Raw genomic sequence first — 115,343 nt, forward strand, 5'->3', positions numbered from 1 at the left:
TTAATTATCTAAACCTAATTTATCGCTCAACATCATCCCCTAGGAACTACGGATAGCCGCACAGGTTTTACAGTAGAGACGTGATTAATCACGTCTCTACTGTAAAATCTTACTTTTCTACGCCAACCATTCCAGGATTTTTAGCGGCGATGCGTTCGTAGATGTAGTCGTAAACTTCACGAAATCTGGGGATTGCTCGAAGTTCTAAACGAGAACCGTTTCTCATTGTTACTACCATGTCTCCCCACATACCAATGCCACGGGGAACTTTAACGACTTTGACTATTTCTGAATAGATAATGTCAGTGCGCTCGCGTCCCATCCATCCACCTGTTACTGAGATGCGACGGTCGGTAATGCGGAATCGCAGCCACAACGCTCTAACAATTGCTCCAATCGTTAAAGGCAAGCCTACAACGGTGAAACCTATCAGTGTGCTTAATATCAAGTCCCCAATGTGAGGACCGCCTTCAAAATATACTTCTTCACGAATGCCCATTTAATACCTCGGCTTGTACCAACAACTGCTCTAATTCTTGCAGAAATTGTTGGGTTACGCACTCTTGTTGTGCCGCAGTTGGTTTGACAACTACTACCAAACGCCATCCTGGTGATATTTTCGGCAATAATTGCTGTAAGGCTGCTGCAATTCGACGCTTGATACGATTACGAATTACTGCCCGTTTGCTGACCTTAGTGCTAACTGAGATACCAATTCGCGTTGGTAAATACTCGCAATTATTACTTTGATTAACTTGCGACTTGGCAGTATCCATCGAATTTGCCGAACTTGATGCGGAGCTTTCAGTTGGTTCAGTTGTGGAAGGTGATGGTCGTAAGGCTCTTAATGTTAAGTAAGAACCATGCCGACGTATTCCTTCCCGAAAGACTGCCTGAAAATCTTGGCGGGATTTAAGACGATGCAATGAGGGCAAAGCCACAACGTATAACTGCCTACAAGTGCCAAACTATACGCTTAAGCGATGGCGCCCTTTTCTGCGACGTGCTTTAATCACATTTCTACCATCAGGAGTCCGCATCCGCGCACGAAATCCTGATGTTCTCTTTCTTTTACGGTTAGTTCCTTCTAAGGTTCTCTTCATCTCTTTCTCCGAGCAAGCTATTTATTGTTTGAGATTTTATACAAAAAGTCACAATCCGTTATTTTATCACGCATGAGCAAATTCGTAAATTAGGGAAAGAAGAAAAAGCAGGGGTAGCAGATTACCTCCCTGCGAGCAAAGACTCAGGCGCCGACGCTTATAATCCAAGTACCGATATAAGTAGACAAAGGTATATCACCAGCAGATTGAATCGCTAAGTTGAAATAGTACATACCGCCAAAGGGAGGTATCTTAATATTCGAGAGAACAATCTCTACACCAGTACCTGCGGGTATTGGTTCAGCTGGAAAAATTTCGATAACACGGTTATCTTTATCCCATCTAGCTTCTTGTAAGGGAATACTCTTACCTTTTGCCCGAACTTCGATTTTCTTGGGGTCGAAACTACCTTTGTAGTATTCAGGATAAGAAATTACCAATCGTGCCACAGAATTTTTAAATCTTTTGGCATCAGCCCGCAAACGCAGTCTATCCCAGCCATTAGCTTGTCCACCAAAATCGAAACGGTGATTAAGCTGATTTTCCCGTCTTACACCACTCCAAAGGTTAATCCCAGACTGCGCCATGCTAACACCCTGAAATCCAGTTAGTAAGCAGCTAGTCACGGCAACAGCAGAAAAAATTCCAAGTACACGTCGCATAAATTAAACTCCTATGACATTTATTTGGGAACTTAGGACAAATGCAAACAGATATCGTAACTAAACTTTACTACTGACTCGCAGTAATTTCGACGTTATTTCACTGCAAAAGTGCCTAAAAGAGCAGGAGGAAGGGGGAAGGCGTAAAGAGTAAAGGGTGACGCAAGCCCCTTTAACTTTGGCTAAATATTTCTAAATATTACTAAATGTATCAAAATTTTATTATTTCTTATAAAATTTAAGTTATCAAACGATTTAAATTTCGTTAAATTAATTAAAAAGGATGTTAATAATTTTTAGTTAGCTGCGAGCGCGTTAATTGTTGTTTGTCCAGCTAGCTATTAATTACTAGCATTTCAGCTTATTTTTGGGTCATGAGTTAAGTAAAAATAACTAGTAGGCACCGACAATTAATTTAATATTTATTTAATAAATTGCTCGGTGCCGAAATTTCAGGGAAATATTAAGATAAACCACGAGCGAGGAACTTAAGACAAAGTGACAAATGGCCATTAAATAGCTTAAGCGTAGTGTAGTTTAGAGAATTTAAGCAATGTTGCGATATATGACAAAATAGTTAATAAATGTGAAAATCCCTAAAAGAAATAAAAGAAAAACGTGTCAAAATTTGGGGATCAGCTTAGGATGTGCAGTAAGGTATTTTTTGTTAGTTGACGATTGGGATGGTGCAAAGTTCTTTCATAAGAATATTCATGCAACTGAGAACGAGTCAGGTGCAGAATAATCGACCGTTAGAATTAAATCAATAAAAATAAGTCAAATAAAGCCTTGCAAAGTTTGATAGCACTGTTGACTAGTGATATAAATCTCAACAGAGCCGTAAAACTTTAAAGCAATTTCAGACAAATAAGCAATATTAGCTATTAGGAGATTTCATGAAGATTGCAGTCGCTAAAGAAATAGAGGTTTGCGAACGCCGCGTAGCATTAATTCCGGATATAGTTGCCCGACTGGTAAAACAGGGTTTAGAAGTACTAGTTGAGACAGGTGCGGGAGACAGAGCATTTTTTAGCGATGCAGCATATGAAGCAGCAGGTGCCACAATTATTGCTGACACTGCAAGAGTATGGGGAGAAGCAGATGTTGTTCTCAAAGTAAGTCCACCACAAGAACGCTCAGACGGAAGTTCAGAAGTTGAACTATTACGTGAAGGTTCTGTACTTATAAGTTTCCTTAACCCATTAGGCAACCCAGCAGTAGCGCAAAAATTAGCAGAACGTAAAGTTAGCGCACTATCAATGGAAATGATACCGCGTAGTACTCGTGCCCAAAGTATGGACGCGCTATCGTCGCAAGCTTCAATTTCTGGTTACAAAGCTGTACTTATAGGTGCTGCCGCGTTACCTAAATACTTTCCAATGTTAACAACAGCCGCAGGTACAATTGCACCAGCGAAAGTATTTGTGATGGGCGCCGGAGTAGCTGGGTTACAAGCCATAGCAACAGCACGACGCTTAGGCGCTATAGTTGAAGCATTCGATATTCGTCCTGCCGTAAAAGAAGAAGTTCTTTCGTTGGGTGCCAAATTTGTCGAAGTCAAACTCGACGAAGAAACAGCAACCGCAGGAGGATACGCACGCGAAATATCTGAAGACAGCAGAAGACGCACCCAAGAACTAGTAGCTGCCCATATCAAAACAGCCGATGTAGTAATAACTACTGCTCAGGTACCAGGTAAAAAGGCGCCATTACTCGTCACAGAAGAAATGGTAATGGGAATGAAAACAGGTTCAGTAATAGTAGACATAGCAGCCGAACAAGGTGGAAACTGTGCTTGTACAGAACCAGGTAAAGACATCATCAAACACGGTGTCACCATCATCGGACCCATCAACTTACCATCATCAGTACCAGTACACGCCAGCCAACTATATTCCAAAAACCTGACATCCTTACTACAACTAATCATCAAAAATAACGCCATACAAATAGATTTTGGCGACGACATTATCAACGACGCCTGTATAACCCACGCAGGAGAAATTCGCAATTCACGAGTAAAAGAAGCATTGCAAACCGTCGTAGGGGCGGGTTAACCGACATCCTCCGCTCCAACATAACAACATATCTAAACCCGCCCCGAAACCCGCCCCGAAACCCCACCCCCACCAAAAACGTAAAATAATGAACGAAGCATTAATAGCCGCATTGTTTGTATTCGTCCTAGCATCATTCATAGGGTTTGAAGTCATCAACAAAATACCACCAACACTTCACACCCCTTTAATGTCAGGTTCCAACGCAATTTCTGGAATCGCGGTACTTGGCGCCATCGTAGCTTCAGGCGCCAGAGAAACAAACCTATCAGTCATCCTAGGTTTAATTGCCGTAATTTTAGCAATGGTCAACGTAGTAGGTGGTTTTCTTGTAACAGATAGAATGCTGCAAATGTTCAAGAAAAAAGCCTCCTAACTCTTGTACGGGCGGGTTCACCTATATCTTGGTAAATAACGATAAATGTAACTAAACCCGCCCCTTCTAACTCCTAACTCATAACTAAAAACATGACAGATTTTTTGCCAACAGGAATCCAACTTACATATCTCATTGCCGCATCATTATTTATTCTGGGTTTAAAAAAACTAGGCTCACCCGCAACCGCGCGGCAAGGTAACTTTGTCGCAGCAGTCGGTATGCTATTAGCTATCGTAGCTACCATGCTCGATAGCCATGTGCTGAACTACGAAATGATTTTAATTGGTTTAGCTATTGGCTCAGTAATTGGGGTAATAGGCGCCTACAAAGTGCAAATGACCGAAATGCCTCAAATGGTCGGTTTGCTCAACGGTTTAGGTGGTGCAGCATCTGGTCTAGTTGCCATTGCTGAATTTTGGCGTTTGAGACAATACAACGAACTTGTGTCTGTTGACGCGAATATCTCAATGCTGCTTGATGTATTAATTGGTGGCGTTACCTTTACAGGCAGTACGCTGGCTTTTGCCAAACTTCAAGGTTTAGTAACTGGCAAGCCAATAAAATTTCCGTTCCAAAAAGCATTTAACGCTTTGTTGCTGGTGACATTTATTGCAGGTGGCGCCTATCTCCTCATTGCGCCTCATAACCTCCCAGTATTTGCAGCAGTCACAATTGTTTCTTTAATACTCGGTGTCATGTTCGTTATCCCCATTGGTGGTGGTGACATGCCCGTAGTAATTTCACTATTAAACTCATTTTCAGGTTTAGCTGCTGCCGCTGCTGGTTTCGTGGTGATGAACAATATGCTGATTATTGCAGGCGCCTTAGTAGGAGCATCAGGTATTATCCTTACCGAAATAATGTGTAAAGCAATGAACCGTTCGCTCATCAGCGTTCTGTTTGATGCTTTTGGTTCCGAAGCAGGCGCCGTTGCAAGTGCGGGTAGTGGAGATACAGGCGACAAATCAGTTCGCAGCATCGACCCCGAAGAAGGTGCGATGATGTTAGGATACGCGCGCTCAGTAGTAATTGTCCCAGGTTACGGGATGGCAGTAGCACAAGCACAACACGGTGTTCGTGAACTCGCTGACCAACTCGAACGTATGGGAGTAGATGTTAAATATGCCATTCACCCAGTAGCAGGTAGAATGCCAGGACACATGAACGTGTTACTAGCTGAAGCAAACGTACCATACGAACAGCTACACGACATGGAAGATATTAACCCACAGTTTGACCAAACTGATGTAGCACTGATTATTGGCGCCAATGATGTAGTAAACCCAGCCGCACGTACCGATGAGTCAAGCCCTATTTACGGAATGCCCATCTTAGAAGTAGATAGAGCCAAGCATACCATCGTAATTAAACGTGGTATGAGCGCAGGTTTTGCAGGCGTAGAAAACGAATTATTCTACAAAGATAAAACCACAATGCTCTTTGGTAGCGCCAAAGACATGGTAGGCAAGTTAGTTTCTGAAGTCAAACAACTCTAACTTACACATCCAAAAATCATACAACTCTCGTGGAACAGGCATCCCTGCCTGTTCCTTTTTGTCTTGTAGGTTGGGTGGAGGAACGGAACCCAACGTTTAGTGGTTAATTTCACAATTTTTACAAGTATTTTTTTTACCACAGAAACACAGAGACACAGAGGGGAAAATAGAGGAATGAACCACAAAGAAACAAAGAACACAAAGGAAGAGGCAGGAAGAAAGAACTGTCGAAAACTTATGATATAGACTACTAGAGTGCCAGTCCAGTAATATATTGACAAAGGCTTTGATTTGTGTACATGGGTAAAACGTTTGTTTTTGGATTAAATCATTTAGCTTTTATATGGGAAAATAGGTGCCTCAATGTTCGATTATCACCAGGTCATAATCAGGTTGTTATGTCAACTACTTCTACTGGAGTGGCGCCCTAGCAGTCTGTTTCATCAGTTTTGACTTCTGTGCTAGTAAAATATTTTTACTATTTTTAGTTTATGTGTGGAAAAATTTTTATATATAAATTGAAGCGTGATTTAATTTTAAATTGAACAAGTTAATAATACGCTAAAGCTTATTCCAAGGTAAAAACAAATCCTGTTGTATTTGCCTTTTCATGGCAACAGTAATATTTTGGTTATCCTCAGCATTTTTAAGACATTTGACTAAAAATTTATGAGCATAATAATATTGTTTCAATTTATTTTCTTGTTTCTCATCGCTAAACAACCAGTAATAGCCTATTTTCCGATATTTGATTGCAATATTTCTTAGGTTTTCTAGAAATTCTCCAGAATATTCTATTTCTTGTGATTTTAATAAATTAGGTACTTCATTTTCAAGCTCAATCAGTGCTTGATTCAGTTGTGAATCACAATCACGGCAATTAGGCAAAGAAACATTTTTAATTGGAATGCCTAAACTGGTAAATATAATTTTTTCAACAAGCATTAAATCAATTCCTAAATCAAATTCCTTTGCAGTAAAAAGGTTATTGATAGCTGTATTTCCTTTTTGTAAATCTTGTTCAAAATTTTTATCAATATCACATGCTAAAGATAAGTTTATATTACGTACTGAGGATGCATCGAAAATCATTTCTAAAGCAAGAGATAAATAAAATGCACGAATAGTAGCTGGTTGATATTTTGTTTCAAATTTATTTAAATCTGATTTATTTACTACCCATAGTATTACATCTTCTAATTCACTACTCTCATCATTTTTCATAAACTCATCTATTTGCTTTTTTAAAAATTGTAGTTGTTCAAAATTCCAATCCATGTCAGCGACAAGAGAAAAAACTTCACGCCATCTTTCATCACCAAAATTTTCAATATACTTAATAATTGTAGAATCAGAGTTATTAATTAATGTCTTAACTTTTCTTGCTGTAAAATATTCTTGAAAAGTTAAATGAGAGAAAGAATAAATTTCTTGTGCCCTCTCTACTAATAATCCATGTTGTATCTCTATTGACTCTAAAACTAAACGACTATCTTGTAATAAAGTAGCTAAATTATTTTCATTGTAATCATATAAAGAGGAAAAATAATCAACTATATCTTGTTTAATTTCATCTTTTTTGAAGAAATAACGACTAATTTCAAATTTTTTGGCTGCTATATAAGTTAAAAGCTCTATTTTATTTTCTAATGATAGTTTCCCGTACACATTAGTTCTTTTTACTCCTTTTGCCTCATCCCACTTTATAAGTAAAGCTTCTATACCTCTCTTATACAACGTAGAAATATTTGAAGGAAATTCTAACTTAGTTTGAAAAGCTAAACATGTCAACGTTAGAAGTATTGGTGTTACGGCTATATCAAGTAATTGACTATTTTCTGGTAACTGTAACTGCTCAATAAATTTTTGTGATTTAATTATTCCGTTTTGAATATTTTTATCAATTGCAGTAAACCAATTTCTAGCAAAAATATTTATTTGTTCTTTACTGAAATCAGCTATTTCGATATCTCTAAAATTAGAAAATTTATATTTATGTGCAGCGATTCTACAACTAATAATATATTTATTTTTAAAATATTGTTTATAAAACCTGTCTATGCATTTAATAACTTCATCATTATTATTTTTTGATACCTCATCTAAACCATCAAGTAAAAGCATTACTCTTCCATGCTCCAGAAGATTACATAAAATTATTTCTTCTTTGATACCGCATGAATCTAAGTCTCTTATAATATATTTGAATAAATCAAAAGTTCCTATTGTTTTTGAAAAATCAGCAAAAGCTTTAAGATTAATAAAAATAGGAACCCTATCCATTTGTATTTGTTGCTCATTACACTGAAGAGCTATACGTTTTAAAAACGTACTTTTACCTGAACCTGGTTTACCTAAAACCATCAAATTATCATATGTTTCCACAGCAAAAAAACCATCAACTCTAGGTTGGTTGACTTGACCCAGACGAAAACGGTCAAATTCATGAGTTTCCTGGTCATAGATTGGAGGAATTTCAGATAAGTCTAACCATTGATAACTAGCAGGCTGATTTAATATATTGACATCTACATACAGATCATCCATTTCAATTGGTTTAGAACAATATAATATATGAAGCTTTCCGCATAAATCTACGATTTTATTAGCATATTGTGAACGTACTTGTGGTACTAATAAAATCAGTGTTTTAAGAAAATTTAAATCTACAACTTGTTCCCATGTTAGATTTAAGATTGAGCATATTTTAATAAATACTTCTTTTTTAACTGGTGCCACTCTGTAAAAATTCTCTACATCATTTTCGCTTATGCCTAGATGTTTTGCGAATAATCTTTGCTTATCTTTATCAGACAAGCTAGGCACAATTTTATTCATTTTTTGTTTATCAATCCAGTTTAAATTTCCTTGCTTTTCTTTTGTTTGTAATCTCAAAAGCTCTTCTTGACGATTATTGATTTCATTTAATACAGGATAACTCTTGTCAATACATTCTTTAATTTGATTTACTGTTGAGGTATCAATTTGTAATAGCCTTGCAGTTTTAAATAAAGTAGTTAAGTCAATATGTAAATTATCAAGTTTGAAATTAAATGTATTACTTTTGTTAAGACAGTTTAACTCCTCTAATGATTTTGTATCACCAATCGATACATCTAATAGTTCAGGCTTAAATTTAGCAAATAAAGCATACAAGTCTCGGCGTTTTGAACGACGTTCATCTACAAAATCATTTTCAAAGCCAAATATTTTGCAAATTTCTTCAATGTGCTTCCTAACTGTACTTTGTGTAATTTGTAAATATTTTGCAATTTCCGAGTCTGTCTTGTTTTCTAAAAATTTTAGCAATACTTCTTTACGTCTTTTGGTTAGCTGGCTAAATACTACCTCAAAGCGTTTTTTATCCATATTTATTCTCACATTACAATCTACAGTACACATTTGTGTACCAGGTATATTTACAAAGACTCACAAAACAAGCAGTGCTTGTGTATTAGAGTAGCGCAAAAGTATATGTAGCAGTTCATCAAACAAGCGACATGAATACTACATGCATGAATGGGTTACGCTATTATGTTGGAGAGAATCGTATTCTTCTTCCTACTGTCTCCTCTGTATTAAAAGCAACACAGCCACGTAGCTCAATTAATGCCTTATCCTCTTGGCGCCATAAAATTGGAGAAGCAAATGCGAATTCAATCACTCTTAGAAGCCGTAATAGAGGGAATACTTTACATTTACTTGTTAAACAACACTTGCAAGGTGTATCGGTAAAACCGAACAACAGCTTTATTGAGCCATTCTGGTACAGCATTCAACCAGTTTTGAACAAGATTAGTGATGTTAAACTAATTGAAGCTGTTGTACCTAATTATAAGGAAGTTTACGCTGGAAAAGTAGATTCAGTTGCTTGTTATCAAAATATCCCACATGTAATTGAATGGACTACATCGGAAGAAGTTAAAGTTAAAGAAGAGAAACTATATGATAAGCCTTTACAGCTTGTTGCTTACGCTGGTGCAATTAACCGATGTTGGAATGATAGTCTGTTTGGCAGCAAAATCAATCATGCTTTAATAGTTGTAGCTTTGCCTGGAAAAGAAGCAGAGGTTTTTGAATTTGACCGCGCTAAACTAATTAAGTATTGGAAAAAATGGAATCAGCGACTCCAATCTTTCTACCATAGTAATGCAGCTAAGAGGCCAATTCTTGCCTAGTAGTAGGTCGGCAATGCTAGCCCTGCCCAGGTGAGCATAACTACTAAGCATTTATAAGGGTTTTAGCCTTGCACTGATTAAAATTTGAAAGCAAAAAAGAAAATTTGCGCTCAATTTTATATTTCAGGGTCGGGGGTACAACGCAAAAATAAGGTTTCTAGCTAGTACACGAGTGGTACACCTTGACAGGGCTAGCAATGCCCACCCTACGAAAGGCGCCAAGCTGACAAAATTAATGACATAAACTACTGGCGCGTTAAACCTAATTTGTTTGGTTGAGTCAACAGATAAATATAAAACATGAAACTAAACCAAGAGCAACCCCAAAACTTAAGCAAGCCAGAATTATCCACACACAGTTTTTCGATTGGTTCTGCCCAGCTTGAAATGGGCGATGCTTTGAGTAGATATCCTCATTGGCAGGCGCCTACTGCTATTATTTCTGACGGCGCCTATGGTTTAGGACTTTTCCCTGGCGACCCGCCAACTCATGAAAAGCTTGTAGAATGGTACGAGCCTCATATTGCTGCTTGGACTAAATATTCTTTGCCCGAAACAACCCTGTGGTTTTGGTGTAATGAGATAGGTTGGGCAACGGTTCACCCTGTGTTGGAAAAGTATGGATGGAAGTATCGCGCGTTTCACGTTTGGGATAAAGGTATAGGGCAAATAGCTGGAAATGTTAATAGTAAGACTATAAGGCGTTTTCCTGTCGTAACTGAAGTATGTGTTCAGTATGAGCTTAATGTAACTCTTAATACTAGTGATGGGTTAAAACTTCCTATTCAATCTTGGTTAAGGCATGAGTGGTTAAGAAGTGGTCTTCCTTTAAGTAAAGCAAATGAAGCTAGTGGTGTTAGAAATGCAGCTACACGGAAGTACTTAACTCAGTGTCATCTTTGGTACTTTCCACCTCCAGAAATGATGGAGCGATTATCAAGTTATGCAATGCTATACGGAAAACCTACAGAATATCCTTATTTTTCTTTAGATGGTATAACTCCTCTAAATGCAGAACAGTGGTCGCGTATGCGGACTAAGTGGAATCATATTCATGGTGTTACAAATGTATGGCAGGAACCTTCTAATAGAGGAAAAGAGCGTATAAAAAGTGAAATTTTAAAATGTGAACACTCAAATCAAAAACCTTTAAAGTTACTTGAGTATTTAATATTGAGTTCTACAGATGTAAATGACGTGGTTTGGGAACCTTTCGGTGGGCTTTGCTCTGTATCAATAGCTGCGCTGAGAGCAAATCGTCGCTGTTATAGCGCCGAAATAAATCCTAACTACTATAAGATTGCTAAGAAGCGACTTGAGCAAGAAAAAATTATGGAGTTAAGTTTGTTTTCTGATTTCAAATAGTGCCTCGATGTATCATAAATATGTTTTGCAACATGCGAAGTGTCAAAGAACGTGAAATCAGTAGAGTTATTTACAGGCGCCGGAGGGTTGGCTCTTGGCTGTGCATTAGCAGGGTTTCATCACTTAGCACTTGTGGAACGCGATAAACACAGTTGCCATACCATCCGTGAAAATCAACGTAATGGTGTTGCCCTTGTTAATGATTGGCGCCTTTATCAGATGGATGTAGCGGATTTTGATTTCTCTACCGTTGATGAAGAAATAGATTTACTTGCCGGTGGACCACCCTGCCAACCTTTTTCGATTGGTGGTAGGCATGGCGCCTATCTTGATGATAGAGATATGTTTCCCCAGTTTTTCCGAGCAGTGCTATCAAAACGCCCGTTAGCTTTTCTGATTGAAAATGTACGTGGATTGCTGCGTAAAAATTTTATCAATTATTTTGAGTATATTACCTTACAGCTTGCCCATCCGGAACTACAGCCTAAACCATCAGAGCCTTGGGTTGAGCATTTGGCACGGTTAGAACGCCATCATAATAGCGGCGCCAAAGAAGACCTTGCTTATCGCGTAACATGGCGCCTGTTAAATGCGGCTGATTATGGTGTACCTCAAAAACGGGAACGGGTTTTTATAGTCGGGTTCCGCTCTGACTTAAAAGCTAACTGGTCTTTCCCAGAACCAACGCATACAGAAGAAGCGCTTGTTTGGGACAAGTGGGTAACTGGTAACTATTGGGAACGCCACGGAATTGATAGTAAGTCGCGACCCCAAATACCTGCAAAACTACGCGCGCGCTTGGAGCGTAATGGTGCTAACTTACTGGGTAGTATGACCTCTCCCTGGTGTACCGTTCGTGATGCAATTGCTGACCTGCCACCAGCGGAGAATATTGATATAGCTAGAAAGATACCCAACCATATTTATATTCCAGGGGCAAGAAGTTATCCAGGACACACGGGTAGCCCAATGGAATCGCCAGCCAAAACTCTGAAAGCTGGAGTGCATGGTGTTCCTGGTGGGGAGAATATGCTTGCTCTAGCATCTGGGGAAGTGCGTTACTTTACTGTACGGGAGGCTGCACGATTACAAACTTTCCCTGACGAATATTATTTTCCTGGCAATTGGGGTGAGTCGATGCGCCAAATTGGTAATGCTGTTCCTGTTAATCTTGCTTATATTATTGCTTCTAGCATCGGCACCCATTTACAAGAATTGGCTCTTGGCAGGAAAATCGTAGGTGCTGTCTAGCTATATTTACCCATGCCTTTAGAGGTTTTTCAGGCGCCTGCCACTTTACGCGACCAGTTAATTGAATTTCAAACTAGACAGCAGTGTTACCCACTCACAGAACTCGAACAGTTGAAAGAGGAGTTGTCGGGTTACGTTGGCGTTTATTTGCTGTACTACCGAGGAGAATTCCCTTTGTATTCAGGTATCCGGGTTGCCAATCAAGATAATTGTTGTATGCCTATTTACATCGGGAAAGCAGAAAACCCAGGAAAGCGTACTGGTAAGGGAAATGTTACGGGAGGATTGATTGGTCGTTTAAGGGAGCATCGAACCTCAATCCGCCAAGCAACAAATCTTGATGTTGCGGATTTTGATTTTATGGTAGTAGTGATGGCGGTTGATTTGGTTGCTTGGGGCGAAGCTGTATTGATACGACATTTCCAACCTGTATGGTGTAGTATCATTTCTGGCTTTGGTATCCATGCTCCAGGTAAGGGAAGGGGAGCGCAGATGCGTTCAATGTGGGATGAAATACATCCCGGACGGTCGTTTGCGGAAAATTTATCGTCCAATCCGGTTACAGTTGATAGTTTACAACCCCAAGTGACTCAACACGTAAGGAATTTAGCTGCGCGGCTGGGGTGTCCTTACAATAGTGCGGATTAATTATGAAATAGCAACTCTAAAACCTATATCTATGTGAATATGGAGAAAATAACAATGATTTCATTTGACTCTTGTATTTATAGCAGCATAGTTTGTTCGATAAGCGATGAGTTTGTCTTGAGCTTTTTGATAAATAAAAGTATCCTTTGGAATCATTTATAATAGTTTAATTGATTGTTCCCATTTATATGAAGCTTGTTGCCAAATTTCTTTTGGATGAGGAGGATTTTGAACCATAATAGCTGCTTCTAAAGCTACTTTTTGAGCATTTACCCAATTTGAATTTGCTTCTCTTTCTTTTACAAGCTTTTTATTTAAGGTTTCATAATTAAGACGATAAGTAGCTAGTTTATTTTTTGCATCAGTAGAAACTGATGTTCCTTCTGGAATATTTTCTAAAAGTTTTAATACCTGCTGCCATTTGGTATCTGCTTGCTCCCAAGTATCTAGCGAATTAGGATTATTTTGAACAATTAATGCTGCTTCCATTGCTATTTCTTGAGCATTTTTAAAATTTGCAACAATCTCTCTTTCTTGGTTAGAAGCTGCACTTATCGGTTGAACTGGTAATATTTTTTCTCTGCTAATCCAAGCTCCAAAACCCAATATTGAAAAAATTGAAATTAAGATAACAACGAAAGTTTTTTGTTTAGTTATTTGTGAAGATTCTCGCTCTTTAAATTGGGTTTGTACTTCAGAATTATTCTTTATCTGACTTGTTGCGTTAGATGCAGAATTTAAAGACTTAGCTTTTTCTTTACGATTTTCTTGCTCGATATATTTTAGGTTCTGCTCTACTTGCCCTTTTAAGGTATTAGCTTGTAAGATTAAGTTGGCTGATTTCTCTCTCAAACTGTCACACTCATTAAAAATATCTCCTAAAGAAATAAAACTATCATAACTAGATATAATTAATCCATACTCTTCATGGAGCCAATCTAAAGCAAAATCACAATTACCAAAAAATGATGTTATGGCAAATAAGAAATCTGTAATACTTTCGCCATTCTCAATAATATCGATAATTCGATTTAGTCGTTCTTGCAATTGTGTCAATTGATATTGAGCATTTTTTATGTTATCCAATTCTTTCTTAAGTAAATTATAATTATTAAAGTCTAAATTATTTTTTAAACAATTATCAATGTTTTTAATTTGCTCAATTACACTAGGTTTTAATTGTTCTGTATTGATATGCGCTATAAGTTGTTTATTGCTTAAAAAATCTTCTGCCAATTCTTGAAGTTCATTAGACCAGTCAATCCAATCTTCTACTCTTAATTTTAAATCTTCTAAAGTAACTTCCGCTTCTGGGTCGCCAAATTTATCTGAAATCAACCCCGCACCACCTGCAATAACCGCATCTACTATAAAACCACCAGGAATAAGAAAACTTGCGGCTGTACCTAAAAAAGGCAAGGCACGCATTGCTGTATTTTTAAACTTCTCGAAACCCAATTCTTTGTCAATCGCTTCGTGAATATTTTGTAGTTTGACTTCAATTTTATTTAACCTTGTTGCTTCATAACGAATTTTGTTAGCATCACCGATACTAAGTTTTAAACTATCAGCAATATTTGGTAACTCTTCGAGAAGCTGTCCAAAATCAGCCATAACTATCCTTATAAAATAATTCTAAATATTATGTAGATTAATACGCACTTTTACTTAGCCTGTTAATTTATTTCAATTATCAGAACCTATAATCCTAAAGTTCCCTAAATTTTTGCGGAACTAACATATTTACACTCTTTCCTTGCAGAAAAAGAAATCACAAAACAAACCCTTGGAACTGCAAGAGTTACAGGGGTGGGTTATAGGGATGTTGGCAGGTGCGTGTTAACCGTTAGGTTTGTTATATTTTGTGTGCTGTGGTAAAAAATCGACGTTTGCACGCCCTGAAACCAGAGCGCTTGTGTGATGCGAATGCTATTTGGGAACGGCGCCGCGCGTTGTTTGTACAGTGGGTTTTGGCACAACTCGGTTTGCCACTGACACTCTAGCTAATATGTATGTACGTATGGAAAGCGGGAACTGCTTAAACGATTATCCTACTAGTCGTTTGACAATTTGCTACTTCCGCAGTATGCAACACTTGCTGCTTGGACTAAATATTCTTTACCCGAAACAACTCTGTGGTTTTGGTGTAATGAGATAGGTTAGGCAACGGCTCGTCCTGTGCTGGAAAAATATGGATGGAAGTAATTGAAGATTGTTCGTGGTGCGTTACGGCACAAAAATCTTCGTATCATTTTTGTTTTTTCATGCCGTAACGCACCCTACAGTATGTTTTTTAATCCTGTTACTAGGCGCTCTATTCCGGCTTTGGCTGTTTCTTGTTGCAAGGCGCCATAAGCTACACGTAAGTAACACCCTTGATTCATGCCGAATGTGGTACCAGGAAGTGCGGCAACTTGGTATTCTTTGATTAGTCGTTCGACTAATGTAAATGTATCCATTGAGGTGTGGACTTTTAAGAAGAAGTAAAAGGCGCCATCAGCGGGAGCTATTGTACATATTCCTTCTAATTTTTGGAGTGAGTCAAGGACTGCCGAGCGTACTTTGGCAAGTTTGCTGATATTTTCTTGAATATATTTGGGTGAAGATTGTAAGGCGCCTAATGCTGCATATTGTGAAATTACTGGTGGGCAAATTAAAATGGTATCTTGCACTTTCTGAATTGATACTAGTAAATCTGAGGGAATTACCATATACCCAATACGCCAACTAGCAAAACCGTAGGCTTTGGAAAGACTAAATAAAGATATCGTGTGTTTGCTGCTACCAGGGAATGAGGCGGGTGATACATGCTTTACGCCGTTGTAAGTAAAGTAGTCGTATGCTTCATCACTAATATGGTAAATACCACGTTCGCGACAAAGTTCATTAACTGCGCGCAACGAAGCTTCTGGATATACTACACCTGTGGGGTTATTTGGTGATATTGTGACAATCGCGCGGGTTTTTGGTGTTATTGCTTTTTCAATAGCATCTACACGTAATTGGTAATTTTCATCAGTTTCTATTATTACTGGATGGCAACCTGCCATTATCGTTGCCATTTCATGGTTAAAGTAATATGGCGCATTTAAAATTATTTCATCACCGGGTGAAGTAATTGTTAATACTGCATTCACAAAGCCCATATTGCTGCCAGCAGTGACAACGACACAGTTATCATCTTTTATTTCTATGCCGTTAAAGCTTTGTAATTTAGCTTGAATTGCTGCTATTAATGGGGGAATTCCGATAACCTGTTTGTATAAATTATTTGATTCTTCTGAAAGAAACTTAGGTAACAACTCAATAGCTTCTGGTGGTGGAGGGTATGAAACTACACCTTGTCCTAAAGAAATTGTTCCGGGTGTATTGCGGATTAATTCTCCAACGATGGGAATAATAGGAGACTGTACAGCCTCCATACGTGAAAGGATATTGGTCATATTGATAAGTTAGGAGTTAGGAGTTAGGAGTTAGGAGTACTGCGGTTTTATGCTGATAAAGGTGGGGGAAAGCGGATATCGGCACCGAAGTTTTCTATAGACGCACTATTATGTATCGGTAAAGCATATTCTAAATTGTCATGGGGACGAGGAATAATATGGTGCGATAGCAACTCACCACCATTAACTCTATTTATTGACTCCAACCCAGCTTTAACGGCAACATTTACCTCACCCACATCACCACGAATTAAAACGGTAATCCTTCCCAAATCAGTATTTTCGTACCCAACAAAAGTGATACGCGCAGCTTTGCACATCGCGTCTGCAACTTCCACAGCAGTAGGAACACCATAAACCTCAATCATACCAAGCGCAAAAGTCATCGTAATGGTCGTTATAACCTCGTTATAAGCACTCGTTGTAAGCACTTCAGTGCTTATTCTACGCACAAACCAACAAAAATCATAAAAAAACTTTTTCAACGAGTGCATAAACCAAACCACCCAAACATAAAAGTGAGTGAAGGGAACAAACCCCACAGTAAATAAACTCACTTACAAATTAAGTAAATACAATGAAACTACGTCAATTAACTGGTTCTATAGTTGCTGCCGCTACTCTCTTCACTTCCACCTTACCAGCAAGCGCTAATCCTTTCGGAAATACAAATGGTGGTATATTCAAACCCATCCCCGCAGGAAATACAACTAGCACACCAGCAACCACACCTAACGGTAACAGCGAAGTTCAAGGTTTAGGTGATCATCAATCTTGGGTTGACCAAAAAACATTAGCAAATGACCCACGCGCTTTATGTAGTGATGTTAGCTTAGGTAACAATACTCGTACAAACGCGACTGAACTAGCACTAGCAAACTCTACAAGCACACGTTCAAGTTCTTCGCGAACCCATAAAGATGGTGGTGGAGGTGGTTTCAATGTCCTAGGAATTGTTGGCGCCAATGGTAGTGGTAGTAGCCAAGGTAGCCAAAATAACAGCGATTCCAAAGATACCCGTACCAACCGTAACGAGAAAAACAGCAGTAGTTCCTCCACAGTAGCTCAAGGTAAAAACTGTGATGCATTTGTAAATTCTGCCGCTGCAAGAGATATGAACTTCCAAGATAACCTCACCCGTCGCTACGAAGTTAAAACTGGGCGCCGAGGTCAACAAGTAAATCAACTATTAGAAAACAAATAAATGTAGAGACGTGACATGTCACGTCTCCTACATGTCACGTCTCCTATATGCCACGTCTCAATAAAACCATGAAAATCCACCCAAAATTGATATTTGCCACATGTTTAATATTATCGGCGCCTCATCTACCAGCAAAAGCACAAAAACCAAATCTCACAGGTTCTCAGATTCTCCCCTACATAATAGATAATCTAAATAGCACTAATTCTGTAATTCGTGTACGTTGCTTAACTAGGGATAGAGAAACACGAAATTTTATTCGAGATAGGTTACTGCAAACACCAAATTATATAACTATTGAGGTTGAAGGCAGTTGCCGTAATGTCAAAATCAGATTGCCAAATAACTCCTACACCGACTATGAACCACTGCATGGAGACTATTGGCTTTATCGTGAAGGTTCTGGATGGAATTGGTTAAAAAGTAATTAAAACATATAAAAGACTAAAAAATATGAAAAACCAAATGTTACTGAGTTTAGCTTGTATTTCTTTACTAACTTCTATATTGCCTGCAAATGCTCAAATAGTAAAAACGCCTAGCACACCTGCTAAAACACAAACTCAAGCCGTTGTTAGCCCAAATCAAGAAATTTCAATTCCTCAAGATACAGCAATTATAGTTTCCTTCCCGGCGCCTATCACCGTAGATGTAGGACAAAAACAAGAGTTTCCTTTAACCGTTCCTTTGGCACAAGCAATTCAAGATAGTCAAGGCAATGTATTAGTACCAGAAAATACGCCCGTTACTATTGTTATTAAACCTACCAAGAAAGGCGCCAAAATTATTGCTCAATCATTAGTAGTTAGAGGCAGAATAGTAAAAATTACTGCCGAGAGCCAAGTAATTCCCGGTACTACTATTACTCACAAACGTGCAAACGATAAAGCTGTAGAAACTGGTTCAGTTTTTGGTAGACTGGGCGGTAGTGTTTTGGGATTTGTCGGACAAGGCGACCCCGAACAGTTTGATAGAGGAGCAATGCTAGGTAGTGCAGTCGGTATTGTTTCAGGACTGCGTACCGAAGAAAATACTCGCATCGTCCAAATTCCTCAAAGCAGTGTTTTTGTATTGTCACTCTTGGCGCCTGTTAATTTATCAGCTAAATAGTGCTGTATAGTTAGGACGGGCAGGGATGCCCGTTCCACAAGACAGTTCCACAAGACAGTTACACAAGACAGTTTCACAAGATAGTTTCACAAGATAGTTTCACAACATAAGTTATTTATCTAGTTTTTCATCGACTTCATCCATTACCGCAGTAGCTTTATCGGCTAATGGTTTTACAACTTTAGCTATTGCTTCTTGAATAAATGCTTTTACAAACTCGTCACGACGGTTAAGTTGAAATTGACGCTGTACTACTTCAGTCATTCCACCATCACCCCAGTCTTGGTCATTACGGAAATACTCAATAAAGCTTTTACCTGCAATTCTAGTTAAATAGGCAGCTGTTACACCTTGAATTGCTCTACCTATTACAAATGTACCTACGTTAAGTTGTAGTGCTGTTGATAGTAATTCTAAGGCGCCTTTTACAATTCCCAAACCCGCGATAGTTTTAGCAAGCGAAAGTGCTAGTTCGCGTCCACGTTCGGTGTTTAACTCACAACCGTATACTCGTCCAATTTCTACTACCATTTGGGCGTTTACAGCTGCTGTTGCTAATAAGTCTACTACTGGCAATGGTGTAACAGATACTACACCTGCTCCTATCCATTGAAAGCGCTCGACTATTTTATCAGCAGTACGGCGCCGTTGTGTATCGATAAGTTTACGAGCTTCTTCTCCTAAACGTAGTGATTGTAAGAGAATATTATCGGCAACTAAATCTTCTCCTTCGGCACGTAATATTGCTGCCATTCTTCGTAATAATGGCAACACTTCTGGTTCGGGTTTGATAAGTTCGCCGTTTTCAAGTTCAACAGATTGAGGATTTGCTGAAATTGTTACTACATCGTTTGTTGAAATAAATCCACGTACACGCTCGCGTAACCTTGCGACTATGGCTTCTTTGTCTTCGTCAGTGTATAAATCAGTTTTATTGAGAACGAGAATCGAGCGCTTACCAATTTCTGCTAAAGCTTTTAAAGGTTGATGTTCTGAACGTCGTAAATCGTTATCAACTACAAATAATAATAAATCAGCTTCGGTGGCTAGCTCACGCGCGAGTTGTTCTCTTTCGGTTCCTGCTACTCCTGCTTCTAAAATACCGGGTGTATCGGTTATTAAAATTTTGCGCTCTAACCCTTTCAACCGTAAACAGTAAGTTTCACCTGCGGTAGTTGTACCCATTGGTGCATCAACCCTACCAACCATTCGCCCCATTATGGCATTTACTAACGATGTTTTACCCGCGCTTCCTGTACCGAACACCACAACCTGAATTTCACCACGCGCTAAGTTTGCCTCAATTTCTTTAGATTTACTTAATAACGCTTGACGTGTTACTTCGTCTTGTATTTGAGAAACTTGCTGACGCACAGCTTGCAGTGTTGAAGATGCAGCTTCAGATTTTGCAGCAGGAATTTCGGCAGGTGTAACACGGCGCCTAAGTTTGGTGCGGCGTTTTTTATCACCGTTTTGAATTACGATGACATAGTAAACAAATGCTGCGATTAGTGCCCCAACCAACAAAACAAGCAGTAATAACAGCAAGTTGCCCAATAAAGGAGAAGAGTAAGACAACTGCCAGTAAAGTCGGGAAAGCGAGTCAATCAGCCACAGGCTCATAGCCAAAATGACGATTAAACCTACAATTAGGGTAACTAAGCGCGACAGGGGCATGGATAATTAATACTTGGGGGTGTTATTTCGATTGATGCTCTAATCTTAATAGTTTCTAGCAGTATTCGTAGCAACAAACCCAGTTTCTACTTGAACAATAATTATTAATCGTAGTTAACAATGACAAGTTCTATTTTTTTAGCTGGTGCAAGTCGTGGTGTTGGTAGAGAAATTGCGAAGTGTCTCACCGCACAAGGTCATCATGTAACCGCGCTGTTGCGAAGTGAAGCATCGCGTGCGGAACTTGAAGCAATGGGAGTCTCTGTTATTATAGGTGATGCGATGGCGCCAGATGACCTTAAACGCGCGCTGGGGCAGTCAGAAAAACCAATTGATGTTGTAATTAGTACTATTGGAGGTTTGCCTCAAGATGGCATCAAACCTGATTATCCAGGTAATAAGAATTTAATTGATGCTGCGGTTTCGGCAGGAGTGAAAAAATTTATACTCGTAACATCAATTGGAACTGGAAATAGCGTATCGGCACTTTCTCCTCAAACTTTGGCAGTATTGCAACCAGTATTAATCGAAAAAGATAAAGCTGAACAACATTTAATTAACAGTGGTTTGACGTATACTATAGTTCGTCCGGGTGGTCTAAAATCAGAACCAGCTACAGGAAACGGTGTATTAACCGAGGATATTCGCATTATTGGAAGTATCCATCGTGCTGATGTTGCCGATTTAGTTTGCCGGACTATAAATACGCGCGCAGATAATAAAATTTTATCGGCAGTAGATAAAAATATGTTATTTGGGCAGTTTGAATTCGAGACATTCGATTTGAGCTAATATATTTATTTTCTAATCTCAAGAAGCTTATGACTGTTCGTGCATACTTTGAAGTTACGAAAATTCCAAACTTTCAACCCCCTTTTGATACAATTTTCTTAAAAGTTTTTTACCCAGCAGCACAAATAAGCAACGAAGAGGCCAAAACATCTTTAACTTTACCAGCAGACCCAAGCAAGGCGCCTTTTCCTGTTGTAATTTTGTTTAACGGGTATAACTGCGAAGCTTTTGTATATCAATGGTTGGCAGAAAATCTTGCCGAACGTGGGTTGGTTGTAGTGACATTTAATTTTATTGCAGAAGAGTTTGCTGGAAGTGTAAATCTTACACCTGGTGCAAACTTTGCCGCATCAAAACCCGATGTTTACGGAACTAAAGCAACAAGTGTAGCTTTATCAACGCTGCTGTTTAAACTTGAACAGTTACAAACGCAAGGAGTTCTTGCAGGATTACTAGACTTACAGAATATTATTTTAGGTGGACATTCTGCTGGTGGTAGGATTGCAATTGAAAATGCCAATCCTGAATTATTTGCTCAAGTCGTTGCTTCTTTTGGATATGGAGTACATAGCATGGGGTATATCATGCAAGGTTATCCACCTAGTACTTTGTTACCACTACCAGATAAATTGCCTTTATTACTTCTAGCTGGTACAAACGATGGTGTGATTGCGTCGAACAGTGAAATGTACGGTATTGAAGGAGGAGATGCAATAACACCTGTAATGCGTACTTGGAACGAAGCGATTATAGGTGGTCGAAATGACAGCTATGTTGTTTTATTAGAGGGAGCAAATCATTTTGCAATTGTACATCCTCTAGACTCAACCACCGCTAGAAACTCTGTTGATTTTGCTCCGACCCAACCAGTAGAATCAACTCGTTGGCTAATAGCTGAAATTATAGGCTTATTTATCGGCGCCTATGTTCAAAACCAACCTGGTGCATTAGAATCACTTCAACAGCTTTTAAACGAAAATTCCTTGATTAGTTGGCATTGTAAGTAAAATATATCAACTATTCACCATAAACTTGACATAAAATGGTACGCTTACGGGCGCCGTCTAATTCAAAAAACAAGATAGATTGATAAGTGCCCAACCCTAACTTACCATCCACAATCGGAATAATTTCCGTATTATTAAGCATCATTGCCATTAAATGCGAATGAGCGTTTTTTGGCTCATCCGGTGGAATATTTGGTCTTAAATGTAAATCGTTGTGTAAATAACGGTCGTTTAATGGCGCCAGTTTTTCTAAAAATACTTTAATATCTTGAATTAATCGCTCTTCGTCTTCATTAACAGCTAACGCAGTAGTCGTATGACGAGAAAATACTAATACGTAACCATTTTGTATCGAAGTCGATGCCACAACTGACTCAATTTGTGGCGTAATATTGTGAATATTTATACCTTGATGCGTTTGAATATCAATTATTTTGTTGATTACAGCCATATTAGTTTGATGTAAATACAATTACCAATTTAAAATTATTTACTTTCTTGGCAATTATGTAAAGAATAAATTTGTCATGCTATGTACTGATTAGTACATAAAGGTAATAGTATAATTAACTATGCTTTGTACTAATTTAAACAATCAAATTTTATTTTTATAGCTAAGATATATAGCATTTCATCCTCTGAATAAAAGAATAAACAAAGGTTAATCTAAGCTTAAATTTATATTTTCTAATGATAAATATAAAATATTTTAATCGCTTTTATCGCTAGATAACTATTCAATATAATAAATAAAACACTTGCCAATACTAAATTTCAGACTTTAATCTTACAATTGTATTACTAATTTTGGCATTAATTTTAGTGAGTTAAACCAAAATTAATTTATATAGTTTAATCGCGTGTAACAAATATTCCAAATTATTTTACCCGTCTAAAGATAGATAGTAATTATATGAAGCAAATGTTAAGTTAGTAGCGAAATACACAAACACTCTTAAAACCCATGCCAGATATCGTTGATACCGCAGTAAGCGCAGGTTCATTTAACACATTAGTTGCAGCAGTCAAAGCAGCAAATCTAGTGGATACCTTAAAAGGTGCTGGTCCATTTACAGTGTTTGCACCTACAGATGAAGCTTTCGCAAAATTGCCAGCAGGTACAGTAGACTCACTACTTAAAGACATTCCGAAGCTGACGAAAATTCTCACATATCATGTTGTTCCAGGAAAAGTACTTTCAACAGACGTAGTAAAACTAAAATCAGCTAAAACTGTTGAAGGAAGCGAAGTAAAAGTTGACGCATCCAGTGGTGTGAAAATAAATGACGCTACCGTTACTACTCCAGATGTCGCTGCTGACAACGGCGTTATTCACATCATTGATACAGTTTTGATTCCTGCTTAAGCAAACGCTTAAATAAATAGCAAGTTAATGTGGCAGCAATTATCTATAATTGCTGCCATTATTATTGTTACAGAAACCAGGTTTCCCCACCACTGAACACAACAATCTACATAGGAAACCAAAGGAAACCTGGTTTCTCGGCACCAACGAAAGATTGTGAAGAGTTGAGAGTAAGAAGAGTTTAGGACTGGCGCCTACCCTTACATAAACTGAAATTTTTGCCTTTGAACAGGGAAAAATAATAGTGAAGGTGCTTAAGTACAAGACATGCAACCAAGATTATTAGAAGAAGTGCTTGATAGTAGTACATCTATAAAACGTTTGCGAGAAATATCGAGAGACATTACTACACCAGCAGAATGTCTATATGAATTATTTGAACTTTACTTTTACTATAGTTATATTCTGATTGGTGTAGCTCAGAACCCAAATACACCACCTAATATTTTACAGCAATTATTTAGAAGGTTTCCTAATCAAGTTATAAATAATTGCGTCATTGATTTACTTATATTAGAAAATCCAAATTTTATTAGTAGGCTCTGCGAAACATACTGCGATGTTTTTCGTTATAAAGAGTTGCCATGTGAGGGTACAACACATCTAGTCGCATGTTTTTATATTTATGTTACTCTATAAGTAATTAATTGAAGAACAGGAATTAAGTATGTATATTCCTACCGAGACAGCTTTATTTGAAGAATATGACATCCTGGTTCAGCGTCCAAATGGTGAAATAGTTATGATTGTAGACTTTCGGTTAAGTGACTTGATTAAATATACCGATAGTCTTGAAAAACTTGCCCCTATTCAAGCGAAACAACTAGTTCCTTACGCGATGGTAGTAGACTTTGAAAATATTTTTGTGTTTGATTTAAGACAATCAAACTGGCAAGAACCAATTTTAAAGCTTTCGACGCTTGAAATGCTTCCAGAACAAGCGACATTAATCAAAGAAAAAAACATTTTTGGTTGGTCACTCATCAAATACATCTCATTTTGGCTAGACTACTTAGCTCATCCAAACTATGGAAAAACTGTTCCAGGAGTACGAGAACTAGAATCAGTAGGATTAATGGCGCATATTTTAGATGCAAGAATTCGTGACTTAGATTTGGAGGATTGATTCTTGCTTATCTACATTGAAACTAATTTCATCCTTGGTATTGCAACAGGGCGGGAGATAAGCGCTGACCAACTTTTGTCACGAGCCAATATAGAGCGTAAAATAATGATGAGTTCTATCTGCTTTCTAGAAGCTATAGTTGCTCTTGAAGGACAGCAGAATCAATTGAATAAGCTGATAGAATCTCTAAATATCACTATTGGCGAAATTCAGCGGAGTCCTCAGCAGCGTTCTTCCAATGAAATGTCGGCATTAACTGCATCCAAAGATGCAGCGACTAATTTATTGAATCAACTTAAACCTTCTCTCAGTGCAGCTATAGAAAAAGTTCTTCGCGTTGCAGAAGTTATAACCCCTTCTGTTAATAGCGTACAAAAACGCTTAATAACCCTATTTTAAAACGTAATAAAGCCCTGCGGGATAACCTTATATTGCAATCTATCTTAGACCATGCTATTACACAGTCAGATACTACAAAAGTGTTTCTTAGTAACAATACAAAAGAATTTGGCAATGCGGAAGCGCGGTTTGGTTTAAGAGCATCTGATGTTATGTACTTTTCTAATACAAATAGTTTAATTAGCTGGATTGATTCACAATCTTAAATTAAATTAGTGTGTAATTGTGGGATGGGCATCCTTGCACGCCCTTTAATATGTGACAGCTTGTTTATTTGACGGGCAGGGATGCCCGTTCCACAAGAAACTAATTATACATTTCACAAGAAACTAATTATACATTTCACAAGAAATTAATTATACATTTCACAAGAAACTAATTATACATTTCACAAGAAACTAATTATACATTTTATAAGAGATTTATTCTACAAGAAAGTTTTAAAAGACAGGCGCCTTTGTAGTGTATGTGCCTAGTAATACCAACAATGTGTATGTAAAAGAATACACTATAAATACATACGTGTCTGAATGACGGCGACTTGACTCACCACTGTAGAGGACAAGGAAAATTACGATGCATCAAACTCCTCTGGAACAGGCTATTGATGTGACGGCGCCACCTGAGTTGCTAGGGCAGTTGGCTGTTAATGATGATGTTGCTGTTCGTAAGGCTGTAACAATTAACCCAAATACATCTACTGATGTATTAATAAGTTTGGCGGATGAATTTCCGAATGCTTTTTTTAGTAACCCTGTATTGTCGCTATTAATACTAGAAAATCCAAATTTTGTTGTAGAAATACCTTATTGGACTTTAATTAATCTTTTACGACAACCAAATGTGCCTGATTTTTTCTTGTCTGGCGCCGCAATGCATTCCAACCCCGAAGTGTTGCGTGTGGTGGCAAAGCACTATCAAACTCCATTATCAGCTTTGGAGATGATGGCACGTTGTAAAGACTCTAATTTGGGAATGATTATTGCCCAGCGTCAAGATGTTACAGAACAAATTTTACTTATACTTGCTGAACATGGCACTATTGCTGTGCGTTTGTATTTAGCTAAGTACCATAAAAGTTATAGCAGTATTTTAGAAACACTCGCTCTTGCGCCTGAACCAAATTGGAGTTTTCGGCAACAAATTCATTATAAACTTGCTAAAAACTCTAGCACTCCTTTAGAAATTATAAAAAATTTACTTAAAGAAAATGATAAAAAAGTAAAACTCGCAATAGCTGCACGCGCTGATTTAGCTATCGACTTAATTATTGAGTTGGCACTCGATTATAGGTTACATATGATGAACTCGCTGGCACAAAATACCTATATAAGTGCTAGCGTACTACGTAGATTAGCAAATCATGGTACACTACGAGTGCGACAAATGGTAGCAAGGCACCCAAATACGCCGCAAGCTGTGTTAGTTAATGCAGTTTCCGAACCAGAACTGTGTCGGTTTGTTGCTGCAAATCCAAGTGCGGGGGAAAATTTACTTTACCAGTTAGCTCAAAATAATCAGCATGAGGTTTTAGAAGCTATTGCAGCAAACCCCAGTACTCCTGCATCTGTTCTCAAACATATAGCTGAGACTCGCGCGCACGATTTATTAGTTGCACAGCATCCAAATGCGAATCGTGAAATATTACAGCAAGTATTATGGCGCCTAGCAATGGATGAGCGGTTGTCTGTTCGCAAGTACGCTGCCAAGCATCCCCATACACCTATAGATATTTTAAGAATGTGGATGCGAAAAGAACCACAACTGCGTGTGTGGATAGCTCAAAATCCGAGTCTCCCTGTGGATATGCTCGAAGTTTTAGCACACGATGTATCACCAAACGTTCGGTTATCTGTCGCTTGCAATCCTAGTACACCACATTATGTACTGGAGAAATTATCTTTTGACGCGGAAGTTGAAGTTAGACGGGCAGTAGCGAGCAATATTAAAACCCCTGATAATGCTTTAGAAATATTAGTAAAAGATTGGCAATGTTGTACATTTTTGGCTCAAAACAAGAATGCACCTGCTAAGGTGTTGGAGTATTTAGCAGGTTTGACAGGATTTAATTGGCTGTTGCTTGCACATCCAAATACTTCAGTAGAAATGCGGCAGACATTAATGACAGCATTCGCTAAAAGTTACATTGAGTCCGACCGTCTTTATGCTACCCAACACCCTGATACACCAGTTGAAATTTTAACCGAGTTAAGTAAGGATAAAAACTTAGAAATTCGCATTGCAGCACTTCAGGCTCTTAAAAAACCCAATACCTAACTGAAATTAACATATGACCCCTAGCCAACTCAAAACATATTTAAATAGCTTGGTTGCCAAAAATCTACAAATCAGCACGATGATTTGGGGTCCTCCAGGTATTGGTAAATCTAGCATTGTCGGGCAACTCACACGAGAACACGAAATTGATTTTGTTGATGTGCGTTTGTCACAACTGGCGCCTACTGATTTACGTGGACTACCTGTTGCAGAAGATGGAATTTCTAAGTGGTTTCCACCAGAATTTTTACCTCGCGATGGTAAGGGTATCTTTTTTCTAGATGAATTAAATATGGCGCCTCCTGCAATGCAAGGTGTAGCGCAGCAATTAATTTTAGACCGTCGAGTCGGTAGTTATACTGTCCCAGAAGGATGGTTTATTTGGGCTGCTGGAAACCGTAAAGAAGACCGTGCAGCAGTATTTGATATGCCGGCGCCGTTAGCAAATAGATTTTTGCATTTGGAAGTCGAAGTAGATTTTGATAGCTTTAAAGCCTACGCATTAGAAAAAGGTATACACGAGCAGATTATTGCGTTTCTCTCGTTCCGCTCTACACTGCTACACAAAATTGACCCTCAGCAACCAGCGTTCCCAACTCCACGTTCTTGGGAAATGGCAAGTCATTTACATTATGCCGAACTTGATACTTCACCTGCTGTTGGCAAGGGTGCAACTGCTGAATTTATGGCTTATTTGGAAGTTTACCAAACTTTACCAAGCTTGGCGCCTATTCTTGAAGGTAAAGGTAGTAAAATAGCCTTTCCTAAAGAACCAAGCGCACGGTATGCAACAGCTATTGGTTTAACAGTACGCGCAGCAGATGCAAAACAAGGATATAACGCTTACAAATGGCTGAGTAATAAAGCTACAACCGAATGGGTACAGTTTTTTATAGCTGACTTGCTACCAATAATGCGTAGTAAAGGACATATGGGTGTTTTTGCGATTTTAGCTAAAGAAGACAACGATTTACAGAAATTTATTCAGGAATATTACCAGTTAATTGGCATGAGCAAGTCCTAAATCTTATATTTTATGACACAAGACATCCAAAAACTTATTAGTGCTTCAGTTATCCGGTTGCGAACAAAGTCACCGTTTTTTGCGACTTTGGCATTGTTCGCACGTTTTATTAATGCTCCCCATTATCAAACTGCTGCAACTGACGGTAAGGATATATTTTACAATCCTGAATTTTTCCTGGCTCTACCACCTGCACAACTCGATGGAGTCTTGCTACACGAGGTATTGCACGCTGCATTACTCCATGTACCGCGTCGAGGTGTGCGCGATGCTATATTATGGAACTTCGCTGCTGATATTGTTATTAACGGTATTATTATGCAGCAAGGTTATTTTGAACTACCAGCAGGTGGTTTACGTGACCAGAAGTTAGAACATCTTAGCGTTGAGGAAATATACGAAATTCTTTCTAAAGACGCAGAAAAGTACAAGAAGATGTGGGAAGCTGCTGGTGGTGATGGGCTAAGTGATTTACTTGAAGGTTCAGGAGAAGGTTCAGAAGAAGGTGACGAAAACGATAGTATGTCTAGCGCGCGTAGAGCAGCACTAGAAGCACATTGGCGTAATGCGCTACAACAAGCAGCAGTAATTGCTCGGTCATCGAAACAAGGTACGATACCCGCAGGTATTGAGCGCGAATTAATGAACGCTACAACACCACAAATAGACTGGCGCTCGTATTTATGGCGTTATTTAGTTCAAACACCAAATGACTTTACTGGTTTTGACCGTAGGTTTGTAGGACGTGGACTATATTTAGAAGCACTACAAGGTGAATCTGTAATAGTGTACGTTGCAATTGATACTAGTGGTTCAATTGGCGGTCAACAACTAAAGTTATTTTTAAGCGAAGTTAGTGGCATCTTGCGCTCTTATCCTCACCTCAAGTGCGAATTATATTACGTCGATGCTGATGCTTACGGCCCCTACGAACTTAGTCCTGATAGTGACTTTCCGAAACCACAGGGAGGAGGAGGTACATCATTTATACCCTTTTTTAACAAAGTATCCGAACGTTGGGACGGACACGCACAAGCGGTATGCGTTTATTTAACTGATGGATATGGGTGTTTTCCAGAAAAGGCGCCTCAACTACCAGTATTATGGGTAGTCACACCAGGTGGAATGAATTTAGAACAATTTCCGTTTGGCGAAAGCGTTCGTTTATTATCTGCCTAAAGGTGTCCCTAGAAACCGGGTTTCTACGTAAAATAGTCGTTTTTATTATAGATATTGATAAAGAAACCCGGTTTCTTTGGGTTGATGAAAATTTGATGAAATTATATTCTCGACTTTGTAAAACTTGTCGGGAATATAATTATTATTAAAATTCCTGGGAATAATAAAGGGTAAGACCAACCAAGCCTTTAATTATTACTCATCAAAATGAAACAAGCTATTGATGCGACTACCTCTTCTGAGGAACTTAGAAAGCTAGCGAACACTTATAGCGGAGCAGTTCGTAAACTCATTGCTAGCAACCCGAATACACCACCAGATTTACTTATAGAATTATTTATCGAATTTCCGCATCAAGTTCTAAATAATCCTGTAATTGAGTTAATTTTGCTCGAAAATCCTGATTTCTTCAAAGAATTATATCAAAATAACCCCTATATCTTCAACGAAGATGCATTACCGTCCTTATTTATTGAATGGGCAGTAAATTGTTCAGATGAAGGAATACGTAAAACTATCGCAAGCAATGAAAACACGCATCCATCATTTTTAGAGCAGCTTGCAAAAGATATAAGTATAGATGTACGCGGTAACGTCGCCGAAAATCATCGCACCAACAGCAATACTTTACAAAAGCTAGCAGAAGACAAAAGTAAAAAAGTTCGTCTAGCAGTTGCAGAAAATCCAAATACTCTCAAATGCGCGCTATTAAAGTTAGCAACAGACAAATGTTACGAAATTCGTAGTAAAGTAGCAGCACACACTAAAACACCTAGTGGTGTACTAGAAAAATTAATTCAAGATAGCAACGGTATAGTACGGTTTGGCGCCGCGAAAAATCCTAATACTCCCCAACATTTAGTTAACAAATTACTTGAAAAGTTAATTAAACATGACACTAGTATAATTCAAGAATATAAACTACCCGAATCATTTCTAGAATGGGCAGTCAATCATCAAGACACAAATATACGTGTAGCTGTAGCGTGCAATTCTAACACACCCCAAAGCTTATTAATGCAGCTAGCACAAGATAAAGAAACTTGCGTGCGTACTGCTGTTGCTAAAAACTCTAAATCTAGTCGAAAAACTTTGACCAAACTTGCTCAAGATGAAAACGAAACGATTTGTTTTATAGCAGCTTGGACACTCCAAGAACGTTCTGACTATTACTACTTTGATTATGACGAAAATCAATTTTAATATTTATTTAGCAATTAAAATTTATTAAAATATCTTTTTGTTTTCATGATAACAATTTAAAATAATCAAGTCGAATTGGTGTGTTATATGACTCTAGATAGAAGCCATCTACTCAAAAATATAGCTAGTGATAACGAGTTTTATGTTCGTCGTTAAGTTATTAGTAACCCAAATGTAACTGAAGAGATTTTAAAATTATTGATTAAAGATAAAGATAACTTTATTTGTTATAAATCAGCACGTAAACTACTTCCATTAGTTAGTGCATTGCAAAATGAGGATAATGCTTATTACATAGAGATGTCAAAAAATTTGATTAAAAAATTTACTCCCCGTTTTAGGTAACAATAGGTATACTCAATAATCAACACCACGTAGAGACGTTACATGTAACGTCTCTACATTGATAATTATATAACTAACTAATGAGGCTGGGAACTTAATTTAATTATAGTTTGTCGTAATATTGCGGAGATTAATATTCTTGATATTTATTAACATATTATATTTCCGTAAAAATACAAAGGTGATTTGAATGAATATGTGACAACTTAAAATCACAGGCTTTGTTATATATCATTTTTGATTTTTGTTTATGCTAAACTCTTCCAATTTGCTTGCACTCGTACATCAAGCAGCTAGCGAAACTACATCACATATAAGCTTGGAAGAGTTAGCGTCTATGGCTCCTGAACTCACGCGCGTTATAGCTGCAAACATATGCACTACTCCAAAAATTTTATTTTCACTCAGCAATAATAAAGATTATGAGACGCGCAAAGCTGTAGCTAGTAACCCCAATACTCCCACAGAAATATTGTTTCAATTAGGGATAGAATTTCCATACGAGTTGCTCGAAAATCCAGTATTCTCACTGTTGTTATTAGAAAACCCGCTCTTTTTTCAAGAATTACCCGAAGATACTCAAGCTAGTTTACTTAAATTAAAAGTTATTCCAGATACATATTTACAGTGGGCATTAAGTTATAGGCGCCCAAAAACCATGTTTGCTGCGGCAATGAATCCTAAACTAACTAGAGATGAATTATGTAAGTTGATATACGAAGCAGGTAGTAACTGGTCAACTTCACAAGTACCAAATGTCGCCAAGTTACATGTCAACTGGATAGGGGAAATGAAAGCTGGATGGCAAGAAGCAGCTTTTGCGGTGGTTCAAAAACACCAGTTAGTCAAAGATAATATCCTACACGATGAAGCTTCTGAATATAGATTGTGGCAACTCGGCATTATTCCCCAAGCTTTTTTGATGGGATTACATCGTAATACGTTAGTACAAATAGCCCGTAACCCTTATACTCCTGTAGAAATTCTCGAAGCGCTGTTAAAACCAAAAACAGCGACTAAAAAAATGCGTGTAGCAATTGCCAATAATTTAAATACTCCCGTTCATCTTTTAGAACAGCTTGCGGGTGATGATGATGCGTGGGTACGTCAAACTGTTTTCCAAAATCCTAGTACTCCAAATGCTATCTACAAATTATTTTACGAGTACGAAGCCGCAATTCAAAATCCTGATACGAATGGCGCCACTTTAAGCGAAATTGTCAAACGTGACTGGGAGTATACACGAACGGGTGTGGCATCTCATCCAAACACCCCTCGCGAAATATTAGTAAAACTTGCCTATAACAAATCGTGGAAAGTTCGTGCGGCAGTTGCCAGTAACAAAAGCGTTCCTACAGAAGTGTTGGAAATACTTATAGAAGATAAACGCTTAGGAGTTTGCAATGCAGTGGTTCGTAACCCCATAACTCCAGCATGGCTATTAGTAAGAATGCTGAATAACTACAAATGCTACCAACGTCAAGATATTGCCAAGCACCCCAATGCGACACCAGCAATTTTAGAAATACTCGCACGGGATGCAGATTGTTATGTACGTGTAGAAGTAATTAAAAATCCCAACACCTCAATTGACCTACTAACGTATTTGGCAAACGATAGAGATTTTTACGTTCGTAATAATGTTGCAGCAAGTTCTAGAGCATCAGAAACCTTACTAGCACAGTTAGCTAACGATGGCGAATATATGGTGCGTCAACATGTAGCGTACAATATTAAAACCCCAATTGAGATTTTGAGAAAATTGGCAACCGATGAAGATAATAACGTTCGCTGTGCAGTTGCCGAAAATCCCAACACCCCTGATGATGTGTTAACGCAGTTAGAAAAAGATCAAGTCGATTGGGTAAAAGCTAGGGCAATGATATTCCGTCAAACAAAGTCACTCACCCTAGACTCCAATTCTTCAACTTGCCAAAATAACACTTCAATTGCCGCAAATCCTAATACCCCTATCGAAATTTTACTCGAACTGGCGCCGAGCGATAGCTACCAAGTATATTTACTATCGATTCAAAATATATGTCGGCAAATGACGATACACTCAGATATCCCTGCGTATCTTTTAGAAAAATGTGCCACAATTAACACACTTGAAATGCAAATTGCCTTAGCACGACATCCAAATATACCCGAATCTATTGCATCAAAATTTGCATCAAGTCAATCAGTACGCTTGCGTCGGTTAGTCGCGCGAAATCTTAATCTACCACCATCCGTGCGAGAAAAACTCTTGCAGGATAAAAACCAAGATGTGCGATCTTCAGCACTCGTTGGGTTACTCGAAACAAAAAATCATCCACACACCGAGTTTTTACAGCAATGGCAAGCAGTGCAAAATTTGAATGCATCAAGTCAACTACTCATAGAACAAGCACAAAGTCAATGGGTAACAATCAAAGAAGCTGTAGCACTTAACACAAATTCAGCAATGATTGTCTTTGATACTTCTGAAAAGCAAGACAAATTAAATCGCAGTAAAAGCAACGCTCCCGTCACCTTGCTAGAAAAGTTAGCAACAGACGAACATATCTCTGTAAAATTAGCAGTCGCCAAAAACTCCAACACTCCAGCAAACGTACTAGAAATGCTTGCCAATAACCCCAAATCAAATAACCTAATACACCTTGCAGCAGTAAAATCTCTAATTCAACATTACCCAGAGCAATGCCAACCATATATAGAAAAATTTATTACTACTACCTCTTACCCTTCACTCTCAAACTTTTTTATATTACTACACCATCAGGCGCCAAGCGATCTACTAGTAAAACACCATCGCTCATCATCCTGGTTAGAAAGATACGCAGTAGCAACAAACCCCAACACACCGCAACACATCCGCAAACTCCTAACAGAAGACGCAAATCGTATCGTGCGTGCAGCAGCAAAAGCTTTTTTAAGTGCTGAGTAGAAAGTGCTGAGTGCTGAGTAAAGTAAAGAGTTACTACTCAGCACTCAGCACTCAGCACTCATTACTTGGTATGCTTAACTTCAACAACCGTATGAACATTACCACGTGGAGTAAAATCAGCTTTAACAGTTACCTCCAAAGGGTCACAAGCTGCAACAAAATCATCAAGAATTAAATTTGCCGACTCCTCGTGAGAAATATACCTATCGCGATAACTATTTATATAGAGTTTCAGCGCTTTCAACTCCACTACCTTGGCATCAGGAATATAGCTAATATAAATAGTGGCAAAATCAGGATAGCCAGAAAACGGACACTTACACGTAAATTCCGGCAAAGTAATATTAATATTATACCTTCTACCTACACGTGGATTCGGGAACGTAATTAACTGACCCTCAGCAATTTCACGCTCACCATATTTTACAGATTGAGTCGGCGCCTCTTCAATAGACTGTGTTGTTATCTCAGGTGATAAGTTACTCATACTAAATACTGCTTAACATAATTTAATATAATAACTTAAACACAACTCATAACTCCTAAATAATAACTCAGCACTCAGCACTCATCACTCATAAACGTCTTCTTGTTCCCAATCAGGACAAGTTGAATCTTCTACACCACTGGGATGCATCCCACAAACTAATAAAGTACCACCATACGCATAGCCATGATAATGCTTACAACCTATACACGCTGTATTTTTCTCTGTTGTTGCATCTACTGAATATGGAAACGCTGGGTCAAAATTATCACTTGGTATATCATCCAATTCCCAATAAATTTCTGAAAGTGGTTCGACAATATCTTGCAAGTACTGGTCAACCTCTGTAGCGATACTGTTGTGTACCTGCTCGCTCAACTCTTCAGTAAATTCAAAAAATGTATCTACCACTTCTGTCATTCCTATAAAGAAACGCTCTACTTCGTCAGTCAGTGTTTCCATTAGTTGCCACAAGTCTTTCTGCCAATTTTCCATAGAATTTCAAGTCCTCATCGACTCAATAGCGGAAAAAATAGTGTTGCTCGTCTAAATAGTAATTCTACAGACTATTTCAACACCAATACAACACTATTACAACACTGCTTTTAAATTCGAGCATGAGGATTACAACCCAATATTTGTATCAAAATACACTTAATATCTTGAACAATTTACTGTTCACGCTGTAAACGCCGTAATTCCTCTTGCATTTGCTTAACTTGGTCGCGTAGATTATCGACTTCTTCAACTGGCGCCTCTTTTGCAGAAGATTGAGTTTGAGACACTTCTTCATCTTCTTCTAAAATTTCTATTCGCCGGGGTTCATTGGTCGAGGTACCCGAATCTTTTGTAGAAGCCTGTTCTTGCTGGGCTTGCTTCATCATATCTTCGACAAAGCGACGACCTTCTTCGGTAGTCATTTCGCCGCGTGCTACCATTTCATCTGCCAGCTTTTGAACTTGCGAGCGCAATTCTGAAAGTTTTCCACCTGCTTTTTCACCTGCGTAAGAAGCTAGTCCTACACCCAGATAAAAAGCTTTTTGTACTAAGTCTCCAAAACCAGCCATTACTGACTTTTATCTTTGTATTTAATATAAAATTTTTTTTGGGGACCGGGGTCTACGCCTACTACAAGCATCCCGTATTGCTGCTATCTTCCGATCCTGACAAAATTTAGGCGTTGCGGTTGCATAGTCCCGGTCTTCCCATAACTATAGCATTAAATTTCAAATAATTTCAAAAAATTTGTACAAAAATTATTTATTCTACGACAAGGCGCCATTCGTATAACTGATAATCAACGCAGCCGTTTTTAATTAAGGGGTCTTCGGCAACAATAGCTTGGGCTTGTTCCATCGACTCTGCCTCAAAAATCATCATTCCCCCACCCCTTTTAGCCCAATATCCACTTTTTGCTTTGTGTCCACGTGCAATAAGTTCACGGACATATGTATGGTGAGCAGGTACATATTGGTCAAAAGTTGACTTATCAACCTTACCTTCCTCTATCTTCACAAAAATCGGCATATACTTTGTCCTAAATCTAATCCTATATGACGTACCAACAGATATCTTAGTAAAGCGTGCCAACAGATATCTTAGTAACTACGTACTCATAAATATCCCTCTAGGCCTGTAAGGGCGGGTTAACAGACATCCTAAAACGTAACTAAATATCTCGTAAACCCGCCCATACCGACAAACCCGCCCATACCAACAAACCCGCCCATACAACATGCATAGCTACTATATCGCCCTGATACCGCCAAACTACATCCTAGAGCATGTAAACCAAGTCATACAGTACTTTGCTGACAAATACAACAGTCGTGGCGCCTTAAGGTCTCCACCTCATATCACCTTACAACCTCCATTTAAATGGGATGAAGCCAACATTACCAAGTTGGAACAGCATCTGACAAATTTCGCATCCAGGCGAACGCCCGTACCTGTAACATTAAACCAATACGGTGCCTTTGCACCGCGCGTTATATATATAGATGTTGTCAACACTCCAGAGTTAACGACGCTGCAATTAGATTTAATGACTTATATGGAGTCAATAGGTATTTATGACCCAAACACCAAAACTCGACCTTTTGTACCACATATGACAGTAGCATATCGAGACTTGACGAAACAAAACTTTAAGGTAGCTTGGCAAGAATTTGAGCATCGTCAGGTAAATTTTGAATTTGGCGCCGATAATATTTGTTTACTACTGCACGATGGTAAGCGTTGGAACGTTTTATCAAAATTCCAATTTAGTTAAATTTATCCGTAAATATATACATATAGGTTGTAGTGATTGATATCAAAATTCATACAACAGGAAGTTGATTAATAAGAACTTCTATCTGAAGTAAGAATTTATTCGTTCACATTATTATAATTATTGTAAAAATATCATGTTAAATTTAGTAAGACCATCAATGCAAGAATCCGCGACCAATTCTAATACAAAAAAGGTTACTATTAAAAATTGGAAAACTACAGCTATCGGGTGTGTATTATGTTGTAGTGGCTTTGTGGCATTTTCACCAAGTACTTTCGGTGGAGAACAGGCGCCTTTGGTTCAAGTATGTAAATATATTACTTCAGGAGGATTAGCAGTTCTAGGTATAAGTGCCAAAGATTTTAATGTTACTGGTAAAGATAAAGAGTAATTAAACGTAAAAGTTATATCTAGAAATAATTTTGAAGCATTGTATTAAAACCTATTTTATATTGTAAGTAGATATATTATTAATCTTAGAAACCGGGTTTTTAACAATAAATCCGGTTTCTTTATAATATTGGGAGCAACAATTATGTCAGACCCAACTAAGCCAACAGTGTCAGAAGATTCTACTCAGACTTCAACAAATGTTGCAAAAAATGCAGTAGTCAAGAATTGGAAAACAACCTCTGTTGGTGTAGTACTTGCAATAACTGGCTTTATCGCATTCTCACCCAAGAATTTTGGTGGAGACCAAGCAATAATTGTAGAACTCTCAAAGTACATACATATGGGAGGACTAGCTGCACTTGGTATTGTTGCTAAAGACTATAACGTTAGTGGTGGGAGTAATAGATAGCACTAAAGTACTAATTACTATTTGGCCCCATTTGGACGTTGAATAATTGTCTCCATCACTCGGCGCCTATTTTTTGGGTCGATAGCAACTAATCTAATATATTCATTGCTAAAGTCACCCAAAGATGACTCGATAGCAGAAACTAGATCGGACGCAGCGCTAATTTCTCCTACTGTACAGCTTTGCCATGAACCCATTTTAAAACGGCGTTCGTCAACGTGTTCAATACCTATTTTGTAACCCTTAGACAAGATTTCGCGAACTAGTTCTTGAGTCTCTAAGGTGAGATGAGTGCTGGGTGCTAGCTGTGCATTTTCTGTATATTGCTTGTAGTATTCTCCGTTATTTATAAGGGGTGTTGTAACTGGGTTTAAAGATGGTGCATTTGAAGGTGAATGATATGGTGTGCCAACTGGGAGCTTAGGCGCCGAATTAGCTAGCATTCCAACACCAGCTACAACTGGCGCCATAATCGGGGCGTGATGAGTTTGTTCCTCAACTACCTCTACAACATGTTGTTTGTATGGTGTGCCCAATGGTGTTGCAGCAGGCGCCTTAAATGGTGTGCCAGATGGTAGTTTAGGCGCCGAATTAGCTAGCATTCCAACACCAGCTACAACTGGCGCCATAATCGGGGCGTGATGAGTTTGTTCCTCAACTACCTCTACAACATGTTGTTTATATGGTGTGCCAAGAGGCGTTGCAGCAGGTTGTCTGTATGGTGTGCCAGATGGCAAACTCGGCGCCGAATTAGCTAGCATTCCAACACCAGCTACAACTGGTGCCATAATAGGCGCCGACCTATCTGGTGCTACAGTTGGTGTGTTAAATGTTGTTGTTACAACTTCTGTAACACCCACATCATTACTGTAAATTGGCGCTGGTAATGCTTCTACCCTAGATACAGCTTTACGCGAAAACAATCCACGATTATATTCTTCTACTAATTTAGAATTTTGTACGCGCTGTTGTTCTCCTACCATCAAATTACCCATTTCAATCAGGTACGGTAATTTAAAGTTGGGTTTTCTAAATTGTGGCGGACCTTCAACACTGTTAACTACCCGCTGCGATACCTTCTCTATACCAATTTCATGAATAAAGTGCCGGATTTGTTCGTCGTAAATGCGAGAACGCAACGCGCTGAAAAAGTCAATAGACTGATTAATAAAGGTATCAACAAACTGTTCAATTTCACGACGCGATAATCCATCAGATTCATAAATTCCACCGACAATACCAACTTTGTCATCACGGTCAGGTTCCCAATAGAACTTCTCCATGCGTCCATCGCGTACTAAAGGCGCATACAGTGTAGAGAAATCATTACCCGTAACAATAATTGGTATTCTAGGTAATGGCGTTGAGTCGTAACTACCCGGAAGTTGTACATCTGTTGGATTATCCGCAATATTCATTAATGTCGCGTTGACCAACTGCGTATTAACCGTATACTGTGTTCCTTCATCAAAACGTCCGGCGCCTGCATCCAAATCATTAATCATTAGTACGCACATCTTACCGCGTACTTTAGTTAACTCAGCAGTTTCTCGATAGCGTAACCGAATCAAGCGTGCAGGGTCGCCAGCATCAGGACTTTCTAACTCACCCCCAGATATCAGGGTGAATTCAATACCCATTCTCTCAAAAACTAATTCGCATTGGAACGATTTTCCTTCACCCTTACGTCCGTGAATACCCAAAATCAACGGAACGCGCACAGCAGGTAGATTTAAGAAATTTTTAGTAATGTGTACAGCAAGTTTATCTAGAAATTTCGGAGCGATGTAATAACCCATGACCTAACCAAAAAATAGCAGTCTTAAAACAATGTTAAGTTGTATCGGCAGCTACCGCTCACTTTATTTTAGTAGCACAGGGTTAAGTTATGTGTCTCAAGGGCACCTGACCAACTCGAAATTTCTAACAACTACTCCTGGTTAGAGACTTAAAGTAAATATATTATGCCTTCTGGAATATATAGTCTTGTGGAATGGGTATCCCTGCCCGTTCCATAATAAGAATAAAAATGCATACCTTACAAAATGTAGTATTCACAATTATTTCTTTTGATTAGCAATTTGACGAACTAGCTTAATCTCGCGCCTCAGTAATTTCTGCAACATCTTCAATTGTCATCCCATAATCAAGTAACTTAGGCGCCATTGCCAGTTTAGCCTTTTGTTCGGTTACAAAGTTAATCTCTGTGAAACTGATACGTATACTTTTACTGAGAAATAAAGAAACCGGGTTTCTGTTTAAAAGAAACCCGGTTTCTATAACCGCCATTAAAAAGCTTGAATCCACTCTTTAATTGTGTACTCAGTCCAAATGCCATTTTTCCAGTATGGGTCATTTTCGACTAATTGACGCACGATGTCTTCGCTTTCAGCTTCGTAAATACCAAAAACTTTTGTGACATCTTTTGTAGGCCCAATTGTAATTAGTACACCCGATTCTTTTTGTTGTGCTAGTCCATCAAGATGTGCTTGACGATGTGGCGCCCGTTTTTCTAAAACGTCTTCGCAGTAACTTCCCCACATGATATATTTAGTCATGATTCCTAACTCCTAACTCCTAACTTCTCAAGTTAACGCCAAATTTTTCAACCAAGGTGTCACGAACTTTTTGGTGTACGGGTTCGATATCTTTGTCGGTGAGTGTCCGTTCGTTTGACCGATATACGAGACGAAATGCTAAACTTCGTTGTCCTGCTGGGACGTTTTCTCCTCGGTATTCGTCGAATAATTCTACTGACTCTAATAAGTCTTTACCTGATGCTCTAATTGCACGTTCTATTTTTGCAACGGTAAGTTCAATAGGAGCAAAGAAAGCTATATCACGGTCGGATGCTGGGTAGGTTGAGTATGGTTTGAAGCCTGGAACTAATATTTCTTCACTATCTAATGCATCTAGTAATACATTTAAATCGAGTTGAAATACGTAAACTGCATCTGGTAAGTTCTCTTCTCTACGTAATTGAGGATGTAGTTGGCCGAATGTACCGAGTCGATTGCTACCAACCCATAGTGAAGCTGTACGTCCGGGATGCAAGCGAGGGTCGCGATTATCTGGTTGGTATTCGACGTGCAAGCTCATTTGTTGGAAGATATTTTCTAGTACTCCTTTGGCTTCGTACCAAGTCATCGGCGCCTCAGAACCTCCACGTGCCCATCTACCAACGCTAGTATCACCACCGAGAATTCCACCTATTGCTTCGGCTTCTTGCAACCCGTTTTCTTCTTGCCAGAAAATTTCTCCAATTTCAAACCCATTAAGGGCGCCGTTTCCTTGTTCGAGGTTAAATTGAAAAGCATTAATTAAACCACCTATTAAATCGGTTCGCAATGCTGAATACTCAGCAAGTAAAGGATTGCTTATTACTATTTGACGTTCTTCTCCTGGTTTGACGAGCGAATAATGAATTAACTCGGTTAAACCGGCGCCACGCATTGCATAACGTAATTTGCGTAGCATTTCCTGCTCGAACGGCAAATAACCACCTTCGGCTGTTTCTGGCAGAGTATCACAAAAATTATCGTAACCGTAAAGGCGAGCAATTTCTTCAATTAAATCGATTTCTCGTTCTAAGTCGCGGTAACGATATGGGGGAACAACAACATTCCAAGTTTTATCTCCTGAAACAGTCAGCTGACACCCTAACGCTGTTAAAATTCTTTCTACATCACTCGCTTGTAGTTCGCCACCCATATCAGCATCGTCATCCGCACGTGTTGGTCCAAGTAACTCATTTACACGGTCTAAACGTAAACTAATTGTGTGACTCCATGTTGAAGGGTCTTGGCGAGTATCTACTGTTTTTTGAGCAACAATTGTACCGCCAGCAAGCTCAGTAATCATCGTCAATGCACGACGAGTAGCTGTTTCTAAACCTGCAAAATTTATACCGCGTTCATAACGTGATGACGCTTCGCTTCTTAAACCCACACTTCGCGAAGACCGACGAATTGCTACGTTATCGAATAATGCTGCTTCTAAAACGAGGTTTTGCGTACCTTCATAAACTTCGCTTTCCTCACCACCCATTACACCAGCAAGGGCAACAGGTTTATCACCAGCAGTAATTAATAAATTTTGTGTGCTGAGAGTGCGGGTTTGTCCGTCGAGAGTCTTGAGAGTTTCACCCGCACTCGCAAATCTAACTCCAATCGTTATATTGTCACTACCCCCAATTGTTTTTAAGCGTTCGCGGTCAAATGCGTGTAGCGGTTGTCCCCATTCTAGTAATACGTAGTTAGTAATATCTACAACATTATTAATTGGGCGTGTACCTGCCGCGCGGAGCTTTTGCTGTAACCAATCAGGTGACGGTGCAATTGTAATGTTTTCTATTACCGTTCCAATATAACTAGGACAAGCCTTAGATTCTTCTACCTTTAAATTTAAACCTGGCGCAGCTTTTCCTGTTATCTCAGGTGGTTCGGGTATTGATAGTTTCGCATTTGTAAGGGCAGCAACTTCGCGTGCAATTCCAACCATACAAAGTGCATCTGCACGGTTAGCTGTTGCCGTCACGTCTAACACGACATCATCAAGTCCCAATAGAGGACGTACATCGCTGCCTAACTGCAAATCTTCGTTTTGAAAAATGTGGATTCCATCTACATCTGTAGGTAATCCCAATTCCTTTAATGAACAAATCATGCCGTTAGAAGGCACTCCCCGTAACTTTGCAGGCTTTATTTTTAAATTTATATTTGGCAGAAACGTACCAACGGAGGCCACTGGTACAAGTATATCGGCACGGACATTTGAGGCGCCGCAAACAATATTTAAGGTTTCACCCGTACCAATATCAACTTGGCAAACGCTTAATCTATCGGCATCAGGGTGCTGTTCACGTGCTATAACACGTCCAACTACCACACCCGATGCCCACGTGCGACGGTCTTCAATATCTTCGACTTCAAACCCTGCCATAGTGAGGGTTTGAGCTAATTCTTCAGGAGTTTGTTTGATCTCGACTAGTTCCCGTAGCCAATTCAACGAAATACGCATTTGATTTTGCTTGTGCGATTGGGGTAGCTTTAATAGTAAGGCACTGTCTATTCTAAAACGATTGGGCGAACGAGCTTCATATGTTTGCATTTTTCGCACGCTTCAAAAGGATTATTTGGCGCCACCCGTTAAGGTCAAAAATTTCACCCCTATTTACCACACGAGACGTATTTCACTTTGAGTGTCCTTTATCACAAAATTAAATATATATCAAATACAGCGCCTGAATGCCTTCATAGCTACAGGGAGATAAAAATGGCCAATAAAAAAACAACTAAAGCAAGTACTAAGAGTGGTGCGCCTAAAGCTGAATCAAAAGCTAGACCAAAGCGAAGCAATACAGCTTCTAAAACTGCCTCTACAAAGAAGCAAGATGAAATTCAGAAAATTGCTGATGTTGAATCGAGTGACCTTGACATTACAAAAACACTTGATATAGACGGTAAACGTCCCGTTGCTGCCAGTTCTTTCGAGGTTGTAGATACTTTTAACGTTGAAGAGCGTCCTACTGTTAAACATGAAGCATCATTAGCTACTCAAGATAAAAAAACTACTGATATAGACAATCAACGTCCTGTAGAATCGAGTGACCTTGAAATTACAAAAACGCTTGATATAGATGGTAAGCGTCCAGTTACTGCTAGTTCTTTTGAGGTTGTAGGTACTTTTAACGTCGAAGAACGTTCAGCAATTACAACATCGAATGCCAAAAATAGTAAAACTACCAAAGCGAATAAAACTAAAAAAAGTAAAAAAACTGCTGATAGTGATTTAGAATACAATCATACTATAGATATAGATGGTCGGCGCCCTGTTGACCCAAGTTCTTTCGAGGTACTAGATACTTTTGATGTAGATGGTGAGCGTCCAATTACCTCGAACAATTCTGAAGTACTAGATACTTTTGATGTAGATGGTGAGCGTCCAATTGTTTCTAGTAATCTCGTATATGATGAAACAATAGATATAGATGGTCGGCGCCCTGTTGACCCAAGCAATTTAGAATTGGCAGGTTCTTTGAATATAGATGGCGAACGTCCGGTAGGAGCAAGTCAAATTAAGGATCAAGGTATTACATCTGATTACTTAGATTAATTATATTAAAAAACCGGGTTTCTTCATTGAAATCGTGCAATAAGAATAACGATTTGTCTGCGACAATGAATGCGTAGAAACCCGGTTTTTATTAAATTAAAGATTGAATTGCACGTAATAATTCTTGCTTACCAAAAGGTTTTGTTAAGTAAAAATCGGCGCCTTGACGCATACCCCAAATTTTATCGATATCACCGTTTTTGGAGCTACAAATGATAATTCTAATGTTTTGAGTAGCTGTGTTTCGCTTCAGAAGGCGACATAACTCAAAACCACTCATTCCAGGCATAACAATATCGGTAATTACGATATCAGGTAAGTCGTTTAAAGCTTTCTTAAAACCTTCTTTGGCATCGTAAGCTTTAATAACGTTGTAACCACCGTCTTCTAAATAACAGTTGATTAACTCTAGCTGAGAAGGCGTATCGTCAACAACTAGAAGTGTTGTCATATTTACTTATTCCTTTGATTTTACAATATTGAAGACGACAGGCTGGGAATCAAATTATAAATCAAGTCAAGTGCATGAATACCATTTTGAGTAAATCAGCTTGAGTAAATGGTTTTGTCAAATACCCTGATGCACCAACTAACCGCGCTTTGACTTTATCTACCAGTCCTTTGTTACCTGTCACCATAACAATTGGCGTTTTCTTAAACATCGAGTTATTGCGAATAATCTTGCACAGCTCGTACCCGTCTATACCATCCATGTTTAAGTCGAGTAAAATCAAGTCTGGCTTGTTACGAATTATCGACATTACTGCCTTCACTGGGTCGTTAATTGTCACGACTGAGAAGTTCTCATGTTCTAGAAAACGGCTAATCTCTCTCAGAACTGTTGGACTGTCATCAACTGAAACTATTTTATAGACTTTACGATTAGTCGCCGGTGCAAATGTATTGCTAGGCGGTTTGGCGATAGTGCTTTCTTTAGAAACGGGTTGGCTAACTGTTTGCTGGTCTTGATATAACTGTCTTGTATTTGGAATTATGACGTTGCTACTTCCAGCTAGTCTTTGTGTAACTGTCCCGTTGCTAGTCCTATTTAAAGAAGGCGCCGAACTTCCTAACTGATTATTAACTACCTCAGTAACATAATTTACAGTATGATTTTCGTCCGGAGTAATTAGGGGTAATTTATCGAATGGTGGGTCTGGTTCATGAAGAACAATTTCTCCACTACTTATATATTGATACAGTTGCCGCGCCATTTCTACTTCGTCTTGGTTGACAATTACAGCTAAATGCCGTAGGCTGAAACCCTTCATCCAAGTTGCCAAATTTTGATGTATGGCTGAGAGCTGATGTTTGAGTACCTCTGTTGGGACTCGTAGGTAAGGACGTTGATATGGTGATGAAATGTGAGGAGTTAGCGTCTGCCAACCGCGTAATTGTTGCTCACACATTTCAAGTATTTTTTCTGTATCAATTCTGCAAATAACTGGTAATTGATTTACAATACTTATTAATTTGTAATTTCCTGTATTAATTAGTGAAAAAGATTCAAGAACTTCTTTGACCATTTCCTGAATCAAAATAGCAGCTTGAGTTGGATTGATGTGACGTTGGCTAACCAACCAGCAAATAGCTTGGTATTCGGGTGGTTGTTCGGGTAATTTGTCTGAATTAGAGTCCCCACTTAGGTTTGGTGAGTCAGCTTCAAACATCAAACGCACTTGAACACGAATTTCTGTGCTTAAAGCACTCAATTGATGGTCTAAACGGCGTAAATGCCTTTCTAGACGGTCAAAAGGTTCGACTGAGTGGGTCGCATAAATAATTTTTCCCTGTTCTAAGTATATTAGCCAGGTAACTGAATTACTTAATACATGTAAGCAAGTAGTGTCATGACAGTTCGATAAGTGACGTAATAGACTAAGGGAACGTAATCTGGTGAATGTGCCTAAAATGTTCATCTGCTTGGAGTTTTTCCAGTAGATTAGCCACTATAACAGCAATATTGATATGTTGCTCGATACAGTTCTTGTAATTTTTATATCTTCCTAGAATGAAATATCAGAGGTTGATATGCATATATGTTACAAGCGACAAAAATTATCGTGACTATTGTTTTGTTACATTTTACATAACTACCTTTTTTTTAGCAGTTTGTTAAATTGCAATTTTACCTACTGCAACGCCCGATATAATAATGGTATCTTGCCAGCCTACATTTGTGATTTCACCAAACACACAAACCTTCTATATGAAAAATTTAAAAAGTCCAAAGCGAGAAACTATAAAATTACTGTATTGTAGATGTTTATCTGGTCTAATTGCCAAATAGGTTACAACAGACAACCTTGACAAGAGTTAAATTCTTTTTACTCAAACTATTTATGCTAATTCCGAATTTACTTGGTACATTAGTATTGGCAAGATGCGTTTGGCTAGTTGTTTAGTATAAAGCATCCCGGACAAACCATAACAAAACGGTAAATTCGCAGTTTAGGAAAACTTGCTTAAATCTGACTATTACACTTGCTAGAACACAATTTTGGACTCTATTATAACACGAAAAGTTATGTCTGATACATTAAGGCTTGATGAAGTTGTGGAATTCGCTGAGAACCCAGAACCAAGGTGTCCGTGTGTACTGTTACTCGATACTTCTGGCTCTATGCAAGGTACAGCGATTAATGCTCTCAACGAAGGATTACAAACTTTTAAAGAAGAGTTAGTAAAGAATAGCCTTGCTGCCCGAAGAGTTGAAGTTGCAATAGTAACATTTGATAGCAGCGTAAATATTGTACAAGATTTTGTGACGGCTGATTTATTCAGTCCACCAACGCTGTCTGCACAGGGTCTTACAACTATGGGCGCCGGAATTCACAAAGCCTTAGACTTGATAACAGAGCGTAAAAATTTATACCGAACTAATGGGGTAGCATACTACCGCCCTTGGATATTCATGATTACCGATGGCGAACCACAAGGAGAATTTGAAGACGTTGTAGAACAAGCATCGTTACGTTTACAAGCAGATGAAGCCTCAAAGCGTGTTGCTTTTTTTACCGTAGGCGTGGAAAATGCTAATATGATGCGGTTGGGTCAAATTGGGGTCAGGAGTCCTTTAAAACTCCAAGGCTTGAATTTTGTAGAGATGTTTGTGTGGCTGTCGGCGAGTATGTCAGCGGTATCACAGTCGAAAGTGGATGATCAGGTTGCATTACCGCCCATTGGCTGGGGTACTGTTTAGTTGTATTAATTAGCTAAACTTACACAGCTGTTAGCGCACGTGAATAATAATATGAGTACTACTTTAAAGCAAATGGTTCACTGGCGGGTTGTTGCCGCTTCTGTATGTGGCACGAGTCATGTAAAGAATGAGCAGCTGTGTCAAGATGCACATAATTGGCAAGTTTTACCTGATAATATTTTAGTAGCCGCTGTTGCAGATGGCGCCGGCTCTGCCAAATTAGGTAAAGTTGGATCGATGATCGCTACTACCGCTGCGGTAGAGAGTGTTCAAAAGCATGAAATTAGCCGACGTGCCCTTAGTAGTGATGATTTTGTTCGTTCGCTTCTAACGAATGCGATGGTGGCAGCTAAAAAAGCAGTCGAGGAAGAAGCAGAAGCAACCTCATCATCATATGATGACCTAGCGACAACTTTGATAGTAATGGTCGCAACACCCGAAGGAGTGGCTGTAGCTCAAATAGGTGATGGTGTTGCCGTAGCTCGTGATTACCAGGGAAACTTACTCGCACTTACCATGCCCGATAGTGGTGAATATATTAATGAAACCACTTTTTTAACGTCGTTTGATTCTATCGATAACGCACAACTTCGTTTATGGCGCCAGCCAATTGTGAATGTTGGTGTACTAACTGATGGACTACAAATGTTAGCTATTAACATGGCAGTAGGCGCCCCGCATAAACCATTCTTTTTTCCGCTATTTGAATTTGTCGCGAATATCGACGACAAATCAGTCGCGAAAGAACAGTTAGTTAAGTTTTTGCGTTCGGAGCGAATTACGCAACGTACTGACGACGATTTGACGCTGGTTTTAGCGGCGTTGCATGAGTAATACTACTCTAAGTAACACGTCACAGCACCATATTAAAATTATTCCCCTATTGTAATCCTCGAAATGCAGGTAATACGTTGTCTTCCCAACCAACAAAATCTTACTATTAACCTCACCGTAAGTTTGGGGCGTGGCGGTGAAGCATGTATCTACACGGTACCAACCGATGCGAATTTAGTGGCTAAGATTTATCACAAGCCTAAAGACGCTCAGGATAACAAGCTATCTGTAATGCTTGCTCATCCTCCAGAAAACCCCACAGCTTGTTTAGGTCATATATCTATCGCTTGGCCAACTGAACTACTACACTCAACAGACGGTAGTAAGCGCATCACTGGGTTTTTAATGCCGCGCATTCGAGGAATGCGACCCATTATAGATTTTTATAATCCTAGAACCCGTCGTCAGCATTGCCCCTTATTTAGCTATCAATATTTAATCCGAACTGCACGCAATTTAGCAGCAGCTTTCGCAGCACTCCATACACGGGGTTATTGTGTTGGAGATGTTAATGAATCAAATATTTTGGTTAGCGATACAGCACTGGTAACACTCGTTGACACTGACTCGTTCCAAGTTCGTGACCCAGACAGTAAGACTGTCTATCGCTGCCCTGTTGGTAAACCAGAATTTACTCCCCCAGAGTTACAAAATAAAACATTTGCCGAATGCGACCGTATCGTTGCTCATGACTTATTCGGGTTAGGAGTTTTGATTTTCCAACTGCTAATGGAAGGTACACACCCATTTTCAGGTATCTTTCAAGGTATTGGCGAACCACCAACGTATGAATCACGAATTGCAAGTGGGCATTTTACCTATAGTCAAAGAACTCGCGTCCCATACATCCCTACTCCCATTGCTCCAGCGTGGGAGATGTTACATCCAGCATTACAAGAATTATTCCGTCGCTGCTTTGAGGAAGGACATCACAATCCTTTAATGCGTCCAAGCGCTGCAACTTGGCTTTTAACTCTTACCGAAGTAGAAGAATCTTTAATTACCTGTACCGTTAATCCTCAGCACCGCTATAGCAGTCACCTACATAGTTGCCCTTGGTGCCAGCGCACTTTACGTCTGGGAGGTCGAGACCCATTTCCATCGCAGCGAGCAATAGCAGCGAAAGAACATTTAGCTGCTCATATTCCTCGTAAGAAACCTCGTCCGACTGCCGTACCTCGTGTCCCAAAAACGCCTCTTCCCCTTAACTCTCTTAACTATCGCCAACCAAATACTGCTTATAATTATCCTTATTATAAGTCTTCAAAAAAACAAAGGTATTATCCAGTAGTGTTTTGTTTGCTAGCGTTTGGCTTGCTAGGCTATCTAGATGTGATGATAAAATTTACAAGTCGTCCTTTTGATGCCGAAAACTCTTACACCCAAACACTTGTTACTCAACAGCAAGTAGCTAGAGATAACCTCAGTTTTGATGATTACTATAAACAAGGTCATGCCTCTTACACGATCAAAAACTACGAGGAAGCGATTCGGAAATTTACCAAAGCTATTCAGAAATTACCTTCCCACGCGAAAGCTTACGTCAACCGAGGCAATGCTCACTTCAACCTGAAACAGTACGAAGCAGCTTTGTCTGACTATAATCAAGCCATTAAAATTAATCCTTCAGAAACCAAAGCTTATGTAAGTCGCGGTAACACTCGTTTAATTCTTGCTGAATACAGCAGCGACCCTGATAAAGATTATAAAGGCGCCATTTCTGACTTTAACAATGCCATTCGCCTGAATCCGAGTGAAATTGAAGCTTTGATTCGACGTGGCATTGTCCGCGCACAAGTCGCTAAGTACAGCGGTGAATCGCAAGACGACTACCGAAAAGCAATCCAAGACTTCAACCAAGCGCTCAATCTTAACCCATCGCGAGCAGAAGCTTACTACCAGCGTGGCTTAGTTAAGTATCAAATAGCACAGTACAGTAGCGATTTCGAGAAAGAATATCGAGGCGCCATTTTAGATTTTAATCAAGCTCTAAGTCTCGATCCGCAAATGGCGAAAGTTTACCTCAAGCGTGGAATTGTACGGTACGAACTTTCGCAATACGGAGGTAAAGAATCTAGTCGATACCGAATACAGGCAGTAGAAGATTTACAACGTGCTGCCAAAATCTCTCTAAAGCAAGAAGACATGGATAACTATCAACAAGCTTTGAGCAGTATTTGTGTAGTCATCGAAAATAAATGCGATGCCTTCTTCCAACACTCAAACATCATAGACAAAACAAATTAGTAAATCTATTTACATTTTTACAACATTAGACGTAGAGACGTGATAAATCACGTCTCTTTTTACGTCTCTATTTCACGTCTTTACATTTATTTTATATATTTCCAATATATCGTTCAAGTCTTAATAATATCTTTATAAACTAACTAACTACGTCAAGGTACACTTTTGAGTTGTAAGTAATTTATGTTACCTTACAATATAGAGTAACAAACAAATATTATTTACAAGCATAGAGTTTTATCATATTATCACCAGATAAATACTGAATATATTAGTAATAAAATAATCGTATTTATCTAAGATTATTAGTGGTGCCAGTATGAACAAAGATTCATATAGTTTAGATAAATTGTTTATTAACGATGAAGTAATAGCCATAAATATTTTGGCACAAAAAACTTTTCCATTTTTTCATAGATAAAACTGGTTAATTTATCTTGGCTTTACATGCAAGGGTAGAAATACGGTTAGATTATATACTTAGAAATTGAAAAAAATTGCCCGTTATCGATGTGGTAAGCGCTTCATAAAAGTGCAATCAATATTACAGTATCTATCAATTTACCTGAAATTTTAGAGGTATTTCATGAAAGCAGTGATTTTGGCGGGGGGACTTGGGACACGTTTAAGTGAAGAAACAAGTATAAAACCGAAGCCAATGGTAGAAATTGGGGGCAAACCAGTTTTATGGCACATTATGAAAATCTATTCTGCCCACGGCATTAATGATTTTATAATTTGCTGTGGTTATAAAGGGTATGTTATCAAAGAGTATTTTGCTAATTATTTCTTGCACATGTCAGATGTAACATTTGATATGCGTTTTAACCAAATGAATGTACATGCGGGGAATGCAGAACCTTGGCGTGTCACCTTGGTTAATACTGGCGACAATACTATGACAGGTGGAAGATTAAAACGAGTCAAGGAACATGTTGGTAACGAAACTTTTTGTTTTACCTACGGTGACGGTGTTAGCGATGTAAATATTACAGAATTGGTTAAATTCCATAAAGAGCAAAAAACTTTAGGGACACTAACTGCGGTTCAACCACCAGGACGTTTTGGTGCAATTGTACTTGGACAAGAACAAACAAAAATTTCGAGCTTCCGTGAGAAACCAGAAGGTGATGGAGCTTGGATTAATGGTGGATATTTTGTATTAGAACCAGAGGTTATTGACTTAATTGCAGACGACACAACAGTTTGGGAGCAAGAACCTTTAGAAAAGTTAGCCGAGAAAGAGCAACTTTCTGCTTTCAAGCATAATGGTTTCTGGCAACCTATGGATACTTTACGCGACCGCAACTACCTTGAAGATTTATGGAATAAAAATAAGGCGCCTTGGAAAGCCTGGTAATAGATATCGTAGATACTGTAGGGCGGGTTAACAGATATCCTAAAACTGTGTTTAATATCTCGTAAACCCGCCCTTACTTACAAGATTATTGAGTTAAGGGGTTATTATATCAATGTACGATTTTGCCATTATCGGTGGGGGCATTGTCGGTCTTTCTACCGCAATGACTTTAGGAAAGCGCTATCCCGATGCTCAAATTTTGATTCTTGAGAAAGAAGGCACCTGGGCATTCCACCAAACAGGAAACAATAGCGGTGTTATTCACTCTGGTGTCTACTACAAACCAGGAAGTTTCAAAGCTAAGTTTTGTCGCGATGGCGCCACTTCAATGGTGCAATTCTGCCAAGAACATAATATCGACCACGAGGTTTGTGGTAAAGTCATAGTTGCTACGAATGAACAAGAACTACCTCGTCTCGAAAACCTCTACAACCGTGGTTTAGAAAATGGTATTAAGGTAAAGCGAATTACCCCAGAAGAAGTTAAAGAAGTTGAGCCTCATGTTAAGAGTGTCGGCGGAATTCGTGTTTACTCTACTGGTATAGTAAACTACAAACAAGTTTGTTTAAAGTACGCAGAAATCATCCAAAAGCAAGGTGGAGATTTGCGACTTAATACTAAGGTGTTACGGATTGTACCCAGTGGTCAAATAATGGTACTTGAAACTAACAACGGAAACTTTGAAACAAAGTTTGTAATTAACTGTGCGGGATTACATAGTGACCGTATTGCCAAACTCAACAATGTTGACCCGAAAGCAAAAATAGTACCTTTCCGTGGTGAATACTATGAACTTGTCCCAGAAAAGCGGTATTTAGTCAAGACTTTAATTTATCCCGTTCCAAATCCCGATTTTCCGTTTTTGGGTGTACACTTTACACGTATGATTGACAACAGTGTTCACGCAGGACCGAACGCAGTTCTCAGTCTCAAGCGCGAAGGCTACACCAAAACTGACTTTGATTTAAGAGATTTTGCTGAGGTTATGACTTATCCAGGTTTCTGGAAACTTGCAGCAAAACATGCCGATGAGGGTATTAAAGAAATCATTCGTTCTTTTAGCAAAGCAGCGTTTGTAAAAAGCTTACAGCAACTTATCCCAGAAATTCAGGCTGCTGACGTAATTCCAACTCATGCAGGTGTACGCGCACAAGCATTAATGGATGACGGCAAACTGGTCGATGACTTTTTGATTATTCATGGTCAAAACAGCATTAATGTATGTAACGCTCCTTCACCTGCTGCTACATCTTCACTCGAAATTGGAAAAGCAATTGTTGCTCAAATTCCCGAACAGTCTCATTTAACTTGTTCTGTCACAGCATAAACATTTATTACTTTTACTACTAATAAGGAATCAACCAAACATGAAAGTACTTGTCACAGGCACCGAAGGTTATTTAGGGTCTTTACTTCCTGCTTTGCTTCATGAACGTGGACACGAAGTTCTCGGAGTAGATACTGGCTACTACAAAGTTGGCTGGTTATATAATGGTACAGAAATTACCGCTAAAACTCTTAACAAAGATATTCGCCATATTACCGCCGAAGATTTAGGAGGGGTTGAAGCAATCGTTCACATGGCGGAACTATCGAATGACCCAGCAGGTCAACTTGCGCCTAACATCACTTACGATATTAACCATAAAGGCTCGGTACGTCTCGCCAATTTGGCAAAAGATGCTGGTATTCGCCGTTTTGTTTACATGTCTTCATGTAGTGTTTACGGAGTAGCGACAGCAGGAGATGTAACCGAAGAGTCTCCAGTTAATCCTCAAACTGCTTATGCTGAGTGCAAAACTTTAGTTGAGCGTGATTTGGCGCCTATGGCATCAGATGACTTTTCGCCAACATTCATGAGAAATGCAACAGCTTTCGGCGCCTCACCTCGGATGCGGTTTGATATTGTATTGAATAACTTGTCAGGACTGGCATGGACAACTAAAGAAATTAAAATGACCAGTGATGGCACTCCTTGGCGCCCACTTGTTCATGCTCTTGATATTTGTAAAGCGATTGTTTGCGCGTTAGAAGCACCTCGCGATATTGTTCACAACCAAATATTTAATGTTGGTGATACCTCTAACAATTACCGCGTTAAAGAAATTGCTGAAATCATCGCTGATGTATTTAAAGGTTGTAAATTGAGCTTTGGTGATAATGGCGCCGATAATCGTAGCTACCGTGTGTCGTTTGAGAAAATTAATACTGTTTTACCTGGTTTTAAATGCGATTGGAATGCTCAACGCGGCGCCGAACAATTATACGATTTATTTCAACGTATTGACATGACCGAAGAAACCTTTACTTCGAGAGGTTTTACTAGATTAAAACAGCTAGAGTATCTAATTCGGACTGCTCAAATTGACCAAGACTTTTTCTGGGCTAAAAACAGCTAATAAGTTCGTAGGTGGGGCTATGCCCTACTTACTATATATATATATAATCTAAACCTTATGAATCAAAAATTACTGACTATCGCTATTCCCACTTACAACCGCGCACAATTGCTAGATAGACAAATTGCTTGGCTTATTGAAGCTATTAAAGGATTTGAAACAGATTGCGAAATTTTAGTTTCTGATAACTGCTCTACAGATAATACTCCGGAAATTGTAAAGAAATGGCAAAGTCAAGTTAGTAATACCACCTTTCTATATAATAGGAATACAGAGAATTTAGGAGTAATAAAAAACATTAACTATTGCTTAAAAACTGCTACGACTAAGTATGTTTGGGCGATTGGTGATGATGACCCAATTCAAACTCGTGCTGTTAGCTACGTTTTGAACAAAATCAAAGACAAAGAAGATATTTCGCTTATATTCTTAAATTTCTCTGGACGCAATCAAATTACTGGTGAAGATGTTCATCCACCCACGATTGTTGGAAATCGCTGGTTTGATGCGGGAGCAGACGATGGTAACGGTGATAGTAAAGCGATTTATGAGCATTGTTTCGAGAAAAGCATCGGCGCCGTAATTTTTCTAACAGCAACAATTTATAAAACGCAGCTTGTCAAAGAAGCACTTGATTATTGGCAAGAAGCAGAAAATAACTGGATATTTTTAGCTTATTTCGCTGGTTACTGTGCTGCACGTGGCAGAATTATCGTTACTACAGACAACTTTATGGAATGCGTTGTTGGTGTAAGCTATTGGCAAAAAGAACCAAAATCAGCTCTATTAATGCAGTACAAGCATACGCCAGAAGTAATTATTAAGTTAGAGGAAACGGGATATTCCAAACAGTTCTGCCGACGAATGATTTTGCACTCCTTTAGAGAAGCAAATTTAAAAGTACTATTAGGCGCCTTACGTAGATGGCCTCTCTACACGCTTCAGACAGTGATTCCTTTTTGGCGTTTAGTTGCAGTATCAGCACTATATTTAATCAAGCTTAATAAACAAGTTGATAAAACTTTACATCCAATAGAAACCGGGTTTCTTTAAATTACAGGAATATTATGCTAAAGGCGATTACACATAAATTGACAGAATTAAAATCCGAATTAGCTTACAGAGTTGCCCTCTCAAATCATGCACCTAATTTACCTACTTTAGAAGAAAAATATGCTCGTATTGTTAAAACATTAAAAACTGAAGGAGCATGTTTAACTTCACTGTCTGAATTAGGACTAGCATCATCCAATGACTTGCTTCGCGCATCAGAGCAATATTTAGCTACGATGACTCAGCCGAAATTAACTAGCAAGGGTCATAAATTACCACAAATCTACACTGTTACAGATATTCCAGAGTTTTCGCGTTGGGGTAACGAACGCCTGTTAGTTGATATTATAGAAAACTATATTGGTCTACCAGTAGCATTTCAGGGTGTACACTTACGCAAAGATTTTCCTAACGAAGACCAGTTTGGAACCGCGTTGTGGCATAAAGACTCTGAAGACCGTCGTATTATTAAAGCTTTTGTATATTTACAGGACGTAGAACCAGAACATGGGCCATTTGAATATGTCCCTTTAAATTTGACTAGCCTATATAGCTTAGACTACTACAAGATTTATTATCAACTATGGCGGTCAGGCTACTTGGGTATTGATGATAAAACACTTTTATCGATTATTCCTAAGTCAGCGTGGAAATCTTGTCCTGGTAAAGCAGGTACTGTTTTACTAGCAGATACAAAAGCAATTCTTCATCACGGTACGGCACGCTCCATAGAACGCTCGGCGCTCTTTTACGTTTATACTGCCAATTCTCCCAAAAATCCTCAAGATTGTACCCAATATTGGGACGATACTTTTGCGAAACCCAAAAAGCTAGAAACCAGGTTTCTTCGTTGATATATTGTAATAAAAATGACGATTTGTCTGCGACAATGAATGCGTAGAAACCTGGTTTCTAATAAATAAGTAATAGTACTTAAGAACATATCACTTTGAGGTAATATTTTTTTATGATTTTGAAAGAAACCGAGCTACAAGGCGCCTTCGTTGTTGACCTAGAAGAAAAGCACGACCATCGTGGCTTTTTTGCTCGCACATTCTGTGGAAAAGAATTTGAACAGCATGGTTTGAAGCCTGTTGTTGCTCAGTGTAACTTATCCTACAACTATAAAAAAGGAACGTTACGGGGAATGCATTATCAAATCGCGCCAGCAGCAGAAACCAAGTTAATAAGGTGTACAAAAGGTTCTATCTACGATGTCATTATTGACATGCGTCCAGAGTCACCAACGTTTTTACAGCATTTTGGCGTGGAACTAAGCGCAGATAACCGACGTGCATTATATGTTCCAGAAATGTTTGCTCATGGTTATCAAGCACTTACTGATGATGCAGAAGTTGTTTACCAAGTTGGAGAATTTTATACTCCTGGGTACGAGCGCGGTTTACGTTACAATGACCCCTTCTTCAATATTCAATGGCCCCTCGAAGTCACTGAAATTTCTGAGAAAGATATGAATTGGCCTCTTTTACGCGCCACAGTTGTAGGTGGCACAGTTTAGTAATTTTTTTGGTGGGCTTTCTCTTGCCCCACCTTTAACAGTTAATTACTAGAGTTCATGCAATAAACACAATATTAATTTCACAATAAACGGAGTAATTGAACATGATAATTATTGATACCGCATTAAAAGCACGTCAAGAAAGTGGTAATCCGGTCAAAGTCGCCATGATTGGCGCCGGATTTATGGGACGAGGAATAGCAAATCAAATTGCTAACTCAGTTCCCGGTATGGAATTAGTGGCAATTTCAAACCGTAATCTTGATGCAGCCAAGCGCGCGTATTTAGAAGCGGGAATTGAAAATTTCCAAACAGTAACAACTGTAACAGAATTAGAAGGCACTATTGCACGCGGTGGATATGCAGTTACCGAAGACGCGATGCTATTGTGTCGTGCTGAAGGAATTGATGCGCTGATTGAAGTAACTGGCGCCGTTGAATTTGGTGCCCATATAGTTATGGAAGCAATAGCGAATCATAAGCATGTGGTGATGATGAATGCGGAACTCGATGGAACTATTGGCGCCATTTTAAAAGTTTACGCTGATAAAGCTGGCGTTATTCTAACAGCTTGCGACGGGGATCAACCGGGAGTGCAACTAAATTTATACCGTTTTGTTAAAAGTATCGGCTTAACTCCTTTATTGTGTGGCAACATCAAAGGTTTACAAGACCCATATCGTAACCCAACCACTCAAGAAGCATTTGCGAAACGCTGGGGTCAAAAACCTAGCATGGTGACAAGCTTTGCTGACGGAACCAAAATTTCATTCGAGCAAGCTATTGTTGCTAATGCCACAGGAATGAAAGTTGCCAAGCGAGGAATGTTTGGTTATGACTTCACTGGTCACGTCGATGAAATGACGAATATGTATGATGTTGACCAACTCAAAGAATTGGGAGGCATCGTAGACTATGTTGTTGGCGCCAAACCTGGGCCAGGTGTATTTGTGTTTGGTTCACATGATGACCCAAAACAGCAACATTACTTAAACCTTTATAAATTGGGTGAAGGACCACTTTACAGTTTCTACACACCTTATCACCTTTGTCACTTTGAAGTTCCGCTCTCTGTTGCGCGTGTTGTTCTTTTCGGTGACTATATATTGGCGCCACAAGGAAAACCACTCGTAGATGTTGTTACCACCGCGAAAATTGACCTGAAAGCTGGTGAAACACTAGACGGTATCGGTTATTACATGACATACGGTCAGTGCGAAAATTCGGACATTGCCCAACAGCAGAAACTATTACCAATGGGTTTAGCAGAAGGATGTCGTCTCAAGCGTGATATCGCGAAAGACCAAGTATTGACTTACGATGACGTGGAATTGCCCAGTGGTAGACTTTGTGACAAACTGCGTGCGGAACAAGATGCATATTTTGCTCCAATGAAAGCAATGGCAGCAGTTGGATAGTAGTCTCATGTAATTCGCGTTGATTTTATGCAGTAATAGCAAATTTTTACATTTGGTAGTCCAAGTTTGAAATCTCTGTAAAAATATTGCAAAGAGCAGCCTCAAATACTTGAAGTACCCATATGATAATTAAACCGCTATTTACTGAACGTCTTTTGGGATAACGTAGGTTGGGTTATGCGCTTCGCGTAACCCAACACAAACTTATAACCGTATCTTTATTAAAAACTTTTATGAAACAAAGAAAGTTGATGCTTGTACTAAAACATGTAAAATTATAAGTTATAAATTTATAAAATATTTACAAGGCATTTACTAAATATAGTGTTGAATATTGTATACAAAAAATGCTTTAGTAACCTTAATTAATCAATTAAACGTATAAAAGCGGTATCAAATATATTATTTCAAACTTTGTGAGATTAAGCAAAGCACAAATTATACAAATATCAGGGAAACATTATGAAAATTGCCCTTGTCCATGACTACTTAACCCAGTGCGGTGGGGCAGAGCGTGTGTTTGAGTTACTGTGTAAACGCTATCCAGAAGCCGATATTTTTACTTCTGTATACGACCGCGAACAAACGATAGATCTGGGTTCTAGAGTTGTTAACACGACTTTTTTACAAAATATTCCCGGCGCCGCAAAATACTTTCGACTTATGGCGCCTTTATATTTCCCAGCATTTCGTTCTTTAGATTTAGAAGCATACGACTTAATTATCAGTAGTAGTACAAGTTTTGCAAAAGCAGTTCGTAAAAGACCAGGAGCGCGTCATGTTTGCTTTTGCCATAACGTCACCAGATTTTTGTGGGATACCGAAACTTATTTACGTGAATATGGCGATTATCGGTATTTTGCCCCAATAATCGAACAAATTTTTGACATGATGCGTCGTGTTGACTTGACATACGCACAAGAACCAGACCTTTATATAGCTAATTCGAGTGTAGTAGCTCGCCGAATTCAAAGCATCTACGGAAAAAGAGCAATAGTCATCAATTATCCAATCGACACAGGCAAGTTTCTGTTCTCGAATAGTAAAGATGATTACTATCTTGCTTCAGCCAGGATGATTAGCTACAAACGCCTTGATATAATAGTCGAAGCTTTTAACTGGTTAGGATGGCGCCTATTGATATCAGGCAACGGTCCAGAGCGGGAGAGGTTAAAATCGAAAGCGCTCTCAAATATTGAGTTTGTCGGGCACGTTACCGATTTACAACGCACTCAGTTGTTTGCCAACGCAAAATCGGTTATCGTTGCAGCATTAGAGGATTATGGATTAGTTCCAGTCGAAGCGAATGCTAGCGGAACCCCTGTAATTGCTTTTGGTGCTGGTGGAGTATTAGATACTCAAGTACCAGGAAAAACAGGTGTATTCTTTAAACGGCAAACGCCAGAGTCCTTACAAACAGCGCTTTTAGAATCCAGGGAAATCTATTGGGACTACGAAGATATCCGTGAACACGCGGTGTCTAATTTTTCAGAACAAGCGTTTTTTAGCAAGGTCGAAAAAGTTATCGACCAAGCATGTTCGTATCAATTATCTAATTTTAATTGATTTGTTCGCTGAGGGGAAGCAAACGTGATACAGACCACAGTTAATCCAATTTTCAATTCACCACCTCCTGACAATAATGACCCAGGATATGGACAATTGTTGGCGGTTTTAATCCGCAGACTTCCTTGGTTTTTAGCGGTATTTTTATCATCGCTAGCCATTACTGCTTTTATCACCAAAAACGCATCGCCTACTTATAAAAGTTCGATGCAATTTTTGGTCGAACCAAACTATCAAGGAAAAACGCCACAAGGTGGTGGCGCACAAACACAAGAAAACCAATTTACAGACCCTAGTGTTCAGGTAGACACAGCAACACAGCTTAATTTAATGCGAAATTCCGAGCATATTGAAAAAGCTGTGAAAGAATTAGACCGTGAATATCCAGGTATTACTATTGGTGATATTAGAAAAGCTTTAGTACTTTCTCAAGTCAAGGAAAAAGACGATAACCAAGCCACGAAAATTTTTCAGATAGAATACACTGATAAAGATAAAATTAAAACACAGCGCGTTTTAGAAGTGCTGCAAAAAGTTTATCTTGATTATAATAAAGAGCAGCAAAAAGACCGTTTGAAGAGAGGTTTAAAAGTAATAAACGAACAGTTAGAAAAAGTCCGTAAAGAACTAGCTGATTCGGAAACTAGGCTTTTAAGGTTCCGCAAAACTCAAAATTTGACTGACCCAGAATCTGAAGTCAAAACTCTAGAACAATCTCTAACAAGTATTCAACAAGATGGACGTAACATTCGCGCGCAGTATCAAGAAGCTGTTGCGCGTTACGAGTCTTTGCAACAACAACTCAAGCGGACACCTCAAAACGCTCTTGTTTCTGCACGGTTGAGTCAGTCTACTCGTTATCAAGCAATGCTAAACGAAATACAAAAAACAGATTTAGCACTTGCAAAAGAACGACTAGTATATACAGACGAAGCTCCAAACGTTAGAAAACTAATTGAGCAAAGGCAACAACAACAGCAGCTTTTGCAGCAAGAGGTTGGCTCAACTTTAGGAGGAAACGCTTCGGCAGTTAACCTTGACCCACAAAATCTTCGCTCTCAAGGTAACGACAGTCAAATAGACCTAAATTTAGCATCTAAATTAGTTGAATCTCAAACGGATATACTAGGTTTACAAGCGCGTTATCAAAGCCTTGGTGAAAAAGAGCAGCAATTACGTAACGATTTAAAGCGGTTCCCAGCACTTTTAGCTGAATACAACCGTTTGCAACCTCTGGTACAACTGAACCGTGAACGTTACAACCAACTATTAAAAGCCGAACAGCAAGTGCGGCAAGAGCTTGATAAAGGTCAATTTGACTGGAAAGTAGTAGAGAAACCACAACTAGGCGCCTTTATGGGTCCGTTCATGCAACAAAATTTATTGTTGGGTGGAGTTGTCGGATTAATTTTAGGAGGAATTGCGGCAGCAGTTCGTGAAGCTTCTGATGATTCGGTACACACCACAGCCGAATTAGAAAAACAAATTGCATTACCTTTATTAGGTACAACACCCAAGCTTCCACCAGCCAAGAACAGAGAATCTGTGATTAAACTACCTTTTGGTAAACCAGAAGTTTTGTCACCTTGGACAATTCAAGTATTACAATCACCTCCACGTTGGGAATCGTTAGATTTAATATTCAAGAATATCGAACTTTTGAACACTGTTGCAGCACTTAAATCATTGATGGTAACTTCCGCGTTACCCGATGATGGAAAGTCAGCACTGTCATTAGGCTTGGCAATGAGCGCCGCGCGTTTGCACAAACGAGTATTATTAATAGATGCGAATTTGCGCGAGCCAACATTACACAAACAGCTTAATTTACCCAACGAGCAAGGACTTTCAAGTTTACTTGCAAGCGACGTAGACTTACCATCGCAAATCAGCATCCAAACATCAGGTTCATCGTACATTGATATTTTAACCGCAGGCCCTCTTCCAGCAGACCCAGCTCACCTTTTAAGTTCACCTCGAATGAAACAATTAATGGCAGCATTTGAGGCAAACTACGACTTAGTACTTGTTGACGCACCACCAGTATTGGGGTTAGTCGATGCTTTACTAGCTGGTTCAGCCTGTCGCAGCACCGTTATGGTAGCAAGTATCGGTCGAGTCACTCGTACTCAACTTACCCAAGCAACAGGAATGTTGAACAGATTGAACTTGATTGGGGTTGTCGCAAATGGCGTATCGAGTACCGCAGCTACATACATTCCATATGCCACTCAACAACAGCAACGTTTAGCTTTAAAACCGGGCGAAGACAATTAAACAAAAGCAAACAAAATATTTTGTATAAATGTAAAGACTGTACATGTACAGTCTTTCTTATTTTATAAAAAAATAAACCCAGTTTCTAAATATTAAAAAATAACCAGAGACATATTTAATATAGCATTGTAAATACCTGCTTAAATTGCTATATAGGCAACTAACATTTGAATGTTAATATTATTTTGCTGTGCTAGAATAATATAATTACTTAAAAAAATATGATGAAGCTAAAATTCAGTTCATCATAGCTTAATAAATAAGGCGAAAAGCTGCTATATATTTAAAGAATAAATGAAGAATTGAATTGTGATCTAGTTATCTTTACGGATTATTATATGCTAGAGATTAAATCTACTCAAGAAAAAAGAAGAGCGGACTGACTGTAATTATCTGAAATTTTTGTATTCGCATTTTATACATACTTATTCGATATATACCTATTTATAAAATGCTTTAATAATGTGGTTCTAAGAGGTTGTTTTAATCATCTCTCACTTTAGCACCTGTGGTTTTTGGTAGTTTCTCAGTTTGCACTCTTATGCAACTGGCGTCTCGTTGGCACCACTTGCCTTATCACAACAACCTACCACGATTAAAAAAAATCGTTATGACAATATCTACTATTCGGAATTTAGAAAATAGTCTCACCGAACCTAGTCTTGAGCAACAGAAGAACTCACCTTACTGCACACTTACTTGGCGCCGTGGTAAGTTACTAGTTAGACCTGTTGGACAGCAAAAACAGCCTTACTTGCCAGCAACAGATAACAAAGAATCTTTAGTTGAGTGCCTTAAACACTCCCCTATAAATTTAGTATTGATAGACCCAGAACTGGGTTTTTCAAAGGTAAAATTCTGGGCTGATGCAACGAGTGCTGTAGGCAAATCTATATACTTAACTATTCCGTCACTTGAAGTATCAAAACAACACGCTTTTGCATGGCTTCAAGTTATGCTCAACTCAATTATCGCTTTCGTAATTTTAGCGGTATTTAGTCCAGTTGCATTATGGTTAACTTTATTAACGTGTATTCATTCACCCAGTCTCTTATTTTCCCGCGAGTGGCATGTTGGGAAGCGAGGCAAATTATTTCAAGTTATTAAGTTTAGCACAACTGAGAATAACGAAAATGTAATTGGCTACTGGATGCGTAAGTATGGTTTGGATAACGCACCGCAGTTATTAAACGTGTTGCGTGGTGAAATGAGTTTGTTTGGGCGCCGGAGTGTTAAGTTGGAAGATGCCGTCAAATTTAATTCCGAAAAGCTAAAAGAACTCCACAAAACTCCAGGAATTTTAGGTTTGTGGCAAGGCGCCTCAGAATCAAAATTACTGCATTTAGATAGCCAAACGCTGTAAATCAGACAAGGTACTTAGTATGATTGGCTACTTAGAAGTACCTTGCCGATTAATTTCATCTTATATTTACTCGTCAAAATATTTACATCTAAATAGAAGTGGCATATCGGGATTGCGAAACTACTCTGAAAATCTATGAATAAAAAAACTTCAAAACGCAGTAAATTTAAAATTTGGTTTAAAGCTAGTAAGTTTTGGCAAGAAAACTATCTGATCTTACGCGAGTTTAAAAATTTTCGTAAAGTAGCTATTTTTTCAATAGTTTTTTCTTGTTTAGCGGCATTAATGGAAGGCTTAGGCATTGGGTTGCTTATGTCTTTTTTACAAACATTATTACCTGGTTCTGAACCATTTAAAATGGGATGGGGATGGTTTGATGAGCTAGTTTTAGATATAAATGGTTCAGCAACTAGTCGATTAATCAGAATATGTATACTAATTTCATTAAGTGCTTGGATGCGTGGAGGATGTAACTATTTAACAACCGTATATTCAGAATCAGCACAGTTTTTACTTAGTGACTGTTTACGTAAACGTATTTTTGACCAATTACAAGCTTTTCCTCTCGGTTATTTTAGCCAAACTCGCTCTGGTGAACTAATTAACGTAATCACAGCAGAAATTGAAAAAATTAAAACAGGTTTTAATGCTGTTGCCTTTGTGATTACAAGAGGTTTGACGGTATCTGTATATGCCATGTGCGTAGTATGGATATCTTGGCAAATGACCGTTATTTCAATTTTGCTGTTCGGTTTGATTGGTATTGGCTTAACAACAATGAACCGACGTGTAAGAGAATTAAGCTTCGATACTACAGCAGCGAGCGCTAAATTTACTTCAATAGCAATAGAATTTATTAATGGTATTCGTACAATTCATGCATTTGCAACCCAAGACTTCGAGCGAAAGCGTTACTATCAAGCCAGCGATAATGTAGTTCATACGAATCAAAAAATTATTAAAACTTATGCTCTTGTAAAGCCACTGGCTGATGGAGTTGCTACAACTGTACTAGTTTCCTTAATTGTGCTTGGATATAGTCAATTTGTGGTACCGGGAATTATCCAGGTATCTTCTTTATTAACATTCCTGTTTATATTGGCTCGTCTTGTTCCAAATATCCAAGACATAAATGGAGTGTTAGCATTTTTAAGCACTTTACACGGAACTGTAGAATCAATAAAAAACTTGCTTAGAACTGAAGATAAAACTTACTTTCAAAACGGTAGTATTCCGTTTAAAGGGCTAAAACATTCTATAGATTTTATATCAGTAGATTTTAGCTACGACAGCACAAACAAAATCTTACAAAATATTAAATTATCAATCGAGCGAGGAAAAACAACTGCGTTAGTTGGAGGTTCGGGTGCAGGTAAAACGACCCTAGCTGATTTAGTTCCTCGCTTCTATGACCCAACAGAAGGTCAAATTTTTATTGACGGTATTGATTCACGGTTGTTAGAAATTCAATCGCTACGCAGTAAAATTGCTGTGGTTAGTCAAGATACTTTTATTTTTAATGCGACTGTTCGCGAGAATATTGCTTATGGAAAACCAGAAGCAACAGAAACAGAAATTCGAGAAGCTGCTCAATTAGCAAATGCACTTGAATTTATTGAAAGTGAGAGAATGCCTCAAGGATTAGAGACACAGTTAGGAGACCGTGGTGTAAATTTATCGGGTGGACAGCGACAACGTATTGCAATCGCGCGCGCTTTACTACGCGACCCAGAGATTCTGATATTGGATGAAGCGACAGCAGCTTTAGATACTGTTTCAGAGCGTTTAATTCAACAATCTTTGGAAAAAATTTCGATTGGTCGAACTGTAATTACAATCGCACATCGACTTTCGACTATTGCTAAAGCCGATAAAGTTGTGGTCATGGAAAAGGGACGCATAGTAGAACAAGGGAATTATCAAGAGTTACTGCAAAAACAAGGCGCCTTGTGGAAATATCACAAAACTCAGCATGAAACAGGTTCAATTAGTTAGATAGATTAAATAAATAGTAATTATGAATTACGAACACCCTTTAGTTAGTGTTATCACACCCACTTATAACCGACCGGAGTATCTAAAACAAGCACTAACAAGTGCCGTCAATCAAACATATCAAAATATAGAAATAATTGTTTCCGACAATTGTAGTCCAGAAAATCCTCAAGCAATCGTTGAGTCATTTAATGATCCCCGGATTCGCTTTTACCGTAATTCCAGTAATTTGGGAATGCTGGTAAATACAATCCAAGCTTTTAAGCACGCGCACGGGAAATATGTCGCGAGTTTACTTGATGATGATATGTGGGAACCAGATTATTTGGCTAAAATGGTTCCTCTGCTTGAAGAAAATTCTGATATAGCTCTAGCTTTCTGCGACCACTATGTGATGAATGCTTCAGGCGAAATCGATATGGCTGCTACTAATAAATGTACGCAAGCTTATAAACGTCACAATCTTAAGCAAGGAATACACCAACCTTTTGTCGAACATGCATTGATTAATCAATCAGCTTGCCCTGCAGTTGCCGCAGTAGTCAGAAGAGAGATTGTAAATTGGGATGAATTTACGAACGAAATCGCTGGAATGTGGGATGTATATTTATCTTACATATGTTGTCGTGGTGGTAAAGGAGCTTATTATTATCCAGAAAGATTAACTCGCTATCGTGAACATGAACAAACTGACACAATGCAAAGTGGAAATCGCAATGCAGAAGCTAAAATCCGTAAAGCTAAGTCAGAGATTTATTGTTATGGTAAATTTATTCAAGACCAGAGTTTAGCTGAGTTTCATCCACTTTTTAAACAAAAATGGCTGCATGCTCATACAACTTTAGCAATTGGCTTAATGCGAAGCCAACAAGTACAACAAGCACGCTCTTACCTAAAGAGCGCACTCTTTCAACAAAAATTTAATTTACGTACTCTTGTTGCGCTTGGCATCAGCTTTGCACCAAAGAAATTGGCTAATCATTTACTCGGTACATTTTAATTAATTATAGTCTTGTATAAAATTTTATTTATTTTAAAAATAATTTAGTTAGGATTAACAGTTCAAGAGAAGTATACATGAAAATTACAGTTGTTATCCCTACATATCGCCGTCCTCAAGATTTAAAGCGTTGTTTAGAGGCTTTGCAAAATCAAAATCGGCGCCCAGAACAAGTTTTGGTAGTGGTACGTGACACAGATGCTGAGACATGGACATTTCTGGAAAGCTTCGCTCTGGGTAATTTACCACTGCGTATCTTAACTGTGAGGGTTACAGGGGTAATAGCAGCTATGAATTTAGGTCTTGATGCTGCTTTTGGTGACATAATTGCCTTTACCGATGATGATGCAGCACCTCACACTGATTGGCTTGAACGGATTGAAGCAACATTTCTTTCAGATAGCCGTATTGGAGCAGTTGGTGGACGAGATTTTATGTATTATGGTTCAGTTCTGCAAGATTATAACACTCACCCAGGTGCAAGCGATATTGTCGGACGTTTACAGTGGTTCGGACGAGTAATTGGCAATCATCACATCGGTTCGGGAGAAGCACGCGAGGCTGATGTACTTAAGGGAGTCAATGTAAGTTATCGCGCGAATGCAATTAATAAATTACGTTTTGATGAAAGATTGTTAGGTACAGGCGCCCAAGTACATTTTGAGTTAGCATTCTGTTTAACATTAAAACGAGCAGGATGGAAGTTGATATATGACCCATCAATAGCAGTAGACCACTTTCCGGCACAACGTTTTGATGAAGATAAACGCAATACATTCAACAAAATTGCTACTATTAATTTAGCGCACAACGAAACTCTGATTTTACTTGAACATTTATCACCCATCAGAAAATTGATATATCTTTTGTGGGCGGTGCTGATAGGAACAAGAGATGCGTATGGAATATTGCAGATTGCGAGATTCTTTAAAAGCGAAAAAAGCATAGCAATAGAAAAATTTATCGCGTCAATGAAAGGACGCTACCAGGGTTGGCAAACGTGGCTTGAAAGCGATTTTAGTAATCAAACTCAGCCCAAAACTTTGAGTGTGGGTGATTTAGAATGAACACTAACCAATCATTGTTACCTTATCCTTTAAAGCATAATGCTCCGAAAGAAAATTCACCATTATTTGCATGGCTTGCTATCGGTTCGCTGATAGTATTTAGTGTTGTTTGCTACTTCGGCGCCGCTAGCTTATTAAGACAAGCTTTTCCTGCGTTATCCTTTTTTGTAGGTCTTTTTCTTTACTTTCGCTACCCAGCACTTTACATTGGTTTCAATTGGTGGCTATGGTTTTTAATCGCGATAATTAGGCGCCTGATTGATTATAAAGCTGGTTGGGATACCAACGGCTTTATTTTAATTACACCATATTTAGTTACATTAATTACATTTTGGACATTTGTTAAGGAATTACCTCGGTCACTACGTATAGGCGGGTTTCCCTTTGTTGTAGCAATAATGTCAGTATTTTATGGAATGGCAGTCGGATTAGTTAGTTACGACAAAGTAGTAGTATTTCGGACTGCACTCGATTGGTTGGCACCAGTACTTTATGGGTTCCATGTATTTGTAAAATGGCGTGATTATCCAAACTATCGCCAAAATATTCAAACAGTATTTCTTTGGTGTGTACTATTAACTGGTGCATATGGAATATATCAATATTTAGTGGCGCCTGAATGGGATAAGTTTTGGTTAATTCAAACCAAACTTGTTTCGATGGGAAGTCCTAGACCATTAGGGCTTCGGGTTTGGGGTACTATGCACTCTCCAGGTCCATTTGCAAATATAATAATGGTAGGTTTATTAATATTACTTAATAACGTTCGTCCTCTTGGTTTTGCCGCATCAATCGTAGGCTACGTATCATTTCTACTAACTGTTGTACGTTCATCATGGGGTGGTTGGATAGTTGGGGTAGTTAGTTTAATAACTAATCTTAAACCCAAGTTACAAATGCGACTTGTTGTTACAGCAATTATACTTGTGCTTTGTGTCGTTCCGCTAGCAACAATCGAGCCATTTGGGAAAGTAATTACCGAACGTCTTGAATCTATAAGTAACCTTGAGAAAGACCAAAGTTTTAACGACCGTTCAAACACTTACGACCGCAAATTAGGTATTGCGCTGTCTTCTGTACTTGGTCAAGGAATTGGTGGTACATGGGTAGTAGATAAAGATGGAAAGTTAGTAAACATAGTTCTCGATAGCGGTATTTTAGATTCTTTTTTTGCACTTGGCTGGTTTGGCGCCATTCCTTACCTTGGCTCCATGATATTGATTATAATTCAAAGCTTCCAAGGTTCTGAAACTCGTAACGATGCCTTTGCTTGTACAGCGCGCTCAATTAGTCTGGGAATATTTTTTCAGATGATTTTTAGTAGTTTAATGCTTGGACTATCAGGTATAACATTGTGGGGATTTATGGGATTAGCAATGGCAGCTAAGAAATATAACTCCTCACAAATTGTAGGTAGAATGTATTAATTTATGTAATCTTAGTAAGGTGGGCATTGCGTATCTTACTACTCATATAATCAAATAAAAACCGGGCTTCTTCAAAGATAAAGTAGAGACGTAAAATTTTACGTCTCTACATCTGTTTGTAAACAAAAATTAATTGGAATCTGCTTTTTGTACCGGAATCTTTTTAGGTAATTGATACACAATCACCTTAGCTTTCCAGTCTTCTTCCGCAAACACTAGGTAATCACCATTTGTACGTTGAAATGCTCTAATCCCGTAAGGAATGTCAATCCAACCACTTTCATTTGCGACTTCTGGACCGGGTTTGAATTTTATAACAAAAGCTCCAGTTGCTTTATTGTAAATGTAAACTTCTGCGGCTCTACTTGTAATAATGAATAAGTAATCTCCTGCTACTGTCATCGAAGCGGTGACAACTTCGGGATTAGCTTTAGTATCATAAGGAACTGCAACTCGCCACCGCTCTTTGCGGTTGCCTTTACTCCAGTTATCGTAGCGAAAAACTTCACTTCCAAATGCTTTGCCATCATCAGATCCAGCTGGGTATCTTTCTGTGAAGCCAGATAAATACATTGTATCGGTTTCTGGGAAATACTCGATTCGACGAATGTCTTTAATTTCTGCTGGGGTGGCAAACTTTTTCATCGAACTATAAGTGTAGATAGGATTTCCTTTACTATCAATACCTTGTAAAGGAAAATGGCGAATTCCTTCAGACATCCGTAAAGTTTTCCACACATCACCTTTACTATCTACCCACCATCCACCTTGATAAGGATAATCACGCTTACTAGCATCAAACTCACCTTGATCAAAGGCGCCATTACCGTTTTTATCTTGCCATATCCAATCTCCAATTTGTGATTGGTTGGGAGGCCAGCTATCAGATTGTAGTTTTTCTTCTTTTTCTGGAGTACCCTGAAACAATACTGACGGAATTGCAATTTCGCCATCCGTAGCAGGATTAAAACGATATGCTTGGAGAAACGAACCAAACATATTAGTGAAGTACATAAAAGGTTTACCTTGGATACGACGAAAGAATACTGACCCGTGGGCAACACGCAAACGTATATCATCAGGGTATTTGAAGGGGTTAAAAGTATAACCAAAATAAGTCCATTGTTTTCCTGCAGGCTTACTATAATCCATTACGTAATGGTCGTGCATTGTATATACATGCGTACCATTCATTTTGGGGTCAGCATCAGCGTTATCTACAAATGGCAACCCAACAACTTGCCATTGTAAGGCGCCATTGGGAGAAAATTTTCTAATGTCAGTACCAGTTTTGATTCCTTGGGTATCCTTACCTAAATTAAAACCACTGCTGTTAACATATATATTTCCTTTCGCATCAACACCAACTCCAGTAATTCCGTAAAACTTTAAACCTTCAATTTTGCCAGGTGTCCCTGCGTACACACCACCTTTTAAACCAAATGTACTAACTTGAACTGGTTTGTTTTTAATATCGTAAATTAAAATCTGTTGGTTTTTACCATTATCACCTATCAATAGTCTATTTTGATTGTCAATTGCGATAGCATTGGCGCCAGGTATATTGTTAATAGCTTGCGGTAAACGATTTCCAGATTTTGAATAGTGTAATATTTGAGCAGAATTAGCGTCTTTCTGGTTTTGAATAATCCATAACGTGTTCTGTTTATCAACCGCAATTTTTGTAGGAGTCGGAACAGAAAAGCTACGAATTTCTTTTAAGGTTTGGGTATTGTAAACGCGGACTATATTTTCATCGCGTACTGCAACAAATAATTCCGACCCACTAATTGCTAATCCAGAAACCTCTGCTTTCTTACTAACAATTAACATGCTTTTATCCCAACCATTGCCACCTGTAAACGGTGCAGGTTTTCCAGATAGTGAGAAACGTCGAACACAATACCAACTAGTATCTGCAGGAGGATAATCATTACCTTTGCCATCAATATGTCCTTGCAGCATCGACACATACATATACTTTTTATCTGTAGTGACTGCAATTCCACCAAACCTTCCCCATCCATGTAAATCTTCTGCTCTTGCAATAGCATCACCATTTTTATAGATTCCAGCTTCTCTACCTCCTTCATCCCAAGGACTGTTTGTAAAAACCGTACCGTCCGGAGCAACATACATGTCTATAACTTGGTTTTGCACCCATTTTTCGCCACCACCAAAAGTATTACCAATCCAAGAGGTTCTATAAACTTTAGCTGCTGTATCACCTGCTACCCAATAAAATACTATTATCAAGACAGCTACTAACGCACCAACCAAGCCAAAAGGATATTTTGTGATTCTAAGAATCCTATATTTGTTATTTATTATCATTGTTGATATTTACTATTGGATTTACTCAACTCCTTAGACATATCCCATGATTATCAATAAACATAATCTTGTTTTATTGTCAGAAGCTTAACATTAATTAACTCTTAATAATTAAGTTTAGGACTTACGCAAAGAAACCGGGTTTCTCAGATTTTTTCATAATCCTTTAATTTATGTATAAAAATACTCACAGTACGATAAATCAATTTTTGAAAAGAGATATTTGTATGTAAATTAGCAAATAGGTTAGGTTACTATACAAACTTTATCAAAACTTTATATATTTCATACCAAAGCTTGAACTTTGATAAATTAAAATTACATTGGGTAGAAAAAATTTTATACGAAGTGGCTTCTGCTTTAAACTTGCGTTCAAAATTCTAGACGCTATACTTTTATTAATAATACTTATCTAGGCACCTATCGCGTTGAATGTTGCTGAATAAGCGAATTGTAAAATTGCAGGTTGAGTAAAGCGATTATGTACTTTTCGTAAGTGCCATTTGCCTGTAGCATTAGATATCTTAATACAAGTGTCCGTTTATTTTACTTCAACGCTAAAAATTTAACTATCAATAAGCAAACTTATTATCGTTTTTCGACATTAAAACGATAAAAGGCGCCTGATTAAGTTAAAAGCAATATGTAGTGGTTATAAAAGTAATCATTGTTAATTCAATGTAAACAGTTAATCTTTAATTTCACCATTTGGGTCAATTATGAACTTTTGTATAGTAACTCCATACGTTATTAAAGGTGATGGTCAAGGTCGGGTCAACTATGAAATCGTCTGGGAAGCTATTCGTCGTGGTCACGAAGTAACTTTAGTAGCAAGAAAAGTAGCTCCAGAGCTTCAGGAACAAGGCTTAGTCAAATTTATAAATTTTGACGTAGAGAAATTTCCCACTGCATTAATAAAAGAAATGATGTTTTCAAGTCAAAGCGCTGCATGGTTATATAAGCATCGCCAAGAGTTTGACCTAGTACAAATTTGCGGTGCAGTAACTTCATTCCCTGCCGACGTAAACACTTCGCACTTCGTCCATACATCATGGCGCCGTTCTCACGTACATACTGCCCGTATGAATAAAAATTTCTATGGGCTTTATCATTGGCTTTATAGTACACTCAATGCTTACTGGGAAAAGCAAGCATATCAAAAAGCCAAGATATCAGTTGCTGTATCAAACAAAGTTAAACAAGAGTTAATCAATGACGTTAATATAAAACCCGAAAAGATTCACGTTATTCACAATGGCGTTGATGTGAATGAATTTTTTCCTGGAGTTAGCGACCGTCAGCAACTAGGATTACCAGTCGAGAAAAATTTAGCACTATTTGCAGGTGACATTCGCACAAATCGTAAAAACTTAGACACAGTACTCAAAGCTATTGTAAAAGTACCATCGTTGCATCTTGTTGTATTAGGAGATACATCCGATAGCCCGTACCCAAAAATGGCAGAAAATTTGGGGTTGAGTGACCGCGTATATTTTGCTGGTTTCCGTCGTGATGTCGCCGAAATAATGAGAGCCGTCGATTTTTTTGTATTACCATCGCGCTACGAAGCATGTACTTTAGTATTACTTGAAGCAATGGCATCGGGTCTTCCCGTCATTACAGCAGAAAGTGCTGGAGGAGCAGAGCTAGTTACACCCGAATCTGGTTTTGTATTGGCATCAGATAATGTAAACGCATTAGCTACCGCGCTTAATACTTTAACTCTAGATAGCGAACTTAGAACTAAAATGGGTGAAACTGCTCGTATAGTAGCCGAACAAAATACATGGGTCAGTAAGGCAGAACATTACATCAACTTATTTGAGAAATTTGTCAATGACGAACATTATCGTAATTGTCGCAATATCTCATCACCCGTTGAACAGCGCGCCATACTTAAAGGCGCCTAATAGTAGTAGCGTGGTATCAGCATATTATCAGTAGCGAAGTAAAGGTAAGGTGGCTGAAGCCACCATACGATTTCCTAATAGTTAGTAGCTAACAGTTAACAAAGCCATTTTGAGATTAGCTTATAGTTTATTTCGCCTAGTTTGTTTCGCTTATAAGGGTGCATCATTATAAACCAGCAAGTAGATTGACTTCAAATGTCGCTACACCATGAAGTTAATTTCCATCAATTCTCCGCATATTGCTGATACACCCAACACGCACCGTCTATGAATCTATATCGATTTTTGCTGCATTCTTCTTGGGTTGCGATTGCTTTAGCTTTTTTGTTTCCCACTTCAATTAAAAATGCTGAAGCTAAAACTTTGACAGCAGAGCAAAAAAGTAAAGTTAGGGAAACGGATAGAGATAACATCAAGCTCAAAAAAGAAGTAGCTATTATTCCACAAGAAGCAGCAAAGCTAGGAGGAATCGTTTCTTTGTCTCCTGCTCCCTCCTCTCCTGATAACCTCCCTGTTCCCTCTACCCCTCCTCTCCCTGCTTCACCTCCAGAACTACTGTTTCCGACCAAAGCAGAAGAAGTTCAAATTCGACAAAACCAAGCAATAACGCTTCAACAAGCACTAGAAATTGCGCGTCGAAACAATCCCCAACTGCAAACCTCGCTACTTGAACTTGAGCGCAGTCAAGCATTACTACGAGAGTCGCAAGCTGCACTGTATCCAACCATTGGTATAAACGGCAGCATTACAAACAGTAAATCTGCTAGTGACCAACTTTCTGTAGACTCAGGTGTGGCGCCTCCTCTTAGCGATAAAGCGAGAACTGCTTTTAACGGCAGAGCCGAAGTTAATTACAACATTTATACTTCAGGCCGTAGAGCAGCGAGCATTCGTCAAGCAGAAGAACAGCTAAGAATTGACGAGTTGAGTGTAGAAACGCGGTATCAAGAAATTAAGCTGCAAGTAACTAGTCGTTACTATGATTTACAAGCTGCTGACGAACAAGTTCGTATTAGTAGTGCAGCAACAGAAAACGCTAGTGCGAGTTTACGTGATGCTCAAGCACTTGAACGTGCGGGTGTTGGTACAAGGTTTGACGTACTGCGTTCGCAGGTAAACTTTGCCAATGCTCAACAAGATTTAGCAAACGCACGTGCTAGACAGCAAATATCACAACGACAATTAGTTGCACTACTAAACATACCGCAAACGCTCAATATAACCACTGCTGACCGAGTAGAAATAGCGGGGTTATGGAACCAAAAACTAGAACAAACAATAATCCAAGCGTTTCAAAACAGACCTGAGTTACAGCAGCGTTTAGCAGAACGTAATATAGGTGAACAACGACGTAAATTTGCTTTAGGACAACTTGGCCCACAAGTTGCCTTAGTTGCCAGTTACGACGTATTAGACCAGTACAACGACAATGTTGGCGCCACAGATGGATACTCAGTAGGAGTACGTGCAAATTGGAACTTATTCGATGGAGGAGCAGCAAGAGCGCAAGCAGCACAAGCAAAAGCAAATATTGCTATAGCAGAAAGCAACTTTGCAAACCAACGTAACCAAATACGCTTTGAAGTCGAACAATACTATGCCCAATTACAATCAAATTTAGACAACGTGCAAACCGCAACAGGAGCAGTAGACCAAGCTGTTGAAGCACTACGACTCGCACGTTTACGCTTTCAAGCTGGTGTTGGTACCCAAACCGACGTTATTGCAGCAGAAAACGACCTCACACGCGCACAAGGTAATCGCATCACTGCTATCTTAGATTACCAACCGCGCGTTCGCAAACCTACAACGTTCTGTCTCTGCTAAAACCTAATAAATTAATATTGATAGCGAAGAAAGCGTTTGTCATTCTGAGCGAAGCGAAGAATCTTAAAAATTTCAATGAAAAACGAGATGCTTCACTACGTTCAGCATGACAATGTTCATTCTTAACCTTTCTTTACATATGGATGAAATTTTGGTGCCGACTTCCGAGCATGAAGAGTAAAAGACGTCTTACGCTCTTATGTTAGATAATTTACATCAAATATGTTATTTATAAAAATTAGCTGTTTAGTCTTGATTGTAATTCTTGTAATTGTTCTAATAATGGTGGTAAATCTCTTTGAATCGTCTCCCAAATGATTTCTATATTCACCCTAAAATATTCGTGAATAACTATGTTTCGCAGACCTCGAATATCAACCCAAGGTATTTCCGGATAGTCCACTTCAGCTTCGGGCATAAGACTTGCTGCTGCCTCACCAATAACAGCAACATTATACAAAACTGCTTTTATTGTTCTTGTATCTTGTTGAAAATCAGTAAAACTCATATCTTGAGTAAACGCCTCAATCTCGGCGCCAATATCTAAAATGTCTTGAATTCTTTGCTTTAATTTTCTAGAAGGCACGTACAGCTTCCCCCATAACTGTTTCACGTAAATAAGATTTGAGAGAGTCGGGCGTACCCAAATCGACAGAACGACCAAGAAGCGTTTCTAAATATCTCTGTAAGCGCACAAAAGTAAATAAGCCTACAGGCTTTTCAAATTCTACGAGCAAATCAACATCACTTTCAGAGGTTGCTTCATCTCGTGCTACAGAACCAAACAAAGTCAAAGATTTTACACTAAAATCTTTCAGTTTTATTTGTTCACTTCTAAGTATACTCAACACTTCGTCTCGTTTCATAATGCAATTCCTGCATTTTGACTTTGTATCTATATAATACCCGCTATGTTGGCTCGTTAATGGAAAGCTAGGATATGTAAAATATTGAAAATAGATAAAATGAATACATGACTGAAAATATATTAATTGTCGGTGGTAGTCGTGGGATTGGTCTTGCAGTTGCGGATTATTACCATGATAAAGTTGATGGCTTAATGTGTGTTTCGAGAAGTCCATCAAAATTTGGAAAGTGGATTGAGGCAGATATTTCAAAACAGCAAGGTATTGATAAAGTTTGTGCAACTTTTGATAATAAACCTTTAGATGCGCTTCTGTTTCTTGGAGGAACCTGGGAAAAAGGCGCCTTTACCAGTGATTATAATTTTATAAATAGTAGTTATGAAGAAATTGATCATGTAATTGCTGTGAATCTTATAGCACCTGTTAAACTAATTAAAGGATTAATATCGTCTTTGAAAAAATCTCAGGCGCCAAAGGTAATTTTTATCGGCTCATTATCAGGTTTAGATAATCAAGCAACAAGAGAAGTGGCAAATACAGCTTCTAAATTTGGATTACGTGGCGCCGCGCAAGCGTTGCAGATTGAACTCAGTAATACTGGTATTGCTTTTACAGTAATTAATCCTGGAAATATTGCGACACCTGAAGTATTAAATGATATTGCTAGTAGTACTTTTTCTGCTCAAGTTCCTATACCACTAAGCGATTTAATATGTGTTATTGATTGTTGTTTGAAACTTTCACGCGCATCGTGTATGTCAGAAATTAATCTTACACAATTGAATCCCCTGGCAACGGATACAACGGATGTAACGGATAGTTGATTAGTTTTAGAGGCGCCTTAAAAAAAGTTGCTGTTTGAATAAATTATCCGTTACATCCGCTACATCCGTTGCCAAATTTGACTGCACATCTGAGACAGATATACTACATGTCAATACAATTGTACCCAAGCAAATGCCTGGGTAAGAATGATTAATTAGTAGATAATGTTACATAGCAGGTACAGTGATAACTGCTGGTTTGAGTTGTTGTTCTTGGGTAGGTGTGTACGAAAAACTTGATTTGTCGTTGCTGTCGGGCAGAATTGTAATATATTTGCCGTCGTCTTTGGGATTACGTGATACCAATTCTTTACGACCCTCATTAACTAAGAACGGAAGCACTGCACTGGCGCCAATAACCACCATATCTACTAGGTTAATTGGTGCGATTTGCAACAATCCTTTGAGTCCAGGTACGGTTGCAGCGGCGATTTGTAGCGCGAACGAACCACCCAAGGCAATATTTAGATATTTGTTTTGTGGTAGTCTCTTACCGCTAAATATGCTGTGGGTTTGCGAACGGCAACTGAGCGCGTACATTAACTGTGCCATTGTCAAGCTCATAAAGCCAATGGTGCTGGCAGTTGCTCCTATACCATAACGGTTAATAGCATAACCATAGGCGCCCAATGCACTTGCTGACATTATCGCTGACTCGCCAACAATGCGTCGAAAATCGGAATTTTTGATAATTGGTTCAGATGGGTCACGGGGTGGCGCCAGTAATACATCTGGTTCTGGAGCTTCCATCGCCAGTCCAAGCGCTGGGAAGATATCTGTTACTAAGTTCAACCATAGTAACTGCATGGCTGTCATTGGTTCGCCAATACCAGCAGCAGTTGCAGCGAGCATCACCATGATTTCACTGGTGTTGGTTGATAGTAAAAAGTGAACCGATTTGCGAATGTTGTTGTAAATTGTACGTCCATGACTAACCGCTATAATCATGGTTTCGAGGTTGTCGTCTTCGAGGATAATATCCGCGACTTCACGGGCAACATCGGTGCCACTATGTCCCATTGCAATACCGACATTAGCAGCTTTGAGTGCGGGAGCATCATTAATTCCATCCCCCGTCATTGCTACTATTTTACCTATGCTTTGCTGTGCTTGGACGATTTGCAATTTGTTCGCAGGACTAATACGTGCAAAAACATTTACTCGGTCGCACAGTCCTTTAACAACTTCTGGGTCAACTTGTTCGAGGTGTGTTGAGTCAAGAATTTCTAGCTGTTTGCCTTGGCTAAGATTTAATTCTTTACCAATCGCATAAGCTGTTGGACTTTGATCCCCAGTAATCATTACGGTGTTGATACCTGCTGAGTGGAAATCTCCCATTAATTCCTTCACACCTTTACGGATGGGGTCTGCCATTCCCACAAGTCCCAACCAAATTAATTCACTTTCAGTGTTAATTTCATCCGAATCTTGAATTAAATAAGCAACTCCAAGAACACGCAGTGCTTTACCTGCCATGTCCTCGTTATCGTTCTCAATTAACTGTCTATCAGCATTGGTTAAAGGTATTTGCTGACCGTTTTTGAGTTGATGACTACATAGCGCTAATACTTCAGATGGACTACCTTTGACTGCAACGAGTTTTTGATTGTTGTCAGGAGTATTATGTAGCGTCACCATGTAGTTACGCGCTTGCGAACGGTGACTAATTTTCTGCAACGGATAATTTTCGCGCAGACTATTTACATTCACTCCAGCATTTATTGCTAAGTCGATCAGCGCGTTCTCTGTTGAAGAACCTTTTACAGTGTAATTGTGTTCTTTGTTTTCCTTTTTCTCTTTAACCTTTTCCTTTTCTTCAATAATGCTTTCGTTGCAAAGTACCAAGACATGCATTAACTTCAGCACTTGCTCGTTGCTATAAGGATTAATAGACTCATCCCCATCGCGCAACTTATCGTCTGCAACATCAATACATCGTCCATCAGCACACAACTCAACAACCGTCATGCGGTTAGCTGTAATAGTACCAGTCTTGTCCATACAGATAGTCTGTACCGAACCCAGTGTTTCCACTGCATCAAGGCGCCGGATTAATACGTTGTGCTTCCGCATGTTAGCAATACCAAGCGCTAACGTAGTAGTTGCTACCGTTGGTAGTCCTTCTGGTACTGCTGCTACAGCCAACGAAATTGTTGACTTAAGCATTTGCAGCACACTGTTACCGCGTAACAAACCAATACCAAATACAACAGCACAAATGGCGCCGCTAATTACAACAAGCTGACTTCCTGCTTGGTCGAGTTGTTTTTCCATCGGGGTTTCAGGTGTCGAAGCTTCACCAAGCATCGCCTGAATTTTACCCATCTCGCTATATTTACCTGTGGCGACAACTACCGCTTTCCCTTGTCCCCCTGTCACCAAAGTACCCATGTAAACCATGTTTACCCGGTCGCCCAAAGCTACATTCTCATCTTCGAGCGCTACAGTAGACTTACTAACGGGCATACTTTCACCCGTCAACGCCGACTCATCAATACTCAAACGCTCTGCTTCAATTAAGCGTGCGTCTGATGGTACATAGCTACCAGGTTTGAGAACTATAATATCGCCTCGGACAATTTCAGTAGCGCTGATTTCAACACTATTGCCGTCGCGAATAACTACTGCCGTTGGCTTAACTACATTTTGAAGCGAACGAATTATTTTTTCAGAATTACTCTCAGTAGCATATCCAATCCCCGCATTGATTACTACTACCCCCATAATGACAGCAGCATCAAGCAAACCACCTGTAGCAACTGACACTCCTGCCGCTACTGCTAAAAGTCCTACTGGCAGTGATTTAAACTGATCAACAAACATGCTTAACCCCGAACGCGGTTTTGCTTGCGGTAAGGTATTTAAGCCGTATTTCTTCAGTTTGCGAGCAGCAGAATCACTTGATAGTCCTAATACATTTGACGTTTGCAACTCATTAATTACGGTCTCTACAGAACGTAAATGCCAAGGTGCAACGGATTGCGCTTTTGTTCCGACCAGATCGCGTGTTTTTTTTGCTTTTCTCTTAGCTTGGTGCTTGTTTTTTGTTACCAAATTTACAGAATTTTTGTTTTGCTTTTGGTAATCAAAAACCAGACTTTCAATCAGCGATGCAAGACCCGACGAACTGCGTGCTGGTTTATAAATTACCAGCATATTTCCTGTGACCGGGTTGGCAGAAACACAACATATATCGTTGTTTTCTGCCAATCTCAACTCTAGGTATTTCTTAAGAGTATCCGAACCCTGAAGACCATTTACTTTATACCTAGCCCTCCCGCTCACCGCCGTATGTACTTCCTTAACGATAGGAATTTGACGGTGCCGGGAGATGTTACAGCTTTTATTCATTTCATGCAGTTGTGAAAAATACTAACTTATTCAGAGTCTTTTATCGTACTGCATAAAATTAAACATTTTCTAATTCGTCAGGATTATCTTTAAATAACTTATTAAAACCCAAATACCTAATAAATCATACAAGGTTGGAAATCTTACCCTAAATGTACTGAAATACGAACCATACCGATGACATAAAATTTTGCTAGAGTTTTAATAGGCTTGCTTTTTAATTTTGACTCAATGTTGCAATTTGCACCTTTATTTCCCTTAATTTACCGTGTTCTCCAACCTAGTTTTCCAAACTGTCTATGGACAGGAAACACAAACTGTAAAAAAATCGCTCTAACGTTTGATGATGGACCTCACCGTCATCACACACCCCAGTTACTTGAAGTATTAGATTATTACAAAATTCCGGCTAGTTTCTTTTGGTTAGGTGTATGTGTACAACAGGCGCCACAAATTGCCAAAATGGTACATGCTCGTAACCACTGGATAGGTTTACACGGTTATGACCACCGAAACTTTCCTATGCTCTCGCCGCAAGAACTTAAAGACAGCTTAGAAAAAACTCAAGCAGCTATTGAAAGTGCCTGTAATATACCCGGACAACTTATCCGCGATGTCAGACCCCCAAATGGGTTCTTTACCCCCAATACTTTAAAACTTTTGAAAAAGTGGGACTACCGTCCGGTTATGTGGAGCGTTGTACCAGAAGACTGGGTACGACCGGGTGTTAACACAGTAACTCAACGAGTATTAAACCAAGTTCAAAATGGTTCCATCATAGTTTTGCACGATGGCTACTTCGGTGGTGAAGATGTCGCCGAAACAACAGCAGCTTTAATACCCAAGTTACTAGAACAGCGTTACGAGTTCGTCACTATAAAAGATTTTAGATTTTAGATTTGGGATTTTAGATTCAATCCAAAATCCAAAATCTAGAATCCTAAATTTATTTATTCCCTTGCCCCTAATTCCTCAGCAACATTTTCTTGCTTAGAAGTATCGGCGCCTATAGGCTGTTCTGTTCCTAAAAGAGTGCGGATGTCACTCAAAGAACTAGGTTTGCCCAGTTTCTCTTCTTCGGAGTCGCTTACATACTCAATTAAATCCTCTACCTGGCAGCCAAGAGCCTTACAAAACTTTACTATACGTTCAATATGATCAGAGCCAGTTCTTCCGCTTTCCCAATTTTGAATGGTACTTTCGGTGACACCGACAAGACGTGATAACTCTAACTGGGTCAAACCAGCTCTTTCACGTAATATTGCTATCCTTGGTTTTGCTTTCCGTTTCACAGTCACAGCACTCCGACGGTCTAACTTATAGTCGTTTATCGTAACACCAAAAAAAAATTACGCCCAGATTTTTTAACCAAGACTTGACACACTTAAAATCTTTAGTTAAACTATCTAAGTATAGAGGTAGCACTTGCCAAGTGCAAGTCAGTTATCTTTTTTTACCTATTAACACTTAAGTTATTGAGTTAAATATATTAAAGGTTGATTAGACATGAGGTTATGGAGTTATAAATTATGTTGAAAATTATGTTGAAAAAGTCTTTTGCTGTAGGTGTGTTAGCGGCTCTGGCAATGGCGCCTGTTGCACAAGCAGGTCAAACTCAAGCAAATAGTTCTAACATGCGAATTACAAGTGGTAGCTTGGGAACAAGAAACGTTAGTGATATAGACAGCAGCACTTATACAGACCAGTATCAAGGTAAAAATAGTAATCGATTCTGTGCGACTCGCAATCAGATCCAAGGGAATAGAGAGAACGTAAGTATTAGTAACGGGAATGTTGGCTTCGGTAATGATAGCAGTGTTTCCAATTCAGCTTTTACAAGACAGAGGCAAAATGCGAACTGCTCCTTCCCTGATTTACGTTAAATATATAAATAGCTTAGTAATAGATAAAACTAAAAAGCTGGTTAATCGAGTTGTTGAACTAGATTAACCAGTAACACACAACTAATTAGGTCTAGAAAAATTATGAAGATAAAAATCTACACATGCAAATTTTCTAGCTGCTGCTTTGATTATAGCTTCAAGTGCAGCGTTAGCAAGTCAAAAGAAGTGCTGAGTAGAAAGTGAGTCGTGCTAAGTAGAGATGCAATTAATCCCTGTGGGAAAACCTCCGGTTTACGTGTCTCGACACTCAGCACGACTCACTCAGTACTCAGTACTCAAAACTAACTACAAAGTTGAGGATGAACGCCATGCCTGCCATAAAATTAATTTTTCCGCTGTTCTTGACTGCAATGATTGCATTACCTGCTTCAATTGCAAATGCTGGTGAATTAGATATTCAAACAAGTAATGTTCAAATGGAGCTTGATGAAGATGGCGACATTTATATTAGAACTATTAGAACGGCGCCAGTACCACGAGTAATTGTAAATCCCGCTGTAAATCAAAATATCTATAGAAATCGTCAGATGCGGGTTTTCAGAAGCAATAACAAAATGAAATGCCGTAATGTGACGCAGCGTAGAAACTCAAGAAGAGGTGGTAACCAAATTTACACAAGTAATACTACAACCGTCTGTAGCTAATTCAGGGCATTACTTGTAGAATTCCTGTAATTGTGGAATGGGCATCCTTGCCCGTTCCCCCATATTACAACTATGACCGTAAACTAACCTTTCTGTTTTGTTTCTATATTTATAACCATACTTGTATTCATTGGTATAAAAATATGCAAAACCTCATCTTTTATGCGCTCTGTGTAGGACTTATTATCAGTCTAACTGCTGGATTAACTAACAATTTATCCTACAGTCAAATAAGTTCCGAAGCATCAAGCGATAGTGGCGCCACACATACATTCACATCCACCACAAGTACACAATCAAACTCTGCATCTATCCAAAGGAATAGTTTAAGTCTAAGTGCTGCAAATTTAAAACAACCCCAAATTCTAAAAATAAATGCCCCTAGCGCACGGTTACAAGGTGAAATATCCATTAACGGTAAAGTTGTACAGCGTTTAAACGACAGCAGTAGTAAGCTAGATTTATCACCTTATTTATCTGTCGGTCAGCAAAAAATTGAAGTTTCAGCACAATATTCACCATCAACTGCTGCCGTCAGCGTAGAAGTACAAGGTTCAGGCAATAATATTTCGCAACAAACTAGCGGCAGCGGCACATTAAACTATACTCTAGATTTGGACATCCAGTAAAAGTTAGGTATCTAAATTTACCATTATCTTGTAGGCTGAATAACATTATCTTGTGGAATGAATAACATTATCTTGTGGGATGGGCATCCCTGCCCGTCCCAATTTCAAATGAGTTTGTGAACCACGGTTCACATTTACCCCACAAATTCCTCCATTGCCATCAACAAGAATACCTTTCGGTTTTGCTGAAATTAACGGTCGCTTGAAATTGTGCTTCAAGCGATGTACGAGTTTGCAGGTCAGCCACAGACCAAATTAGAAATTGCTCTGGCGCCGTTACAAAATCTTGATAGCGATGAGTCACAACTGCGTAGAACTCTTGATACATGGCACACGCATATTCCACTGCTGACTCAAAATCTTGAATAGGTGATAAACGTGCTTGCTGAAGGACATTTTTATCAACTGTACAAACGTCAACTTTTTCTTTTAACCAATCAATCACAAGTTGAGCTATGTGTGAATTCTGGAATCTGTTTGCATAAGCGCATATTTTCTCCCATCCAAAATCTGTAACATACATTTTTATCAAGGGTTGCGCTTGGTCAAATAATTCACTAATATCTTCTAATAGCTGGTTTCTGTTCATTAGTAATTCGAGTATTAAATCAGCATCAACCAATATCCCAATCACAGTTAAATCCCCCGATTGAAAAACAAATACGTTTATTATGTCTATAGAAGCATTGATATTTCTCAATGCTTTCCTGCATTCCTACATGTAAGTTATATACAAATCCAAAAGAACTTATTTCAGATTGGCGCCCACTAAAGGGTTACAATTTCACATCCAAGCATCTACATATTTATCGGCTTTTGTCAATCTGATACACAGTAATCACTTCACACTTTACCGCTGTTACTTGAAACGACGAAGCATATTTCCATCAGTTCCGAAACTCGCAATAATAATTATGTTTAATTCAAGTTTTTATGCACTTGAATATCAATAAAAATGTGAAGAAATATATCATATATTTTTTTCTAGTACTAACAATGTTTGATTTTTTACCTAACTTTTTGGTTTAAGCATTAAATAAAATAGTTGTCCGTGACCAACAGTAACACCCGCACGTTCGGCTGCAACAAGACCTGCACCAACAAAGTAATCAACTCTGCCAGCACCTTTAATGGCGCCACCTGCATCTTGGTCAAGTACATAGCGACTAACAACACGGTGTTCCATTTGACCTTGAGTATTAGGAAAAGGAAGGTATGCACGAATTAATGCTAGGGCGCCTGGTGGCATAAGTGATTTATCAGTAGCAATCGAACGGTCGGTCGTAAGAGTAGCTTGAGTGGAACCAGTTGCAGTAACACCATGATTTTCCTTAAAGAATACAAAACTAGGGTCACGCGGAATATAAATATTTAATTCCTGCGGATATTTATGAAAATAATCCAAAATTTTAGGCATCGTCATACCCTCCAAGGGTAATTTTCCATCGTCAGCAAGTGCTTTACCAATGCTTTTATAATTTTGAGCGATGCTGGCAGCATAACCCACCGTAGTCTCAGTACCATCAGTAAGATGAAGTCTCGCGGAACCTTGAATTTGCATCATGTAAGGTTCAAGACGGTCACGGAACCAAAATATTTCTAGTCCCCGTAATTTACTTTTAGAAGCTTGTAAACCATCTGCACCTTCTAAGTCAACACGTTTAGGATGAGGTCTAGGCCAAGAGTCTAAGTCGGGTGGTTCACGATAAATAGGGTAACGAAATTCAGCGGTACGTGTGCGACTAGCTTCATATATAGGTTCATAATACGAAGTAAACAGTACCCCTCCTTTTTTATCGTGACCTATCGACTGGTAAAGCACAAACTCATTTTTTATTGCAGCATTAAGTTGTTTGGCTGATTTACTCGTTTGTACCAACTGCCGAAATCGTTGTAAGCTAGCGATTACACGAGCGCGAGTAATACCAGCTACTGGATAATTTTGATATGCAGCTTGAGCTTGCGGAGATTGTAAGTACTTTAAACTTTGGTCTATCGACGCTATCAAACCAATAGAGTCTTTAATAGGTTCGTTTTCACCCCAAATTTGATTATCTAAACACGAAGCATCACCCTCGCAACAAGTAACATGTGGTCTAGCTACAAGTACAGGGCGCCGTTTTGATATATTTGGTTGACTTTTAACTTGTTTTGCAGCTTGAGGTAAATTCCACTTTTTTAACTGACATTGTTGTGGAGCAAGCGCTAAACGTCCCAAAGGTTGTATAAGTAATACATAAGTTAGTACAAAAACAGGCAAGCTTAAAGCAACAGCAACAAGTATTTTTGCTGACTTTGGGTTAACTAACTCTCGAAACTTCGCTTTAGATTCGCTCTTGATGCTCATGAAAGGCTCTACTTCAAATATAAAATTTAAAATTCATTAAGAATTTTAAAGCCTTACAGTTAGAAAATCGACATTCTTTTACTCGATAATCATAGGTAGAACAGAGACAAAAAGAAACTGTATATCTATACACGATGGCGCCAAGCCTAATTATGCCTTCTTCAACCAATCTTGTTATATTTCGTAATATTGTCATACTGAGGTACAAAGCATCTACACCCATGTCATGCGCTCGGTACGATGCATCTTGTCACCAGTTTCAAGGTAGTGGAAGAACATATTTCAATACGAATTTAGATTTATTGCGATAAATACCATACAAAAAGCCCAGCTTTAATTGACTGGGCTTTTCTGGAGTAAGTCTCCAAGGTTACATATAGAAGTTCAGTATAGTTTTGTTTAACTTAATTAGTACTACCATTGCTCTTGGCTTGGTTTCGGAAAAGAACCAAAATATTTTTTATCGTTGAATTAACTACTGCACAGGCTGGAAGCCTATGCTACATTTACGTGTGGTGTGCATTGTTAGGGAAAATTATGAAAGCTGTTGTGATGACTGCACCTGGTAATCCTGATGTGCTGCAATTACGAGATTTACCATTGCCTTCTCTTGGTAGTAGAGAACTGTTAGTTAAGTTAAAAGCTGCTGGTGTTAATCCTATTGATACTAAGCTTAGGGGTCGCGGTACTTTTTTTCCTGATAAAATGCCTGCGGTTCTTGGTTGTGATGGTGCAGGTGTTGTGGAAGAATTCGGCGCCAACGTAACTAAGTTTCGCGTCGGAGATGAGGTATATTTTTGTAATGGTGGATTAGGTGGGCATCAAGGTAATTATGCCGAATATACAACAGTAGATGAACGATTTGCCGCGCGTAAACCTAAATATACTAGTTTTGCAGAAGCTGCTGCGGCGCCTTTAGTATTAATTACAGCTTGGGAAGCTTTATATGAACGAGGAAGACTCTCGCCAAATGAACGGGTATTAATTCATGCTGGTGCTGGAGGTGTTGGACATGTGGCAATACAGCTTGCCAAACTTAAAGGCGCCAGCGTTTGCACTACAATAAGTTCACAAGAAAAAGCACGCTACACTCAAGAACTTGGCGCCGATTTAGCAATAAACTATAAGCAAAACGATTTTGTTAAAGCAGTATTAGACTGGACTAACGGTGAAGGAGTTGACGTAGCATTTGACACTGTTGGTGGAGAAACTCTACAAAAATGTTTTCCAGCAGTACGAGTATATGGTGATGTAGTCACAATTTTGGAACCAGATAAAAATACTATATGGAAAGTCGCACGTAACCGGAACCTGCGTATTAGTTTAGAGTTGATGCTTACACCTATGTTACAAGGAATGATAGAAACGCAGCAGCATCAAGCCGAAATATTAGAACAATGTGCAACTTGGATAGATGAAGGTAAGCTTAAAATTGACGCGCGTCATCAATATAAATTATCTGAAGCCGCAAAAGCTCATGATTTACTTGAAACAGGGTCAATCACAGGTAAAATTATCCTACTGACCGAATCATAGAAGATTAGCATCGCATTTGAGTAACTACATAAGAGTCCAGCATCCAATAATAACAATATTATTAGCCAGCGCGCTTACCGCTACTTTCTGGTTTATTGGGTTATTTTATATACCTACTTCTCAAGCTCAATCGCAATTAGAACGCACTTCCCTAACTTCAGAAATACTTCAACAGCGAGTTCATAACCCAATTCTACGCGAAGGTAATCCCACCGTAGATTTACGGGAAATGACGATAGATTTACGACCAGATAATGCAGCTTTTCGCGATGAATTTTATCAAACGCTACGAAAGGAAATACAAAAAACAGGCGCCAAACCATTCGGTTTAGATTTAAGCAACTCATTAATTCAAGGTGATTTTATCGGTAGCGACTTGGGACTGCGAGCCACAATTTACCCCCAAGCAATTTCTCCAACTTTTACTCCGAGTGAGCAAGAACAACTGCAACAGCTACGCGAGGTATGTTTAAAATCACTGAGTATAGGATTCCCAAGTGCAAAAGATTGTCGTTCGTTATTACGTCAAGAACCAAATATATCTACTGTAGAGAGCGTTTTTCGCTCGGCACTCATTATGCAGCAAACGCGGTTTAATGGCGCTGTCCAGTTTGCTAATACATTTTTTCTTCAACCAGTTGATGCGAGTGGCGCCGTTTTTAACCAATCTGTAAATTTTACAGAAGCTCGGTTTGGTAGTACCGTCAGCTTTGCTAATGCTACTTTTCGTAAAGATATTCAGCTAACAAATAGTATCTTTTTTAACAAAGTAGACTTAAAGCAAGCGCAATTCCAGGAAGCTGTTTATTTTCAAGATAGTAGTTTTTCTCTTAGCGCTAACTTTAAAGATGCAATTTTTCGCTCTTTGGTAAGGTTTAACCGCGCACGCTTTGGAGGTAATGCTGATTTCTCAAGAGGTAGGTTTCTCGGTCAGGTACAGTTTACCGCAGCAGATTTTAATGAATTTCTTTTACTAACCGAAGCAGCATTCGAGCAAGCTGTAACCTTTCGCGAAGCTAGATTTAACCAACCTGTGACACTAAGAGGCGCCAGCATTCTTAATATAGCTGACTTCAGCGATGCTATTTTTGCTCTTAATGCTTATTTAAACGTATCAGGACTAGCGTTCAACTCAAATAGCGCCAAAATTTTAGGAAATCCTGGTGAAATAGGGAAAATGCTCTATGTGTCATCTTTAATCGGAAATCAAAACGTATTGCGGAATTTAATGCAAAATTTCCGCTCTTTGCAGCAAATTAGCGACATTAACCAGCTTGAATATACTAAGCAACAATTACGGTTTATAGAATTGGGTCGGCGATTATTTGGTACAAATATAAATAAAGCCTCTACAGAAAAATTAAAAAGCCTAGGTTTAACACAACTTCAAATTGAAGGAATTATTAATCATCGTAAAAAAGAACAATTTCGCAACCAAAGCGAACTGTTAGAACTACCTGAAATAGATTTTGAGACATATATTAGAATACGTGACCAAATAATCGTCGATGAACCTTTATTAATTGGTGGATGGATATTAACAGCATGGAGTTGGTTATTTATTGCTGTGCTGTTATTACTATCAGGTTACGGTACACAAGTTTGGTTAGTGTTTGGTGTTGGCGCCATTGCAATAGCTTATTTTGGATTATTATATTGGCTTATCGATAAATATAGGCGCCTGCGTCCAGTTCCAATAGTTCCAACTTGTTATGAAACTAGCTGGATATTAACATCCTATTGTATATTCACATCCATTGGATTACTTGCTATTTTTCGCAACGCCGAACAGCCTTGGTTTACACTAGGGTGTTTAGTATTAATCATTTTACCTATCCCTTTAATACTACTAGCTCGACTTTACCAAATAGGGCGTTTTCATAACAAAATGGACGTATCCTATTTTACAGAAGATGGCACATTACGTCAGTTACGCTTGCTAATTGGGCGCCTGCCCGTAATACCCAGAAACCCATCATTTCGCGAAAGATACATGCCTATATTATGGGAAAAACGCTGGAATTGGTTAAATTACTACGACTTTAGTTTAAATAATTTAATGCGATTAGGCTTTAATGATATTCGTCTACGCGATGAATGCCTCCCAGGAATTATATCAAGCTTGGCATGGTTCCAATGGAGTTTAGGAGTACTTTATATAACTTTACTCTTATGGACACTATCACGCACAATCCCAGGACTAAATTTATTAATTTATTTGAAGTAAAGAAACCTGGTTTCTGTGGAAAATTGTTATTTTTATTATATACGGACTAGTGGAAACCAAGTTTTCCCAAGTTTTTAGAAGCAGTTAGGAATGATAGAATTAGTCAAGAGCCAGAAGCAAACGCTGGTAACAAAGCTAGGGAGTTAGCACAACAAACTAGGCAGCAAATAACATCCTATGAAACCCAAGATAAAATCTTGGAGCTAATCGATAAAATATTGGTATATAAATTTCCTCAACTGAGCAGGCAGGAGTTAGATCGTATGTTTACGTTGGATGACTTGAAACAAACACGGTACTTTCAGGATGTACAACAAGAAGCGAAGGTAGAAAATGCCCGCAAATATATTCTGGAAGTTTTGAAAGCTCGCTTTGCGAATGATATACCTTCTAAGATTGTAGAAAAGTTAAATCAAATCGAGGATTTATCTTGTCTTGATGAAATTCATAGAAAAGCTGCTACTGCTAAGAGTCTCGCTGAGTTTCGCTCATTCGTAAAACAATTACCTGATAATCGTGCGTAACAGACCATTTATATAGAAAATCTTAAATGGTTCAAATTAATACGTAGGTTGGGTGTAGCGACTTTTCGCTTCCCAACATTATGGAACGGGCAAGGATGCCCATTCCACAAGAGATGTTAATTTACATTCTGGGTTAATTTAATTTTTGGAAGTCCCTTAGATGACTTAAAACAAACACGCTTCGTTAACTAACTAACAATAAAATCATGCTTAAAAAAATCTTGAGTCCATGTAGAGGCGCCCACGCATCGCATTTACTAAATTTAACATTAGGGATTGGCGCCACATTAGCTGTAGCGTCTCCATCATTTGCCCAATCAACAATTATTTACCAACACACCACTACATACGATAATTACGCTTACCCCCATATTACTCCTTACCCTGTAAGCCCAATTGGGGGACGCAGTTTATTTCCACCCAAGACCAATTTATTTGATCAAAATCCCACAAATAGTTTATTCCCTAACAATCCTAGTAATAACGTTTATTTTCCGAAAGTTAGGGTACACAGGCGCCCACGTGACAGGCAGTATGTTAATGACTCTACTCTGGTTAATCCAGTGTTAGTAAACCCTAACATTCGGAACTCGACTATTATCAACCCAACTATAATTAATAATCCTTATTATCGGCGCCAGCCAAGAAAAGGCTCTGTGTTTATGTATAGTTTCCCGTAGGTAATGCACAGGCAGGATGCCTGTGCCACAAGATTAAGGTGTAAAATGTGACCCAACGAGCATTGTGCCAATACCTACGTCGGTAAAAATTTCGAGAAGTAGGGAATGGGGTATGCGACCGTCTAGGATGTGCGCTGCTTTTACTCCTTGGGCAAGTGAACGAACACAACAATTAACTTTTGGTATCATTCCACCCGCTACTACTCCTGTTCCAATTAAGTCGCGCGCTTCTTGAATATCAAGTTTGGGAATTAGGGTTGATGGGTCTTTATAATTTTCGAGTATTCCACGTGTATCGGTTAGCAATATTAATTTTTCGGCGTTAAGTGCAGCAGCTATTTCTCCGGCGACGGTATCCGCGTTGATATTGTATGATTGCCCAGTTTCATCAGCAGCAACGCTGGATACAACTGGAATATAACCATTCTCAACTAATGTGTTAAGTATTGTAACGTCAATACTACTTACATCTCCAACAAAACCAATTCCTTCCTGACCTTGAGGACGAGCTTTGATTAAGTTACCGTCTTTGCCGCATAATCCCACAGCTTTTCCACCTGCTTGATTAATTAAAGCAACAATTTCTTTGTTGACTCGTCCTACTAATACCATCTCGACAACATCCATTGTTGGTGCATCGGTAACACGTAACCCATTTTTAAACTGTGCTTCGATACCGAGCTTGTCTAACCAGCTATTTATTTCTGGTCCACCACCGTGAACGACGATAGGACGTAGACCCACACAAGAGAGAAAAACTATGTCACGAATTACTGTATCCTTGAGTTCGCTGTCTTTCATTGCTGCGCCACCGTATTTGACAACTACAGTGCGACCTGCGAATTGCTGGATGTAAGGTAATGCTTCGCTAAGTACTCTAACGCGGGTTGCTTCGGCTTGTTTGATATATTCGGTATCGTTAACCATTGGGAGGAGCTATATTTTGAATGAGTTTAAGAAAGTTTTACACTTTCAACAATTTCTCACAAGACGGTATCAAACCTACACTCTTTGTGTTTAAAATTTGTAAAAAACGATAGTTATAGAGGGTAAGAAGGCGCCAATGAAGATAAAATTTTGCTGTCGTCAAACCCGTAGATAGTTTAAGCTAGCTGAAGATTGTTTTGATTTTATGGTAAAAAGAGGCGGTAGTGTGCCTAAAAAAACTGGTTTAATTTCTTTTCTAGTGGTTTGTAGCTTATGGTGTTTGCCTTCGAGCGCAAACGCACAAGCTTTGATACCCCATACATTGCAACTGGATGCAGCGAAGCTTGAAAAACAAGGGTTATCTTTAGCTCAAGAAGCAGCTTCGTTGGGACAGTTTCAGCAATATGAGCTTGCTTTACCACGCGCGCGCTTGGCATCGCAACTCGCACCGAAAAACGATAAAGTGTGGTTCCTTTTGGGCGGGTTGTATTTACAAACGAAAGATTATAATAATGCCATCAGTTCTTTAAGAAAGGCTCAGGGACTCAATCCTAAGAATGCTGACGTTCAGTTTGCTTTGGGTTCTGTCCACTTTCAACAACAAAAATATCAAGAAGCTGCCGGATTTTATCAAGCAGGTTTAAGATTAAAACCAAATGACCCCGAAGGACTATTTGACTTGGGCAATGCTTTTTACATGCTTGGAAAATTGCCTGATGCCATAGCCCAATACAATAAGGCAGTTGCTCAAAATAAAAAATTCTGGCCTGCAATTAATAATATTGGTTTAATTAAGTACGAACAAGGTGATGCAACTGGCGCCATTAAGCAATGGCAAACTGCTGTGTCACTCGATAAACAAGCTGCTGAACCTTTACTAGCACTAGCTGTAGCATTGCACGCTAGAGGAGACCGACAACAAGCACTTGCACTTGGAGTACAAGCACTTCGTATCGATAACCGTTATGCTGACCTAGAATTTTTAAAGCAAAATCTCTGGGGTACACGCTTACTAGCTGACACGAAAAAATTCATTGAGTTACCTGGTGTTCAAGCAGCTATCGAACAACGCGAAAGTCAGTCATCGAGACAAAGACCACAGTAAATTGTAGGATAGGCGCCTCGCCTGTCCCACAACCCTCTCCAAATTTTAAATTCCCTATTGCAAGATTACGCACAATACAGTACATATATATTGTAAAGAATAAAAAGCAATAGCTCGACTCATAAAAGTCAAGCTACTGTTCTTAAAAGGTGATATGCAAGGGATAGTTCTAACACGGCTTGTAAGATTTGTTGCTTTTGAGAGGGTTTTCCTTTTCAAGCGCAAGGTTTTCAAGCATTATCATCTTTGGGTAAGAGTGCCACTATTTGGTCTACAAACTGTTGATGGTCAACGACAGGCTTAGAAATGTAGCCATCTGCACCACTCTGCTTAAGGAAATTCTCACGGTCACCTTCCATAGCATGTGCCGTTACCAAAATAATTGGTAAAGACGAAGTTTGTGGGTCAGATTTCAACATTTGTGTAATTTTGATACCATCAACAGACTTACCCTGGTAAACACTTCGAGATAGCGAAACATCCATCAGAATAATGTCGGCATCTCCTGATTGGGCAATTTTCATTACCTCTTCCACATTTTCCGTGTGTTTGACGTCTAAGCCGCCCCGCTTGGTCAAAATCTTGGAAAAAACGCGAGCGTTAATCAGATCGTCTTCGACAATCAATACAGTTTTCATGCGAATTTAACTTGTAGGGTGAAAGGGATGACTACCTGACTTTTCAGTTATACGTCTCCTTGTTTATTAATCCATACGTTTCTCTATCATCAAGGATAATACTACTGTTTTTTATCCTGTCTTGTATCAAAATTGTGTTTCAATGTGCTGCCTTAACTGCGAATGCTTACGCATTAAACGACAGGCGCCTATCGGTGTTCAAAAACTAAAACTTTGTTTGTATAGATTAGATAGATATCAGGTAAAAACTCATGGCAAAACAGTTAAACCTTCTCTCAGGGGGACAGGTAATCACCACAGCCTTGCACACCGAGATGCAACGGTCTTATCTTGAATATGCCATGAGTGTGATTGTCGGGCGAGCGTTACCCGATGTCCGCGATGGCTTAAAACCCGTTCACCGTCGCATTTTATACGCGATGCATGAATTAGGACTTACACCTGAGCGACCCTACCGAAAATGCGCGCGCGTAGTCGGCGACGTTCTCGGTAAATATCACCCACATGGCGACCAATCGGTTTATGATGCATTAGTTCGTTTGGTACAAGATTTTTCTAGTCGTTATCCTTTGCTCGCAGGTCACGGTAATTTTGGTAGCGTCGATAACGACCCTCCAGCAGCAATGCGGTACACAGAAACTCGTCTTGCTTCCCTTGGTCATGAGGGTATGTTGACCGAAATAGGCGAAGAAACAGTTGAGTTTATTGGCAACTTTGATAATTCGCAGCAAGAACCAACTGTTTTACCAGCGCAGTTACCATTTTTAATCCTCAATGGTTGTGCGGGTATTGCTGTGGGGATGGCGACTAATATACCCCCGCATAATTTAAATGAAATAGTCGATGGGTTGGTTGCGCTCATTGATAATCCAGAATTACCTGATAGCAAACTATTTGAATTAATACCTGGGCCAGATTTTCCAACGGGTGGGGAAATTGTTGGTGATTCGGGAATTCGCGAGGCTTATACTACTGGTCGGGGTAGTATTGTTTTACGTGGAATTGCCACAATTGAAGAAATCGCAGCAACTAAAGGAACGAAGCGTAAAACGGCGATTATTGTAACTGAGTTACCTTATCAGGTAAATAAGGCGGGTTGGATTGAAAAAATTGCCGAACTTGTTAACCAAGGACGGATAAATGGCATTTCTGATATCCGTGATGAAAGTGACCGGGATGGGATGCGCGTTGTTATTGAACTTAAACGTGATATTAACCCGCATGAAATTCTTCAAGCTTTATATCACCAGAGTGCTTTACAAAGTAACTTCGGCGCCATTTTGCTCGCTTTGGTTGACGGTCAGCCCAGGCAGTTGAGTTTACGTAATTTATTACTGGAGTTTTTACGTTTCCGCGAGCAAACCTTAGTACGTCGCTATAGTTATGAATTGGGCAAGGCAGAAAATCGCTCGCATTTGGTAGAAGGTTTGCTCAAAGCTTTGTCAAATTTGGATGAACTTATTAGTATATTGCGACAGGCGCCTGATGGGAGTACGGCAAAAGTTCAAATTGCCAGCAGGTTAGAGTTGACCGAAGTTCAAGCTGATGCCATACTCGCTATGCCGTTAAGGCGCCTAACTGGTTTAGAACGACAAAATCTTGAACAAGAGTTTAACGAACTTAGAGAGCAAATTACTGATCTTCAACGATTATTGGGTGATCGCAAAGAGTTACTAAAATCTCTGAAAAAAGATTTTCGATCTTTGAAAAAAAAGTTTGGTGACGAGCGTCGAACTCGTATTGGTGCTGAAGCGAAGTTTGAGCCACCAAAGGGAGCGAAGAAAAATTCCGACGACGACACAAAATCAAATCCAACTTCAAAACCCGAAGTTAAAAGCGAAGAAACAATACTCGAATTAACTCATCGCGGTTATGTTCGACGTTCCCAACCCAACGGTAAAAAACCCAAGGGCGATAATAATTTATCTGAAAACGATTTTATTCTTCAAACGGTAGATACCAATACCGAAAAGGAATTACTTATCATTACTAGCGGCGCCAAAGTTTATCCAATACGAGTTGGTGATATTCCAGTTTCAACCGGACGCTCCGGAACTCGTGGAACTCCATTAATTACTTTACTTAGTAACACCGCTCAAGGCGCCACTGAAGCAATTATCACTCGGTTCATGCAGCCAGAAAATCAAGACGGTGAAATGATTCTCTTGACTAAGCAAGGACGTATTAAACGATTATCGTTGATGGAGTTTAGCAACTTATCACGTCGCGGTATTACAATCACTAAACTTAAAGACGATGATGAACTGCTATCTACACAGTTTACAAATCCAGGCGCCTCTGTTGTGCTGGCTTCTTCGGGTGGGCGCCTGTTAAGGTTTGCAATAAATGACGAACAATTAGCAATAATGGGACGCACCGCAATGGGTGTACAAGCAATGCGTCTACGTTTGAACGAAACAATGGCGGGTTTCGTGAGCGTTAAAAATTCCACTAATATACTGCTGGTAACTCAAATGGGTTATGCCAAACAAATTTCACTCTCGAATTTACGACTAGCTAACCGAGGTGATATTGGCACTCAGTCGTGTAAATTTACAAATAAAACCGATGCTTTAGCTGGAATTACAAATGCAATACCACGAGGAGAAGTAGCGCTTATCACCAACCAACAGCGATTAGTCCGTGTGGCGATTGATACTGTTAAACTTTCAAACCGGGATAGTACGGGTGAAAGTATCCTCCAACTAAATCGTGACGAGAAAATAATCTCAGTCGTTGAAATACGACAACCCTAATTCCTTCAAAGGATATTCAAAAATTAAACTAACCATCCCATAAAAAAATTTCTGAATTTGATACGCATGGTGTAGTCTCTACATCATGCAATTTTTGTGTCTGGTTATACTTATACAAAATATATATATCAGTAATTTTTATCACATTCTGTCCCAGGTATGATTTTATTAAAGGTGTGTAACAGAAAAGAAAATATTTGTTATATTTATTTACATAAGACCTTAAGCTTTTAATTCCAATTTGGAGTAGTAACCATGCAAAATACAACAGCAACCAATATTAACGCACCAGTAATGCAAGACCGTAATGCTTGGCGTTGGGGATTTACTCCACAAGCAGAAATTTGGAATGGTCGTTTAGCAATGATTGGTTTTTTAGCAGCAGCTTTGATTGAAATTTTTTCTGGTAAAGGCTTTTTACACTTCTGGGGCATTTTTTAAGTTCAAATATAACTGTCTTGAATTGATACCCTGTAGATGTTATATAACCTGGGAAGATAAGTGCCTATCCTCCCAGGCTTTTTAAATTTTTATATAATATTCTTTACATAAATCAATTTAAATTTACATTACTTAACTTTTTGAGCAATTTTTTATATACAAATTAGACATAAAAATCAAAACCTGGAAGTTATAAAACACCCAGGTTCATATTATGACGCTAATTAAAAAGTTGACTAGAAGTTTAACTTGTCATTGTCAGCGCAGCGAAGAACCTAAGGTTTAACTATATATACCAGATGCTTCACCGGGCGTGACTCATGACAAACAGGGGGACATTTGAAAATATCCTTTAACGAATATACTCTTTCAAAACGCTATTGCGGTTAGGATGGCGCAACTTACGAAGTGCTTTAGCTTCGATTTGACGAATTCGTTCGCGTGTGACGTTAAAGATTTGTCCAATTTCTTCTAAAGTTTTCATGCGACCGTCATCTAGTCCATATCTTAAACGCAGTACATCACGTTCACGAGGGCTAAGACTATCAAGAACTTTTTCGAGGTCTTCGCGCAATAAATTCTTAGACACTTGGTCTTCGGGTGTTTCACCATCCGATTCAATAAAGTCGCCTAATCGAGAATCTTCTTCCTTACCGATAGGAGTTTCTAACGAAATAGGTAATTGCGCTGACTTAGCAATAAACCTTAACTTCTCAATAGTCATCTCCATGCGGGTAGCAATTTCTTCCTCAGTAGGTTTGCGACCCATTTCTTGAGAAAGTAACTTCGTTGTTTTCTTTATACGTGAAATGGTTTCGTAAAGGTGGACTGGTAAACGAATAGTACGTGATTGGTCGGCAATTGCGCGTGTAATAGCTTGACGAATCCACCATGTCGCATAAGTTGAGAATTTGTAACCTTTTTCATGGTCAAACTTCTCAGCCGCGCGAATCAAACCAAGACTTCCTTCTTGTATCAAATCTTGGAAAGACAGCCCACGATTCATATACTTCTTGGCAATTGAAACCACAAGACGCAGGTTGGACTGCACCATTTTATCTTTTGCCCGACGCCCGATGTGCAAACGATAGCGGAATTGTGGTAATGTTAATTGCACAGCCTCAGCCCACTCGCTATCTCTGGGGTCACGGTCTAATTGCTGGGACAATTTTTCTCGAATTCTTTCCAATTCGAGTAAATCAGCAATTTTACGCGCTAATTCGATTTCTTCATCCGCACGAAGCAAACGAATTCGACCGATTTCTTGTAAGTAAAGACGGATCGAATCTTCGGTGTAATGCTTCTTCTTGGACTGTGCCCGACGACGCGATTTAGCGGCTTTTCCAGACTTTGCGTCGTCCTCATCAGATGTCGGTTCTAGAAAATCATCGATTTCGCCATCATCGCCAAGTAGCAAGTCCTCTTCATCATCTATTAAGAGTTCCTCTAACTCGAAATCAGGCTGATTTGTGACTACTAGATCAGGCTGAAATATATTTTCGAGTACGTTATTAGCCTGGTTCATGCCGCGTTCCTCATGCTCCTTGCAGAATCAATTACTCAAGACAAAATTGCAGTTGCTCGCGTGACGAGCTTTGAATATCATCCCTACAACTAGGGTAATGACTAATTTAGCTAAAAAATGTTCAGACATGTTACATATTTCATCTAAAAAAATATGCAAACAAATTTCCGAAACTTAACCCACAGCAAGAATGCTTAAAAAGGGTTTTAAAGACATACTGCACACCATCCAATAGCTACTGCCGATTAAATACTCATACATTGAGCCTTTCTCAGAAATAGCAATTGAGTTTGGCATTGTTTATTAAGTGAAAAACACTTTATGTTGCTCACGCACATGCAGTTGCGATTGAATTACCTGTTACAGACCTTCAACCTAAATTACACCTTACAAAAAAACATCTTTACTAATGGGATGAAGATATTTTTTTGTCAAGACTTTTTAGATTGTAGCCTGTTTCACAAAAATTGCACTTATTTTGTGTAATATCCGTGAAAGAACTTTAATCAACAAAGCCTGTTATATCAAATAGAAATTTTGAGCGGCAACCGTACACTTGAACTTTACCCAAATCTTAACTATAACCACCAAGAAATTATTGTTAATTTCTTTGAAGAGGCACGTCAAAATGCAGGAAAACTTTGCACGGATTTGCCAAAACCTCAATCATTTGGTAAGCAAGCGTTCTCGTAAGTGGTTTTGTTACCAAAAACTATTTCTAACAGTTTTGCATTACACAACAAAAGCATATTTTTGAATGAAATACGGGTGAAAACACATTACTCGGTAACTACTACTTACTCTAACTCGCTACGGGATACAGCAGAACAAGTAAGGGAAGTAACAACCATTTTCTTGCTGGAAGCGAGAAAACTCGATACTTAGACCCTAGACAAAACATAAATGCCTTTACCAAGCATCTATACTTAAAGGCGCCTTTTCCTATAGACAAGTGAAGCTTTGCAAGTTTAATGCCGCAATCACCGTTTTTTGAGATAAGCCAATATTTTAATCAAGTGGCTTCGCTTGAAATTAAGGCAACCAGCAGCAAAATATCTGCGGGGTACAGTAAAAATTAGCCATACGTCGCTAATTAATTTAACTCTAGCTTATTTAATTTTAATCGCACGAGGACGTGCTACTGAAATGTCAACCCTGTGAGACTTGACAAACTGTTCTTATTGTATACAACGTATTTTAATCAATTCAAAACGAGTTTGACACTCAGGACTAACAATATTAACCCACTTGATACAAAAATGCATAGTAAACCCAGAAAAATACTCACCTCACACACCTCATACCACGCAAATTCTATCTACAACAGCTATTCACAGCAGTTAATGCAACACGTTTTTTGCGACAGTAGCTCGTTGTATTTATTAGAACAATTATACTGAGAAGCGCTCTTTCCCCTGTTTACTTAATACTTCCAACCAAATCACTATCTATATACTGAGATTTCCTAATTGTCAGCTTTTGATGACAATACTGTTCACTGTCCTGAGTACATCTACTTTTTATTACGAGATGTAAAGTTTTATGAAGATAGGTAAGTAGATTAAATTAGCATATCAGATTTTGGCAAATATGCACTATAAGTTAGTGCTATGCATAACTATGGTGAAGACTTATGCACAAAACTTTACAAAGTTTAGTAAGATAACCTCATAACAAAAATGAGTATTTTTTCTTATTGACATGGCGGAACATTTTCCCTGGCTAACCGCGATCATCTTCTTACCACTAGTTGCTTCGCTTGCAATTCCATTTTTACCTGATAAAGATGGCAAGCAAGTGCGGTGGTACGCTTTAGGAGTAGGTATCGCCGATTTAGTACTGATGTGCTATGCATTTTGGAAGCACTACGATGCAACTAGTGCGAAGTTTCAGCTTGCGGAGAATTATGCCTGGGTACCCCAGATAGGTCTGAATTGGGCGGTTTCTGTTGATGGATTGTCAGTTCCGCTGGTACTGTTGGCTGGGTTTGTAACGACACTCGCTATTTTCTCTGCATGGCAAGTAGACAGGCGCCCACGTTTATTTTATGCGCTGATGCTGGTTTTATATTCGGCGCAGATAGGCGTGTTCGTAGCGCAAGACTTGCTACTGTTTTTCATCATGTGGGAAGTCGAGTTGGTACCCGTTTACTTACTGGTTTCGATTTGGGGTGGACAAAGACGTCGCTATGCAGCAACAAAATTCATACTATATACAGCGGCAGCATCTATATTTATTCTTGTAGCAGCTCTTGGAATGGGGCTTTATGGTGGTGGCGATTTAACTTTCGATATTGCTGCACTCGCTTTAAAAGATTATCCAATTGGTTTAGAACTTTTTTTGTATGCTGGGTTACTGATTGCATTTGGTGTCAAGCTAGCAATTTTCCCGTTACATACTTGGCTACCTGATGCTCACGGTGAAGCTTCTGCTCCTGTATCAATGATTTTGGCGGGTGTACTCCTCAAAATGGGTGGATACGGGTTGATTCGCATCAATATGGAGCTTCTTGGTGATGCTCATATATATTTCGCTCCAGTTTTAGCAATACTTGGTGTCATCAATATTATCTACGGCGCCTTAAATTCGTTGGCTCAAAAAAACATGAAGCGTCGGTTGGCGTATTCATCAGTATCGCACATGGGTTTTGTGTTGCTAGGTATCGCCTCGTTTACTGACCTGGGGATCAATGGCGCCATGCTACAAATGATTTCTCACGGTTTGATAGCAGCAGTACTGTTCTTTTTAGCTGGAGTAACTTACGACCGAACCCACACAATGGCAATGGAAGAAATGGGTGGTGTTGGGCAGGTAATGCCAAAAGTATTTGCCCTGTTTACAATTGGCGCAATGGCTTCGTTAGCGTTACCTGGAATGAGTAGTTTTGCTAGCGAACTCGCTGTGTTTGTTGGTCTGACAAGCAGTGACATTTACAGTTCAACGTTCTGTACAGTGACCGTTTTCCTATCTGCTGTTGGCGTAATTCTTACCCCAATTTACCTATTATCGTTACTCAAACAGGTATTTTATGGTAACGGCGCCGTACTCCAATGCGAAATAGGAAGCGGTGGTTTACAAGCTTTAGAAACAGAAGATGTAGTTTGTTTCGGTACCGACTGCGTTCTTCCTACCAAATCAGTTTACCGCGATGCTAGCGCCCGCGAAGTATTTATTGCTGCTAGCTTCCTAGTGCTGATTATCGGTATAGGTTTGTATCCTAGATTTACGATGAAAATTTACGATGCAAAAACTGTTGCAATTAATACTCAAATACGCGCTTCTTATACACAAATAGCAAACAGCAATCCTGGTATCTATGCTCAAGGATTATTAGCTCCTACAATCTCAGAAACAGAAACCGCGACTGTTTTAGGAACTTTTAAATAGATATACCAGTTTGTGTTAACCTCTACCTCTGAATCCTTACGAGCAGTCGTCTATAGAAAGCGTCTGCTTTTTTTTGCGTGTTACATTACACATGGCACCAAACCTAAATAGCGAACACCAATGGGGGTAATTTCAAATCTACAAGGCAATATCTCAACACCCATAGCAAAAGCATTTCTCAGCAACTTACCGTATACAGGGTCAGTGCTGTCACCTGGAGCAAACTCCGTACAATCTGCTCGGTTAATAAAATAAAGCATTACCGCACGACTGTGAGGTAACAAAGCCGTTAACTCCCGCAAATGCTTTTGCCCACGTGTAGTCTCTGTATCAGGAAACAGCGCTAACCGACCCGATGCCAAAGTTGTATTTTTGACTTCAACATAAACAGGTAAGTCTGTATCATTCCCCGTCAACAAAAAATCAATACGACTCTTTTTGTCAATTCCGTAAGGTACTTCACCCTTAATAAAAGTGTAATTTCCCAATTCTGGAAATAAATGCTGTGCGAGGGCAAGCTTTATAATTCGATTGGGTAAAGCAGTATTAATGCCCACCCAAGTTGGTTCATTATCGTTGACTTGTATAAGTTCCAGGGTATAAGCTAGCTTGCGTGCTTCGTTGTCGCTTTTCGACAGCATAACCGGACTACCTGGTGTTGATACTCCCGTCATCGGGCCAGTATTGGGACAGTGTGCAGTGACTACTTCTCCTGAAGCAAGTTCGACATCCGCAAAAAACCGCTTGTAGCGTTTTACGAAAATTCCAGAGTATAAAGGTGGATAGTAGTATAAATAATCATCAGTCATTGATTTGTGTACTTTAACTAAACTATGTTACATTCTGTAAAAATTTTAGAACCAACCGATTTGTGGTATCTACAAAACAATATCAACAAAGAAACAAACAAACACTATCATCCCACCAAAAATATTCCGTTTGTCCAGCAATTAGAAATAAAACTTGAAAATTCAGGTGTAGTGGTTCAAAAAGGCGCCATGCACAGTTGTTTTGGTCTCCTTAGCTACGGAGTTTACAAAACCGATAATCGCCTTAAAGATGTTTGGGTATCGTTAATGACCGAGATTGATTATAATGCACCCGTTTATCGCGGTACAGGCGTAATCAAGCTTGAGCCGAAGCAGAAAGGTTCTTTTTTAGACTACACTGCAATTGATATTACAGACGATGAGCAATGGGAATTCGATGATGGTATATTCCAATTTTGCTCTGATAATGTGGTACTAGGCGCCAAAAAGTTAAATTGGCGGCAAATGGCAGGTTCAGCAGATGGTAGATGGAGAATTGCAATTAAAGCATTACCAGGACAAAATGCGAAAGTTGTCACAGGAACATTGGCGCCAGCAAAAGTAATAGAGCTTAGAAAAGACGAAGTTTTAATCGCTGATTATGATATGGTTAAAGGCTTCACAAATGGAATTAAAGAAGAATACTCGAAGTTAGGATACTTTGGTAAAGGCGGTGGTGAAGGTTATGTGTGGACTTACACTGTAAGTAACCGTTCAGGGGGGCGCCTATTAGTATCCGAAACGGATGGAATGGGTATTAGTTGAAATTAACTAATTATTAAATCTCCCAATCCTCTTAAAAAAGGAGGATTTATAACAATAATTTTACTCTCAACGTCTTGAGGGTCAAAAAACATGTTTTTGCTAACAAGTATATTTCTTTGAGTATTATGACTTTAATATCATTTTAATTCACAAATAATACTGTTTTAGTCAGGTTCTTTACACAGACTTTATTTCATTAATTAAATAAAAATTTAAATAGAAAAAGGATAGATATTTTTTAATAGTTCACTTGAAGCTGATAAGTAAAATAAAGAACAATGAAAGAGTTTTTTCAAGGTTTTCATATCAAGTTAGCTCAATATATTAGCTATAACTCCAAAGAATTAGTTACAAATCCTCAATGGTTCATAATGCGGCGAATGGGTAGGTTCAATGCTATTCGCAAATGGAAAGGTGAGAGTTTTACTTCTTATAAGGCGCCATCTATCCAACAGACAGAATCAAGTATTTTTACCAACATAAATATAGATAACGTCATTGCTAACTTAGAAAAATATGGATTGTATCAAGGGTTACAGTTACCTGAACATATAATAAATAATATACTGAAGTTTGCTTATAGCACAAACTGCTACGCGGGTAAAAATCCGAAACAGGGTTTTCATATTCACGAAAAAGATAAAGCACAAGCTTTTTGTAAACAAAAAATATTAGTAGGTAAATATTTTAATACTGCATTGCAATGCCAAGCTATTAACATGCTGCAAAATGATCTTATTTTACAGGAAATTGCAGCAAAATACCTTAAAACTAAACCAGTACATATATCAAACTCGCTTTTTTGGAGTTTTCCTAGTAATTCAACTTTTTTTGAACAGTCAAAAGCTGCACAAGTTTTTCACTGCGACCTTGATGACTATAAATTTCTGAAGTTTTTCTTCTATATAACCGATGTTGATTTGAATAGTGGTCCACATGTATATATACTGGGTAGCCATAATCGAAAGAAACTTTTGTATCAGCTATTGCGAGGGCGCGCGACTGAGCAAGATTTGATAGATTACTATGGAAAAGAAAATATAGTTTCAATTACAGGTTCGCGCGGTTGGGGATTTGCCGAAGATACGTTCGGTTATCATAAAGGAAGCGCACCACTAACTCAACCTCGTTTAATGTTACAGGTTGAGTTTGCTAGTAAAGATTATGAAATGCAGCACGATTTAATCGAACCTCGCTATCTTAAATCTATTTTGTAAATGATTCTAAATTAATCACGTCTATTGCCAAGCGTTTATACTAGTAAGTTAGGATGAATATTTTTACGCCATAGCCATGCAGCACGAAAACTTCAACCGGGGATTGGAAAAAGCTAAACAGAAAGACTATACAGGTGCCATCGTAGATTTTACAGCGGAACTAGAGGTAAATCCTTATTTTGCTGAAGCCTACTTGCAGCGTGGCTTGGCTTATTATGATTTGGGTGAAGTATTGCGCGCCGTTTCAGACTATACCGAAGCTTTAAACCTAGATTCAAAGTTAATTCAAGCATATTACAGTCGGGCATTAGCGCGGATGGTACTAAAAAATTTGCCGAGTGCCATTGATGATATTGAACGCGCGATTCGTCTTGACTACAATTATGCGGCAGCACATAACTTACGCGGTACCCTGCTACGAAAAGCTGGAGATGTTCACGGCGCCATTGTCAGCTTCAAAAAAGCGGCAGAATTATATATAGTGCAGAAAGACGCAGAAAATTGTCGGTTGTGCATGGAGAAAATTAAGCAGCTTCAACCGAAACCTCAACCACAGCAGGTTGTAAGCATTAAGTCATCAACGAGCACATCACCTGTAATTATGCACGAAGGTGATTACTTTAAACAATTAATCGAAAAAGCCGAACAAGGAGATATAAGAGAAGCGCTCGAAAGTTTGAACTGGGTTTTTCAAGTAGACCCACAAGATGGTAAGGCTTATTGCTGTAGAGGTGTGATACGCTGCAAGCAAGAAAGGTATATAGATGCCATTGCTGATTTTAACCAAGCTTTAAAATATAACTTTCAAGACGCCATTGTTTACCGTAACCGAGGTAAAGCCAGATTACAACTCGGAGATAATACTGGCGCCATCGCTGATTTTAACAAAGCTTTAGAATTAGAACCAGATAATGCGATGCTTTTTATCGCCAGAGGTAACGCTTACCGAAGCATGGGCAATCACTACGGCGCCGTTCAAGACTATACTAAAGCTTTACAACTTGATCCCGAAGATGCCCACGCTTACTATAATCGTGGTTTAGCATACACCCATATCGAAGAAATGCAGCAAGCAATTAATGATTATCAAAAAGCTGCGAGTATATTTTGTGAAAAAGAAGATTGGAAAAATTATCAGAAAGCCTTGGACAGCTTAAATAAAATAACTGTACCGAGTCAAGATTTAAACAAAGCTCAATCTACTATACTTCGTCAAAAATTATTAAGGCTTGTAGGCGGTTACTGGGAAATTGCCGAAAGGCTGATAGAAGACGCTAAGTATTATTATCCAGGTATGTCAGAAGATTGGTACATCGAAAAAGTCATTAGTGACATTGAACGTGATAGACGGTAGGGGCAGGTTAACCCATATGCTACAAATGTTTTAACACTTCGTAAACCCGCCTCTTGGTAAACCCGCCCCCAAAACCAGTGTATTTTATACAATGACCGTTCCGAGATGACATAACCCATATAATGCGATTCTTTTCAAAATTCTTTGCTACCCTTTTAGCAGTAGTATTGCTACCTGCTTTTATGGCTGTTGCTCAAACTCAAACTATTACACCGGGTGATAATCTAGTTGTGGAAGGAATTCCACCCATTCCGGTTAGCATCGTCCAAAGTGTTGAACGCTACACTAATTTTCGCGCTGCGAGTTTAGCCAGTTGGCACCCCAAAAGACGTGAAATGCTCATATCTACACGCTTTGCTGACACCCCACAAGTACACCTCGTCAAATCTCCTCTCGGCGCCCGCAAGCAATTAACTTTTTTTCCTGAGCGTGTAGCAGGAGGAAGGTTTCAACCAACACAAGGCGAATATTTTGTTTTCAGTAAAGATATTGGTGGAAATGAGTTTAGCCAAAACTACCGTTATGACTTCGCGACAGGTGATATAACCTTACTCACCGACGGTAAGTCAAAAAACAGTGGTGGTATATGGTCGAATAAAGGTGACAGAATAATTTACACCTCTACCCGTCGTACTGGTAAAGACAATGATTTTTATATTATTGACCCATTAGACCCCAAAACTAATAAACTTATTACCCAAGTCGAAGGTGGTGGTTGGGGTCCATTAGACTGGGCGCCAGATGATAGTAAAATACTCGCAATCGAATACGTTTCTGTAAATGAAAGCTACTTATGGTTATTAGATGCAGCATCTGGAGAAAAGAAACTTATTACACCCAAAGGTGGTAAAGAAAAAGTTTCTTATGGTGGCGCCATATTTAGTAAAGACGGAAAAGGTTTATACGTTGTCACCGATAAAGAATCAGAATTTCAAAGATTGGCATATGTTGACCTAGCGACAATGCAGCCAACTTACCTTACTACGGATATCAAATGGGATGTCGAAGATATTGACCTTTCCGATGACGGTAAAAACTTAGCTTTCGTTACGAATGAAGATGGCACCAGTGTATTACACCTTCTTGATACAGCAACACGTAAAGAAAAACCCCTACCTAAATTACCTGTAGGACAAGTACTAGGCACCAACTGGCATAAAAATAATGAGGACTTAGGATTTACATTAGTTTCTGCACGTTCCACAGCCGATGTATATTCATTAAATATTCGCACTAACAAAATAGAACGTTGGACAGAAAGCGAAACAGGTGGTATCAACACAGCCAACTTCACCGATGCTCAATTAATTAGATGGAAAAGCTTTGACGGTAAAACAATTTCTGGGTTTATGTATCGTCCCCCATCGAAATTTACAGGCAAACGTCCGGTAATAATTGATATTCATGGAGGCCCCGAAGCACAATCACGTCCTGGCTTTTTAGGGCGCCTTAATTACATAATAAATGAATTAGGTGTAACAGTAATATTTCCCAACGTCCGAGGTTCATCAGGGTACGGAAAAACATTTCTGCAACTTGACAACGGATTTAAACGTGAAGACTCAGTAAAAGATATAGGCGCCTTATTAGACTGGATATCAACACAACCCCAGCTAGATAAAGACCGAGTATTAGTAACAGGTGGAAGTTACGGAGGCTATATGTCTCTAGCAGTAGCAACCAACTATCCTGAAAGAATACGCGCTTCAATAAATATAGTCGGAATATCCAACTTTGTCACATTCTTAGAAAGAACCGAAGGTTATAGAAGAGACTTACGAAGAGTAGAGTACGGGGACGAGCGAGACCCGAAAATGCGCGAATTTCTCTTAAAAATATCGCCCTTAAATAACGCCAGTCGTATCAAAAAACCACTCTTTGTAATTCACGGAAAAAACGACCCGCGCGTACCATTAAACGAAGCCGAACAAATAGTAGCAACTGTGCGAAAAAACAACATCCCCGTCTGGTATCTCATGGCAAAAGATGAAGGACATGGTTTCAGTAAAAAAAGAAACATAGACTTTCAATTTTACGCAACAATCATGTTCATCCAAGAAAATCTCTTAAAGTAATAAAGTGCTGAGTGCTGAGTGCTGAGTGCTGAGTGCTGAGTTCTGAGTACTGAGTGCTGAGTACTGAGTGCTGAGTACTAATTATAACTCTTGTGGAACGGGCATCCCTGCCCGTCTCTTAATTATTTCTTAAAAATGTAACTATTTAATCTTAGAATAACCAACTTTCCAATTAGTAGGTTCTTTCAATTCCTCACCCTTACCTTGAGAAATAACCCACAAAGCAATACGAGTATTTAACAAACCCTTCATTAAATAGTGTCCAGGTTTCGCGCGAACACCCTCAAATTCATTCGTCCCACCGTAAGCAAGAATTCCACAATAAGTTTTATCACCCTGAATATTCACAGTAAACTGCTTATCATTAAGATACCCACCGGGAACCATGAAAACAGCATATACATGATGTTGTCCATGCCAAGGTTTAACAACTAGCTTTTCAGGATACGCATAGTATTTAGGAGTTTTATCTGAAAAGCCCCACCATTGACACCCTAAAACAGGCGACTTTTCTGATAAATACGAGAAACCCATAACACCAATTAAAACAAGTGTAAATAAAATGTAAAATAAGTTACGCTTTCGCACGCTTTTAAAAATCATTATTCATTAATCAAATTAACTTTAACTAATTGCAGTGAAAACAGTTGTAGCTTAAAAGTCAAGATAGGCAAAAATACAAAATTGTTTCAGAAACCCGGTTTTTAGGGTTTCTCTTTTTTCTTGTGCCCAAAATAACAAAGCAGTCTACAATTTATCCCAGTAAACCGAATATACAACTTGAACAATGGTATCAAATCCTACAACGTTCTCTGATATACAAAATCATTGGGCACGTTTATTTATCGAACCATTGCTGCGACGTGGTGTAGTTGCAGGGCAAAATGGTGTCTTTCGTCCTGATAACTCAATCACACGTGCGGAGTATGCGGCAATTATAACTAAGGCATTTACAAAGATTCCGAAAAGGCGCCAATACATACCTTTTGTAGATGTACCTGCAAATTCTTGGGCTTTCTCAGCAATTCAAACAGCTTTTGAAACTGGCTTTCTGAATGGCTTCCCTGATAATCGTTTTCGTCCCGATAATCGAATTTCGCGTCTAGAAGTTTTATTATCCCTAGTCGCAGGTTTAGATATTGCGTCAAAAATAAGACCTGATTTACTTAATAGCTTACCGCAAATCTATGAAGACTCCGTACAAATTCCTGGCTATGCAAGAAATCAAGTAGCAATAGCAACTAGTGCAGAAATAGTATCAAGCCACCCAAATACAAGATTACTCAATCCGAATTTAGCGGCAATTCGCGCTGATGTTGCGGCATTTATCTATCAAGGCTTAGTGTACATTGGCGAAGTACCAAAAATTGCCTCCAACTTTTTAGTTTCACCTCGACAAACTTCAACCCCACCACGTCCTACACCTACTCCTACTCCATCACCAGCACCAACAGGTACAGTTCGTGTGAGTCATCGTCGTGAATTTCGCGGCGCCTGGTTAACGTGTGTATGGAATATTGATTTTCCATCAAAACCAGGGTTATCTGCCGACCAGCAAAAAGCCGAACTAGTACAAATTATTACCCGACTTCAACAATTAAATTTCAACGCGCTTGTATTTCAAGTGCGTCCTGAAGGAGATGCAACTTATCAGTCGCAACTAGAACCTTGGAGTGCTTGGTTCTCTGGTACACAAGGTCAAGCACCCGGATATGACCCATTACAGTTTGCTATTGCTGAATGTCGTAAACGCAATATTGAATTACACGCATGGTTTAATCCTTACCGTGCGAGAACTTCTATTCGACAAGGTAATCTAGCTCGTCCTCATCTTGCTGTTACAAACCCTGATGTAGTATATCAATGGGGTAATCAATTATGGATGGATCCAGGCGCCAAAGTTGTGCAAGACCGCGCGTACAATGTAATTATGGACGTGCTACAACGCTATGACGTTGATGGTATCCACCTCGACGACTACTTTTACCCTTACCCTATTCAAGGACAAAACTTTCCTGATAATAAAACTTATGCAGCGTATCGTAGTGCTGGTGGTAATTTAAGTTTAGAAGACTGGCGCCGTGAAAATGTTAATCAAATGGTATTACGGTTATCACAAGGAATTAGAGCAGCAAAACCCCACGTAAAATTTGGTATTAGTCCCTTTGGTATTTATAGACCAGGACAACCAGCAGGAATTAGAGGTTTAGATGCTTTTGCAGTACTTTATGCCGACGCTAAAAAGTGGGTTGAACAAGGCTGGTTAGATTATATTGCTCCACAACTATATTGGCGTACCGACCAAACACAACAAAGTTACCCTACTTTACTCAAATGGTGGACAGAAATTAATACAAGGCAACGCCATATTTATGCAGGAAACAATCTTGGACAACTAGATGGTAAAGCTTGGAAAGACGAAGAAATCGAAAAACAGGTAAAAATCAGTCGTAACCTAGTTAATGATTTATCTTTGGGCAACATCTTTTTTAGTATGAGTGGCATTAGCGAAAATCGCCAGGGTATCGCCGATAAATTCCGACAATCTCTATATAATACCCCCGCACTGGCGCCGACCATGCCTTGGCGTAATTCTAACCTACCATCACCACCAACTCAACTCCAAGTAACATCGCGGCGCCTATCGTGGCAACCTGGAGATACGCGCGAAATTCGTTCTTGGACTTTATACAGACGTAGTGGAGACAACTGGACACTACAGCGTGTTCTAAGTCGCGGTACAAACTTCGCCACCGTAGAACCAGGACAATATGCTGTATGTGCTGTTGATAGATTAGCCAATGAAAGTTTAGGTGTAGTTATTACCGTAAGTTAAATTTACCATTTTGTGGGTTGGGTTGGGTTGGGTTGGGTTCCGCAAAGCCTCCACCCAACCTACAGTTGATCTTTTATGTGTTGGAGCAGGCATCTGGCGACAAATTCAGCTAATTTTACTGGTACTGCATTACCAATCATTTGTTCTAAATCAGTTTTAGATTGATTTTGTTCATCAAAAATAAAATGTTTGGGAAATGTTTGTATATAGCTTCGTTCTATAGTAGTTAATGGACGTAAATCAGAAGTGATAGGCGCCGCATCTCCAGGATGCCCTTTATAACTTTTGGGAACAGGACGATTTACACTTCTAATTGTAGGGCTTGGTTCATCGATACTAAATATACCTCGTCTTTGATAAGTTCTAGGATGCCTGTAGTAATATTCAATACCTAGGCTGTTTCCTAAATAATGCCTGATTGTAGTTGGTTCTTTGGATAAATTATAGTTTATATATGGAATTAATGCGTTATCGATACCGTTTAATTCTCCTATACAGAAATATCTTTTTCGACTTTGAGGAACTCCACAGAATGCTGCATTAATTATCCTTTGTGTCAACCCGTAACCACTATTTTTAAATATATTTATAACTTGGTTATATTTCTGGCTTTTTTGAAACCTATCTACATTTTCCATTACAAACCATTGTGGTTTCACAGACGCGATGATTTGGGCGAATGTAATACTCAAATCACCTCTTCCTAAATCTTCATTACGCTTACCAGCACTAGAAAAATCCTGGCAAGGTGGACCGCCTATAATAACGTCAGGGTTGAGGCTAAGAAAAAAATTATAATTATCTACATTGCCAAGGTCACAACTGTAAATCTTATGCGAAAAGTTCTTTTTATAGACTTGTACTGCTGGTTCCCATTTATCAAATGCTGCTACGACGGTCATACCAGCATTTTGAAAACCTAAAGATAATCCCCCACAGCCAGCAAAAAAGTCAATAATTCTTAAATTTGTATGTTTGGTTTGCTTATTTATTAATGCCATACAAATTCCTAAAAAGACCTATGGCAAATTGTCAACTATAGTTCCTTTGTTCGTCAACTATGCTTATGTTTATTTTTGTGTAGTACGTTTGTTGGCTACTTATGTGACCAAACACCCCATTTTTGAATTGCGCTCTTTAAGGCGCCATCTGGTAAGCTATCTAAATTCAAAGATTCACCTTTGTTCACACATTCAAGAGCTTCAAAAAATGCTTTGACACCGCTACCTGCGCCATCAGGGTGGTCCATAATGCCTGTACCAGCATTAAGAACAACATCTTGACCATAGTCAGATACAGCTTTGCTTACTACACCTGGGTGAATACCTGCTGATGGAACTGGCATGACATTTCTAGCTCTTAAAATATCGCGAATTTGGGCTTCAGTATTGGCATCAAATGGTAAATTACCATAATGGGCTGGATACAAAACAGCATCGGCGCCTGCGTAAGTCATTAATGTTCCTAAAGAAACCGAATAATCAAAACCATAGTCAGGAGCAGCAGAAAGGGCGCCTGCACCCGCTGGATGGGTAAAAATAGGCACATTCACTTCTGGGTCAACAGCTAAAGCTTCTAAAACAGAAAATCCGTAGGAAAAGACATTTAATAATAAGGCATTGGCGCCATTACTTACTAAATCCCTAGCACGTTGTAATAATTGTGCAGCATTTCCTGTAACATTAACGGCATAAAGTACAGTGTTTCCAGTTTGTTGCTTGACTATATCAAGTACTTTACGGCAAGCTTTTAAGCGTTCTAAAGTGGGAGCAGAAGCAAGATTACCTAAAATCTCATCATCTTTGATAATATCTAAACCCGCAAAAGCAACTTCCTTTAAAATTGCAGCATGGTCTGCGGCAGAAAGTCCTAAAGCTGGTTTGAAAATTGCCATTATCAAAGGACGTGTACGCACGTTCAATAATTCACGTATACCCGATATACCATATTTAGGACGCAACCCGTAATTTTCGGGTAGTCTTAATGCAACAACTTTCGCGGCGCCTGCCATTGAGTACTTACCGAATATCATAGTAAGTAAACTACTCACATCATTTTCTACATTCGATAAAGGAAAGCGTACCGTCGCAATACTATAATTATCAGGTTGCTTCACAACAGATACAACCTCACCCAAATGCGATGTTAAACTCGCTTCACGATGGGCAAACCGCGCATCCCAAGTTCCAACAGTTTGCCCTATCGCAATAACTTTAGCTTGTTTCTCAGCATTTACATCCGGTGGAAAACGATAATCTACTTCGATAGCCATCTTACAAAGCTTCCGCAAAATACCAAAATCCAGTATCCCAAATCTAGTATGTCATACTTCGGAACGTTAACGCAGTTTTCCCGCAGGGTAGCATCTTTGTCATGCTGAGGAACGAAGCATCTTCACGATGTCTCAGAAAATACCGTCTTAATTCCTCATTTGACATAGCATCGTAATCAACATTACTCATAAAACGCTTCTCCATTATAAAAGTCAGAAGTTACTACAGCTTTAAAATTTCATTTAGTGAAACCAGCCATTGATAACAAGGTTCATCAATTGGCGCCAAATCTCGACGTAGTTGTGCTAAAGACTCAGTATAAGCTTTCAGCCATCGTGCTGCAAGTTCTTGTTCAACTATTAAATCTTCTAATGATGCCCTATTAAATTGTGCCTTAACCCACTCTTCAAACGTCAATATTTCAAGAGATATTCCAAATATTTCCTCAATTTCTTTACATCTAGATTCTAGTTCTTCAAGTCTTTCAGGTTTAATGCTTGTAACAAAGCCAGCTTTTATAACATCAGGATGGACTTCCAGTTTTTCTGATAATTCTTCAATTTCATCTCTTAAACACGATTTACCATATTTAGCATCCCAAGCTTCTATAATTTGCCTATCCTCTAAAAGTTATATGTCACCAATATTTCCATGTTTTTTATTAGCTGAACGCATTTGTGAGAGAGGTTTTAGCAAATAATTAGGAAAAATTTGGAATTCTTGCATAGCTTGCATTAAACTGTGCATTGCTATTTCCATCAATCGAGCAGCATAAGCCGAATTATTCATGTGCTGTAAAATAATATTGAATGCAATCTCCTTGTTAATTATGGTGGTTTCCAGATATGAAAGTAGTTTATCAGTAATTTGTACAGCTAATTCTCTAAAGTTATCTGCTTGATTGAATAATTGTGATAAAAGATAGAGCAATGCTAACTCAGGAACTATCTGATCTTCCTCAACTGCTTCAACAATATTTAACCATTCAGAACGGGCGCCTCTCATATTAGCTTTATATACAGATGAGTATGGATAATTTTCTGCTAAACTGCGCGTCATCATAAAACCATCTGCATTTAGCCTAAGTAGTTCATATTTTCGCAGTGTTGGTGTAATGTACTGTTTGTCCAGCGAACGCATTGAAATACCATCATGCCAAGAAAAATCTCTCGAACTTGCGCTACCTTTATGTAATCTAATATTTTGTTCTGGTTCAATAGACTTTACACATAGTTGTAAAATTGTCAAACCAACTAATGCTCTCCCAACCTCGCTAGTTACTGAACTAACCAGCGTGCCTAAAAGAAGCTTATGCTCCTGTGATAGTTGTGAAAAATCAAGATTTGATGACGAATTACGACAAAGTAAAATTTGTCTCTCTAAATATCCACTAGAAAGTTCCGTTGCTATTTTTTTATATCGTATTTTTGCAGTTTGATTCATCCTCCTTCTAAAAATAACTCAACTGTACCATCTGGCAATACCAATTCACTTCTGTTGTTGTATACTTTTAAGTGTAATTCATCCATTTTTTATTTATAAAGTTTTACGAAGTTGTACGCTTTTAGGGTTTAATGTTGGAAAGGCATAAGGAATTAAATATTTATCTTTAGGAATTTGAGAGTTGGTATTATGGTTTCTCACTTCATAGCCTATACTTCGTAAAGATTGAAGGTAAGAAAATATATCTTCTGCTTTAACACCCCATTTCTCTGCAAGTTCTGCGGTTGAAAGTTGAGAAGCAGTACCAATATACCTTGTTACACATTGAATAACATGCCAAAGCCGATTAATTTCTAATTTAGGATGAAAGGTCATTATGCCAACAATTTTTGGACTGTATTGATAATACCCTGATAACTGTACTAAGTCAGCTTTGCCTGTAATTTCAGTTAACTTTTCTTCAAAACATTTCCAAAGGGATGTAAGGATTTGTAAATCTAAATCTTGAGCGCAAAGCTTAACTAAGTTTGTGCCTATAACCCATTCTTCATTAGCGTAAGATGGATTAATTTCTATAGTAAACTTTTCATCGTCATCCCAATTTGGATTTAGACCTGCTTTAATTAACCAGCGAACGTCATCAAAATTATAATTTATGTAAATTTTTCTAGCTCCAACAGTTGCTTCTTTCTTCCAAGCGAAATTAGGTGACAGAAATCTGATTATTTCTCCTTTGTCATGAGATTTGATGCTAGGAATATACAAAATTTTACCTTTTTCTTTTAAATCTGTTACGGCAGCTTTAGCTTTTTGTAAATAAATATCTGTTAATTCTTTTTTACGTTGTCGAAAGCTTAATTTTTTATTGTGTTGTAAATAACTTATTGAACTAGGTAATTGAACTTTCATGACTTGTTCTAGAATACTCAGCGCTAACATCCTGCCCAATTGAGGAGGTACTGAGTTACCAATTTGTTCGATAGAAACTTGTCGGTTTCCAACTATTTCATACTCATCAGGAATTGTTTGTAGACGTTTTAACTCAGAAATAGAAAACTTTCGATTTTCCCAGCTAAAAGGGCCTGTATATTGCCCACCTTGCGCTTTAATAGTTCGTACTGGGGTTTCTGGGTCTGCTTTATATAAAAAATCTGAAAATTTTGATCTCCAGCTAAATACTGGATTGGGATATCCCATTTCCTTTGTATAAAAACTATAATTAAGTCCAGGTGGAATATGTTCAAGTAAATGTCCATATTTACCGTTTATTCCTATTTCAATATCTGAATAGTCGGCGCCTTCTACAGCTTGTGCTGCAAAGTAATATGGATTTTGATTAAGAGAGTCTAAACCGTGAGTAGGATATGGAAATAAAAATTCGCCTTCTTTTAACCCAATAATAAATAAACGCTCTCGATGTTGAGGTACTCCATAGTCTGCCGCATCTAAAATACGATAGTAAATTTTATACCCAACTTCTCTAAAAGCTTCTTGAATTTCTTGCCAAGCTTCACCTTTATTGGCGCCAGTAATTCCATAAACGTTTTCAAATAAAAAGCCT

At 38.8% G+C, this 115,343-nt stretch carries 102 protein-coding genes, 1 other RNA gene and 3 pseudogenes (1 of these 106 only partly in view); 65 read left to right on the top strand and 41 right to left on the bottom strand.

The annotated features are described in order from the left end of the window. Positions 1-109: 109 nt before the first annotated feature. From DSM106972_RS10705 to DSM106972_RS10720, 4 genes are all read right to left on the bottom strand, one after another. Positions 110-499, bottom strand: a complete 390-nt coding sequence (locus DSM106972_RS10705) for a PH domain-containing protein (RefSeq protein ID WP_127080677.1) — start codon at positions 497-499, stop codon at positions 110-112. Further along, entirely contained in the window at positions 486-941 is a 456-nt protein-coding gene (gene rnpA, locus DSM106972_RS10710; RefSeq protein ID WP_127080678.1) for a ribonuclease P protein component, read from the bottom strand. Before rnpA ends, DSM106972_RS10705 begins: the two co-directional genes overlap by 14 nt. Positions 942-968: 27 nt before the next feature. Continuing rightward, on the bottom strand, positions 969-1,103 hold the full coding sequence (rpmH, locus tag DSM106972_RS10715; protein ID WP_073619720.1) for a 50S ribosomal protein L34: 135 nt from the start codon (positions 1,101-1,103) through the stop codon (positions 969-971). A 143-nt stretch (positions 1,104-1,246) separates the two neighbouring features. Further along, a complete protein-coding gene (locus tag DSM106972_RS10720) occupies positions 1,247-1,765 on the bottom strand; it encodes a DUF2808 domain-containing protein (RefSeq protein ID WP_127080679.1) in 519 nt (172 codons plus the stop codon). 896 nt (positions 1,766-2,661) lie between these two features. Here DSM106972_RS10720 and DSM106972_RS10725 point away from each other — a divergent pair. The 3 genes from DSM106972_RS10725 to DSM106972_RS10735 all read left to right on the top strand — a co-directional run bounded on the left by DSM106972_RS10725 (position 2,662) and on the right by DSM106972_RS10735 (position 5,697). After that, entirely contained in the window at positions 2,662-3,822 is a 1,161-nt protein-coding gene (locus tag DSM106972_RS10725; protein ID WP_127080680.1) for a Re/Si-specific NAD(P)(+) transhydrogenase subunit alpha, read from the top strand. An 88-nt stretch (positions 3,823-3,910) separates the two neighbouring features. Beyond that, on the top strand, positions 3,911-4,198 hold the full coding sequence (locus DSM106972_RS10730) for an NAD(P) transhydrogenase subunit alpha part 2 (protein WP_019495363.1): 288 nt from the start codon (positions 3,911-3,913) through the stop codon (positions 4,196-4,198). A gap of 92 nt (positions 4,199-4,290) precedes the next feature. Further along, positions 4,291-5,697, top strand: coding sequence for an NAD(P)(+) transhydrogenase (Re/Si-specific) subunit beta (locus DSM106972_RS10735; RefSeq protein ID WP_127080681.1), 1,407 nt, complete (start codon positions 4,291-4,293; stop codon positions 5,695-5,697). Between the two features lie 561 nt (positions 5,698-6,258). On the opposite strand, the gene DSM106972_RS10740 is transcribed toward DSM106972_RS10735, so the two are convergent. Then, positions 6,259-9,066 (bottom strand): NACHT domain-containing protein, encoded by a 2,808-nt coding sequence (locus tag DSM106972_RS10740; RefSeq protein WP_158632808.1) that lies wholly within the window; start codon positions 9,064-9,066, stop codon positions 6,259-6,261. 131 nt (positions 9,067-9,197) lie between these two features. Here DSM106972_RS10740 and DSM106972_RS10745 point away from each other — a divergent pair, with 131 nt between their 5' ends. The 4 genes from DSM106972_RS10745 to DSM106972_RS10760 all read left to right on the top strand — a co-directional run bounded on the left by DSM106972_RS10745 (position 9,198) and on the right by DSM106972_RS10760 (position 13,139). After that, entirely contained in the window at positions 9,198-9,875 is a 678-nt protein-coding gene (locus DSM106972_RS10745) for an exonuclease (RefSeq protein WP_127080683.1), read from the top strand. A gap of 300 nt (positions 9,876-10,175) precedes the next feature. Next, positions 10,176-11,240 (top strand): DNA methyltransferase, encoded by a 1,065-nt coding sequence (locus tag DSM106972_RS10750; protein WP_127080684.1) that lies wholly within the window; start codon positions 10,176-10,178, stop codon positions 11,238-11,240. 39 nt (positions 11,241-11,279) lie between these two features. Beyond that, positions 11,280-12,491 carry a DNA cytosine methyltransferase gene (locus DSM106972_RS10755; protein ID WP_233787697.1) on the top strand — a complete coding sequence of 404 codons (1,212 nt, stop codon included), beginning with the start codon at positions 11,280-11,282 and terminating at the stop codon, positions 12,489-12,491. A gap of 12 nt (positions 12,492-12,503) precedes the next feature. Beyond that, positions 12,504-13,139, top strand: coding sequence for an Eco29kI family restriction endonuclease (locus DSM106972_RS10760; protein ID WP_127080685.1), 636 nt, complete (start codon positions 12,504-12,506; stop codon positions 13,137-13,139). A gap of 156 nt (positions 13,140-13,295) precedes the next feature. On the opposite strand, the gene DSM106972_RS10765 is transcribed toward DSM106972_RS10760, so the two are convergent. After that, the gene (locus DSM106972_RS10765; RefSeq protein ID WP_127080686.1) at positions 13,296-14,753 is read right to left on the bottom strand and encodes a hypothetical protein; all 1,458 of its coding nucleotides are present in this window, start codon (positions 14,751-14,753) and stop codon (positions 13,296-13,298) included. Positions 14,754-15,010: 257 nt separating this feature from the next. Here DSM106972_RS10765 and DSM106972_RS54845 point away from each other — a divergent pair, with 257 nt between their 5' ends. Beyond that, positions 15,011-15,142, top strand: a complete 132-nt coding sequence (locus DSM106972_RS54845; RefSeq protein ID WP_267901093.1) for a hypothetical protein — start codon at positions 15,011-15,013, stop codon at positions 15,140-15,142. Between the two features lie 276 nt (positions 15,143-15,418). On the opposite strand, the gene DSM106972_RS10770 is transcribed toward DSM106972_RS54845, so the two are convergent. Continuing rightward, positions 15,419-16,582, bottom strand: coding sequence for a pyridoxal phosphate-dependent aminotransferase (locus tag DSM106972_RS10770; protein WP_127080687.1), 1,164 nt, complete (start codon positions 16,580-16,582; stop codon positions 15,419-15,421). A gap of 47 nt (positions 16,583-16,629) precedes the next feature. Continuing rightward, a complete protein-coding gene (locus tag DSM106972_RS10775; RefSeq protein ID WP_127080688.1) occupies positions 16,630-16,968 on the bottom strand; it encodes a carbon dioxide-concentrating mechanism protein CcmK in 339 nt (112 codons plus the stop codon). Between the two features lie 191 nt (positions 16,969-17,159). Between DSM106972_RS10775 and DSM106972_RS10780 the strand changes: the two genes are divergently transcribed. The 3 genes from DSM106972_RS10780 to DSM106972_RS10790 all read left to right on the top strand — a co-directional run bounded on the left by DSM106972_RS10780 (position 17,160) and on the right by DSM106972_RS10790 (position 18,896). Next, positions 17,160-17,786, top strand: a complete 627-nt coding sequence (locus DSM106972_RS10780) for a hypothetical protein (protein ID WP_127080689.1) — start codon at positions 17,160-17,162, stop codon at positions 17,784-17,786. A 68-nt stretch (positions 17,787-17,854) separates the two neighbouring features. Next, positions 17,855-18,217 (top strand): hypothetical protein, encoded by a 363-nt coding sequence (locus DSM106972_RS10785; protein WP_127080690.1) that lies wholly within the window; start codon positions 17,855-17,857, stop codon positions 18,215-18,217. A 22-nt stretch (positions 18,218-18,239) separates the two neighbouring features. Continuing rightward, on the top strand, positions 18,240-18,896 hold the full coding sequence (locus tag DSM106972_RS10790) for a hypothetical protein (RefSeq protein ID WP_127080691.1): 657 nt from the start codon (positions 18,240-18,242) through the stop codon (positions 18,894-18,896). Between the two features lie 111 nt (positions 18,897-19,007). On the opposite strand, the gene DSM106972_RS10795 is transcribed toward DSM106972_RS10790, so the two are convergent. After that, positions 19,008-20,573: a YcjF family protein gene (locus DSM106972_RS10795; protein ID WP_127080692.1), complete on the bottom strand. Its 1,566-nt coding sequence runs from the start codon at positions 20,571-20,573 to the stop codon at positions 19,008-19,010. 120 nt (positions 20,574-20,693) lie between these two features. Between DSM106972_RS10795 and DSM106972_RS10800 the strand changes: the two genes are divergently transcribed. After that, complete coding sequence (locus tag DSM106972_RS10800) at positions 20,694-21,365, top strand: SDR family oxidoreductase (RefSeq protein WP_127080693.1); 672 nt, start codon at positions 20,694-20,696, stop codon at positions 21,363-21,365. Positions 21,366-21,394: 29 nt separating this feature from the next. After that, positions 21,395-22,372 (top strand): alpha/beta hydrolase, encoded by a 978-nt coding sequence (locus DSM106972_RS10805; RefSeq protein ID WP_127080694.1) that lies wholly within the window; start codon positions 21,395-21,397, stop codon positions 22,370-22,372. A gap of 10 nt (positions 22,373-22,382) precedes the next feature. On the opposite strand, the gene DSM106972_RS10810 is transcribed toward DSM106972_RS10805, so the two are convergent. Further along, entirely contained in the window at positions 22,383-22,823 is a 441-nt protein-coding gene (locus tag DSM106972_RS10810) for a secondary thiamine-phosphate synthase enzyme YjbQ (protein WP_127080695.1), read from the bottom strand. 513 nt (positions 22,824-23,336) lie between these two features. Here DSM106972_RS10810 and cupS point away from each other — a divergent pair. From cupS to DSM106972_RS10855, 10 genes are all read left to right on the top strand, one after another. Next, positions 23,337-23,738 (top strand): CO2 hydration-associated protein CupS, encoded by a 402-nt coding sequence (cupS, locus tag DSM106972_RS10815; protein WP_073622778.1) that lies wholly within the window; start codon positions 23,337-23,339, stop codon positions 23,736-23,738. Between the two features lie 267 nt (positions 23,739-24,005). Then, positions 24,006-24,377: a hypothetical protein gene (locus DSM106972_RS10820; protein WP_127080696.1), complete on the top strand. Its 372-nt coding sequence runs from the start codon at positions 24,006-24,008 to the stop codon at positions 24,375-24,377. A gap of 28 nt (positions 24,378-24,405) precedes the next feature. Further along, positions 24,406-24,864, top strand: coding sequence for a hypothetical protein (locus DSM106972_RS10825; protein WP_127080697.1), 459 nt, complete (start codon positions 24,406-24,408; stop codon positions 24,862-24,864). 3 nt (positions 24,865-24,867) lie between these two features. Continuing rightward, positions 24,868-25,263 carry a hypothetical protein gene (locus DSM106972_RS10830; RefSeq protein WP_127080698.1) on the top strand — a complete coding sequence of 132 codons (396 nt, stop codon included), beginning with the start codon at positions 24,868-24,870 and terminating at the stop codon, positions 25,261-25,263. A gap of 32 nt (positions 25,264-25,295) precedes the next feature. Then, entirely contained in the window at positions 25,296-25,469 is a 174-nt protein-coding gene (locus tag DSM106972_RS51345; protein ID WP_158632809.1) for a hypothetical protein, read from the top strand. Between the two features lie 370 nt (positions 25,470-25,839). Beyond that, positions 25,840-27,540, top strand: coding sequence for a variant leucine-rich repeat-containing protein (locus tag DSM106972_RS10835; RefSeq protein ID WP_127080699.1), 1,701 nt, complete (start codon positions 25,840-25,842; stop codon positions 27,538-27,540). A gap of 13 nt (positions 27,541-27,553) precedes the next feature. Beyond that, positions 27,554-28,564, top strand: coding sequence for an AAA family ATPase (locus tag DSM106972_RS10840; RefSeq protein WP_127080700.1), 1,011 nt, complete (start codon positions 27,554-27,556; stop codon positions 28,562-28,564). A 12-nt stretch (positions 28,565-28,576) separates the two neighbouring features. Further along, a complete protein-coding gene (locus DSM106972_RS10845; RefSeq protein ID WP_127080701.1) occupies positions 28,577-29,743 on the top strand; it encodes a vWA domain-containing protein in 1,167 nt (388 codons plus the stop codon). Between the two features lie 207 nt (positions 29,744-29,950). Then, a complete protein-coding gene (locus DSM106972_RS10850; protein ID WP_127080702.1) occupies positions 29,951-30,946 on the top strand; it encodes a HEAT repeat domain-containing protein in 996 nt (331 codons plus the stop codon). Between the two features lie 595 nt (positions 30,947-31,541). Further along, the gene (locus DSM106972_RS10855; RefSeq protein ID WP_127080703.1) at positions 31,542-34,223 is read left to right on the top strand and encodes a HEAT repeat domain-containing protein; all 2,682 of its coding nucleotides are present in this window, start codon (positions 31,542-31,544) and stop codon (positions 34,221-34,223) included. A gap of 61 nt (positions 34,224-34,284) precedes the next feature. On the opposite strand, the gene queF is transcribed toward DSM106972_RS10855, so the two are convergent. From queF to DSM106972_RS10880, 5 genes are all read right to left on the bottom strand, one after another. Next, the gene (gene queF, locus DSM106972_RS10860; protein ID WP_127080704.1) at positions 34,285-34,710 is read right to left on the bottom strand and encodes a preQ(1) synthase; all 426 of its coding nucleotides are present in this window, start codon (positions 34,708-34,710) and stop codon (positions 34,285-34,287) included. A gap of 84 nt (positions 34,711-34,794) precedes the next feature. Continuing rightward, positions 34,795-35,205, bottom strand: coding sequence for a hypothetical protein (locus DSM106972_RS10865; RefSeq protein WP_127080705.1), 411 nt, complete (start codon positions 35,203-35,205; stop codon positions 34,795-34,797). A 176-nt stretch (positions 35,206-35,381) separates the two neighbouring features. Continuing rightward, the gene (locus tag DSM106972_RS10870; protein ID WP_127080706.1) at positions 35,382-35,777 is read right to left on the bottom strand and encodes a phasin family protein; all 396 of its coding nucleotides are present in this window, start codon (positions 35,775-35,777) and stop codon (positions 35,382-35,384) included. Between the two features lie 39 nt (positions 35,778-35,816). Next, an RNA gene (gene ffs, locus DSM106972_RS10875) (signal recognition particle sRNA small type) lies at positions 35,817-35,913 on the bottom strand. A gap of 57 nt (positions 35,914-35,970) precedes the next feature. Beyond that, positions 35,971-36,237 (bottom strand): YciI family protein, encoded by a 267-nt coding sequence (locus tag DSM106972_RS10880; protein ID WP_127080707.1) that lies wholly within the window; start codon positions 36,235-36,237, stop codon positions 35,971-35,973. 208 nt (positions 36,238-36,445) lie between these two features. Between DSM106972_RS10880 and DSM106972_RS10885 the strand changes: the two genes are divergently transcribed. From DSM106972_RS10885 to DSM106972_RS10895, 3 genes are all read left to right on the top strand, one after another. Continuing rightward, entirely contained in the window at positions 36,446-36,982 is a 537-nt protein-coding gene (locus DSM106972_RS10885) for a 2'-5' RNA ligase family protein (protein ID WP_127080708.1), read from the top strand. Between the two features lie 136 nt (positions 36,983-37,118). Continuing rightward, positions 37,119-37,376: a hypothetical protein gene (locus DSM106972_RS10890; RefSeq protein ID WP_233787698.1), complete on the top strand. Its 258-nt coding sequence runs from the start codon at positions 37,119-37,121 to the stop codon at positions 37,374-37,376. A 144-nt stretch (positions 37,377-37,520) separates the two neighbouring features. Next, positions 37,521-37,787, top strand: coding sequence for a hypothetical protein (locus DSM106972_RS10895; RefSeq protein WP_127080709.1), 267 nt, complete (start codon positions 37,521-37,523; stop codon positions 37,785-37,787). Between the two features lie 17 nt (positions 37,788-37,804). Here the strand turns inward: DSM106972_RS10895 and DSM106972_RS55755 are convergent. The 5 genes and pseudogenes from DSM106972_RS55755 to pheT form a co-directional block, all read right to left on the bottom strand. Next, positions 37,805-38,137, bottom strand: a pseudogene (locus DSM106972_RS55755) (RuBisCO small subunit-like domain-containing protein); the annotation flags it as partial. A gap of 531 nt (positions 38,138-38,668) precedes the next feature. After that, positions 38,669-39,586, bottom strand: a pseudogene (locus tag DSM106972_RS55760) (AAA family ATPase); the annotation flags it as partial. A 295-nt stretch (positions 39,587-39,881) separates the two neighbouring features. Then, complete coding sequence (locus tag DSM106972_RS10905) at positions 39,882-40,076, bottom strand: hypothetical protein (RefSeq protein WP_127080711.1); 195 nt, start codon at positions 40,074-40,076, stop codon at positions 39,882-39,884. Further along, positions 40,076-40,345, bottom strand: a complete 270-nt coding sequence (locus DSM106972_RS10910; protein ID WP_019495329.1) for a YciI family protein — start codon at positions 40,343-40,345, stop codon at positions 40,076-40,078. Before DSM106972_RS10910 ends, DSM106972_RS10905 begins: the two co-directional genes overlap by 1 nt. 19 nt (positions 40,346-40,364) lie before the next feature. Then, positions 40,365-42,806, bottom strand: a complete 2,442-nt coding sequence (gene pheT, locus DSM106972_RS10915; protein ID WP_127080823.1) for a phenylalanine--tRNA ligase subunit beta — start codon at positions 42,804-42,806, stop codon at positions 40,365-40,367. A gap of 255 nt (positions 42,807-43,061) precedes the next feature. Here pheT and DSM106972_RS52515 point away from each other — a divergent pair, with 255 nt between their 5' ends. Then, on the top strand, positions 43,062-43,901 hold the full coding sequence (locus DSM106972_RS52515) for a hypothetical protein (RefSeq protein WP_201800705.1): 840 nt from the start codon (positions 43,062-43,064) through the stop codon (positions 43,899-43,901). Between the two features lie 91 nt (positions 43,902-43,992). On the opposite strand, the gene DSM106972_RS10925 is transcribed toward DSM106972_RS52515, so the two are convergent. Continuing rightward, positions 43,993-44,352 (bottom strand): response regulator transcription factor, encoded by a 360-nt coding sequence (locus DSM106972_RS10925; RefSeq protein WP_127080712.1) that lies wholly within the window; start codon positions 44,350-44,352, stop codon positions 43,993-43,995. Between the two features lie 61 nt (positions 44,353-44,413). Continuing rightward, entirely contained in the window at positions 44,414-45,820 is a 1,407-nt protein-coding gene (locus tag DSM106972_RS10930; protein ID WP_127080713.1) for a response regulator, read from the bottom strand. A 608-nt stretch (positions 45,821-46,428) separates the two neighbouring features. On the opposite strand from DSM106972_RS10930, the gene DSM106972_RS10935 reads away from it, so the two are divergent. The 17 genes from DSM106972_RS10935 to DSM106972_RS11015 all read left to right on the top strand — a co-directional run bounded on the left by DSM106972_RS10935 (position 46,429) and on the right by DSM106972_RS11015 (position 68,628). Then, complete coding sequence (locus DSM106972_RS10935) at positions 46,429-47,103, top strand: vWA domain-containing protein (RefSeq protein ID WP_019495324.1); 675 nt, start codon at positions 46,429-46,431, stop codon at positions 47,101-47,103. Positions 47,104-47,154: 51 nt separating this feature from the next. Next, positions 47,155-47,937, top strand: a complete 783-nt coding sequence (locus tag DSM106972_RS10940) for a PP2C family serine/threonine-protein phosphatase (protein WP_127080714.1) — start codon at positions 47,155-47,157, stop codon at positions 47,935-47,937. 63 nt (positions 47,938-48,000) lie between these two features. Beyond that, positions 48,001-50,184, top strand: a complete 2,184-nt coding sequence (locus DSM106972_RS10945) for a tetratricopeptide repeat protein (protein WP_127080715.1) — start codon at positions 48,001-48,003, stop codon at positions 50,182-50,184. A 586-nt stretch (positions 50,185-50,770) separates the two neighbouring features. Beyond that, positions 50,771-51,544, top strand: coding sequence for a glucose-1-phosphate cytidylyltransferase (gene rfbF, locus DSM106972_RS10950; protein ID WP_127080716.1), 774 nt, complete (start codon positions 50,771-50,773; stop codon positions 51,542-51,544). A 112-nt stretch (positions 51,545-51,656) separates the two neighbouring features. After that, positions 51,657-52,871 (top strand): L-2-hydroxyglutarate dehydrogenase, encoded by a 1,215-nt coding sequence (lhgD, locus tag DSM106972_RS10955; RefSeq protein WP_127080717.1) that lies wholly within the window; start codon positions 51,657-51,659, stop codon positions 52,869-52,871. Between the two features lie 40 nt (positions 52,872-52,911). Beyond that, complete coding sequence (locus DSM106972_RS10960) at positions 52,912-53,943, top strand: NAD-dependent epimerase/dehydratase family protein (protein ID WP_127080718.1); 1,032 nt, start codon at positions 52,912-52,914, stop codon at positions 53,941-53,943. A 57-nt stretch (positions 53,944-54,000) separates the two neighbouring features. Beyond that, positions 54,001-54,996, top strand: a complete 996-nt coding sequence (locus DSM106972_RS10965) for a glycosyltransferase family 2 protein (protein WP_127080719.1) — start codon at positions 54,001-54,003, stop codon at positions 54,994-54,996. 14 nt (positions 54,997-55,010) lie between these two features. Beyond that, positions 55,011-55,850, top strand: coding sequence for a phytanoyl-CoA dioxygenase family protein (locus tag DSM106972_RS10970; RefSeq protein ID WP_127080720.1), 840 nt, complete (start codon positions 55,011-55,013; stop codon positions 55,848-55,850). 113 nt (positions 55,851-55,963) lie between these two features. Continuing rightward, positions 55,964-56,515, top strand: coding sequence for a dTDP-4-dehydrorhamnose 3,5-epimerase (gene rfbC / locus DSM106972_RS10975; RefSeq protein ID WP_127080721.1), 552 nt, complete (start codon positions 55,964-55,966; stop codon positions 56,513-56,515). 104 nt (positions 56,516-56,619) lie between these two features. Beyond that, positions 56,620-57,933, top strand: a complete 1,314-nt coding sequence (locus DSM106972_RS10980) for an NAD(P)H-dependent oxidoreductase (RefSeq protein WP_127080722.1) — start codon at positions 56,620-56,622, stop codon at positions 57,931-57,933. A gap of 462 nt (positions 57,934-58,395) precedes the next feature. Beyond that, positions 58,396-59,499, top strand: coding sequence for a glycosyltransferase (locus DSM106972_RS10985; RefSeq protein ID WP_127080723.1), 1,104 nt, complete (start codon positions 58,396-58,398; stop codon positions 59,497-59,499). A 24-nt stretch (positions 59,500-59,523) separates the two neighbouring features. Then, on the top strand, positions 59,524-61,776 hold the full coding sequence (locus DSM106972_RS10990; RefSeq protein WP_127080724.1) for a GumC family protein: 2,253 nt from the start codon (positions 59,524-59,526) through the stop codon (positions 61,774-61,776). Positions 61,777-62,386: 610 nt separating this feature from the next. Next, entirely contained in the window at positions 62,387-63,139 is a 753-nt protein-coding gene (gene hepC / locus DSM106972_RS10995; protein WP_127080725.1) for a heterocyst development glycosyltransferase HepC, read from the top strand. A gap of 135 nt (positions 63,140-63,274) precedes the next feature. Next, on the top strand, positions 63,275-65,134 hold the full coding sequence (gene hepA, locus DSM106972_RS11000) for a heterocyst formation ABC transporter subunit HepA (protein ID WP_127080726.1): 1,860 nt from the start codon (positions 63,275-63,277) through the stop codon (positions 65,132-65,134). Between the two features lie 22 nt (positions 65,135-65,156). Then, on the top strand, positions 65,157-66,134 hold the full coding sequence (locus DSM106972_RS11005; RefSeq protein ID WP_127080727.1) for a glycosyltransferase family 2 protein: 978 nt from the start codon (positions 65,157-65,159) through the stop codon (positions 66,132-66,134). A gap of 77 nt (positions 66,135-66,211) precedes the next feature. Next, the gene (locus tag DSM106972_RS11010; protein WP_127080728.1) at positions 66,212-67,201 is read left to right on the top strand and encodes a glycosyltransferase family 2 protein; all 990 of its coding nucleotides are present in this window, start codon (positions 66,212-66,214) and stop codon (positions 67,199-67,201) included. Beyond that, a complete protein-coding gene (locus DSM106972_RS11015; protein ID WP_127080729.1) occupies positions 67,198-68,628 on the top strand; it encodes an O-antigen ligase family protein in 1,431 nt (476 codons plus the stop codon). Before DSM106972_RS11010 ends, DSM106972_RS11015 begins: the two co-directional genes overlap by 4 nt. 129 nt (positions 68,629-68,757) lie before the next feature. On the opposite strand, the gene DSM106972_RS11020 is transcribed toward DSM106972_RS11015, so the two are convergent. Next, complete coding sequence (locus DSM106972_RS11020; protein WP_127080730.1) at positions 68,758-70,962, bottom strand: NHL repeat-containing protein; 2,205 nt, start codon at positions 70,960-70,962, stop codon at positions 68,758-68,760. Positions 70,963-71,681: 719 nt separating this feature from the next. On the opposite strand from DSM106972_RS11020, the gene DSM106972_RS11025 reads away from it, so the two are divergent. Together DSM106972_RS11025 and DSM106972_RS11030 are read left to right on the top strand one after the other, a co-directional pair. Then, positions 71,682-72,872 (top strand): glycosyltransferase family 4 protein, encoded by a 1,191-nt coding sequence (locus tag DSM106972_RS11025; protein WP_127080731.1) that lies wholly within the window; start codon positions 71,682-71,684, stop codon positions 72,870-72,872. A gap of 267 nt (positions 72,873-73,139) precedes the next feature. After that, positions 73,140-74,706, top strand: a pseudogene (locus DSM106972_RS11030) (TolC family protein). A gap of 231 nt (positions 74,707-74,937) precedes the next feature. Here DSM106972_RS11030 and DSM106972_RS11035 read toward each other — a convergent pair. Both DSM106972_RS11035 and DSM106972_RS11040 read right to left on the bottom strand, forming a co-directional pair. Further along, a complete protein-coding gene (locus DSM106972_RS11035) occupies positions 74,938-75,285 on the bottom strand; it encodes a HepT-like ribonuclease domain-containing protein (protein WP_127080732.1) in 348 nt (115 codons plus the stop codon). After that, the gene (locus DSM106972_RS11040; RefSeq protein ID WP_127080733.1) at positions 75,275-75,565 is read right to left on the bottom strand and encodes a nucleotidyltransferase family protein; all 291 of its coding nucleotides are present in this window, start codon (positions 75,563-75,565) and stop codon (positions 75,275-75,277) included. Before DSM106972_RS11040 ends, DSM106972_RS11035 begins: the two co-directional genes overlap by 11 nt. Positions 75,566-75,672: 107 nt before the next feature. On the opposite strand from DSM106972_RS11040, the gene DSM106972_RS11045 reads away from it, so the two are divergent. Continuing rightward, entirely contained in the window at positions 75,673-76,389 is a 717-nt protein-coding gene (locus tag DSM106972_RS11045; protein ID WP_127080734.1) for an SDR family NAD(P)-dependent oxidoreductase, read from the top strand. A 168-nt stretch (positions 76,390-76,557) separates the two neighbouring features. Here the strand turns inward: DSM106972_RS11045 and DSM106972_RS11050 are convergent, their stop codons facing one another. After that, positions 76,558-79,740 (bottom strand): cation-translocating P-type ATPase, encoded by a 3,183-nt coding sequence (locus DSM106972_RS11050; protein WP_127080735.1) that lies wholly within the window; start codon positions 79,738-79,740, stop codon positions 76,558-76,560. 234 nt (positions 79,741-79,974) lie between these two features. On the opposite strand from DSM106972_RS11050, the gene DSM106972_RS11055 reads away from it, so the two are divergent. Next, positions 79,975-80,637, top strand: coding sequence for a polysaccharide deacetylase family protein (locus tag DSM106972_RS11055; RefSeq protein WP_170213568.1), 663 nt, complete (start codon positions 79,975-79,977; stop codon positions 80,635-80,637). Positions 80,638-80,690: 53 nt separating this feature from the next. Here the strand turns inward: DSM106972_RS11055 and DSM106972_RS11060 are convergent, their stop codons facing one another. Next, complete coding sequence (locus tag DSM106972_RS11060; protein WP_127080737.1) at positions 80,691-81,032, bottom strand: helix-turn-helix transcriptional regulator; 342 nt, start codon at positions 81,030-81,032, stop codon at positions 80,691-80,693. 237 nt (positions 81,033-81,269) lie between these two features. Between DSM106972_RS11060 and DSM106972_RS11065 the strand changes: the two genes are divergently transcribed. The 3 genes from DSM106972_RS11065 (at position 81,270) to DSM106972_RS11075 (ending at position 82,917) form a co-directional block, all read left to right on the top strand. Beyond that, positions 81,270-81,623, top strand: a complete 354-nt coding sequence (locus tag DSM106972_RS11065) for a hypothetical protein (protein ID WP_127080738.1) — start codon at positions 81,270-81,272, stop codon at positions 81,621-81,623. Between the two features lie 329 nt (positions 81,624-81,952). Further along, positions 81,953-82,288: a hypothetical protein gene (locus DSM106972_RS11070; protein ID WP_127080739.1), complete on the top strand. Its 336-nt coding sequence runs from the start codon at positions 81,953-81,955 to the stop codon at positions 82,286-82,288. Between the two features lie 143 nt (positions 82,289-82,431). Further along, positions 82,432-82,917, top strand: coding sequence for a hypothetical protein (locus DSM106972_RS11075; protein WP_127080740.1), 486 nt, complete (start codon positions 82,432-82,434; stop codon positions 82,915-82,917). A 160-nt stretch (positions 82,918-83,077) separates the two neighbouring features. Here DSM106972_RS11075 and DSM106972_RS11080 read toward each other — a convergent pair whose 3' ends face one another. After that, complete coding sequence (locus DSM106972_RS11080; RefSeq protein ID WP_019495294.1) at positions 83,078-83,551, bottom strand: hypothetical protein; 474 nt, start codon at positions 83,549-83,551, stop codon at positions 83,078-83,080. A gap of 378 nt (positions 83,552-83,929) precedes the next feature. After that, positions 83,930-85,264, bottom strand: a complete 1,335-nt coding sequence (gene mltA, locus DSM106972_RS11085; RefSeq protein WP_127080741.1) for a murein transglycosylase A — start codon at positions 85,262-85,264, stop codon at positions 83,930-83,932. Positions 85,265-85,801: 537 nt separating this feature from the next. Here mltA and DSM106972_RS11090 point away from each other — a divergent pair. From DSM106972_RS11090 to DSM106972_RS11105, 4 genes are all read left to right on the top strand, one after another. Further along, positions 85,802-86,800: a zinc-dependent alcohol dehydrogenase family protein gene (locus DSM106972_RS11090; RefSeq protein WP_127080742.1), complete on the top strand. Its 999-nt coding sequence runs from the start codon at positions 85,802-85,804 to the stop codon at positions 86,798-86,800. Between the two features lie 16 nt (positions 86,801-86,816). Continuing rightward, positions 86,817-89,027, top strand: a complete 2,211-nt coding sequence (locus tag DSM106972_RS11095) for a pentapeptide repeat-containing protein (RefSeq protein WP_127080743.1) — start codon at positions 86,817-86,819, stop codon at positions 89,025-89,027. A gap of 98 nt (positions 89,028-89,125) precedes the next feature. After that, complete coding sequence (locus DSM106972_RS56195; protein ID WP_127080744.1) at positions 89,126-89,551, top strand: DUF2887 domain-containing protein; 426 nt, start codon at positions 89,126-89,128, stop codon at positions 89,549-89,551. Between the two features lie 206 nt (positions 89,552-89,757). Further along, positions 89,758-90,231 carry a hypothetical protein gene (locus DSM106972_RS11105; protein ID WP_127080745.1) on the top strand — a complete coding sequence of 158 codons (474 nt, stop codon included), beginning with the start codon at positions 89,758-89,760 and terminating at the stop codon, positions 90,229-90,231. 33 nt (positions 90,232-90,264) lie between these two features. On the opposite strand, the gene argB is transcribed toward DSM106972_RS11105, so the two are convergent. After that, entirely contained in the window at positions 90,265-91,158 is an 894-nt protein-coding gene (gene argB, locus DSM106972_RS11110; RefSeq protein ID WP_127080746.1) for an acetylglutamate kinase, read from the bottom strand. Positions 91,159-91,384: 226 nt separating this feature from the next. Between argB and DSM106972_RS11115 the strand changes: the two genes are divergently transcribed. Further along, entirely contained in the window at positions 91,385-92,263 is an 879-nt protein-coding gene (locus DSM106972_RS11115; RefSeq protein WP_127080747.1) for a tetratricopeptide repeat protein, read from the top strand. A 230-nt stretch (positions 92,264-92,493) separates the two neighbouring features. Here the strand turns inward: DSM106972_RS11115 and DSM106972_RS11120 are convergent, their stop codons facing one another. After that, a complete protein-coding gene (locus DSM106972_RS11120; protein WP_019495286.1) occupies positions 92,494-92,901 on the bottom strand; it encodes a response regulator in 408 nt (135 codons plus the stop codon). Positions 92,902-93,152: 251 nt separating this feature from the next. Here DSM106972_RS11120 and gyrA point away from each other — a divergent pair, with 251 nt between their 5' ends. Both gyrA and DSM106972_RS11130 read left to right on the top strand, forming a co-directional pair. Beyond that, positions 93,153-95,657 (top strand): DNA gyrase subunit A, encoded by a 2,505-nt coding sequence (gene gyrA, locus DSM106972_RS11125; protein ID WP_127080748.1) that lies wholly within the window; start codon positions 93,153-93,155, stop codon positions 95,655-95,657. Positions 95,658-95,912: 255 nt separating this feature from the next. Further along, on the top strand, positions 95,913-96,098 hold the full coding sequence (locus DSM106972_RS11130) for a CAB/ELIP/HLIP family chlorophyll-binding protein (RefSeq protein ID WP_127080749.1): 186 nt from the start codon (positions 95,913-95,915) through the stop codon (positions 96,096-96,098). A gap of 352 nt (positions 96,099-96,450) precedes the next feature. On the opposite strand, the gene rpoD is transcribed toward DSM106972_RS11130, so the two are convergent. Both rpoD and DSM106972_RS54850 read right to left on the bottom strand, forming a co-directional pair. Then, positions 96,451-97,623 (bottom strand): RNA polymerase sigma factor RpoD, encoded by a 1,173-nt coding sequence (gene rpoD / locus DSM106972_RS11135; RefSeq protein WP_073621961.1) that lies wholly within the window; start codon positions 97,621-97,623, stop codon positions 96,451-96,453. A 174-nt stretch (positions 97,624-97,797) separates the two neighbouring features. Next, a complete protein-coding gene (locus DSM106972_RS54850) occupies positions 97,798-97,920 on the bottom strand; it encodes a hypothetical protein (protein WP_267901094.1) in 123 nt (40 codons plus the stop codon). A gap of 240 nt (positions 97,921-98,160) precedes the next feature. Here DSM106972_RS54850 and DSM106972_RS51350 point away from each other — a divergent pair, with 240 nt between their 5' ends. Next, complete coding sequence (locus DSM106972_RS51350; RefSeq protein ID WP_158632810.1) at positions 98,161-98,316, top strand: hypothetical protein; 156 nt, start codon at positions 98,161-98,163, stop codon at positions 98,314-98,316. 1,008 nt (positions 98,317-99,324) lie between these two features. Beyond that, positions 99,325-101,010 (top strand): NAD(P)H-quinone oxidoreductase subunit 4, encoded by a 1,686-nt coding sequence (locus DSM106972_RS11140; RefSeq protein WP_127080750.1) that lies wholly within the window; start codon positions 99,325-99,327, stop codon positions 101,008-101,010. 80 nt (positions 101,011-101,090) lie between these two features. Here DSM106972_RS11140 and sfsA read toward each other — a convergent pair whose 3' ends face one another. Next, positions 101,091-101,819, bottom strand: coding sequence for a DNA/RNA nuclease SfsA (sfsA, locus tag DSM106972_RS11145; protein WP_127080751.1), 729 nt, complete (start codon positions 101,817-101,819; stop codon positions 101,091-101,093). Between the two features lie 24 nt (positions 101,820-101,843). On the opposite strand from sfsA, the gene DSM106972_RS11150 reads away from it, so the two are divergent. From DSM106972_RS11150 to DSM106972_RS11165, 4 genes are all read left to right on the top strand, one after another. Beyond that, a complete protein-coding gene (locus tag DSM106972_RS11150) occupies positions 101,844-102,584 on the top strand; it encodes a hypothetical protein (protein ID WP_127080752.1) in 741 nt (246 codons plus the stop codon). Between the two features lie 278 nt (positions 102,585-102,862). Further along, a complete protein-coding gene (locus DSM106972_RS11155) occupies positions 102,863-103,801 on the top strand; it encodes a phytanoyl-CoA dioxygenase family protein (protein ID WP_127080753.1) in 939 nt (312 codons plus the stop codon). 76 nt (positions 103,802-103,877) lie between these two features. After that, on the top strand, positions 103,878-105,155 hold the full coding sequence (locus tag DSM106972_RS11160; protein ID WP_127080754.1) for a tetratricopeptide repeat protein: 1,278 nt from the start codon (positions 103,878-103,880) through the stop codon (positions 105,153-105,155). 122 nt (positions 105,156-105,277) lie between these two features. Next, positions 105,278-107,230 carry a S9 family peptidase gene (locus DSM106972_RS11165; RefSeq protein ID WP_233787700.1) on the top strand — a complete coding sequence of 651 codons (1,953 nt, stop codon included), beginning with the start codon at positions 105,278-105,280 and terminating at the stop codon, positions 107,228-107,230. Positions 107,231-107,371: 141 nt separating this feature from the next. Here the strand turns inward: DSM106972_RS11165 and DSM106972_RS11170 are convergent, their stop codons facing one another. Then, positions 107,372-107,833 (bottom strand): hypothetical protein, encoded by a 462-nt coding sequence (locus DSM106972_RS11170; RefSeq protein WP_127080755.1) that lies wholly within the window; start codon positions 107,831-107,833, stop codon positions 107,372-107,374. A gap of 184 nt (positions 107,834-108,017) precedes the next feature. Between DSM106972_RS11170 and DSM106972_RS11175 the strand changes: the two genes are divergently transcribed. Beyond that, entirely contained in the window at positions 108,018-110,066 is a 2,049-nt protein-coding gene (locus DSM106972_RS11175) for a glycoside hydrolase family 10-like protein (RefSeq protein WP_127080756.1), read from the top strand. Positions 110,067-110,125: 59 nt separating this feature from the next. Here DSM106972_RS11175 and DSM106972_RS11180 read toward each other — a convergent pair whose 3' ends face one another. The 6 genes from DSM106972_RS11180 to DSM106972_RS11195 all read right to left on the bottom strand — a co-directional run. Further along, on the bottom strand, positions 110,126-111,067 hold the full coding sequence (locus DSM106972_RS11180; protein ID WP_127080757.1) for a DNA cytosine methyltransferase: 942 nt from the start codon (positions 111,065-111,067) through the stop codon (positions 110,126-110,128). Between the two features lie 95 nt (positions 111,068-111,162). After that, complete coding sequence (locus tag DSM106972_RS11185) at positions 111,163-112,338, bottom strand: RuBisCO large subunit C-terminal-like domain-containing protein (RefSeq protein WP_127080758.1); 1,176 nt, start codon at positions 112,336-112,338, stop codon at positions 111,163-111,165. 43 nt (positions 112,339-112,381) lie between these two features. Further along, positions 112,382-112,543 (bottom strand): DUF6887 family protein, encoded by a 162-nt coding sequence (locus DSM106972_RS55770; protein ID WP_411675294.1) that lies wholly within the window; start codon positions 112,541-112,543, stop codon positions 112,382-112,384. Positions 112,544-112,561: 18 nt separating this feature from the next. Next, the gene (locus DSM106972_RS53330; RefSeq protein ID WP_233787701.1) at positions 112,562-112,756 is read right to left on the bottom strand and encodes a hypothetical protein; all 195 of its coding nucleotides are present in this window, start codon (positions 112,754-112,756) and stop codon (positions 112,562-112,564) included. Positions 112,757-112,969: 213 nt separating this feature from the next. After that, positions 112,970-113,782: a hypothetical protein gene (locus tag DSM106972_RS53335; RefSeq protein ID WP_233787702.1), complete on the bottom strand. Its 813-nt coding sequence runs from the start codon at positions 113,780-113,782 to the stop codon at positions 112,970-112,972. Positions 113,783-113,875: 93 nt separating this feature from the next. Then, positions 113,876-115,343: the 3' portion of a DNA cytosine methyltransferase gene (locus tag DSM106972_RS11195; RefSeq protein ID WP_127080759.1), read on the bottom strand. 509 nt of this gene lie beyond the right edge of the window; the window shows 1,468 of its 1,977 coding nt (coding positions 510-1,977); its start codon lies beyond the right edge, outside the window; its stop codon occupies positions 113,876-113,878.

It is taken from the genome of Dulcicalothrix desertica PCC 7102, assembly GCF_003991905.1.
Taxonomy (GTDB): Bacteria; Cyanobacteriota; Cyanobacteriia; order Cyanobacteriales; family Nostocaceae; genus Dulcicalothrix; species Dulcicalothrix desertica.

Excerpts from the sequence above, each read along its gene's own strand:
- DSM106972_RS10705 (WP_127080677.1), bottom strand. The coding sequence starts at position 499 with ATGGGCATTCGTGAAGAAGTATATTTTGAAGGCGGTCCTCACATTGGG.
- rpmH (WP_073619720.1), bottom strand. The coding sequence starts at position 1,103 with ATGAAGAGAACCTTAGAAGGAACTAACCGTAAAAGAAAGAGAACATCA.
- DSM106972_RS10720 (WP_127080679.1), bottom strand. The coding sequence starts at position 1,765 with ATGCGACGTGTACTTGGAATTTTTTCTGCTGTTGCCGTGACTAGCTGC.
- DSM106972_RS10725 (WP_127080680.1), top strand. The coding sequence starts at position 2,662 with ATGAAGATTGCAGTCGCTAAAGAAATAGAGGTTTGCGAACGCCGCGTA.
- DSM106972_RS10730 (WP_019495363.1), top strand. The coding sequence starts at position 3,911 with ATGAACGAAGCATTAATAGCCGCATTGTTTGTATTCGTCCTAGCATCA.
- DSM106972_RS10735 (WP_127080681.1), top strand. The coding sequence starts at position 4,291 with ATGACAGATTTTTTGCCAACAGGAATCCAACTTACATATCTCATTGCC.
- DSM106972_RS10740 (WP_158632808.1), bottom strand. The coding sequence starts at position 9,066 with ATGGATAAAAAACGCTTTGAGGTAGTATTTAGCCAGCTAACCAAAAGA.
- DSM106972_RS10745 (WP_127080683.1), top strand. The coding sequence starts at position 9,198 with ATGAATACTACATGCATGAATGGGTTACGCTATTATGTTGGAGAGAAT.
- DSM106972_RS10750 (WP_127080684.1), top strand. The coding sequence starts at position 10,176 with ATGAAACTAAACCAAGAGCAACCCCAAAACTTAAGCAAGCCAGAATTA.
- DSM106972_RS10760 (WP_127080685.1), top strand. The coding sequence starts at position 12,504 with ATGCCTTTAGAGGTTTTTCAGGCGCCTGCCACTTTACGCGACCAGTTA.
- DSM106972_RS10765 (WP_127080686.1), bottom strand. The coding sequence starts at position 14,753 with ATGGCTGATTTTGGACAGCTTCTCGAAGAGTTACCAAATATTGCTGAT.
- DSM106972_RS10770 (WP_127080687.1), bottom strand. The coding sequence starts at position 16,582 with ATGACCAATATCCTTTCACGTATGGAGGCTGTACAGTCTCCTATTATT.
- DSM106972_RS10775 (WP_127080688.1), bottom strand. The coding sequence starts at position 16,968 with ATGACTTTTGCGCTTGGTATGATTGAGGTTTATGGTGTTCCTACTGCT.
- DSM106972_RS10780 (WP_127080689.1), top strand. The coding sequence starts at position 17,160 with ATGAAACTACGTCAATTAACTGGTTCTATAGTTGCTGCCGCTACTCTC.
- DSM106972_RS10785 (WP_127080690.1), top strand. The coding sequence starts at position 17,855 with ATGAAAATCCACCCAAAATTGATATTTGCCACATGTTTAATATTATCG.
- DSM106972_RS10790 (WP_127080691.1), top strand. The coding sequence starts at position 18,240 with ATGAAAAACCAAATGTTACTGAGTTTAGCTTGTATTTCTTTACTAACT.
- DSM106972_RS10795 (WP_127080692.1), bottom strand. The coding sequence starts at position 20,573 with ATGCCCCTGTCGCGCTTAGTTACCCTAATTGTAGGTTTAATCGTCATT.
- DSM106972_RS10800 (WP_127080693.1), top strand. The coding sequence starts at position 20,694 with ATGACAAGTTCTATTTTTTTAGCTGGTGCAAGTCGTGGTGTTGGTAGA.
- DSM106972_RS10805 (WP_127080694.1), top strand. The coding sequence starts at position 21,395 with ATGACTGTTCGTGCATACTTTGAAGTTACGAAAATTCCAAACTTTCAA.
- DSM106972_RS10810 (WP_127080695.1), bottom strand. The coding sequence starts at position 22,823 with ATGGCTGTAATCAACAAAATAATTGATATTCAAACGCATCAAGGTATA.
- cupS (WP_073622778.1), top strand. The coding sequence starts at position 23,337 with ATGCCAGATATCGTTGATACCGCAGTAAGCGCAGGTTCATTTAACACA.
- DSM106972_RS10820 (WP_127080696.1), top strand. The coding sequence starts at position 24,006 with ATGCAACCAAGATTATTAGAAGAAGTGCTTGATAGTAGTACATCTATA.
- DSM106972_RS10825 (WP_127080697.1), top strand. The coding sequence starts at position 24,406 with ATGTATATTCCTACCGAGACAGCTTTATTTGAAGAATATGACATCCTG.
- DSM106972_RS10835 (WP_127080699.1), top strand. The coding sequence starts at position 25,840 with ATGCATCAAACTCCTCTGGAACAGGCTATTGATGTGACGGCGCCACCT.
- DSM106972_RS10840 (WP_127080700.1), top strand. The coding sequence starts at position 27,554 with ATGACCCCTAGCCAACTCAAAACATATTTAAATAGCTTGGTTGCCAAA.
- DSM106972_RS10845 (WP_127080701.1), top strand. The coding sequence starts at position 28,577 with ATGACACAAGACATCCAAAAACTTATTAGTGCTTCAGTTATCCGGTTG.
- DSM106972_RS10850 (WP_127080702.1), top strand. The coding sequence starts at position 29,951 with ATGAAACAAGCTATTGATGCGACTACCTCTTCTGAGGAACTTAGAAAG.
- DSM106972_RS10855 (WP_127080703.1), top strand. The coding sequence starts at position 31,542 with ATGCTAAACTCTTCCAATTTGCTTGCACTCGTACATCAAGCAGCTAGC.
- queF (WP_127080704.1), bottom strand. The coding sequence starts at position 34,710 with ATGAGTAACTTATCACCTGAGATAACAACACAGTCTATTGAAGAGGCG.
- DSM106972_RS10865 (WP_127080705.1), bottom strand. The coding sequence starts at position 35,205 with ATGGAAAATTGGCAGAAAGACTTGTGGCAACTAATGGAAACACTGACT.
- DSM106972_RS10870 (WP_127080706.1), bottom strand. The coding sequence starts at position 35,777 with ATGGCTGGTTTTGGAGACTTAGTACAAAAAGCTTTTTATCTGGGTGTA.
- DSM106972_RS10880 (WP_127080707.1), bottom strand. The coding sequence starts at position 36,237 with ATGCCGATTTTTGTGAAGATAGAGGAAGGTAAGGTTGATAAGTCAACT.
- DSM106972_RS10885 (WP_127080708.1), top strand. The coding sequence starts at position 36,446 with ATGCATAGCTACTATATCGCCCTGATACCGCCAAACTACATCCTAGAG.
- DSM106972_RS10890 (WP_233787698.1), top strand. The coding sequence starts at position 37,119 with ATGTTAAATTTAGTAAGACCATCAATGCAAGAATCCGCGACCAATTCT.
- DSM106972_RS10895 (WP_127080709.1), top strand. The coding sequence starts at position 37,521 with ATGTCAGACCCAACTAAGCCAACAGTGTCAGAAGATTCTACTCAGACT.
- DSM106972_RS10905 (WP_127080711.1), bottom strand. The coding sequence starts at position 40,076 with ATGGCGGTTATAGAAACCGGGTTTCTTTTAAACAGAAACCCGGTTTCT.
- DSM106972_RS10910 (WP_019495329.1), bottom strand. The coding sequence starts at position 40,345 with ATGACTAAATATATCATGTGGGGAAGTTACTGCGAAGACGTTTTAGAA.
- pheT (WP_127080823.1), bottom strand. The coding sequence starts at position 42,806 with ATGCGTATTTCGTTGAATTGGCTACGGGAACTAGTCGAGATCAAACAA.
- DSM106972_RS52515 (WP_201800705.1), top strand. The coding sequence starts at position 43,062 with ATGGCCAATAAAAAAACAACTAAAGCAAGTACTAAGAGTGGTGCGCCT.
- DSM106972_RS10925 (WP_127080712.1), bottom strand. The coding sequence starts at position 44,352 with ATGACAACACTTCTAGTTGTTGACGATACGCCTTCTCAGCTAGAGTTA.
- DSM106972_RS10930 (WP_127080713.1), bottom strand. The coding sequence starts at position 45,820 with ATGAACATTTTAGGCACATTCACCAGATTACGTTCCCTTAGTCTATTA.
- DSM106972_RS10935 (WP_019495324.1), top strand. The coding sequence starts at position 46,429 with ATGTCTGATACATTAAGGCTTGATGAAGTTGTGGAATTCGCTGAGAAC.
- DSM106972_RS10940 (WP_127080714.1), top strand. The coding sequence starts at position 47,155 with ATGAGTACTACTTTAAAGCAAATGGTTCACTGGCGGGTTGTTGCCGCT.
- DSM106972_RS10945 (WP_127080715.1), top strand. The coding sequence starts at position 48,001 with ATGCAGGTAATACGTTGTCTTCCCAACCAACAAAATCTTACTATTAAC.
- rfbF (WP_127080716.1), top strand. The coding sequence starts at position 50,771 with ATGAAAGCAGTGATTTTGGCGGGGGGACTTGGGACACGTTTAAGTGAA.
- lhgD (WP_127080717.1), top strand. The coding sequence starts at position 51,657 with ATGTACGATTTTGCCATTATCGGTGGGGGCATTGTCGGTCTTTCTACC.
- DSM106972_RS10960 (WP_127080718.1), top strand. The coding sequence starts at position 52,912 with ATGAAAGTACTTGTCACAGGCACCGAAGGTTATTTAGGGTCTTTACTT.
- DSM106972_RS10965 (WP_127080719.1), top strand. The coding sequence starts at position 54,001 with ATGAATCAAAAATTACTGACTATCGCTATTCCCACTTACAACCGCGCA.
- DSM106972_RS10970 (WP_127080720.1), top strand. The coding sequence starts at position 55,011 with ATGCTAAAGGCGATTACACATAAATTGACAGAATTAAAATCCGAATTA.
- rfbC (WP_127080721.1), top strand. The coding sequence starts at position 55,964 with ATGATTTTGAAAGAAACCGAGCTACAAGGCGCCTTCGTTGTTGACCTA.
- DSM106972_RS10980 (WP_127080722.1), top strand. The coding sequence starts at position 56,620 with ATGATAATTATTGATACCGCATTAAAAGCACGTCAAGAAAGTGGTAAT.
- DSM106972_RS10985 (WP_127080723.1), top strand. The coding sequence starts at position 58,396 with ATGAAAATTGCCCTTGTCCATGACTACTTAACCCAGTGCGGTGGGGCA.
- hepC (WP_127080725.1), top strand. The coding sequence starts at position 62,387 with ATGACAATATCTACTATTCGGAATTTAGAAAATAGTCTCACCGAACCT.
- hepA (WP_127080726.1), top strand. The coding sequence starts at position 63,275 with ATGAATAAAAAAACTTCAAAACGCAGTAAATTTAAAATTTGGTTTAAA.
- DSM106972_RS11005 (WP_127080727.1), top strand. The coding sequence starts at position 65,157 with ATGAATTACGAACACCCTTTAGTTAGTGTTATCACACCCACTTATAAC.
- DSM106972_RS11010 (WP_127080728.1), top strand. The coding sequence starts at position 66,212 with ATGAAAATTACAGTTGTTATCCCTACATATCGCCGTCCTCAAGATTTA.
- DSM106972_RS11015 (WP_127080729.1), top strand. The coding sequence starts at position 67,198 with ATGAACACTAACCAATCATTGTTACCTTATCCTTTAAAGCATAATGCT.
- DSM106972_RS11020 (WP_127080730.1), bottom strand. The coding sequence starts at position 70,962 with ATGATAATAAATAACAAATATAGGATTCTTAGAATCACAAAATATCCT.
- DSM106972_RS11025 (WP_127080731.1), top strand. The coding sequence starts at position 71,682 with ATGAACTTTTGTATAGTAACTCCATACGTTATTAAAGGTGATGGTCAA.
- DSM106972_RS11040 (WP_127080733.1), bottom strand. The coding sequence starts at position 75,565 with ATGAAACGAGACGAAGTGTTGAGTATACTTAGAAGTGAACAAATAAAA.
- DSM106972_RS11045 (WP_127080734.1), top strand. The coding sequence starts at position 75,673 with ATGACTGAAAATATATTAATTGTCGGTGGTAGTCGTGGGATTGGTCTT.
- DSM106972_RS11050 (WP_127080735.1), bottom strand. The coding sequence starts at position 79,740 with ATGAATAAAAGCTGTAACATCTCCCGGCACCGTCAAATTCCTATCGTT.
- DSM106972_RS11065 (WP_127080738.1), top strand. The coding sequence starts at position 81,270 with ATGTTGAAAATTATGTTGAAAAAGTCTTTTGCTGTAGGTGTGTTAGCG.
- DSM106972_RS11070 (WP_127080739.1), top strand. The coding sequence starts at position 81,953 with ATGCCTGCCATAAAATTAATTTTTCCGCTGTTCTTGACTGCAATGATT.
- DSM106972_RS11075 (WP_127080740.1), top strand. The coding sequence starts at position 82,432 with ATGCAAAACCTCATCTTTTATGCGCTCTGTGTAGGACTTATTATCAGT.
- mltA (WP_127080741.1), bottom strand. The coding sequence starts at position 85,264 with ATGAGCATCAAGAGCGAATCTAAAGCGAAGTTTCGAGAGTTAGTTAAC.
- DSM106972_RS11090 (WP_127080742.1), top strand. The coding sequence starts at position 85,802 with ATGAAAGCTGTTGTGATGACTGCACCTGGTAATCCTGATGTGCTGCAA.
- DSM106972_RS11105 (WP_127080745.1), top strand. The coding sequence starts at position 89,758 with ATGCTTAAAAAAATCTTGAGTCCATGTAGAGGCGCCCACGCATCGCAT.
- argB (WP_127080746.1), bottom strand. The coding sequence starts at position 91,158 with ATGGTTAACGATACCGAATATATCAAACAAGCCGAAGCAACCCGCGTT.
- DSM106972_RS11120 (WP_019495286.1), bottom strand. The coding sequence starts at position 92,901 with ATGAAAACTGTATTGATTGTCGAAGACGATCTGATTAACGCTCGCGTT.
- gyrA (WP_127080748.1), top strand. The coding sequence starts at position 93,153 with ATGGCAAAACAGTTAAACCTTCTCTCAGGGGGACAGGTAATCACCACA.
- DSM106972_RS11130 (WP_127080749.1), top strand. The coding sequence starts at position 95,913 with ATGCAAAATACAACAGCAACCAATATTAACGCACCAGTAATGCAAGAC.
- rpoD (WP_073621961.1), bottom strand. The coding sequence starts at position 97,623 with ATGAACCAGGCTAATAACGTACTCGAAAATATATTTCAGCCTGATCTA.
- DSM106972_RS54850 (WP_267901094.1), bottom strand. The coding sequence starts at position 97,920 with ATGCCAAACTCAATTGCTATTTCTGAGAAAGGCTCAATGTATGAGTAT.
- DSM106972_RS11140 (WP_127080750.1), top strand. The coding sequence starts at position 99,325 with ATGGCGGAACATTTTCCCTGGCTAACCGCGATCATCTTCTTACCACTA.
- sfsA (WP_127080751.1), bottom strand. The coding sequence starts at position 101,819 with ATGACTGATGATTATTTATACTACTATCCACCTTTATACTCTGGAATT.
- DSM106972_RS11150 (WP_127080752.1), top strand. The coding sequence starts at position 101,844 with ATGTTACATTCTGTAAAAATTTTAGAACCAACCGATTTGTGGTATCTA.
- DSM106972_RS11155 (WP_127080753.1), top strand. The coding sequence starts at position 102,863 with ATGAAAGAGTTTTTTCAAGGTTTTCATATCAAGTTAGCTCAATATATT.
- DSM106972_RS11160 (WP_127080754.1), top strand. The coding sequence starts at position 103,878 with ATGCAGCACGAAAACTTCAACCGGGGATTGGAAAAAGCTAAACAGAAA.
- DSM106972_RS11165 (WP_233787700.1), top strand. The coding sequence starts at position 105,278 with ATGCGATTCTTTTCAAAATTCTTTGCTACCCTTTTAGCAGTAGTATTG.
- DSM106972_RS11170 (WP_127080755.1), bottom strand. The coding sequence starts at position 107,833 with ATGATTTTTAAAAGCGTGCGAAAGCGTAACTTATTTTACATTTTATTT.
- DSM106972_RS11175 (WP_127080756.1), top strand. The coding sequence starts at position 108,018 with ATGGTATCAAATCCTACAACGTTCTCTGATATACAAAATCATTGGGCA.
- DSM106972_RS11180 (WP_127080757.1), bottom strand. The coding sequence starts at position 111,067 with ATGGCATTAATAAATAAGCAAACCAAACATACAAATTTAAGAATTATT.
- DSM106972_RS11185 (WP_127080758.1), bottom strand. The coding sequence starts at position 112,338 with ATGGCTATCGAAGTAGATTATCGTTTTCCACCGGATGTAAATGCTGAG.
- DSM106972_RS55770 (WP_411675294.1), bottom strand. The coding sequence starts at position 112,543 with ATGGAGAAGCGTTTTATGAGTAATGTTGATTACGATGCTATGTCAAAT.
- DSM106972_RS53335 (WP_233787702.1), bottom strand. The coding sequence starts at position 113,782 with ATGAATCAAACTGCAAAAATACGATATAAAAAAATAGCAACGGAACTT.